At 63.2% G+C, this 110,872-nt stretch carries 123 protein-coding genes, 1 tRNA gene and 1 riboswitch (1 of these 125 cut by a window edge); of the genes, 29 read left to right on the top strand and 95 right to left on the bottom strand.

The window, feature by feature from the left end; translation table 11 throughout:
- The 5 genes from ugpE to BLV45_RS24205 all read left to right on the top strand — a co-directional run.
- Positions 1–794, top strand: partial view of a sn-glycerol-3-phosphate ABC transporter permease UgpE gene (ugpE, locus tag BLV45_RS24225; protein WP_090537385.1) — the 3' portion only. 52 nt of this gene lie to the left of the window's left edge; 794 of the gene's 846 nt are visible here — the last part of the coding sequence; its start codon lies off the left edge, out of view; the stop codon is at positions 792–794.
- Positions 795–923: 129 nt separating this feature from the next.
- A complete protein-coding gene (locus BLV45_RS24220; protein WP_090537383.1) occupies positions 924–2,012 on the top strand; it encodes a sn-glycerol-3-phosphate import ATP-binding protein UgpC in 1,089 nt (362 codons plus the stop codon).
- A gap of 71 nt (positions 2,013–2,083) precedes the next feature.
- Positions 2,084–2,398: a DUF3761 domain-containing protein gene (locus BLV45_RS24215; RefSeq protein WP_090537381.1), complete on the top strand. Its 315-nt coding sequence runs from the start codon at positions 2,084–2,086 to the stop codon at positions 2,396–2,398.
- A 199-nt stretch (positions 2,399–2,597) separates the two neighbouring features.
- Complete coding sequence (gene ettA / locus BLV45_RS24210; protein WP_090537379.1) at positions 2,598–4,265, top strand: energy-dependent translational throttle protein EttA; 1,668 nt, start codon at positions 2,598–2,600, stop codon at positions 4,263–4,265.
- 208 nt (positions 4,266–4,473) lie between these two features.
- Positions 4,474–5,652 (top strand): DUF748 domain-containing protein, encoded by a 1,179-nt coding sequence (locus tag BLV45_RS24205; RefSeq protein ID WP_090537377.1) that lies wholly within the window; start codon positions 4,474–4,476, stop codon positions 5,650–5,652.
- Positions 5,653–5,734: 82 nt separating this feature from the next.
- Here the strand turns inward: BLV45_RS24205 and BLV45_RS24200 are convergent, their stop codons facing one another.
- The 3 genes from BLV45_RS24200 to BLV45_RS24190 all read right to left on the bottom strand — a co-directional run bounded on the left by BLV45_RS24200 (position 5,735) and on the right by BLV45_RS24190 (position 8,537).
- A complete protein-coding gene (locus BLV45_RS24200; RefSeq protein ID WP_090537375.1) occupies positions 5,735–6,358 on the bottom strand; it encodes an HAD family hydrolase in 624 nt (207 codons plus the stop codon).
- 85 nt (positions 6,359–6,443) lie between these two features.
- Positions 6,444–8,258 (bottom strand): aminopeptidase P family protein, encoded by a 1,815-nt coding sequence (locus BLV45_RS24195; RefSeq protein WP_090537372.1) that lies wholly within the window; start codon positions 8,256–8,258, stop codon positions 6,444–6,446.
- Positions 8,259–8,282: 24 nt separating this feature from the next.
- Positions 8,283–8,537, bottom strand: coding sequence for a hypothetical protein (locus BLV45_RS24190; RefSeq protein ID WP_090537370.1), 255 nt, complete (start codon positions 8,535–8,537; stop codon positions 8,283–8,285).
- A gap of 269 nt (positions 8,538–8,806) precedes the next feature.
- On the opposite strand from BLV45_RS24190, the gene BLV45_RS24185 reads away from it, so the two are divergent.
- From BLV45_RS24185 to BLV45_RS24155, 7 genes are all read left to right on the top strand, one after another.
- Positions 8,807–9,496 carry a response regulator transcription factor gene (locus tag BLV45_RS24185; RefSeq protein WP_090537368.1) on the top strand — a complete coding sequence of 230 codons (690 nt, stop codon included), beginning with the start codon at positions 8,807–8,809 and terminating at the stop codon, positions 9,494–9,496.
- 104 nt (positions 9,497–9,600) lie between these two features.
- Positions 9,601–10,914, top strand: a complete 1,314-nt coding sequence (hemA, locus tag BLV45_RS24180) for a glutamyl-tRNA reductase (protein ID WP_090537365.1) — start codon at positions 9,601–9,603, stop codon at positions 10,912–10,914.
- Positions 10,915–11,045: 131 nt separating this feature from the next.
- Positions 11,046–12,128, top strand: a complete 1,083-nt coding sequence (gene prfA / locus BLV45_RS24175; protein ID WP_090537363.1) for a peptide chain release factor 1 — start codon at positions 11,046–11,048, stop codon at positions 12,126–12,128.
- An 11-nt stretch (positions 12,129–12,139) separates the two neighbouring features.
- Entirely contained in the window at positions 12,140–13,003 is an 864-nt protein-coding gene (prmC, locus tag BLV45_RS24170) for a peptide chain release factor N(5)-glutamine methyltransferase (protein ID WP_090537361.1), read from the top strand.
- Positions 13,004–13,124: 121 nt separating this feature from the next.
- Positions 13,125–13,436 carry a Grx4 family monothiol glutaredoxin gene (gene grxD, locus BLV45_RS24165; protein WP_090537359.1) on the top strand — a complete coding sequence of 104 codons (312 nt, stop codon included), beginning with the start codon at positions 13,125–13,127 and terminating at the stop codon, positions 13,434–13,436.
- Between the two features lie 23 nt (positions 13,437–13,459).
- Positions 13,460–14,068 (top strand): UbiX family flavin prenyltransferase, encoded by a 609-nt coding sequence (locus BLV45_RS24160; RefSeq protein WP_090537357.1) that lies wholly within the window; start codon positions 13,460–13,462, stop codon positions 14,066–14,068.
- A 196-nt stretch (positions 14,069–14,264) separates the two neighbouring features.
- Positions 14,265–15,050, top strand: a complete 786-nt coding sequence (locus BLV45_RS24155; protein ID WP_090537355.1) for a DODA-type extradiol aromatic ring-opening family dioxygenase — start codon at positions 14,265–14,267, stop codon at positions 15,048–15,050.
- 132 nt (positions 15,051–15,182) lie between these two features.
- On the opposite strand, the gene BLV45_RS24150 is transcribed toward BLV45_RS24155, so the two are convergent.
- Positions 15,183–16,775 (bottom strand): APC family permease, encoded by a 1,593-nt coding sequence (locus tag BLV45_RS24150; RefSeq protein WP_090537352.1) that lies wholly within the window; start codon positions 16,773–16,775, stop codon positions 15,183–15,185.
- Between the two features lie 427 nt (positions 16,776–17,202).
- Between BLV45_RS24150 and BLV45_RS24145 the strand changes: the two genes are divergently transcribed.
- Complete coding sequence (locus tag BLV45_RS24145; protein ID WP_090537350.1) at positions 17,203–17,406, top strand: cold-shock protein; 204 nt, start codon at positions 17,203–17,205, stop codon at positions 17,404–17,406.
- Positions 17,407–17,507: 101 nt separating this feature from the next.
- On the opposite strand, the gene BLV45_RS24140 is transcribed toward BLV45_RS24145, so the two are convergent.
- Entirely contained in the window at positions 17,508–18,758 is a 1,251-nt protein-coding gene (locus BLV45_RS24140; RefSeq protein WP_090537348.1) for an Hsp70 family protein, read from the bottom strand.
- A 182-nt stretch (positions 18,759–18,940) separates the two neighbouring features.
- Between BLV45_RS24140 and BLV45_RS24135 the strand changes: the two genes are divergently transcribed.
- Positions 18,941–20,482: an MFS transporter gene (locus BLV45_RS24135; RefSeq protein WP_090537346.1), complete on the top strand. Its 1,542-nt coding sequence runs from the start codon at positions 18,941–18,943 to the stop codon at positions 20,480–20,482.
- A 98-nt stretch (positions 20,483–20,580) separates the two neighbouring features.
- Here BLV45_RS24135 and BLV45_RS24130 read toward each other — a convergent pair whose 3' ends face one another.
- Together BLV45_RS24130 and BLV45_RS24125 are read right to left on the bottom strand one after the other, a co-directional pair.
- On the bottom strand, positions 20,581–21,174 hold the full coding sequence (locus tag BLV45_RS24130) for a nitroreductase family protein (protein ID WP_090537450.1): 594 nt from the start codon (positions 21,172–21,174) through the stop codon (positions 20,581–20,583).
- 244 nt (positions 21,175–21,418) lie between these two features.
- Positions 21,419–22,702 carry an MFS transporter gene (locus tag BLV45_RS24125; RefSeq protein ID WP_090537344.1) on the bottom strand — a complete coding sequence of 428 codons (1,284 nt, stop codon included), beginning with the start codon at positions 22,700–22,702 and terminating at the stop codon, positions 21,419–21,421.
- A gap of 159 nt (positions 22,703–22,861) precedes the next feature.
- Between BLV45_RS24125 and BLV45_RS24120 the strand changes: the two genes are divergently transcribed.
- Positions 22,862–23,497 carry a TetR/AcrR family transcriptional regulator gene (locus BLV45_RS24120; protein ID WP_090537341.1) on the top strand — a complete coding sequence of 212 codons (636 nt, stop codon included), beginning with the start codon at positions 22,862–22,864 and terminating at the stop codon, positions 23,495–23,497.
- Between the two features lie 106 nt (positions 23,498–23,603).
- Positions 23,604–24,170: a DUF1415 domain-containing protein gene (locus tag BLV45_RS24115; protein WP_090537340.1), complete on the top strand. Its 567-nt coding sequence runs from the start codon at positions 23,604–23,606 to the stop codon at positions 24,168–24,170.
- 69 nt (positions 24,171–24,239) lie between these two features.
- Here BLV45_RS24115 and BLV45_RS24110 read toward each other — a convergent pair whose 3' ends face one another.
- The gene (locus tag BLV45_RS24110) at positions 24,240–25,112 is read right to left on the bottom strand and encodes a class I SAM-dependent methyltransferase (protein WP_090537339.1); all 873 of its coding nucleotides are present in this window, start codon (positions 25,110–25,112) and stop codon (positions 24,240–24,242) included.
- 384 nt (positions 25,113–25,496) lie between these two features.
- Here BLV45_RS24110 and BLV45_RS24105 point away from each other — a divergent pair, with 384 nt between their 5' ends.
- On the top strand, positions 25,497–25,817 hold the full coding sequence (locus BLV45_RS24105) for a DNA-binding protein (protein ID WP_090537337.1): 321 nt from the start codon (positions 25,497–25,499) through the stop codon (positions 25,815–25,817).
- A gap of 42 nt (positions 25,818–25,859) precedes the next feature.
- Here the strand turns inward: BLV45_RS24105 and BLV45_RS24100 are convergent, their stop codons facing one another.
- Positions 25,860–26,570 carry a FadR/GntR family transcriptional regulator gene (locus tag BLV45_RS24100; RefSeq protein ID WP_090537335.1) on the bottom strand — a complete coding sequence of 237 codons (711 nt, stop codon included), beginning with the start codon at positions 26,568–26,570 and terminating at the stop codon, positions 25,860–25,862.
- Positions 26,571–26,990: 420 nt separating this feature from the next.
- Here BLV45_RS24100 and BLV45_RS24095 point away from each other — a divergent pair, with 420 nt between their 5' ends.
- Entirely contained in the window at positions 26,991–28,556 is a 1,566-nt protein-coding gene (locus BLV45_RS24095) for a UxaA family hydrolase (RefSeq protein ID WP_090537334.1), read from the top strand.
- 161 nt (positions 28,557–28,717) lie between these two features.
- Positions 28,718–30,130 carry a BaiN/RdsA family NAD(P)/FAD-dependent oxidoreductase gene (locus BLV45_RS24090; protein WP_090537332.1) on the top strand — a complete coding sequence of 471 codons (1,413 nt, stop codon included), beginning with the start codon at positions 28,718–28,720 and terminating at the stop codon, positions 30,128–30,130.
- A gap of 24 nt (positions 30,131–30,154) precedes the next feature.
- On the opposite strand, the gene BLV45_RS24085 is transcribed toward BLV45_RS24090, so the two are convergent.
- Entirely contained in the window at positions 30,155–31,279 is a 1,125-nt protein-coding gene (locus tag BLV45_RS24085; protein WP_090537329.1) for a methyltransferase, read from the bottom strand.
- Positions 31,280–31,534: 255 nt separating this feature from the next.
- Here BLV45_RS24085 and BLV45_RS24080 point away from each other — a divergent pair, with 255 nt between their 5' ends.
- Positions 31,535–31,813: a helix-turn-helix transcriptional regulator gene (locus tag BLV45_RS24080; RefSeq protein WP_090537327.1), complete on the top strand. Its 279-nt coding sequence runs from the start codon at positions 31,535–31,537 to the stop codon at positions 31,811–31,813.
- Between the two features lie 94 nt (positions 31,814–31,907).
- Here the strand turns inward: BLV45_RS24080 and BLV45_RS24075 are convergent.
- The 7 genes from BLV45_RS24075 to BLV45_RS24045 form a co-directional block, all read right to left on the bottom strand.
- Positions 31,908–31,983 (bottom strand) — tRNA-Thr (locus tag BLV45_RS24075).
- Positions 31,984–32,002: 19 nt separating this feature from the next.
- The gene (locus BLV45_RS24070; protein ID WP_090537325.1) at positions 32,003–32,530 is read right to left on the bottom strand and encodes a ClpXP protease specificity-enhancing factor; all 528 of its coding nucleotides are present in this window, start codon (positions 32,528–32,530) and stop codon (positions 32,003–32,005) included.
- A gap of 84 nt (positions 32,531–32,614) precedes the next feature.
- Positions 32,615–33,226 (bottom strand): glutathione S-transferase N-terminal domain-containing protein, encoded by a 612-nt coding sequence (locus BLV45_RS24065; protein WP_090537322.1) that lies wholly within the window; start codon positions 33,224–33,226, stop codon positions 32,615–32,617.
- A gap of 90 nt (positions 33,227–33,316) precedes the next feature.
- Positions 33,317–34,081 (bottom strand): cytochrome c1, encoded by a 765-nt coding sequence (locus BLV45_RS24060; protein WP_090537320.1) that lies wholly within the window; start codon positions 34,079–34,081, stop codon positions 33,317–33,319.
- 21 nt (positions 34,082–34,102) lie between these two features.
- Positions 34,103–35,482 (bottom strand): cytochrome b, encoded by a 1,380-nt coding sequence (locus BLV45_RS24055; protein ID WP_090537318.1) that lies wholly within the window; start codon positions 35,480–35,482, stop codon positions 34,103–34,105.
- Positions 35,483–36,103 carry a ubiquinol-cytochrome c reductase iron-sulfur subunit gene (gene petA / locus BLV45_RS24050; protein ID WP_090537316.1) on the bottom strand — a complete coding sequence of 207 codons (621 nt, stop codon included), beginning with the start codon at positions 36,101–36,103 and terminating at the stop codon, positions 35,483–35,485. It lies immediately after the preceding gene.
- Positions 36,104–36,320: 217 nt separating this feature from the next.
- Positions 36,321–37,070, bottom strand: coding sequence for a Nif3-like dinuclear metal center hexameric protein (locus tag BLV45_RS24045; protein WP_090537314.1), 750 nt, complete (start codon positions 37,068–37,070; stop codon positions 36,321–36,323).
- Between the two features lie 21 nt (positions 37,071–37,091).
- On the opposite strand from BLV45_RS24045, the gene BLV45_RS24040 reads away from it, so the two are divergent.
- The gene (locus tag BLV45_RS24040) at positions 37,092–38,315 is read left to right on the top strand and encodes a Do family serine endopeptidase (protein WP_090537312.1); all 1,224 of its coding nucleotides are present in this window, start codon (positions 37,092–37,094) and stop codon (positions 38,313–38,315) included.
- A 165-nt stretch (positions 38,316–38,480) separates the two neighbouring features.
- Here BLV45_RS24040 and tatC read toward each other — a convergent pair whose 3' ends face one another.
- The 29 genes from tatC to BLV45_RS23895 form a co-directional block, all read right to left on the bottom strand.
- Complete coding sequence (gene tatC, locus BLV45_RS24035; RefSeq protein ID WP_090537310.1) at positions 38,481–39,263, bottom strand: twin-arginine translocase subunit TatC; 783 nt, start codon at positions 39,261–39,263, stop codon at positions 38,481–38,483.
- A 34-nt stretch (positions 39,264–39,297) separates the two neighbouring features.
- Entirely contained in the window at positions 39,298–39,825 is a 528-nt protein-coding gene (gene tatB / locus BLV45_RS24030; protein WP_090537309.1) for a Sec-independent protein translocase protein TatB, read from the bottom strand.
- 37 nt (positions 39,826–39,862) lie between these two features.
- Positions 39,863–40,099, bottom strand: coding sequence for a Sec-independent protein translocase subunit TatA (gene tatA / locus BLV45_RS24025; protein WP_090537307.1), 237 nt, complete (start codon positions 40,097–40,099; stop codon positions 39,863–39,865).
- 286 nt (positions 40,100–40,385) lie between these two features.
- Positions 40,386–40,754 (bottom strand): histidine triad nucleotide-binding protein, encoded by a 369-nt coding sequence (locus tag BLV45_RS24020; RefSeq protein ID WP_090537305.1) that lies wholly within the window; start codon positions 40,752–40,754, stop codon positions 40,386–40,388.
- Between the two features lie 45 nt (positions 40,755–40,799).
- Positions 40,800–41,195, bottom strand: coding sequence for a DUF4870 family protein (locus BLV45_RS24015; RefSeq protein WP_090537303.1), 396 nt, complete (start codon positions 41,193–41,195; stop codon positions 40,800–40,802).
- A gap of 114 nt (positions 41,196–41,309) precedes the next feature.
- Positions 41,310–41,693 (bottom strand): phosphoribosyl-ATP diphosphatase, encoded by a 384-nt coding sequence (locus BLV45_RS24010; RefSeq protein ID WP_090537301.1) that lies wholly within the window; start codon positions 41,691–41,693, stop codon positions 41,310–41,312.
- The gene (hisI, locus tag BLV45_RS24005) at positions 41,690–42,097 is read right to left on the bottom strand and encodes a phosphoribosyl-AMP cyclohydrolase (protein ID WP_090537299.1); all 408 of its coding nucleotides are present in this window, start codon (positions 42,095–42,097) and stop codon (positions 41,690–41,692) included. The genes BLV45_RS24010 and hisI overlap by 4 nt, the downstream gene beginning before the upstream one ends.
- Positions 42,094–42,870, bottom strand: coding sequence for an imidazole glycerol phosphate synthase subunit HisF (gene hisF / locus BLV45_RS24000; RefSeq protein WP_090537296.1), 777 nt, complete (start codon positions 42,868–42,870; stop codon positions 42,094–42,096). Before hisF ends, hisI begins: the two co-directional genes overlap by 4 nt.
- Positions 42,871–43,002: 132 nt before the next feature.
- Entirely contained in the window at positions 43,003–43,755 is a 753-nt protein-coding gene (gene hisA, locus BLV45_RS23995; protein WP_090537294.1) for a 1-(5-phosphoribosyl)-5-[(5-phosphoribosylamino)methylideneamino]imidazole-4-carboxamide isomerase, read from the bottom strand.
- Between the two features lie 185 nt (positions 43,756–43,940).
- The gene (gene hisH, locus BLV45_RS23990) at positions 43,941–44,582 is read right to left on the bottom strand and encodes an imidazole glycerol phosphate synthase subunit HisH (RefSeq protein WP_090537293.1); all 642 of its coding nucleotides are present in this window, start codon (positions 44,580–44,582) and stop codon (positions 43,941–43,943) included.
- Positions 44,579–45,199 (bottom strand): YchE family NAAT transporter, encoded by a 621-nt coding sequence (locus BLV45_RS23985; protein ID WP_090537291.1) that lies wholly within the window; start codon positions 45,197–45,199, stop codon positions 44,579–44,581. Before BLV45_RS23985 ends, hisH begins: the two co-directional genes overlap by 4 nt.
- 42 nt (positions 45,200–45,241) lie before the next feature.
- On the bottom strand, positions 45,242–45,829 hold the full coding sequence (hisB, locus tag BLV45_RS23980) for an imidazoleglycerol-phosphate dehydratase HisB (protein WP_090537289.1): 588 nt from the start codon (positions 45,827–45,829) through the stop codon (positions 45,242–45,244).
- A gap of 63 nt (positions 45,830–45,892) precedes the next feature.
- Positions 45,893–46,963 (bottom strand): histidinol-phosphate transaminase, encoded by a 1,071-nt coding sequence (hisC, locus tag BLV45_RS23975; RefSeq protein ID WP_090537287.1) that lies wholly within the window; start codon positions 46,961–46,963, stop codon positions 45,893–45,895.
- Between the two features lie 115 nt (positions 46,964–47,078).
- The gene (gene hisD / locus BLV45_RS23970; protein ID WP_090537285.1) at positions 47,079–48,401 is read right to left on the bottom strand and encodes a histidinol dehydrogenase; all 1,323 of its coding nucleotides are present in this window, start codon (positions 48,399–48,401) and stop codon (positions 47,079–47,081) included.
- Between the two features lie 131 nt (positions 48,402–48,532).
- Positions 48,533–49,231 (bottom strand): ATP phosphoribosyltransferase, encoded by a 699-nt coding sequence (hisG, locus tag BLV45_RS23965; protein ID WP_090537283.1) that lies wholly within the window; start codon positions 49,229–49,231, stop codon positions 48,533–48,535.
- Positions 49,228–50,490: a UDP-N-acetylglucosamine 1-carboxyvinyltransferase gene (murA, locus tag BLV45_RS23960; protein WP_090537281.1), complete on the bottom strand. Its 1,263-nt coding sequence runs from the start codon at positions 50,488–50,490 to the stop codon at positions 49,228–49,230. Before murA ends, hisG begins: the two co-directional genes overlap by 4 nt.
- A 90-nt stretch (positions 50,491–50,580) precedes the next feature.
- A complete protein-coding gene (locus tag BLV45_RS23955; protein WP_090537279.1) occupies positions 50,581–50,820 on the bottom strand; it encodes a BolA family protein in 240 nt (79 codons plus the stop codon).
- A gap of 13 nt (positions 50,821–50,833) precedes the next feature.
- Complete coding sequence (locus BLV45_RS23950; protein WP_090537277.1) at positions 50,834–51,598, bottom strand: ABC transporter permease; 765 nt, start codon at positions 51,596–51,598, stop codon at positions 50,834–50,836.
- Positions 51,595–52,521, bottom strand: coding sequence for an ABC transporter ATP-binding protein (locus BLV45_RS23945; protein WP_090537275.1), 927 nt, complete (start codon positions 52,519–52,521; stop codon positions 51,595–51,597). Before BLV45_RS23945 ends, BLV45_RS23950 begins: the two co-directional genes overlap by 4 nt.
- 157 nt (positions 52,522–52,678) lie before the next feature.
- Positions 52,679–52,996, bottom strand: coding sequence for an STAS domain-containing protein (locus BLV45_RS23940; RefSeq protein ID WP_245753515.1), 318 nt, complete (start codon positions 52,994–52,996; stop codon positions 52,679–52,681).
- Positions 52,993–53,622 (bottom strand): MlaC/ttg2D family ABC transporter substrate-binding protein, encoded by a 630-nt coding sequence (locus BLV45_RS23935; RefSeq protein ID WP_090537273.1) that lies wholly within the window; start codon positions 53,620–53,622, stop codon positions 52,993–52,995. Before BLV45_RS23935 ends, BLV45_RS23940 begins: the two co-directional genes overlap by 4 nt.
- A gap of 124 nt (positions 53,623–53,746) precedes the next feature.
- Positions 53,747–54,772 carry an MlaA family lipoprotein gene (locus BLV45_RS23930; RefSeq protein WP_090537271.1) on the bottom strand — a complete coding sequence of 342 codons (1,026 nt, stop codon included), beginning with the start codon at positions 54,770–54,772 and terminating at the stop codon, positions 53,747–53,749.
- 11 nt (positions 54,773–54,783) lie between these two features.
- Positions 54,784–55,368, bottom strand: coding sequence for an outer membrane lipid asymmetry maintenance protein MlaD (gene mlaD / locus BLV45_RS23925; RefSeq protein ID WP_090537447.1), 585 nt, complete (start codon positions 55,366–55,368; stop codon positions 54,784–54,786).
- A gap of 88 nt (positions 55,369–55,456) precedes the next feature.
- Positions 55,457–56,224 (bottom strand): lipid asymmetry maintenance ABC transporter permease subunit MlaE, encoded by a 768-nt coding sequence (gene mlaE, locus BLV45_RS23920; protein WP_090537269.1) that lies wholly within the window; start codon positions 56,222–56,224, stop codon positions 55,457–55,459.
- Positions 56,221–57,042, bottom strand: a complete 822-nt coding sequence (locus tag BLV45_RS23915; RefSeq protein ID WP_090537267.1) for an ABC transporter ATP-binding protein — start codon at positions 57,040–57,042, stop codon at positions 56,221–56,223. The genes mlaE and BLV45_RS23915 overlap by 4 nt, the downstream gene beginning before the upstream one ends.
- Positions 57,043–57,145: 103 nt before the next feature.
- Positions 57,146–58,243 carry a thiamine phosphate synthase gene (thiE, locus tag BLV45_RS23910; protein WP_090537266.1) on the bottom strand — a complete coding sequence of 366 codons (1,098 nt, stop codon included), beginning with the start codon at positions 58,241–58,243 and terminating at the stop codon, positions 57,146–57,148.
- The gene (locus BLV45_RS23905; protein WP_090537264.1) at positions 58,240–59,067 is read right to left on the bottom strand and encodes a thiazole synthase; all 828 of its coding nucleotides are present in this window, start codon (positions 59,065–59,067) and stop codon (positions 58,240–58,242) included. Before BLV45_RS23905 ends, thiE begins: the two co-directional genes overlap by 4 nt.
- Positions 59,068–59,169: 102 nt before the next feature.
- Positions 59,170–59,367 (bottom strand): sulfur carrier protein ThiS, encoded by a 198-nt coding sequence (gene thiS / locus BLV45_RS23900; RefSeq protein WP_090537262.1) that lies wholly within the window; start codon positions 59,365–59,367, stop codon positions 59,170–59,172.
- 36 nt (positions 59,368–59,403) lie between these two features.
- Positions 59,404–60,537, bottom strand: coding sequence for an FAD-dependent oxidoreductase (locus BLV45_RS23895; protein WP_090537260.1), 1,134 nt, complete (start codon positions 60,535–60,537; stop codon positions 59,404–59,406).
- A gap of 196 nt (positions 60,538–60,733) precedes the next feature.
- Positions 60,734–60,858: riboswitch (TPP riboswitch) on the bottom strand.
- A 288-nt stretch (positions 60,859–61,146) separates the two neighbouring features.
- Here BLV45_RS23895 and BLV45_RS23890 point away from each other — a divergent pair.
- Positions 61,147–62,886 (top strand): ABC transporter ATP-binding protein/permease, encoded by a 1,740-nt coding sequence (locus BLV45_RS23890; RefSeq protein WP_090537258.1) that lies wholly within the window; start codon positions 61,147–61,149, stop codon positions 62,884–62,886.
- Positions 62,887–62,959: 73 nt separating this feature from the next.
- Here BLV45_RS23890 and thpR read toward each other — a convergent pair whose 3' ends face one another.
- The 4 genes from thpR to BLV45_RS23870 form a co-directional block, all read right to left on the bottom strand.
- Entirely contained in the window at positions 62,960–63,556 is a 597-nt protein-coding gene (gene thpR, locus BLV45_RS23885) for an RNA 2',3'-cyclic phosphodiesterase (RefSeq protein WP_245753513.1), read from the bottom strand.
- 166 nt (positions 63,557–63,722) lie between these two features.
- A complete protein-coding gene (locus BLV45_RS23880; RefSeq protein ID WP_090537253.1) occupies positions 63,723–65,192 on the bottom strand; it encodes a glutamate synthase subunit beta in 1,470 nt (489 codons plus the stop codon).
- Positions 65,193–65,302: 110 nt separating this feature from the next.
- Positions 65,303–70,006 carry a glutamate synthase-related protein gene (locus BLV45_RS23875; protein ID WP_090537251.1) on the bottom strand — a complete coding sequence of 1,568 codons (4,704 nt, stop codon included), beginning with the start codon at positions 70,004–70,006 and terminating at the stop codon, positions 65,303–65,305.
- A gap of 295 nt (positions 70,007–70,301) precedes the next feature.
- Positions 70,302–71,009: a transposase gene (locus BLV45_RS23870; protein ID WP_090537249.1), complete on the bottom strand. Its 708-nt coding sequence runs from the start codon at positions 71,007–71,009 to the stop codon at positions 70,302–70,304.
- 188 nt (positions 71,010–71,197) lie between these two features.
- Between BLV45_RS23870 and BLV45_RS23865 the strand changes: the two genes are divergently transcribed.
- Positions 71,198–71,920, top strand: a complete 723-nt coding sequence (locus BLV45_RS23865) for an OmpW/AlkL family protein (RefSeq protein WP_090537245.1) — start codon at positions 71,198–71,200, stop codon at positions 71,918–71,920.
- A gap of 269 nt (positions 71,921–72,189) precedes the next feature.
- The gene (locus tag BLV45_RS23860; protein ID WP_090537243.1) at positions 72,190–72,573 is read left to right on the top strand and encodes a DUF883 family protein; all 384 of its coding nucleotides are present in this window, start codon (positions 72,190–72,192) and stop codon (positions 72,571–72,573) included.
- A gap of 168 nt (positions 72,574–72,741) precedes the next feature.
- On the opposite strand, the gene BLV45_RS23855 is transcribed toward BLV45_RS23860, so the two are convergent.
- From BLV45_RS23855 to pilM, 7 genes are all read right to left on the bottom strand, one after another.
- Positions 72,742–73,950, bottom strand: a complete 1,209-nt coding sequence (locus BLV45_RS23855) for a deoxyguanosinetriphosphate triphosphohydrolase (protein ID WP_176954239.1) — start codon at positions 73,948–73,950, stop codon at positions 72,742–72,744.
- A gap of 51 nt (positions 73,951–74,001) precedes the next feature.
- Positions 74,002–75,078: a 3-dehydroquinate synthase gene (gene aroB, locus BLV45_RS23850; RefSeq protein WP_090537443.1), complete on the bottom strand. Its 1,077-nt coding sequence runs from the start codon at positions 75,076–75,078 to the stop codon at positions 74,002–74,004.
- Between the two features lie 8 nt (positions 75,079–75,086).
- Positions 75,087–75,638: a shikimate kinase gene (locus BLV45_RS23845; RefSeq protein ID WP_090537241.1), complete on the bottom strand. Its 552-nt coding sequence runs from the start codon at positions 75,636–75,638 to the stop codon at positions 75,087–75,089.
- A 95-nt stretch (positions 75,639–75,733) separates the two neighbouring features.
- Complete coding sequence (locus BLV45_RS23840) at positions 75,734–77,371, bottom strand: type IV pilus secretin PilQ (RefSeq protein ID WP_090537239.1); 1,638 nt, start codon at positions 77,369–77,371, stop codon at positions 75,734–75,736.
- Positions 77,368–78,264: a hypothetical protein gene (locus tag BLV45_RS23835; protein ID WP_090537237.1), complete on the bottom strand. Its 897-nt coding sequence runs from the start codon at positions 78,262–78,264 to the stop codon at positions 77,368–77,370. Before BLV45_RS23835 ends, BLV45_RS23840 begins: the two co-directional genes overlap by 4 nt.
- Positions 78,261–78,962 (bottom strand): fimbrial assembly protein, encoded by a 702-nt coding sequence (locus BLV45_RS23830; RefSeq protein ID WP_143130470.1) that lies wholly within the window; start codon positions 78,960–78,962, stop codon positions 78,261–78,263. Before BLV45_RS23830 ends, BLV45_RS23835 begins: the two co-directional genes overlap by 4 nt.
- 5 nt (positions 78,963–78,967) lie before the next feature.
- Positions 78,968–79,942, bottom strand: coding sequence for a type IV pilus biogenesis protein PilM (gene pilM, locus BLV45_RS23825; protein WP_090537233.1), 975 nt, complete (start codon positions 79,940–79,942; stop codon positions 78,968–78,970).
- Positions 79,943–80,184: 242 nt separating this feature from the next.
- On the opposite strand from pilM, the gene BLV45_RS23820 reads away from it, so the two are divergent.
- On the top strand, positions 80,185–82,581 hold the full coding sequence (locus tag BLV45_RS23820) for a penicillin-binding protein 1A (protein ID WP_090537231.1): 2,397 nt from the start codon (positions 80,185–80,187) through the stop codon (positions 82,579–82,581).
- Between the two features lie 102 nt (positions 82,582–82,683).
- Here BLV45_RS23820 and cyaY read toward each other — a convergent pair whose 3' ends face one another.
- Positions 82,684–83,001 (bottom strand): iron donor protein CyaY, encoded by a 318-nt coding sequence (gene cyaY / locus BLV45_RS23815; RefSeq protein WP_090537229.1) that lies wholly within the window; start codon positions 82,999–83,001, stop codon positions 82,684–82,686.
- A gap of 35 nt (positions 83,002–83,036) precedes the next feature.
- Between cyaY and lptM the strand changes: the two genes are divergently transcribed.
- Both lptM and lysA read left to right on the top strand, forming a co-directional pair.
- On the top strand, positions 83,037–83,399 hold the full coding sequence (lptM, locus tag BLV45_RS23810) for an LPS translocon maturation chaperone LptM (RefSeq protein WP_090537227.1): 363 nt from the start codon (positions 83,037–83,039) through the stop codon (positions 83,397–83,399).
- 9 nt (positions 83,400–83,408) lie between these two features.
- Positions 83,409–84,674, top strand: coding sequence for a diaminopimelate decarboxylase (lysA, locus tag BLV45_RS23805; protein ID WP_090537224.1), 1,266 nt, complete (start codon positions 83,409–83,411; stop codon positions 84,672–84,674).
- Positions 84,675–84,752: 78 nt separating this feature from the next.
- On the opposite strand, the gene msrQ is transcribed toward lysA, so the two are convergent.
- The 5 genes from msrQ to BLV45_RS23780 form a co-directional block, all read right to left on the bottom strand.
- Positions 84,753–85,466 (bottom strand): protein-methionine-sulfoxide reductase heme-binding subunit MsrQ, encoded by a 714-nt coding sequence (gene msrQ, locus BLV45_RS23800; protein ID WP_090537222.1) that lies wholly within the window; start codon positions 85,464–85,466, stop codon positions 84,753–84,755.
- An 11-nt stretch (positions 85,467–85,477) separates the two neighbouring features.
- The gene (gene msrP / locus BLV45_RS23795; RefSeq protein WP_090537441.1) at positions 85,478–86,473 is read right to left on the bottom strand and encodes a protein-methionine-sulfoxide reductase catalytic subunit MsrP; all 996 of its coding nucleotides are present in this window, start codon (positions 86,471–86,473) and stop codon (positions 85,478–85,480) included.
- Positions 86,474–86,642: 169 nt separating this feature from the next.
- Entirely contained in the window at positions 86,643–87,842 is a 1,200-nt protein-coding gene (gene ccsB, locus BLV45_RS23790; protein ID WP_090537221.1) for a c-type cytochrome biogenesis protein CcsB, read from the bottom strand.
- A gap of 4 nt (positions 87,843–87,846) precedes the next feature.
- Positions 87,847–90,057 (bottom strand): cytochrome c biogenesis protein ResB, encoded by a 2,211-nt coding sequence (locus BLV45_RS23785; protein WP_090537219.1) that lies wholly within the window; start codon positions 90,055–90,057, stop codon positions 87,847–87,849.
- Between the two features lie 118 nt (positions 90,058–90,175).
- Positions 90,176–90,829, bottom strand: coding sequence for a c-type cytochrome (locus BLV45_RS23780; RefSeq protein ID WP_090537217.1), 654 nt, complete (start codon positions 90,827–90,829; stop codon positions 90,176–90,178).
- Between the two features lie 231 nt (positions 90,830–91,060).
- Between BLV45_RS23780 and yihA the strand changes: the two genes are divergently transcribed.
- Positions 91,061–91,714, top strand: coding sequence for a ribosome biogenesis GTP-binding protein YihA/YsxC (gene yihA / locus BLV45_RS23775; protein ID WP_090537215.1), 654 nt, complete (start codon positions 91,061–91,063; stop codon positions 91,712–91,714).
- A gap of 234 nt (positions 91,715–91,948) precedes the next feature.
- Positions 91,949–92,947, top strand: a complete 999-nt coding sequence (hemB, locus tag BLV45_RS23770; RefSeq protein ID WP_090537213.1) for a porphobilinogen synthase — start codon at positions 91,949–91,951, stop codon at positions 92,945–92,947.
- Positions 92,948–93,123: 176 nt separating this feature from the next.
- Here hemB and dsbD read toward each other — a convergent pair whose 3' ends face one another.
- The 32 genes from dsbD to BLV45_RS23610 form a co-directional block, all read right to left on the bottom strand.
- Positions 93,124–95,001, bottom strand: a complete 1,878-nt coding sequence (dsbD, locus tag BLV45_RS23765) for a protein-disulfide reductase DsbD (RefSeq protein ID WP_090537211.1) — start codon at positions 94,999–95,001, stop codon at positions 93,124–93,126.
- On the bottom strand, positions 94,994–95,305 hold the full coding sequence (gene cutA / locus BLV45_RS23760; protein WP_090537439.1) for a divalent-cation tolerance protein CutA: 312 nt from the start codon (positions 95,303–95,305) through the stop codon (positions 94,994–94,996). Before cutA ends, dsbD begins: the two co-directional genes overlap by 8 nt.
- Positions 95,306–95,469: 164 nt before the next feature.
- A complete protein-coding gene (rplQ, locus tag BLV45_RS23755; protein WP_090537209.1) occupies positions 95,470–95,865 on the bottom strand; it encodes a 50S ribosomal protein L17 in 396 nt (131 codons plus the stop codon).
- Positions 95,866–96,030: 165 nt separating this feature from the next.
- Positions 96,031–97,008 (bottom strand): DNA-directed RNA polymerase subunit alpha, encoded by a 978-nt coding sequence (locus BLV45_RS23750; RefSeq protein WP_090537207.1) that lies wholly within the window; start codon positions 97,006–97,008, stop codon positions 96,031–96,033.
- A 124-nt stretch (positions 97,009–97,132) separates the two neighbouring features.
- Entirely contained in the window at positions 97,133–97,756 is a 624-nt protein-coding gene (gene rpsD, locus BLV45_RS23745; RefSeq protein WP_090537205.1) for a 30S ribosomal protein S4, read from the bottom strand.
- 144 nt (positions 97,757–97,900) lie between these two features.
- A complete protein-coding gene (gene rpsK / locus BLV45_RS23740) occupies positions 97,901–98,305 on the bottom strand; it encodes a 30S ribosomal protein S11 (RefSeq protein WP_035506748.1) in 405 nt (134 codons plus the stop codon).
- A 28-nt stretch (positions 98,306–98,333) separates the two neighbouring features.
- Complete coding sequence (gene rpsM / locus BLV45_RS23735) at positions 98,334–98,699, bottom strand: 30S ribosomal protein S13 (protein WP_006052223.1); 366 nt, start codon at positions 98,697–98,699, stop codon at positions 98,334–98,336.
- A gap of 41 nt (positions 98,700–98,740) precedes the next feature.
- Positions 98,741–98,857: a 50S ribosomal protein L36 gene (gene rpmJ, locus BLV45_RS23730; protein ID WP_004199844.1), complete on the bottom strand. Its 117-nt coding sequence runs from the start codon at positions 98,855–98,857 to the stop codon at positions 98,741–98,743.
- Between the two features lie 20 nt (positions 98,858–98,877).
- Positions 98,878–99,096, bottom strand: coding sequence for a translation initiation factor IF-1 (gene infA / locus BLV45_RS23725; protein WP_004521905.1), 219 nt, complete (start codon positions 99,094–99,096; stop codon positions 98,878–98,880).
- Positions 99,097–99,104: 8 nt separating this feature from the next.
- The gene (gene secY / locus BLV45_RS23720; protein WP_090537202.1) at positions 99,105–100,451 is read right to left on the bottom strand and encodes a preprotein translocase subunit SecY; all 1,347 of its coding nucleotides are present in this window, start codon (positions 100,449–100,451) and stop codon (positions 99,105–99,107) included.
- Positions 100,452–100,497: 46 nt separating this feature from the next.
- Entirely contained in the window at positions 100,498–100,932 is a 435-nt protein-coding gene (rplO, locus tag BLV45_RS23715) for a 50S ribosomal protein L15 (RefSeq protein ID WP_090537200.1), read from the bottom strand.
- Positions 100,933–100,961: 29 nt separating this feature from the next.
- Complete coding sequence (gene rpmD / locus BLV45_RS23710) at positions 100,962–101,144, bottom strand: 50S ribosomal protein L30 (RefSeq protein ID WP_006052220.1); 183 nt, start codon at positions 101,142–101,144, stop codon at positions 100,962–100,964.
- Positions 101,145–101,158: 14 nt separating this feature from the next.
- A complete protein-coding gene (rpsE, locus tag BLV45_RS23705) occupies positions 101,159–101,677 on the bottom strand; it encodes a 30S ribosomal protein S5 (RefSeq protein ID WP_007180127.1) in 519 nt (172 codons plus the stop codon).
- A gap of 14 nt (positions 101,678–101,691) precedes the next feature.
- Positions 101,692–102,057, bottom strand: a complete 366-nt coding sequence (rplR, locus tag BLV45_RS23700) for a 50S ribosomal protein L18 (RefSeq protein WP_008923336.1) — start codon at positions 102,055–102,057, stop codon at positions 101,692–101,694.
- A gap of 12 nt (positions 102,058–102,069) precedes the next feature.
- Complete coding sequence (gene rplF, locus BLV45_RS23695; protein ID WP_090537198.1) at positions 102,070–102,600, bottom strand: 50S ribosomal protein L6; 531 nt, start codon at positions 102,598–102,600, stop codon at positions 102,070–102,072.
- 20 nt (positions 102,601–102,620) lie between these two features.
- Positions 102,621–103,016 carry a 30S ribosomal protein S8 gene (gene rpsH, locus BLV45_RS23690; RefSeq protein ID WP_090537196.1) on the bottom strand — a complete coding sequence of 132 codons (396 nt, stop codon included), beginning with the start codon at positions 103,014–103,016 and terminating at the stop codon, positions 102,621–102,623.
- A 14-nt stretch (positions 103,017–103,030) separates the two neighbouring features.
- Positions 103,031–103,336: a 30S ribosomal protein S14 gene (rpsN, locus tag BLV45_RS23685; RefSeq protein WP_090537194.1), complete on the bottom strand. Its 306-nt coding sequence runs from the start codon at positions 103,334–103,336 to the stop codon at positions 103,031–103,033.
- Between the two features lie 7 nt (positions 103,337–103,343).
- Positions 103,344–103,883: a 50S ribosomal protein L5 gene (rplE, locus tag BLV45_RS23680; protein ID WP_090537192.1), complete on the bottom strand. Its 540-nt coding sequence runs from the start codon at positions 103,881–103,883 to the stop codon at positions 103,344–103,346.
- 16 nt (positions 103,884–103,899) lie between these two features.
- Positions 103,900–104,208, bottom strand: a complete 309-nt coding sequence (gene rplX / locus BLV45_RS23675; RefSeq protein WP_006052213.1) for a 50S ribosomal protein L24 — start codon at positions 104,206–104,208, stop codon at positions 103,900–103,902.
- A gap of 9 nt (positions 104,209–104,217) precedes the next feature.
- Positions 104,218–104,586: a 50S ribosomal protein L14 gene (gene rplN / locus BLV45_RS23670; RefSeq protein ID WP_006052212.1), complete on the bottom strand. Its 369-nt coding sequence runs from the start codon at positions 104,584–104,586 to the stop codon at positions 104,218–104,220.
- A gap of 289 nt (positions 104,587–104,875) precedes the next feature.
- Positions 104,876–105,148, bottom strand: a complete 273-nt coding sequence (gene rpsQ / locus BLV45_RS23665) for a 30S ribosomal protein S17 (protein WP_090537190.1) — start codon at positions 105,146–105,148, stop codon at positions 104,876–104,878.
- Positions 105,145–105,339, bottom strand: a complete 195-nt coding sequence (gene rpmC, locus BLV45_RS23660) for a 50S ribosomal protein L29 (protein ID WP_007180130.1) — start codon at positions 105,337–105,339, stop codon at positions 105,145–105,147. Before rpmC ends, rpsQ begins: the two co-directional genes overlap by 4 nt.
- 10 nt (positions 105,340–105,349) lie before the next feature.
- Complete coding sequence (rplP, locus tag BLV45_RS23655; protein ID WP_090537188.1) at positions 105,350–105,766, bottom strand: 50S ribosomal protein L16; 417 nt, start codon at positions 105,764–105,766, stop codon at positions 105,350–105,352.
- Positions 105,767–105,768: 2 nt separating this feature from the next.
- Positions 105,769–106,575, bottom strand: coding sequence for a 30S ribosomal protein S3 (gene rpsC, locus BLV45_RS23650; RefSeq protein WP_090537186.1), 807 nt, complete (start codon positions 106,573–106,575; stop codon positions 105,769–105,771).
- 11 nt (positions 106,576–106,586) lie between these two features.
- The gene (gene rplV, locus BLV45_RS23645) at positions 106,587–106,916 is read right to left on the bottom strand and encodes a 50S ribosomal protein L22 (RefSeq protein ID WP_011490054.1); all 330 of its coding nucleotides are present in this window, start codon (positions 106,914–106,916) and stop codon (positions 106,587–106,589) included.
- A gap of 11 nt (positions 106,917–106,927) precedes the next feature.
- Positions 106,928–107,203 (bottom strand): 30S ribosomal protein S19, encoded by a 276-nt coding sequence (gene rpsS, locus BLV45_RS23640; protein ID WP_090537184.1) that lies wholly within the window; start codon positions 107,201–107,203, stop codon positions 106,928–106,930.
- 10 nt (positions 107,204–107,213) lie between these two features.
- Entirely contained in the window at positions 107,214–108,041 is an 828-nt protein-coding gene (gene rplB, locus BLV45_RS23635; protein ID WP_090537181.1) for a 50S ribosomal protein L2, read from the bottom strand.
- A gap of 2 nt (positions 108,042–108,043) precedes the next feature.
- Complete coding sequence (rplW, locus tag BLV45_RS23630; protein WP_090537179.1) at positions 108,044–108,358, bottom strand: 50S ribosomal protein L23; 315 nt, start codon at positions 108,356–108,358, stop codon at positions 108,044–108,046.
- Entirely contained in the window at positions 108,355–108,975 is a 621-nt protein-coding gene (gene rplD, locus BLV45_RS23625; protein ID WP_090537177.1) for a 50S ribosomal protein L4, read from the bottom strand. The genes rplW and rplD overlap by 4 nt, the downstream gene beginning before the upstream one ends.
- Positions 108,975–109,634, bottom strand: a complete 660-nt coding sequence (gene rplC / locus BLV45_RS23620) for a 50S ribosomal protein L3 (RefSeq protein WP_090537437.1) — start codon at positions 109,632–109,634, stop codon at positions 108,975–108,977. Before rplC ends, rplD begins: the two co-directional genes overlap by 1 nt.
- 188 nt (positions 109,635–109,822) lie before the next feature.
- Positions 109,823–110,134 (bottom strand): 30S ribosomal protein S10, encoded by a 312-nt coding sequence (gene rpsJ / locus BLV45_RS23615; RefSeq protein WP_006998489.1) that lies wholly within the window; start codon positions 110,132–110,134, stop codon positions 109,823–109,825.
- A 129-nt stretch (positions 110,135–110,263) separates the two neighbouring features.
- Positions 110,264–110,872, bottom strand: a 609-nt coding sequence (locus tag BLV45_RS23610) for an EF-Tu C-terminal domain-related protein (protein WP_245753512.1), incomplete at its 5' end; no start/stop codon positions are given.

Here is a 110,872-nt window from a genome sequence, read left to right as displayed (position 1 = left end):
TCGGCGTCGTGCTGGTCGTGTTTCCGGTGTACATCGCGTTCTGTGCCGCGACGATGAGCGAGCATGAAGTGTTCAGCGTGCCGCTTTCGCTCGTGCCCAGCACGCATCTGTTCGAAAACATCGCGAACGTGTGGACGCACGGCAGCGGCAACGCGGCGAGTCCGTTCGGACGGATGCTGATGAACAGCCTCGTGATGGCGCTCGTGATCTCGATCGGCAAGATCGCCGTGTCGATGATCTCCGCGTACGCGATCGTGTTCTTCCGCTTTCCGTTCAGGAACCTCGCGTTCTGGCTGATCTTCATCACGCTGATGCTGCCGGTCGAAGTGCGCATCTTTCCGACCGTGCAGGTGGTGTCGTCGATGCACCTGAGCAACACCTACGCGGGCCTGACGCTGCCGCTGATCGCCTCGGCCACCGCGACCTTCCTGTTCCGCCAGTTTTTCATGACGCTGCCGGACGAACTGATGGAAGCGGCGCGCATCGACGGCGCCGGGCCGCTGCGCTTTTTCTGGGACGTGGTCCTGCCGCTGTCGAAGACGAACATGGCCGCGCTGTTCGTGATCACGTTCATCTACGGCTGGAACCAGTATCTGTGGCCGATCCTGATCACGAGCCAGCAATCGCTGACCACGGCGGTGGTCGGCATCAAGAGCATGATCGCGTCCGGCGACACGGCGACCGAGTGGCATCTGGTGATGACCGCGACGCTGCTTGCGATGCTACCGCCGCTCGCCGTCGTGCTGACGATGCAGCGCTGGTTCGTGCGCGGCCTCGTGGATGCCGAAAAATAAACCGGCCGGGACAGGTTTCGGATCGAACCCCACCCGGCGCAACACAACCCGATTCAACGCGATGGCGCGTGACGCATGACTCGTAACTCGTAACGCGACGCCCGCGAATGCACGGAAAGGCAAAAACGAATGGCTGCACTGACCCTGAACGGCGTGAAAAAGACCTACGACGGCAAACAGTTCGTGCTGCACGGCATCGACGTCGATGTCGCCGATGGCGAGTTCGTCGTGATGGTCGGACCGTCCGGCTGCGGCAAGTCGACCTTGCTGCGCATGGTGGCCGGGCTCGAAGGCATTTCCGAAGGCACGATCTCGATCGCGGACAAGGTCGTCAACACGCTGGAACCGAAGGACCGCAACATCGCGATGGTGTTCCAGAACTACGCGCTCTATCCACATATGAGCGTCGCGCAGAACATGGGCTATGCGCTGAAGATCGCCGGCGAGGATCGCGCGACGATCGACCGGCGCGTCAACGCCGCCGCGAAGATTCTCGAGCTCGAAGCGTTGCTCGCCCGCAAGCCGCGTGAGCTGTCCGGTGGCCAGCGACAGCGCGTCGCGATGGGCCGCGCGATCGTGCGCGAGCCCGCCGTGTTTCTGTTCGACGAACCGCTATCGAATCTCGATGCGCGGCTGCGCGTGCAGATGCGTCTGGAAATCCAGCGCCTGCATGCGCGTCTCGCGACCACGAGCCTGTACGTCACGCACGACCAGATCGAAGCGATGACACTCGCGCAGCGGGTGATCGTGATGAACAAGGGTCACGCGGAGCAGATCGGTGCGCCCACCGAGGTCTACGAGCGGCCCGCGACGCTGTTCGTCGCGAGTTTCATCGGCTCGCCGGGGATGAATCTGCTGGAAGGCCGCGTGTCAGGCGATGGCGCGTTCTTCGAAGTCGCGGGCAACGGGCCGAGGCTGCCGCTCGCGGGCGTGCCGTGTATCGGCCGCGAGGTGGCGGCCGGACGCGAGTGGACGCTGGGCATCCGGCCTGAGCACATGACGCCGGGACTGGCGGACGCCGCGCCCGCGACGCTCACCGTCGACTCCTGCGAGTTGCTGGGCGCCGACAATCTTGCGCACGGCCGGTGGGGCAGCCACGACGTGGCGGCAAGACTGCCGCATGCGCATCGCCCGGCGCGCGGCGAAGCGCTGCAGGTGGTGCTGCCCGCCCGGCATCTCCATTTCTTCGATCCGTCGACGGGCAGGCGCGCTAACTGACTGACGGTGCTGATCCACAACGGTGCTGTGTAGCGACGCGAGGCATCGAAAAATAACAAACGGCTCTGACCATGAACATCGGCATCGCTTCGTCCCGACTGCGGCGTAAAACGGCATTCGTCGCCGCCCTCGCCGCGAGCCTGCTGCTCGCGGTCACGCCAGCATCGGCTTACGTGGCGCCCGCCTCCACGCCTGACGAGGCCACGCTCAGCAACCACAACACGTACCAGAACCGCGACGGCGAGACCGTCCACGCGCCGGCCCGCTCGCTGTCGGGCAAGATTCCGGAAGGCGCCACCGCGCGCTGCCGCGACGGCACCTACAGCTTCAGCCGGCATCGCAGCGGCACCTGTTCGCGTCATGGCGGCGTCGCTGAGTGGCTATAGTCCGTCAGCAGGGAAGCCGCGTCACCCTGGCCAGACGACATAGCCACTGCCTGTAGCGGCACTTTCGCCCTGGACGGCGAAGTACAATGCCAGTTCTCCCTGCGCGCCGGTCGCCGGTGCCATTCGGGAAACGCATACCCATCCACCCACGACCGCCGCCCGCACGCGGGCGGCGGCGTCAACGCCTGATTTCAAGCAAATGGCCCAATACGTCTTCACCATGAACCGGGTCGGCAAGATCGTGCCGCCCAAGCGTCAAATCCTGAAGGACATCTCGCTGTCGTTCTTTCCTGGCGCGAAAATCGGTCTGCTCGGCCTGAACGGCTCGGGCAAGTCGACGCTGATCCGCATCATGGCGGGTGTCGACAAGGACATCGAGGGCGAAGCCACGCCGATGCCGAACCTGAACATCGGCTATCTGCCGCAGGAACCGCAACTCGACCCGCAGAAAACCGTGCGTGAAGCGGTGGAGGAAGGTCTCGGCGACGTCTTCAACGCACAGAAGAAGCTCGACGAAATCTACGCCGCGTATGCCGAGCCGGACGCCGACTTCGACGCGCTCGCCGCCGAACAGGCGAAGTACGAGGCCATTCTCGCCACCGCAGACGGCGGCAGCCCGGAACAGCAGATCGAGATCGCCGCCGACGCGTTGCGCCTGCCGGCGTGGGACGCGAAAATCGAACACCTGTCGGGCGGCGAAAAACGTCGCGTGGCGCTGTGCAAGCTGCTGCTCGAAAAGCCCGACATGCTGCTGCTCGACGAACCGACCAACCACCTGGACGCGGAATCGGTCGAGTGGCTCGAACAGTTCCTCACGCGCTTTCCGGGCACGGTGGTTGCTGTCACCCACGACAGATACTTCCTCGATAACGCCGCCGAGTGGATTCTCGAACTCGATCGCGGTCACGGCATTCCGTGGAAGGGCAACTACAGCAGCTGGCTCGACCAGAAGGAAGAGCGGCTGAAGCAGGAGGAAGCCACGGAATCGGCGCGTCAGAAGGCGATCAAGAAGGAACTGGAGTGGGTGCGCCAGAACCCGAAGGGACGTCAGGCGAAATCGAAGGCGCGTATCGCGCGTTTCGAGGAACTGAGCAGCCAGGATTACCAGAAGCGCAATGAAACGTCGGAAATCTTCATCCCGGTCGGCGACCGTCTCGGCAACGAGGTGATCGAATTCAGGAACGTGACGAAGGCATACGGCGACCGCCTGCTGATCGACGACCTGAGCCTCAAGATTCCGGCGGGCGCGATCGTTGGCATCATCGGGCCGAACGGCGCGGGCAAGTCGACGCTCTTTCGCATGCTGACCGGCAAGGAACAGCCGGATTCGGGCGAGATCGTGCAGGGCCCGACCGTGAAGCTCGCGTATGTGGACCAGAGCCGCGATGCGCTCGATGGCTCGAAGACCGTCTTCGAAGAAATTTCGGGCGGTGCGGATGTACTGACCGTCGGCAAGTATGAAACGCCGTCGCGGGCGTACATCGGCCGCTTCAACTTCAAGGGTGGCGACCAGCAGAAGAACGTCGGCAACCTGTCGGGCGGTGAGCGCGGCCGGCTGCATCTGGCGAAAACGCTGATCGCGGGCGGCAACGTGCTGCTGCTCGACGAACCGTCGAACGACCTCGACGTCGAAACGCTGCGCGCGCTCGAAGACGCGTTGCTGGAGTTCGCGGGCTCGGTGCTGGTGATCTCGCACGATCGCTGGTTCCTCGACCGCATCGCGACGCACATTCTGGCGTTCGAAGGCGAATCGCAGGTGACGTTCTTCAACGGCAACTATCAGGAATACGAGGCGGACAAGCGTAACCGTCTCGGCGAAGAAGCCGCCCGGCCGAAGCGCCTGCGCTACAAGCCGATCACGCGCTAGATTGCGCGGCTACGGCGCAGCGGGTCGGCCTCAGTCGGGGCTGGTCCGTGCGCACGCGGCGAGCGGGTTGGGCGGATGGGCGCGGGTGTTGGCGGAGCGGGTTCAGCACGGCTGGCCTCGCCCGCGGGCCGGCCAGCGATCTGCACGACAAGGCTAAACGGTCTGAGGTCTGGCCGCACACACTGCGCGGCAACGAGGAGGCAGAGGCATGCCGATGTCGAAGGGCAGTCGCGTAGCCGTCGCGCTGACAGGCGTGGTGGCGATACTGGTTGTCGTCGTGGTGGCCGGCCTGCTGTTCATCCAGCACGAGGTGAAAGAACGCATCGCCGCCGCCCTCGGCCCGCGCGGCAGTGCCGACTCGATCGACGTCGGCTTCAGAACCATCCGTCTCACCAACGTCCGTCTGCGCGCGCCCGATGGCTGGCCCGCCGCCGATGCGTTACACGCCGACACCGTCGTCCTCGAACCCGACGTTCGCGATCTGATCCAGCGGCGTATTCATATGCGCAATGTCGTGGTCAGCGGATTCAACATGACCGTGTTGCGCACGAAGGATGGCGGCGTCCAGTTGCTGCCGAACCTCCGGCAATCGTTGAACAACCCCGAAAATACGGGCGCGGGCGCTGCTGGCGCCACCAGCGAAGCATCGCCGTTGCCGTCGGAAAAGCTTGTCGACCACATAGAATTCCAGCACGGCACGTTTGTGTTTTACGACCTGACGGTGAGCAATCCCGCGTACCGGATCGCCATCACCGACGCGAGCGCGACGATCGATCACATCCACGTACCCGATCTGGACGAACCCACGACGCTCGCCGTCAACGGCTCGATCAAGGGACCGTCGCATACCGGCACGGTTTCATTCGGCGGCTGGATAAAAATCGCCAGCAAGGATTCGCAGACCACCACCACGCTGCGCGGCATCGATATCGGGACGCTCGATCCGTACCTGCTCAGGAAAGCCGGCGCGAAAGCGCAGGTGAGGGACGGCACGCTCGACATGAAAGTGGACTCGACCGTGCGCAACTACCAGCTTCACGCACCGGGCGTGGTGACGATCCACCATCTGCAGCTCGCCGACAGCGACAACCCCGTCGACACGTTCCTTTCGATCCCGACCCAGGCGGCCGTCGCCGCGCTCAAGAAGCGTGGCGACGACATCACGCTGCATTTCGTGCTCGAAGGCAATCTGCGAGACCCGAAGTTTTCGCTGAACGAAAGTCTGCTGACGAAAATGCGCAACGGCTTCGCGGAGGCGCTCGGCGTGAGCGTCGCTGGCGTCGCGAAGGGGACGGGCGAAACGGTCAAGGGGTTGGGCAACGCGTTGCTGAATCTGCTCGGCAAGGAACCGGCGGACGCGTCGAATCCGCCGCGTTCATCGCCTTAGGGGCGTGGCTTATGCCCCGTTTCTCGCCGTAGTAGCCTGGCTTACTGGACACGCGGCACACGGCGCGCGCCTCGCAATGTAATCAGACCGGCAAGCCCAGTTCGCGCAGCTTCGCTTCGGTCCGGGCCGCGCCGGTGTGATGCACGCCGTGCCAGCCAAGCGCGGTCGCGGCTTCGGCGTTTTTCAGGTTGTCGTCGATAAAGACGAGCTCCGCCGGCTGCACGCCCGGCAGATGCGACTCGATGCGCTTCACCATCTCCGCGAAAATCGCCGGATCGGGCTTCACGAGTTTCACGCGCCCCGAGACGACGATGTCCCTGAAGCGCCGCAATACCGGGAAGTTGTCCCACGCGTAAGGGAACGTCTCGGCGGACCAGTTCGTCAGCCCGAAGAGCGGCACGTTGGCCGCGTCGAGTTTTTCGAGCGTGGCGATGCCGTCTTCGAGCACACCGCGGATCATCTCGTGCCAGCGCTCGTAGAACGCGCGAATCAGCGTTTCGTGCTCGGGAAACTTCGCGATCAGCTCAGCCGTGCCTGCTTCGATCGTCTGGCCGCCGTCCTGCTGGATAACCCAGTCCATCGCGCAGACGTGCGTGAGAAACCAGTGGCGCTCCGCTTCGTCCGGAATCAGCGTGCGGTAGACATACTGCGGACTCCAGTCGATCAGCACGCCACCGAAATCGAAAACGACTGCCTTGATCGCCATGCACACTCCATCGCCAGTTGAACGTGGGAAATACGCCGGAACGCACGCGCCCGGCTCCGGTTGAAACCGCAGCGCGCCGCGCGCGTCAGATCGGCTGCGTGCGTGTTTCCAGCCACGCTTTCGCGTCGCCGGACACATGCGGCGAAACGCGTGTGCGCACCGTCTCGTGATACGCGTTGAGCCACGCGCGTTCGTCGTCGCGCAGCAGCGCGAGATCGACGCAGCGGGTATCGATCGGGCACAGCGTCAGTGTTTCGAACTTCAGGAAGTCGCCAAACTCGGTCTTTTCCGCCTCGCGGTTCAGCACGAGGTTTTCGATCCGGATGCCCCACTTGCCCGGACGGTAAATGCCCGGCTCGATCGACGTGATCATGCCCTCTTCCATCGCCGTCCACGCTTCGGCCGGCGCGTAGTGCGAGATCACCTGCGGGCCTTCATGCACGTTCAGGAAGTAACCCACGCCGTGACCCGTGCCGTGGCCGTAGTCCGCACCCGCTTCCCAGATCGGCGCGCGGGCGATCGAGTCGAGCATCGGCGAGCGGATGCCGCGCGGAAACTGCGCACGCGAGAGCGCCATCGTGCCCTTCAGCACGGTCGTGAAGTCGCGGCGATGGTCGGCGTTGATCGTGCCGACCGGCACGACGCGCGTGATGTCCGTCGTACCGCTCAGGTACTGCCCGCCCGAATCGATCAGCAGGAGACCGTTGCCCTCGATCGTGGCGTGCGATGCCTGCGTCGCGCGGTAATGCGGCATCGCGCCATTCGCGTTGAACCCGGCGATCGTGCCGAAGCTCAGCGTGACAAAGCCCGGACGACGCGCGCGCGCCGCCGTCAGACGCTCGTCAATGGTGAGCTCGGTGATCGTTTCGCGGCCACGCGCGCCCTCGAACCACGCGAAGAATTCGGCGAGCGCCGCGCCGTCCTGCTCCATCGTCGCGCGAACGTGTTCCGCTTCCGCCGGTGTCTTGCGCGACTTCAGGAACGTCGAGGGATTCACGGCTTCGACGATTTTCACGCTCGACGGCACGACCTGCAACAGACCAAAAGTAATACGCCGCGGATCGATCAGCAGCGTCGAACCCGACGGCAGCGCGGCAAGCGCATCGGCCGCCCTGACGTAGGGCTTCACCTGGATGCCGTCGCGCGCGAGCGCGTCCGCGAGCGCTTGCGGCACCTTGCCGTCGGCGACGAACAGCGATGCGCTGTCGAGCCCGATCAGCGCATGCGCGACGAACACGGGGTTGTAGCTGACATCCGCACCGCGCAGGTTCAGCAGCCACGCGAGGTCGTCGAGCGTCGAGATGAAATGCCACTGCGCGCCCTTTTGCTGCATCTCGCGGCGGATCTGGTCGAGCTTGTCGGCGCGCGCGACGCTCGCATGCGGCGCGGTGTGTTCGTAGACGGCTTCGACCGGCAGCGTCGGGCGCTGCGGCCAGATCGTGTCGAGCAGATCGACGTCGGTGCGCAACGCGACGCCGCGCGCCGTGAGCGCATCGCTCAACGCACGCGCCATCGCCACGCCGAGCACCGCGCCGTCGACGCCGACCGCCGCGCCGCTTGCGACGTTCTGCGCCAGCCAGTCGATGTGCGGCGCGCTCTGCTGGCCGCCCATCATCTTCATCAGCTGCACGCCGGTGCCGGCGAGTTGCGCTTCGGCCTGCACCCAGTAGCGGCTGTCGACCCAGAGACCGGCGAAATCATCGGTGACGACGAGCGTGCCCACCGAGCCGGTGAAACCCGAGAGCCACTCGCGCCCCTGCCAGCGTCCCGGCAGATATTCGGAAAGGTGAGGATCGGCGGAAGGCACGAGATAAGCGGCGAGGTTTTCGCGCTTCATGGCGCCGCGCAGCAACGCGATGCGCTCGGGAATGGAAGACGTTTCGGGGAGTCGGGCGTTCATTGTTTCACCTGCGGGGAATTCATCTTATCGACGGGACAAAAGGCCGACCGTCACGGCGACCGCGATCAGGGCGACGGAGGTACAGGCCAGCCATTCGAGCGTATCACCATCATGGAAGAGACCGGCGACGTTCCCGGCCATCGCGGCGACGACCGCCCCGACGACGCCGGCAACCAGCGCAACCGGGATGCGTACACGCCCCGCCCGCCGCAGCGGATGCAGCCATCCGCCGACCAGTCCCACCACCGCGCCGAGTATCACGATACCTGTCCAGCCCATCAGCGACAGGCCTCGAATGATTTAAGACCGCTCTTATAGGGTCGAAGCGTTTGCACAGCTAGCATTTTTGTCTCGTTAACTAACAGGTCAGCACGGCGCCTTGTGTGTAGCGGTTGAGTTTAGGGGCCGGGGTAGCGCAAGGCAAGCCACGGGTCTTGCCCGGGCGGATATCCGATCCGTCTTCCGGCCCCCTTCCAGCCTGATATCCACCCGCATGATCCGGCCGCCGGGCATCCGGATTATGCCGAACGTGCTGACCGTACTCCCCCATGCGAATTGCGCTCGTCGAGCCCGACGGCCGCCAGGCCGAACTGATTGGTCGTCTGCTGCTTGCCGGCGGCCATGCCTGCGAGCACTTCCAGGCGAGCACGCCGTTTCTGGCGAGCGCCGCCAGCCAGACCTTCGACCTGCTTCTGGCGGATATCTGGTCCGGCGACCTCGCCGCCGAAGACGTCATTCCGCTCGCCCGCAAGGTGTTGCCCGGCCTGCCGGTCATGGTGCTGATCACGGCGCCGCGCGAAAGCGAAATCGTCTCGATCCTGCACGCCGGAGCCGACGACTGCCTGACCAAGCCCGTGCGCGGCCCCGAAATGCTGGCGCGCGTCGACGCGCTGCTGCGGCGAGCCGGCGTGCGCCGGCCGCACAACCGGCTGCGCAACGTCTTCGGCGAATACGTTTTCGAGACGGCGCACGACGTCGTCACGTTCCGCGGCCAGCGCGTCGCGCTGACGCCAAAGGAGTTCCGTTTCGCGCTGCTGCTGTTCACCAACCTGTCGCGGCCGGTCTCGCGCGCGCACATCCTCGAAACGGTCTGGAAGCGTGGCCGCGGCGTAAGGTCGCGCACCCTCGACACGCATGCGTCGCGGTTGCGCTCGAAACTCCAGTTGCGCCCGGAGCTCGGCTACGCGCTCACGCCGCTTTACGGCTACGGATACCAGCTCGACCGGGTCGCGGCCTGACCCTGCGGCGGGGCTTCATCCCGGTATCAGGCACGCTCAATGAAAGATCACCGGAAACGCTATAATATTGCGCTACACCATAGCGCCGCCCACAATCGCGCCCCATGCAGCTTCTAACGATCGGAATCAACCACCACACCGCGCCTGTCGCCTTGCGCGAACGCGTGGCGTTTCCGCTCGACCAGATCAAGCCGGCGCTCGCGACGTTCAAGGACATCTGGCTCGGCCCGGCCGCCCGCTCGGCGCCCGAAGCCGCCATTCTGTCCACCTGCAACCGCACCGAACTCTACTGCGCCACCGACGATCATGCCGCGCGCGAAGCCGCCATCCAGTGGCTGTCCCGCTATCACAATCTTCCGGTTGGCGAACTGGCGCCGCACGTGTACGCGCTGCCGCAGTCCGAAGCCGTGCGTCACGCGTTTCGCGTCGCATCGGGGCTCGATTCGATGGTGCTCGGCGAAACGCAAATCGTCGGCCAGATGAAGGACGCGGTGCGCACCGCATCGGAAGCCGGCGCGCTCGGCACGTATCTGAACCAGCTTTTCCAGCGCACGTTCGCCGTCGCGAAAGAAGTGCGCAGCACGACGGAAATCGGCGCCCAGTCCGTTTCGATGGCCGCGGCGGCCGTGCGGCTCGCGCAGCGCATCTTCGACAAAATCTCGAACCAGCGCGTGCTGTTCATCGGCGCGGGCGAAATGATCGAACTGTGCGCGACGCACTTCGCCGCGCAGCAGCCGCGCGAACTCGTGGTCGCGAACCGCACCGCCGAGCGCGGCTCGCGCCTTGCCGAACGCTTCAACGGCCGCGCGATTCCGCTGGCGGAATTGCCCGCGCGCATGCACGAATTCGACATCATCGTGTCGTGTACGGCGTCGACGCTGCCGATCATCGGCCTCGGCGCGATGGAGCGCGCGGTGAAGGCGCGCCGTCACCGGCCCATTTTCATGGTCGATCTGGCGGTGCCGCGCGACATCGAACCGGAAGTCGGCAAGCTCGAAGACGTGTTTCTCTACACCGTCGACGACCTCGGCGCGATCGTCCGCGAAGGCAACGCATCGCGTCAGGCCGCCGTCGCGCAGGCCGAAGCGATCATCGAAACGCGCGTGCAGAACTTCATGCAGTGGCTCGACGCGCGCAGCATCGTGCCGGTCATCCGTCACATGCACACGCAGGCGGATTCGCTGCGCCGCGCCGAACTCGAACGCGCGCACAGGATGCTCGCGCGCGGCGACGATCCGGCCGTCGTGCTCGAAGCGCTCTCGCAGGCGCTGACGAACAAGCTGATCCACGGTCCGACGCACGCGCTCAACCGCGCCAGCAGCGAAAACCGCGACAAGCTCATCGAGCTGATGAGCGGCTTCTATCATCATGGCGGCGCCGCCGACCCGTCGGACCCGTCCGGTTCGTCGAATCGTTAGCGACGCTGTCGCCGCAGTATTGCCGGCGGCACGCCCGCCGCATGCCGTCGAGAGGCTCCGCCCGGCATGCGCGAATTCCCCCGATTTTCCATTAGCAGTCGTCCTTTCCGGAGCCCGCTCCGACCCGTCCGATGAAAACGAGCATGCAAAGCAAGCTCGACCAGCTCACCACCCGGCTGGCCGAACTGAATGACCTGTTGAGCCGCGAAGACATCACCGCGAATCTCGACCAGTACCGCAAGCTGACGCGCGAGCACGCGGAGCTCGGGCCGGTCGTCGAGCACTACGCGCTGTGGCGCCAGGCGCTCACCGACGAGGCCACCGCGCAGGAACTGCTGTCCGACGCGTCGATGCGCGACTTCGCCGAAGAAGAAATCCGCGCCGCGCGCGAGCAGAAAGCGAAGCTCGAAGGCGAACTGCAGACCATGCTGCTGCCGAAAGATCCGAACGACAACCGCAACATCTTCGTCGAAATCCGTGCGGGCACCGGCGGCGACGAATCGGCGCTGTTCGCGGGCGATCTGCTGCGCATGTATCTGCGCTACGCGGAACGCAACAAGTGGCAGGTCGAGATGATGTCGGCGAGCGAGTCGGATCTCGGCGGTTACAAGGAAGTGATCGTGCGGATCGCGGGCGACGCGGCGTATTCGAAGCTGAAGTTCGAGTCCGGCGGCCATCGCGTGCAACGCGTGCCCGCCACCGAAACGCAGGGCCGCATCCATACGTCGGCGTGTACGGTCGCGGTCATGCCGGAAGCCGACGAAATCGCCGAAGTCCAGATCAATCCGGCGGATCTGCGCATCGACACGTTCCGCGCGTCCGGCGCGGGCGGCCAGCACATCAACAAGACCGATTCGGCCGTGCGGGTAACTCACTTGCCGACGGGCATCGTCGTCGAATGTCAGGATGACCGCTCGCAGCACAAGAACAAGGATCGCGCGCTCAAGGTGCTCGCCGCACGCATCATGGACAGGCAGTCGCAGGAACAGCACGCGAAGGAAGCGGCCACGCGCAAGAGCCTGATCGGCTCGGGCGACCGGTCGGAGCGCATCCGCACGTACAACTTTCCGCAAGGGCGTCTCACCGATCACCGGATCAACCTGACGCTCTACCGCCTCGACGCGATCATGGACGGCGATCTCAACGAACTCATCGCGGCGCTGGTGAGCGAGCACCAGGCTGAACTGCTCGCCTCGCTCGGCGACGCCGACTGACGCGCGCCGCCATGCATAACGCCGACAGTGCCGACACCGCTGCCGCCCTGTTGCGCGCCTCCGCGCTGCCGGTGCTCGAAGCGCGCATCCTGCTCGGGTACGTGCTGGGATGGCGCCGGACAGAACTGATCACCCGCGCCGACGAACCGCTCGACGCGGCGCTCATCGCGCGGTATTGGGCGCTGGAAGCGCGGCGCCTCGCGGGCGAGCCGGTTGCGCAACTCGTCGGCGCGCGCGAATTTTTCGGGCTGGCGTTCGACGTCACGCCGCACGTGCTGATTCCGCGGCCCGAAACCGAGCTGCTGGTTGAAACCGCGCTCGACGCACTGGAAGGCCTGAAGCAACCCCGCGTGCTCGACCTCGGCACCGGCACGGGTGCGATTGCCGTCGCGATTGCGTCGGCGCGGCCCGACGCGCAGATCTGGGCGGTCGACCGGTCGCCCGAGGCGCTGATTGTCGCAACCAGAAACGCCGGCAAGCTGCTCGATGTGGCGCGGCCCGGCGGCGTGCCCGTGTTTTTCGAAGGCGACTGGTACGGCGCGCTGGACGCCAGTCAGGCGCCGCGCTTTGACATCATCGTCAGTAACCCGCCTTATATCGCGAGCGGCGATCCGCATCTGTCGCAGGGTGATCTGCGCTTCGAGCCGCGCGGCGCGCTCACCGACGAAGCCGATGGCCTCTCAGCGATCCGTGCGATCGTATCCGGTGCGCCCGCTTGGCTCGCGCCCGGCGGCGTGCTGTGGATGGAACACGGCTACGATCAGGCGCTGGCCGTGCGCGCGCTGCTCGAAGCCGGTGGCTTCGGCGAAGTCCGTTCGGCGTGCGATCTCGCGGGCATCGAACGCATCAGCGGCGGCCGGCGCGCCGCAGCCTGAACCCGCGTTGCGAACGCACGAACCGGCCACACGCGCAGCAGGGCTACGCCCAGCCTGTGCAATCGAATTCCGCTATCATCTGGGTCTATCCCCGCAATTTCCGAAAACCGCAAGGTCAGTCATGGATACGCAACAACGCATCAAGCAAATCGTCGACGAAAACAACGTCGTGCTCTTCATGAAGGGCAACGCGCAATTCCCGATGTGCGGCTTTTCGGGCCGCGCCATCCAGATCCTGAAGGCGTGCAACGTCGGCGAATTCAAGACGGTCAACGTCCTCGACGACGAAGGCATCCGTCAGGGCATCAAGGAATTCTCGAACTGGCCGACCATTCCGCAGCTTTACGTGAAGGGTGAGTTCGTCGGCGGCTCGGACATCATGATGGAGATGTACGAGTCCGGCGAACTGCAGCAACTGTTCGCGGCTGCGTAATCCCGCTTCGCGTGGCGCGCGCCATGGAAACCGGGGCTGCGCCCGCGCCGGCCACGCGCCGGCTGATCGTCGCCATCACCGGCGCGACCGGTGCCGTCTACGGTATCCGGCTGCTCGAGACGCTGCGCGGGCTGGGCGGCGTCGAGAGCCATCTGCTGATCTCCAGCGCCGGCTGGCTCAACGTCCAGCACGAGCTCCAGCTCAGCAAGGACGACGTGCATCCGCTCGCGGATGTCGTCCATTCGGTGCGCGACGTCGGCGCGAGCATCGCGTCGGGTTCGTTCGCCACCGACGGCATGATCATCGCGCCCTGCTCGATGAAAACGCTCGCGAGCATCGCACACGGCTTCGCCGACAACCTGATCACCCGCGCCGCCGACGTCACGCTCAAGGAGCGCCGCCGGCTCGTGCTGATGGTGCGTGAAACGCCGTTCAACCTCGCGCATCTGCGCAACATGACGGCCGTGACCGAAATGGGCGGCGTGATTTTCCCGCCACTCCCCGCGTTCTACACCCAGCCGGCATCGATCGACGAGATGATCGACCACACCGTCGCGCGCGTGCTCGATCTGTTCGCGCTGGGTCCAGCGCTCGCGCCCGCGTGGCCGGGCCTGCGCGAAACGCACGACTGAATCGGCCGCAGGCGCGATCGCCGGCGTGGAATTGCCGCGCGAATCGGCGCAGCGCGGTCATCAAGGCGTCCGATCTCACGATTATCGACATCCGCGAGACAATCAAATCCATTTCGCCCCGTTTATCAAACGACAGTGCGCCCCTATAGTGGTAGTAACGAAACCTTCTGACCGCTAGCCACGCGGCTTCGCTGCCATGACCCGCTTACCCACGCTTTACCTGTCGCACGGCGCGCCCACGCTGCCGATCGATCCGGCGCTTCCGTCCGTCGAATTCGCGACGCTTTCGGCTCAATTGCCGCGTCCCCGGGCCGTCCTGATGCTGTCGGCTCACTGGGGCACGGCGCAGCCGGTCGCGAGCACCTCGGAGGCGCCCGAAACCATCCACGATTTCCACGGCTTTCCGCGCCAGTTGTATGAAATCCAGTACCCGGCGCCCGGCGCGCCGGATGTCGCTCGCAAGGCGGCGGCCCTGCTCGGCGAACACGGCATCGCAACCGCGACGCAGCCGCACGGGCTCGATCACGGCGCCTGGGTGCCGATGCTGCTGCTCTTCCCGGAAGCCGACGTGCCCGTCGCGCAGTTATCGATCCAGCCGCGCATGGACCCGGCGCATCACTTCAAGGTCGGCCGCGCGCTGCGGGCGCTGAAGGATGAAGGCGTGATGGTGATCGGCTCCGGCCAGATCACGCACAATCTGCGCGCGGCCGATTTCTCGGCGCGTCCGGAAGACGCCGATCCGCGCGTGGCCGAGTTCACCGACTGGTTCGAATCGAAGCTCGCCGCCCGCGACATCGATGCGTTGCTCGACTATCGCGCGCAGGCGCCACACGCCGTGCTGATGCACCCGACCGACGAGCACCTGCTGCCCGTCTTCTCGGCACTCGGCGCCGCCGACGATGACTTCACGCTGTCGATCCAGTCGCTCGGCACGTATCAGCGCTCGCTCGCGATGACGAACTACGTGTTCGGCAACGCCTGACCGTTTGAGCCGGCGCCGTTTCGCCTGCGGAAAAAGAAAAGCCCGCTGGCGTCTGTAGCAGACCCAGCGGGCTTTTTTCAGGTCGATTCCCAGCGCATCGCGCGCCGGGAATCGTGACCGGAAGAAACCGCGTTACGCGCCGATGCCTTCCAGAATCTCGTCGGGCGATTCGCGCTCTTCGAGGTATCCGGTGCGATAGCCGGTATGCACGCCCCAGTAATAGAACACGAGCGCGAACGCGATCACCACCACCATGTCCCAGCCGTACGGCAGGATGCCGCGGCCGCCGAACTCCTTGCTGCCGATCAGCGAAAGCAGCGCCATGACCGGCAGATAGGCAACCAGCCACCATGCGGCCTTCAGGTCGCGTCCCCAACCGCCGAAACCCGACTTCGCCTGGAAGTAGAAGTAGACCGGCAGCGCGACGATCATCAGCAGGATGATTTCGCCCGTCAACGGCCACTTCGCCCAGTACAGGACCAGCGATGCGCACACGAACGCGAACGGCGCGATTACCGACATCCCCGGAATATGCAGCGGACGCTCGAGGTCCGTCGCCGAGCGGCGTAGCGACATCAGGCTGATCGGCCCCGTCAGATACGAAATCACCGTCGCGACCGAGATCACCGCCGCGAGCGAACTCCAGCCGCGGAAAAAGAACAGGAAGAGGAACGAAACCAGCAGGTTGAACCACATCGCCTGACGCGGCACGCCGTAGAACGGATGCACGTTGCCGAAGATCTTCGGCATTGTGTTGTTGCGCTCCATCGCGTAGATCATGCGCGTCGTCGTGGCCATGTAGGTGGTGCCGGTGCCGCTCGGGCTCACGAACGCGTCGACGTACAGCAGGAACGCGAGCCAGTTCAGGTTCAGCGCGAGCGCCAGTTCAGCGAACGGCGACGCAAAATTGAAGTGGCTCCAGCCCTTCATCACGTCGGACGGATTCACCGCGCCGATGTACGCCACCTGCAGCAGCACGTAGATCACGAGCGCAAGCAGGATCGAGCCGATCACCGCGAACGGCACGCTCTTCGACGGGTTGCGTGCCTCGCCGGCAAGGTTGATCGGGCTCTGGAAGCCGTTGAACGCGAACACGATGCCGCTGGTCGCGACCGCGGTCAGCACCGCCGACCAGCCGTACGGCGCGAACGTACCGGCGTCGCCGAAGTTTTCCTTGTGGAAGCCCGTCAACATCAATCCGAGGATCGTCGCGCCAGGAATGATGAACTTGAAGACGGTGATCGCGGAGTTCGCTTGCGCGAAGAGCTTCACGCCCCAGTAGTTCAGCAGGAAATACACGATCACCAGCGCCGCCGACAGCAATAAACCGGGTGTCGTCAGAGAGCCGTTCACGAAAAGCGCGTGCGCCCAGTCGTATGGCCAGGTGCTCATGTACTGGATCGACGCTTCGGCTTCGATCGGAATCACCGAGACGATCGCAATCCAGTTTGCCCAAGCGCTGATAAAGCCGACCAGCGCGCCGTGCGAGTAACGCGCATAACGCACCATCCCGCCCGATTCGGGGAACGTCGCCCCCAGCTCCGCGTAAGTGAGCGCGATGGCCAGAATCACGACGGCGCCAATCACCCATGCACATATTGCCGCCGGGCCTGCAATTTTTGCCGCCTTCCACGCGCCAAACAACCAGCCCGATCCGATGATGGATCCGAGGCCGGTCAACAGCAGCGCGACTGGTCCGATGTTCCTCTGAATAGAACTTTTCACGTCTTCTCCTGTGTCGAAAGCATGCGAAGCGCTGTGCGGGAAGGCTGACCGCTGAAAATATACGCTTCATCACGCGCGCAGACCGGTTGACCGACAGAAGGTGCAACCTCTACGCGGGCGCGTAGTTTACCGGTTGCACCCGGTCAGTGCAGCGTCAAATGTTCTGGCCCCGGCAAATGCCAACGCAAAACAGGATGTTTAGAGAGCAACAAGCAGACCATTCCGAAAAAAACTGTACAGAACGGGGAAATTGGGTTGACCTTCGTAGAAAATCGCCGTATAACGTTCGGGCAGGATTTCAAGCGGCGAGTGAAGGTCTTTCGTAGTTCGCCCATCAACGGTACTCCGGTTGGTCCCATTGCCCCTTCCTTGATTTTCATGCACACCTGGGCTTCGGCCTTATTCACCATCTTTAGGAACAAGTAATATGGAAACCGGTACCGTCAAGTGGTTCAATGACGCAAAGGGCTTTGGCTTCATCACGCCGGACGGCGGCGGCGAAGATCTGTTCGCGCATTTCTCGGAAATCCGCGCAGAAGGCTTCAAGTCGCTGCAAGAAAACCAAAAGGTTACGTTTGAAGTGAAGACGGGCCCGAAGGGCAAGCAAGCTGCTAACATCAAGCCGGTGTAAGCAACACGCTTCCTTCTGGACGCAAAAAACCCCGCCTCGGCGGGGTTTTTTTATGTCTGCGGATTCATGCGACAGCGGTTTTATTAATAACGTAACGCCGATTATCCGAAAATGCGCCGCGCATGAATGCCGAGGCCGGTCGCCACGCTGGCGAGCCGGTCGCCGAATACGGCTTGCGCGCCGGGAAAAGCCGCCGCCAGCGCGTTCGACAGAAACGCGAGGCCCGTCGAGCCGCCCGTGAAGTACACGGCCGTCACGTCGCGGGTCGCGACGCCCGCGGCCTGCACGGTGTCGCGCGCGGCCTGGACAATGCGCTGCATGTCGTCGTGGCCCGCCTCGACGAGTTGCGCTTCGTCGAAGGCGAGACGCAGGTCGTCTTCCACCTCGTCCAGATCGATCACCGTTTCGCCGCCTGCCGCCACGCCGATTTTCGCTTCTTCCGCGTGCGCGGCCAGCGCGTGGCCCAGACGGCGCTCGACGACGCGCATCAACCGGTCGTGCTGACGCGTCTCCGTATAAAGGTGCCGCATCAGGCCCAGTTCGCTCACGCGCTTCGGCGAATAGACGGTGTTGATCAGGTGCCACGTCGCGAGGTCGAAGTAGACGCGGTTCGGCAGTTCGCGCCCTTCCGGATCGAGCGACTGGTAGCCGATCTCGCGCAGGATCGTCGCGAGTTCGACGCGCCGGTCGAAATCGGTGCCGGCGATGTGAACGCCATGATGCGCGAGCACGTCGTCCTTGCGTTCGATGCGGTGCATCCGGTCCGGCCCCACGCGCACCAGCGAAAAGTCCGACGTGCCGCCGCCGATGTCGGCGACCAGCACCAGCCCTTCCCTGGTCAGGTGCGATTCGTAGTCGAAAGCGGCCGCGATCGGCTCATACTGAAAATGGATGTCACGCAGGCCCACCGAGCGCGCCGCCGCTTCCAGCTGCTGCTGGGCGAGCTGGTCGGCGCGCGGGTCGTCGTCGACGAAAAACACCGGGCGACCCAGCACGGCGCGGTCGATCGACGCGCCCGCGACCGTTTCGGCCTTGCGTTTCAGGTGGTCGAGAAAAATGCCGATCACGTCGGTGTAGCGAATCGCGGAGCCGTCGCCGAGGTCCGTCGTCGTATCGGCGAGCGCGGAGCCGAGAATGCTCTTCATCGAGCGCATCAGCCGGCCGTCGAAGCCGTCGATGTAGGCGTCGAGCGCCGCGCGGCCGAACTCGCGGGTGTTCTCGTCGGTGTTGAAGAAGACAGCGGTCGGCAGCGTCGTGTAGTCGCCCTCGACTGGAGCGAGGCGCAGCGTCGCGCCGTCAGGCAGCGCAACAGCCGAGTTCGAGGTGCCGAAGTCAATCGCGCAATAGGTCATGGCAGGAATCGCTCACGGTTGGCGCGCACGGAAAGACGGGCTTTGTAACACGAAGCGCCCTGAGTATCAACCGGGCCGGCGCGACCTCCCATGGAATGGAATGTGCTGCCGCGCTATCCCGGATGAACCAGGTGGGCCCGACCAGGCAGGATATGTCATCAATTTTTGGGAGATCTTGAGGAATGACCGAGCCGTCCTCCGCCTCGACCCACGAGCGCCCCGCCTCAGCGGGCAGTCCGAAGGCGCCGTCCGGCGACGAATCGAGCGCCCGCGGAGCCCGCACCGGGCGGCCTGCGATCATCGAAACCGATCTGCCGTCGCGGCTCGACCGGCTGCCATGGGGTCGCTTCCACACGCTGATCGTCTTCGCGCTTGGTGTCACGTGGCTGCTGGACGGGCTCGAAGTGACGCTGGCGGGCGCCGTGGCGAGCGCGCTGAAAACAAGCCCGACGCTGCATTTTTCCAACGCCGACGTCGGTCTGACCGGTAGTGCGTACATCGCCGGCGCCGTGCTCGGCGCGCTCGGGTTCGGCTGGCTCACCGACCGGCTCGGACGCCGGAAACTCTTTTTCATCACGCTCGCTCTTTATCTCGCCGCCACCGCGGCAACCGCGCTTTCATGGAATCTGGCGAGCTTCATTGTGTTCCGGTTTCTGACGGGCGCGGGCATCGGCGGCGAATACACGGCGATCAATTCGACCATTCAGGAGTTCACGCCCGCGCGCGTGCGCGGCTGGACCGATCTCGGCATCAACGGCACGTTCTGGATCGGCGCCGCGCTCGGCGCGACGGGCTCGCTGGTTTTGCTCGACAACAGCCTGCTGCCGGCCGACTGGGGCTGGCGCGCATGCTTTTTCATCGGTGCCGCGCTCGCGCTCGTGATCCTGCCGATGCGCGCGTGGATTCCCGAAAGCCCGCGCTGGCTGCTGACACACGGCAAGCACGACGAAGCGCGGACGATCGTCGAAGGCATCGAAACGCGCTTTCGCCGCGAAGGCCACACGCTCGCGCAGGACGACCTTCAGGTGTTGCGACTGCGTTCGCGCGAGCGCACGACGCTGCACGAGGTGTTTCACACGCTCTTCGCGTTGCACCGGCGACGCTCGCTGGTGGGCCTGTCGCTGATGACCGCGCAGGCGTTCTGCTACAACGCGATCTTCTTTACCTATGCGCTCGTGCTGACCGACTTCTACGGCGTGCCGGGCGATCGCATCGGCTGGTATCTGCTGCCGTTCGCGCTCGGCAACTTTCTCGGTCCGCTGCTGCTTGGACGGCTCTTCGACGTGATCGGCCGTCGCAAGATGATTGCGTCGACGTACGCCATTTCGGGCGTGCTGCTCGCGGTGAGCGGCTATCTCTTCGAGCAGCGGGCGCTCGATGTGACCACGCAGACGATCGCCTGGATGGTGATCTTCTTCTTTGCATCGGCGGCGGCGAGTTCGGCGTATCTGACCGTCAGCGAATCGTTTCCGCTTGAAATCCGCGCGCTCGCGATTGCCGTGTTCTATGCGTTCGGCACGGCGCTTGGCGGCATCGCGGGACCTGCGTTTTTCGGGCGCCTGATCGATACGCACGAACGCGCGCAGGTGTTCACGGGGTATCTCGTGGGCGCGGCGCTGATGGTCGCCGCAGCGGTGATCGCGGCGATCTGGGGCATCGACGCGGAAAGAAAATCGCTGGAAAGCGTCGCATCGCCGCTTTCCGCGCTCGACGCGGACCATTAAGGCCGGCGGCTACAAAAACGATTCGAAAAAAACGCGCGGTCATCGAGGCCGCGCGTTTTTCAATGCAGCAAAGCTGAAGACGAAGGCAAACGCCCGTATCAGAACGCCTTTTTCCACGCGCCGCCATAGGCGATGTCGCCCAGCGGCTGACGCTGGCGCACCGACTTCTCGCGCTCGCGCAGCACCGGGTCGAGCTTGTCGACATCGCCGTAGTGGCCGAGCGAGATCATCGCGAGTATTTCGACGTCGGCGGGAATCGCAAACGCGCTGCGGAACGCGGGGACGTCGAAGCCGCTCATCTGGTGCGCGGCGAGACCAAGCGCGTGCGCCTGCAGGACGAGCGCCATCGCTGCCGCGCCCGCATCGTACGAAGCGCAGCGGTTGACTTCGCCCTTGCTCGTCAACGTCTGCGTCGTGACCGCGATCAGCACCGGTGCCGGCCCGTTCCATCCCTGGTTGAATGGCACCAGCGTTGCGAAGGCGCGCTTGAACGCGACTTCGTCGGTGGTGCGGTCGAACACGACGAAGCGCCACGGCTGCCCGTTATACGACGAAGGCGCCCAGCGCGCCGCCTCGAGCACCGAATGCAACTGGTCGCGGCTCACCGGTTCGCTCGAATACGCGCGCGGACTCCAGCGGCCAGCAAGAAGTTCGTGGATGGAGACAGTCGTGGGAGCGGGTTTTGTCATCATGCGCTTTTCTCGGTCGAAATCCAGTCGACGGGCGAACGCCCGGGGCCACATAGCATAACCGGCCTTTGCGCCGCGCGCCGTTTGTGCCCGCGCAAAACTGCGATCGCCGCAGCCGAAAAAAACCGGAGCGATGTGATTCACCGCTCCGGCTTTGTTCTGCCATGTTCGCTGTCGCGCGGACGAAGCGCTCAATCCACGCCGTGCCGCCAAAGGAACCCAACCCGCACGACACCGAGCGCCGACGTTATGCCGCCTGCGCGGCGACCGGCCGCTCGCCGCGGTTGATTCGCAGCACGATCACAGCGGCGACGAGACACAATCCGCCCGAGATCATCGACGCCACCGTGTAGGTGCCAAGACTTGCGCGCAGCATGCCGGCACCGAGCGCCGCGAACGCCGCGCCGAGCTGGTGACCGGCGACGACCCAGCCGAACACGACCGGCGCCGATTCCTTGCCGTAGACGTCGGTGGCCAGACGCACGGTCGGCGGCACGGTGGCGATCCAGTCGAGGCCATAGAACACGGCAAAGAGCGGCAACCCGAAGAAGTCGATTCCGAACGCGTGCGGCAGGTACATCAGCGACAGCCCGCGCAGCCCGTAGTACCAGAACAGCAGCACGCGGCTGTTGAAACGATCCGACAGCCATCCGGACAGCGTCGTGCCGAACAGGTCGAAGATACCCATGGCGGCCAGCAGCGACGCGCCCTGCACTTCGGTCATGCCGTAGTCGCCGCACATCGCGATCAGGTGGGTGCCGACGTAACCATTGGTGCTCGCACCGCAAATAAAGAAGCTGAAGAAGAGAAGCCAGAAGTCGCGCGTCTTGCTGGCCATCGCCAGCGTGCCGAAGGCGATCGCGAGCGGATTCTGCTTCGTGACGTTCGACGCAACGGGCGCGTCGGCCGGTTCGCCGTACGGGCGCAGCGCCATGTCGGCGGGCCGCTCCGGCAGCAGGAACGCAACCAGCGGCAGGACGATCGCGGCGGCGCCCGCCACCACCAGCACAACCGGCTTCCAGCCGTGATGCTCCGCGATCGCCGCGAGCATCGGCAGGAACACGAGCTGGCCGGTGGCCGAACTCGCGGTCAGGATGCCCATCACGAGGCCGCGATGCGTGGTGAACCAGCGCGTCACCACTGTCGCCGACAGCGACAGCGCCGCCACCCCCGTCGAGCCGCCGACCATCACGCCCCAGATCAGCACCATCTGCCACGGATGCGTCATCAACGACGAAAGCGCGACGCCGCCCGCCATCGTCGCGAGCGCGATAAGGAGCGTGGGACGCACGCCGAACCGTTGCATCGCCGCTGCCGCGAACGGCCCCATCAAGCCGTACAGCGCGATGTTCACGGAGATCGCGAGGGAGACCGTCGCGCGGCTCCAGCCGAACTGGTGCTCGAGCGGCACCATCATCACGCTCGGCGTGGCGCGCGTGCCCGCCGCGGCCAGCAGCACCAGAAACACCACCGCGACGGTCAGCCATCCATAGTGGAAGCGCCCGCCTATCAGTCTCGCAGCCCAGTTCATCGGTTTCTCCAGCCGGCGCGCGGCACCCGCTTTTCATCGCCCGCGCGAATTGTTACCGCTACAGTAAGAGACTTGTGACAGATCAGTCACAATGTGTGTTGCGATATTAGTTACTGGTCGGTAACATGTCAAGCGTCGGCAACCGGAGATGAGACGTCCATGTCACAGAGCGAAACGGGAAAACGCACCGCGCATCGTCGCGCGCGCACGCAGACGGCTGGCCCCGAGGCGCAGGCGCATCTGCTGCGCGCGGCGGACGAGCTGTTTTATCGCGACGGCGTGCGGGCGGTGGGTGTCGATACGGTCGTGGAGCGCGCGGGCGTCAACAAGATGAGCCTGTACCGGCAGTTCTCGTCCAAGGACGATCTCGTGCTGGCTTATCTCGAGCGCAAGGACGGGCAGTTTTTCAGCTACGTCGAGAAGAGCTTCGCGAAGCATCCGGGCGAACCGGCAAGGCAGTTGCAGCAGTACTTCGACGATCTGGCCGTGCGCGCTTCGGTGAAGGATTATCGGGGCTGTCCGTTCGTGAATGTCGCCGTCGAGTTTCCCGACGTGACGCACCCGGCGCGCCAGTTTGTCATCGACAACAAGGCGCGGCTGATGGCGCGCATCCTTTCGCTTGCAACCGAAGCGGGCGCGGACGATCCCGAGGCGCTCGCCGATGCGCTCGGCCTCCTGATCGAAGGTGTCTACGCGGCGAGCCAGACGTATGGTCCGGGCTGCGGGCCCGTGCGCGCTGCGCCGCGCGTCGCGGCGCAGCTGATCGCCGCAGCCTGCGGAAGCGCGGCGGGCTGAAGGTGCGGCGCGCCAGGCAGCGGGAACACGATTCAGCGCTGCAACGCCTGTACGAGCGCTACCGGCAACGCCGTTAAAATACGGCTTTCCACGTTGTCCTTCCGCCATGCCGCTGTCCGCCGAAACCCGCGAATCGATTCTTTCCGCCACCCGTCACTGGCTGACGCGCGCGGTCATCGGGTTGAACCTGTGTCCGTTCGCGAAGAGCGTGCATGTGAAAGACCAGATCCGCTACGCGATCAGCGAAGCGACGAACCTGGAAGGCGTGCTGGTCGATCTCGAAGCCGAACTGCGAACGCTCGCCGACGCCGATCCGGCTGACGTCGACACGACGCTCCTGATCATTCCGGACGCGCTGGCCGATTTCCTCGAATACAACGACTGCCTGTTTTTCGCCGACCGGATGTTGAAACAGATGCGTCTCGAGGGCGAGTTGCAGATCGCGAGCTTTCATCCGCGGTATCAGTTCGACGGCACCGCCCCGGACGACATCGAGAACTACACCAACCGCGCGCCGTATCCGGTCCTGCATCTGTTGCGCGAAGCGAGTATCGAGCGTGCCGTCGATGCGTTCCCCGACGCCGCCGATATCTACGAACGCAATCAGGAAACGATGCAGCGGCTAGGCCTCGATGGCTGGCGGAAATGGATGGGCGCGCCGGCTGAAGACTGACGCCGGACGTCACCTGAAGGCAGGCATTCGACGCGTCTGCCCGAAATAAACTCCGCGGGCGTTACATCGTTACACAACCTCTGGCGCGAAGAACCGCTCGCGCAGTTCGCCGAGACCGAGCGTCTCCATCACCTCATTGAGCCGTTCCGCCGGCCGGCGGCGCGGCAGATCCTTGTACTGGGCGATGATGAGTTCGTTCTTCATCGAATGCTCCCAGCCGACGAGTTCCGTCACGCTCACCTGATAGCCGTGCGCCTCGAGCTGCAGGCAGCGCAGCACGTTCGTGATCTGGCTGCCGAATTCGCGCGTGTGCAGCGGATGGCGCCAGATTTCCGTCAGCGCGTGCCCGAGCGAGCGGCTCTTGTTGCTGCGCAGCACGCCCGCCACTTCCGCCTGACAGCACGGCACCACGACGATGTACTTCGCCTTTTTCTCCAGCGCGAAGCGGATCGCGTCGTCGGTGGCGGTGTTGCACGCGTGCAGCGCGGTGACGATGTCGATCGTCGCCGGCAGACGCTCCGACGTGATCGATTCCGCCACCGACAGATTCACGAATGACATTCCGCCAAAACCCAGCCGCGCCGCCAGTTCTTCCGATTTCGTGACGAGGTCTTCGCGCGTCTCGATACCGTAAATATGCGACGCGTCGTGCTGTTCCTTGAAAAACAGGTCATACAGGATAAAACCCAGATAGGACTTTCCCGCGCCGTGGTCGACGAGCGTGAGGCTGCCCTGCGTGTCCTTCAGGTCTTTCAGCAGCGGCTCGATGAACTGGAACAGGTGATAGACCTGCTTCAGCTTGCGCCGGCTGTCCTGGTTCATCGTGCCGTCGCGCGTGAGGATGTGCAGCTCCTTCAGCAGCTCGATCGACTGATTCGGACGGATTTCGTGGGTTTTCACCGCTTTCGGCGGCTTTGCGGGGCTGGCGGATCGGGTCGGCATCGAATTTGTGCAGCGCCAACTGCACCGGGAACGTGCGACAGATGACGGAACGATTGAAAAGATGCTGCCAGTTTACCGAAAAGCGCGAAGAGGAACCGGCTGCATCCGGGCGAAGAGCGGGAAAACCGCCGGAGACTCATTCACGCACCGGGAACATTTCATGCTGCCAGGTCATGCATCGCGCGGAACAGCGCCGCTCGCAGACCGGCGGCAACCCCGCTTCGCCCTGACGGGGAGCGGCACAAACAATCAGCACAGGCAACTGCCCAGAGCAGAATAGCTGGCGTGGGGGAGGTTGGCACCGGAACATCGGGCCGAACGTTACGTAACCTGCAGCGCGCCGTGACCGGACAGGAAGCACGCTCGGACGACAATGAGGCGGCAATGGACGCGATACCGAACGGAAACGCGGAGCAGAAATTCCAGGAGATGATGACAAAACTCCTCACCACGCCCGCGTGGACAGAAAAGCAGCAGATCGAACTCGAAATGGCGCGCGACATCTCGGTGGAGATGCTGCGGATTGCCGAATTGATGCGCGATGGCGCCGTCGACATGGAAACCTGTCTCACGATGCTCAAATACGCCAAGGTGCTCGACTTCGTCATGACGACGCTGGCTTCGCGGCGAGACATCAAACCCCAGACGCTACGCGTGATCTTCAAGCTCGCCGGCCTGAAGGTCGATGAGGAGTATCCGGGTTGACCGTTTCGTTCCGCCCCTGAAGGCGGTGCATGCGGCCGGCTTTCAGGGTTTGACGCGTGCCATCAGACGCGCGTACGACGCTTTCAGATGCCGCTGGACTGCCGCATGCGCCTGCACGGCGTCCCGTGCCTCGAGCGCTTCCAGAATGGCGCGGTGTTCGTCGAGCGCCGCCGCCCACGTGTCGTCCCCTTCGAAATGCACCCGCAGCTTCGACGACAGCGGACTGTGCCGTTCGTCGAACAGGTCCGCGACGGTCTTCACCAGCACGTCGTTTCCCGACATCTGCGCGACGCACAGGTGGAACTGCCGGTCGGCGGCGAGCGGAACCTGGCCGGCGGCGACTTCGGCGGCCATGCGCTCGTACAGCGCGCGCAGCGCCTTGAGCGCCTTCGGCTTCGCGAACGGCGCGACACTCGCCGCGATCGCGCCTTCGATCAGCGAGCGGGCATCCATGATTTCGCGCGGGCTTTCACCGAGCGTACCCGGATCGGGCGCTGCCGCGCCGGCCGCAGCGGACGCCGGGCGCGAACTGACATACACGCCCGATCCCATGCGGATCTCCACGCGCCCTTCCAGTTCCAGCGCGACGAGCGCCTCGCGCACCGACGGCCGCGACACGCCAAGCGTCTGCGCCAGCTCGCGCTCGGACGGCAGGCGTCCGTTCGGCGCGAATCCTTGCTGGCCGATCAGCTGGCGCAGCTTGTCGGCGATCTGAAGATAGAGACGACGCGTTTCGACGGGTTTGACTGGCAAACGTGGCTCCGGGCAGCGGGATGGTTCGGCGGCGGCAACGCCAGGCGACACGCGCCCGGCAAAGCGTGAATTGTAATCAGCGAGATCCACTGACGGTCCGACGTTGTGCCGTCGAACGTCTATGCGGATCCAACTGGCTTGACCAGATTAGCAAAACACTTCTACTATCGGCAACTGGTCAGGCCGAAATAACGTCATGCAGTGAACCCGGCACGGTGGTTTCTCACGCCAGAACGTCCATCGCGCGAGGCATCCTGTCTCATCTGTTTCGTCCCGCACGACCGTGTTTCCGGAGCGCTGGCAGATGGCGACCCGACGCGCCTGAAGGCCGTGCCCGGCGAAGCAACGCCTCGGGCGTGAATCGTCATCGAATCGCGACCAGGCCGCCACCCGCACATACGAAAGAACAGAGGTTTCCACATGTCGAGCCCAACCCCAGCAACGCCCGGTACCGTCACCGCGCACGCCGTGATCCGCCTGCATCCAAACGACGACGTCGTGATCGCGACGCGTCAGCTCATGTCCGGCACACGGATCGACTCCGAAGATCTCGTCGTGTCCGGATTGATTCCGCCGGGCCACAAGATCGCGACGCGCGCGATCGCGAAAGGCGAACCGGTCAAACGTTACAACCAGATCATCGGCGTCGCGCGGGACAACATCGCGCGCGGCCAGCACGTGCATGTGCAGAACCTCGGCATGGCGGATTTCTCGCGCGATCACGCATTTGGCGTCGACCGGCATCCCACTGAATACGCAGGCGAACCGGCGCACTTCATGGGCATTCGCCGCGACGACGGCCGCGTCGCGACGCGCAACTACATCGGCGTGCTGACGAGCGTGAACTGCTCGGCGACGGTCGCGCGCGCGATCGCCGATCATTTCCGGCGCGACGTGCATCCGGAGGAACTCGCGGATTTTCCGAACGTCGACGGCGTGATCGCGCTCACGCACGGGCTCGGCTGCGGTATCGACACGCAGGGCGAAGGCATCCGCATCCTGCGCCGCACGCTCGCGGGTTACGCGAGGCATCCGAACTTCGCGTCGGTGCTGTTCGTCGGCCTCGGCTGCGAGACGAACCAGATCGGCGGCGTGCTCGAAGCCGGCGGATTGAGCGACGGCAGGCCGCGTCTGCGCAGCTTCACGATTCAGGACAGCGGCGGCACGCGCAAGACGATCGAGCACGGCATCGCGATGGTGCGCGAGATGCTGACGGACGCGAACCGTGCGACACGCGAGCGGCTGCCGGCGTCGCATCTCGTCGTCGGTTTGCAGTGCGGCGGCTCGGATGGCTATTCCGGCATCTCGGCGAACCCGGCGCTCGGCGCGGCCGTCGACCGTCTGGTGCGACACGGCGGCACGGCGATCCTGTCGGAGACGCCCGAGGTCTACGGCGCGGAGCATCTGCTCACGCGGCGCGCGGTGAGCCGCGAAGTCGGCGAGAAACTGCTCGCGCGCATCGCCTGGTGGCAGGACTATTGCGATCGCAACGGCGCGGCGCTCGATAACAATCCGTCGGCCGGCAACAAGGTCGGCGGCCTCACGACGATCCTCGAAAAATCGCTCGGCGCGGTGGCGAAAGGCGGCACGACGAATCTCGTCGAAGTGTACGAATACGCGCAGCCGGTCACCGCGAAAGGCTTCGTGTTCATGGATTCGCCGGGCTACGATCCGATGTCGGCGACGGGCCAGGTGGCATCGGGCGCGAACCTGATCTGCTTCACGACCGGGCGCGGTTCCGCGTATGGCTGCGCGCCGTCACCGTCGCTGAAGCTCGCGACGAACACGCCGCTGTGGGAACGCCAGGAAGACGACATGGACATCAACTGCGGCGGCGTGATCGACGGCACGGCGAGCATCGATGAACTCGGCGAAGCCGTGTTTCGCATGATGCTCGACTGCGCTTCGGGCAAGCCGTCGAAGAGCGAACTGCACGGCTACGGGCAAAGCGAGTTCGTGCCGTGGCAGGTGGGTGTCGTGACCTGAAACGGCGCGGCGCGGATGTGCGCTTTTGAATTGCGTGATGATGCTGACGTGCTGCAATGCGCGTTTGCTCCCGCTCGGTTTGCTCCCGCTTGCTGCGGGTGTGAAAATGGCGCACCTTGCGTCGTTGCACGCTTCTCTTCCCTCTTCTTCGCGCCCGCTGCATGCTCCTTTCGCACGATTCAGTTTCTGTCGCCGTCATCGGCGGCGGCCCGGCCGGTTTGATGGCCGCCGAGGCGCTCGCGCGGCGCGGCGTGCGCGTCGATGTCTATGACGCAATGCCCTCTGTCGGCCGCAAGTTCCTGATGGCCGGCAAAGGCGGCATGAACATCACGCACTCGGAGCCGCTCACGCCGTTTCTCGGCCGCTATGGCGCGCGCCGCGACCGGATCGCGCCGCTCCTCGACGCATTCGGCCCCGATGCGTTGCGTGCGTGGCTGACGGAACTGGGCGTTCCGACATTCGTCGGCAGCTCGGGGCGCGTGTTCCCCACCGACATGAAGGCCGCGCCGATGTTGCGCGCATGGCTGCATCGGCTGAAGGAAGCCGGTGTGCGGTTTCACATGCGCCACAAATGGATCGGCTGGGACAGCGACGCGCAGTCATCCGATGCGCCGAGGCACGCGCTGCGCTTCGCCACGACCGGCGACGACGCCGAGCATCGCGTAACAGCCGATGCGGTTGTATTCGCGCTCGGCGGCGGCAGCTGGCCGCGGCTCGGATCGGACGCTTCGTGGGTGCCGCTAATGCAGGCGCGCGGCGTTGCCATCGCGCCGCTGCGCCCGTCGAACTGCGGCTTCGACGCCGACTGGAGCGCATATTTCCGTGAACATTTCGCCGGCCAGCCGGTGAAATCCGTTGCCATTTCCGTCATCGATATAGACAAAAAAGTCCATTATCGAAAAGGTGAGTTCATTTCGACAGAAACAGGTGTCGAGGGCAGCCTGGTGTACGCGCTTTCGTCGGTGATCCGGGATCGTCTGCTGGCGGACGGCGAGGTCGTCATTCACCTCGATCTCGCGCCGGCGCACTCCGCTGAGCGCGTTGTGGACGAGGTCACGCGACCGCGCGGGTCGCGCTCGATGTCGACGCATCTGCACGGCCGGCTTGGCATTTCGGGCGTCAAGGCGGGGTTGCTGCACGAGTGTCTGTCGAAGGAAACGTTCGCCGATACGCAGCAGTTGGCGCGTGCGATCAAGGCGTTGCCGCTGCGCCTCACGCGCGCGCGGCCCATCGAGGAAGCGATCAGCAGCGCGGGCGGCGTGCCGTTCGAGGCGCTCGACGCGCGCCTGATGCTGCAACAGATTCCAGGCGCGTTCTGCGCCGGCGAAATGCTCGACTGGGAAGCGCCGACGGGTGGCTATCTGCTCACCGCCTGCTTCGCGAGCGGCCTCGTTGCGGGGCACGGTGCGGCTGGTTACGTCGGGGCGGCGGAAGCGGTGTCGGGATTAGCGTCGGGTTCCGCGCCGGAAGCAACATCAGGTTCCGCGTCAGGATCGGCGTCAAATTCCGCGTCATGTTCCGCGCCGGAATCGGCGTCAAATCCCGCGTCGGACACGGAGTCAGGTCCGGTGTAACAACGGGCATCGCGACGCCAGATCTCAGCGCGCCTGCAGACGCCACAACGATGTCACCTCTTTCACGCGCGCCGCGTGCAGCGGATCGTTCGCATCGGTCGACTTCGGATGACGCGGCTTGATGTCTTCGCGTCCGACGAGCTTCAACCCGGCCTGATCGATCGCCGCCAGCAGGCTTTCGCGCGAGCGCAAGCCGAGATGCTCGGCGAAATCGGACAGGATCAGCCAGCCTTCGCCGCCCGGCGAAAGATGCGCCGCGAGACCGTTCAGGAAGCCAAGCAGCATGCGGCTGTCCGGATCGAACACGGCATATTCGATCGGCGACGCGGGCCGCGCGGGCACCCACGGCGGATTGCAGATCACAAGCGGCGCGCGGCCTTCGGGAAAGAGATCGGCGTGCACCACCTTGACCTGAGCGTCGTAACCCATCCGCGCGAGGTTTTCGGTGGCGCACGCGAGCGCGCGCGGATCCTGATCGGTCGCGACGATCCTCTTCACGCCGCGCTTTGCCAGCAACGCGGCCAGCACACCGGTACCGGTGCCGATATCGAACGCCTTTTCAAGCGTTGGCAACGGCGTGCGCGCAACGAGATCCACATACTCCCCGCGCACCGGCGAGAACACGCCGTAATGCGGGTGGATGCGATCGGCGAGCACGGGAATCTCGACGCCCTTCTTGCGCCATTCATGCGCGCCGACAAGGCCGAGCAGTTCACGCAGCGACACCACCGAAGATTCGCCCGTCGCCGCGCCGTACGTTTCGGCGCAAGCCTCCCGCACTTCCGGCGCGCGACGCAGCGGGATCGTGTAATCGCCGTCCAGTGGAATCAGCACCATGCCGAGGACGCGCGCGCGTTGCGACTGCGCCTGACGGTGGAAATTGAACGCTTCTTTCAGCGAGGTCGCGTCCTTGCGCGGATTGCGTTCGACGCGCCGCGTCATCGCCTGCAACAGCTGGCGCGCGTTCTGGAAGTCGCCACGGTACAGCAGCGCGGTGCCTTCGCAGGCAAGCCGGTACGCGGCATCGGCGGTGAGACGGTCGTCGGCGATGGTCACGCGCTTTGGCGGCAGCACGGCCGCCTCGGAACGCCAGAGGACGGCGCGCGGGCCGTCGTCTTCGGGAAGGGTGATCGTGGCGGAAGTGGTCATGGGTACGCGAGGAAGAAACGGGGCGGCCGCAATACGGTCTGCGCCGGCAGCGGCACGGCCGCTCACAGCTTTGGCGCGATAGTACCGCTCACCTGGACGCACGTCTTGCTGTATTTCCGCCCGCGACGGGTTTCGCAGGCGCAGTCACGGGCGAGCTTCGGGTGACGTGGATGATCGGGGCTTATTTATAGCAAAAAAGAGATAATATGATGGCGTGGTGGAGACGGCTGGACCCGCATGAAGGAGAATGGATTGATGACTGACCTCGCTACCCTCAAAACACGCTTGCTGGCCGACCCGAAGACCAGAGCTGAATACGATGCGCAGTCGCCAGAATTCGCAATTGCGCGCGAGCTTGTCGCTGCGCGGGTGCGTGCCGGACTGACTCAGGAACAGGTCGCCGAAAAGATGCAAACGACGCAATCGACCATCGCACGTATGGAAAGCGGGCGCTCCTTGCCGTCCATGCGCACGCTGGCCCGATATGCGGAGGCCACGGGAAGTCGGGCCGTGGTGCGTCTTGAGGCCGCCTGAAGCGCGCACCCCGGCTCCCATCGCCCACTACCCGAAGAAACCCCAGAAAACAAAAAGCCCAGTCGCAGCGACTGGGCTTTTTGATTGAATCAGCTGGTGCCCCCTGTCTGATTCGAACAGACCACCTCATGATTACAAGTCAAGTGCTCTACCAAATGAGCTAAGGGGGCATCGGACGGCGATTTTACTTCATTTCACGACCTTGAGGTGGCCTCTTCCGCCGCCTTTTGATCCGTCGTCGTCGGGTTTCGGGGCATCGCCGGCGTCGTCGGACTTTCGCGCCGTCGCGGCATCTTGCGAGCCGGCCGGAGCCGCCGCTGGCGTGCTGCCGCCGATCGTCACCGGAGCGCCGACGGTCGCGCCCGCGTCATCTTCCTCGCTGGAATCCGCCGCTTCGCCACCCGGGGAATCGACCGGGAACGCCATGCCCTGCCCGTTCTCGCGCGCATAGATCGCAAGCACGTTCGCGATCGGCACTTCGATCCGGTGCGACTTCCCCGAAAACCGCGCGTTGAACTCGACGAGCTCATTGCCCATCTGCAACTGGCTCGTTGCCTCGAAGCTGATGTTCAGCACGATTTCGTTGTCGCGCACGAACTGACGCGGAACGCGTGTCTGGTTGTCGACCCGTACCGCGATGTGCGGCGTGTAGCCGTTATCCGTGCACCACTCGTACAACGCGCGCAGCAGGTAAGGCTTCGTGGAAATCTCTTGCATCAACATTCCTCGTACCGGACGAAAGACGCCGCGCGACCCGCCACGATCAGCACGACGGCGCGACGCTTTCCCCCTGAACCACACTCAACGGCGCATCACCTTTTCCGAAGGCGTCAGCGCTTCGATATAGGCCGGACGGCTGAAAATGCGTTCGGCGTACTTCATCAGCGGTGCTGCGTTCTTCGACAGTTCGATGCCGTAGTGATCCAGACGCCACAACAGCGGCGCAATCGCCACGTCGAGCATCGAGAACTCTTCGCCGAGCATGTACTTGTTCTTGAGGAAAATCGGTGCGAGCTGCGTCAGACGGTCACGAATCGCGATACGCGCCTTTTCGTGATTCTTCTCGGCAGCCTTGCCCTTTTCGTTTTCCAGTGTGCCGACGTGTACGAACAGCTCCTTCTCGAAGTTGAGCAGGAACAGACGCGCGCGCGCACGCTGAACCGGGTCAGCCGGCATCAGCTGCGGGTGCGGGAAGCGCTCGTCGATATACTCGTTGATGATGTTCGACTCATACAGAATCAGGTCCCGTTCGACGAGGATCGGCACCTGACCATACGGATTCATCACCGCGATGTCTTCCGGCTTGTTGAACAGGTCGACGTCGCGAATCTCAAAGTCCATGCCCTTTTCGAACAACACCAGCCGGCAGCGCTGGGAGAAAGGACAAGTCGTGCCAGAGTACAGAACCATCATTTTTACATTTCCTCAAAAAGCTGAAGGGCCAGCGCGGAAAAACCGCCTCGCGGTTTTCCTTGCGCCGGCCCCACGCCGGTCACGGCGTGATTATTTGATATCTTTCCAGTACGCGGCGTTCAATCGCCAGGCGAAAAAGCTCAGGATGCCGAGGAACATCAGCACCCATACGCCCAGCCGTTTGCGCGTTTGCTGCGTGGGTTCGGACATCCACGACACGTACGACACGAGGTCGGCAACAGCAGAATCATAATCTACTGCCGACATCGTCCCCGGCGTGACCTGCTGGTAGCCGACAAACTTGCGGATCTTTTCACCCGTCCTTTCGTCGGTGTCCTCCTCGAACTTCGCGGTCCGCTGGCCCTGAAGCTGCCACAACACGTGCGGCATGCTCACGTTGTCATACACCAGGTTGTTCCAGCCAGTCGGCCGGGTGTCGTCGCGGTAAAAACTGCGCAGGTACGTATACAGCCAGTCCTTGTTGCGCGCCCGCGCCTCCACCGACAGATCCGGCGGTTGCGCCCCGAACCACGCTTTCGCGTCTTCAGGCCGCATCGCCACCGACATCGTGTTACCGACCTTGTCGGTCGTGAACAACAGGTTCTTCTCGATTTCCTTCTGCGAGATGCCCAGATCCTGCAGGCGGCTGTATCGCATCAGGTTCGCGCTATGGCAATTCAGGCAATAGTTTACAAACAATTGCGCGCCATGCTGCAGGGAGGCAAAATTGTCCGCGTTATCGGGCGCGCGGTCGAGCGGGAAATTCTCGTCCGCGTGCGCCGGACTCACCATCAGCGCGAAGGCCATTGTCGAAGCGGCGCCGATCAGCGCGAGCGTCGAAAGCAGTTTTTTCATTGTGGGTTCTCCTGGCGCGCGTTAGTGAGACTTGAACCGGACTCGTTCGGGCGGTTGTTTGAACCGTCCGAGCCGTGTCCAGAACGGCATGCCGAGGAAGAACGCAAAATAAATCAGTGCGCAGATCTGCGCGATCAGCGTCGAGGCAGGCGATGGCGGCTTCGTCCCGAGGAAGCCCAGCGTCAGGAACGCCAGCACGAAGATCCCGTAGAACACCTTGTGGAAGAACGGCCGGTAGCGGATCGACTTCACCGGCGACTGGTCGAGCCACGGCAGGAAGAAGAGCGACACCACCGCCGTTCCCATCACCACCACGCCCCAGAACTTCGACTCGGTGAACGCCATCGCCAGAATCACCAGCACGGCGAGCACCGGCAGACCGAACTTCCACTTGCCGCGCGCGCGCACGAGCGCGAGCAGGCCCAGCAGCGCGATCACGATCATCAGGACGATCTTGAACGGATCGGTCGTGGCGCGCAGCATCGCGTAGAACGCAGTGAAGTACCAGACCGGCGCGATTTCCGGCGGCGTCTGCAGCGGGTTCGCCGGGACGAAGTTATTCGCCTCGAGGAAGTAGCCGCCCATTTCCGGCGCGAAGAAGATGATCGCGGCGAAGATTAACAGAAACACGGACACGCCCAGAAAATCGTGGACCGAGTAGTACGGATGGAACGGGATGCCGTCGATCGGCTTGCCGCTGGCGTCCTTCTTCGCCTTGATCTCGATGCCGTCCGGGTTGTTCGAGCCCACTTCATGCAGCGCCACGAGATGAGCGACCACCAGCCCGAGCAGCACGAGCGGAATCGCGATCACGTGAAACGCGAAGAAGCGGTTCAGCGTGACGTCGGACACCACGTAGTCGCCGCGAATCCACAGCGACAGATCCGGCCCGATAAACGGAATCGCCGAAAACAGGTTCACGATCACCTGCGCGCCCCAGAACGACATCTGGCCCCACGGCAGCAGGTAGCCGAAAAACGCCTCGGCCATCAGGCACAGGAAGATCGCGCAGCCGAAGATCCACACCAGCTCACGCGGCTTGCGGTACGAGCCGTAGAGCAGCCCGCGGAACATGTGCAGATACACGACAACGAAGAACAGCGACGCGCCCGTGGAATGCATGTAGCGGATCAGCCAGCCCCACGGCACCTCGCGCATGATGTACTCGACCGACGAGAACGCGAGCGTCGCGTCGGGCTTGTAGTTCATCGTGAGGAAAATGCCGGTGACGATCTGGTTCACCAGCACCAGCAGCGCGAGCGAGCCGAAGATGTACCAGAAATTGAAGTTCTTCGGTGCGTAGTACTCGGAGACGTGCTTTTTCCACGTCGCCGTCATCGGGAAGCGGCGGTCGATCCATCCGGCCAGCCCGGTTGTCTCCACTTCGTGTTCGATCGCCATTTACGCTTCTCCTTTCTCGTCCTTGCCGATCACGAGCGAATTCGCCGACGTGAACATATAGGGCGGAATGTCGAGGTTTTGCGGAGCCGGTTTGTTCTTGAAGACGCGGCCAGCCATGTCGTAGGTCGAGCCGTGGCACGGGCACAGGAAGCCTCCTGGCCAGTCGTCTGGAAGACTGGGCTGCGCACCCTCCTGGAAGCGCGGCGTCGGCGTGCAGCCCAGATGGGTGCATACGGCGACGGCGACGAAGATGTTCTTGCGGTCGGCGCGGGCGCGGAATTCGTTCTTGCAGTAATCCGGCTCCGGCATCGAGAAGGGCTTTTTGCTGTCCGGGTCAGCCACTTCATGATCGGCTTTCTTGACGTCGGCGAGCATCCTGTCGGTGCGGTTGATGATCCACACCGGCTTGCCACGCCATGCCACGGTCATCATGTCGCCGGGCTTCAGGTTACTGATATCGACTTCGACCGGGGCGCCTGCTGCCTTGGCCTTTTCAGATGGTGCAAACGAACTAACAAAGGGCACTACAGTGGCAACTCCACCTACGCCACCTGCTACGGTCGTCGCAATCAGCCAGGTACGACGGCTGCCGTCGACGCGTTCATCTTCCTTGTCTCGCATCACACGCCCCACTTCTGAGTTGGATTTTTCCGTCAAGCCGGTTCTACCGCCGCTAGTTTGCTCGAATGGAGTCGGCATTTACAAGGGCCGAATACCAAAAAGCGTGCGAAGTCTTTGATAAATCAGGGTATCCCCGCACAAATCGCGAACATTTTTATGTGGTTTCTTAAGCGTTCCCTCCGTTATCCAGCCTTTTTGTTCACTAATTAACCGAAAATCAGACTGGATTATGGACATCGATAAAGAGATGTTCGAGATCGAAGGTCTCGGACAGATGCGCGCCGATGGCCTGGACACCGAAGCGCTCGGTCGCGTGATGGCCGGCGGAGAGGAACGCGACGCCGCTTTCGGCGGCCGTGTGAGTGGTCGACTCGGAGATTTCGCCGGTGAGGAAGACATCGGCGCCGGCGGCGATCGCGGCGTCGAAATAGCTTTGCGCGGCGCCCGTACACCACGCGACGCGGCGCAGTTCACGGTCCGGGTCGCCGAGGACGAGCGGCGTGCGGCCGAGCGTCTGCTCGACCTGCGCGGTGAAGTGGGCGAGCGTGATGGGCATCGGCAGCGTGCTCAGCCAGCCGAGGTTACCTTCGCCAAAATGGGTTTCGTCGGGGATCCAGCCCATTTTCGCGCCCAGTTGCGCGTTATTGCCGAATTCCGGATGGTCGTCGAGGGGCAGATGGTAGGCGAACAGGTTCAGATCGTTCTGGATCAGCAGCTTGATGCGGCCATGTTTGCGGCCGGTGATCTGCGGCGGCTCGTTGCGCCAGAAGTAGCCATGATGGACGAAAACCGCGTCCGCGCCCCACTCGATTGCCGCCTCCAGAAAGGCCGCCGAGGCGGTCACACCGGTCGCGATCTTTTTTACGCGACGCCGGCCTTCAACCTGCAGCCCATTGGGGCAATAGTCCTTGAACCTCGCGGTTTGCAGAAGATTGTTCAAGTACAATTCCAGTTCGATCCGATCCATATAAACCTCTAATATCTTCAGATGCTTAGACGCTTTTGGCTGTTCTTCGCCCAGGCGGTGACGGTACTGCTGGCGCTGATGTTCATCATTGCGACACTCAAGCCGCAATGGCTGCAGCGCCAGGGCCAGTTCGGCAAGCAGCTTGCCGAACCGATCGTCGCCCTGCGTGAAGTGGCGCCAGGCATCGGCGGGGGCAGCGGGCCCGCGCAGGCTTCGTACGCCGATGCGGCGCACAAGGCCATGCCAGCGGTCGTCAACGTGTTCTCAAGCAAGGACGGCTCGCTTCCGCCCGACCCGCGCGCGAAAGATCCGCTCTTCCGCTACTTCTTCGGCGACAGGAACAACAACCGCAGGCAGCAGGAACAGCCGGCGGCCAATCTCGGCTCGGGCGTCATCGTGAGTCCGGAAGGTTACATTCTAACGAACCAGCACGTCGTGGACGGCGCGGATCAGATCGAAATCGCGCTCGCCGACGGCCGCACCACGAACGCGAAGGTCATCGGCGTCGATCCAGAGACGGATCTGGCCGTGCTCAAGGTCAACATGACCAATCTGCCGACGATCACGCTCGGCCGCATGGACCAGACGCGCGTCGGCGACGTGGTGCTCGCGATCGGCAACCCGTTCGGCGTCGGCCAGACGGTGACGATGGGCATCATCAGCGCGCTCGGACGCAATCACCTCGGCATCAACACGTTCGAAAACTTCATCCAGACCGACGCGGCGATCAATCCGGGCAACTCGGGCGGCGCGCTGGTGGACGTGAACGGCAACCTGCTGGGCATCAACACGGCCATTTACTCGCGCTCGGGCGGCTCGCTTGGCATCGGCTTCGCGATTCCGGTTTCGACGGCGCGCAGCGTGCTGGAAAGCATCATCACGACGGGTTCGGTAACGCGCGGATGGATCGGCGTCGAACCGCAGGACGTCACGCCGGAAATCGCCGAGTCGTTCGGGCTCAAGCAGGAATCGGGCGCGATCGTCGCAGGTGTGCTGCAGGGCGGGCCCGCCGACAAGGCCGGCATCAAGCCGGGCGACATTCTGGTGAGCGTGAACGGCGAGGACATCACGGACACGACGCGTCTCCTGAACGTGATCGCGCAGATCAAGCCGGGCACGAACGCGAAGGTTCATGTCGTGCGCAAGAACAAGGAACTGGACGTCGACGTGATGATCGGCAAACGCCCGCCGCCGCCAAAGCAACCCGCGGACAACGGCGACGATCAGAGCGACGACGGCGGTTGAGCGATATCTGCGGTACTGGCCGCCCCGTCTGAATGGATTCTCCCAGTCGATTGGGCCTCGGCAGCACATATGAACGAAAGCAAAAAGGCAGCCACACTGGCTGCCTTTTTGCTTTTCCGGCAATCGCAACCCCAAGCGAGAGCGCGAGGACGCGAGCCTTGAAGGCTAGCTCGTCGGCGAGCTTTCTTCTTCCTTCACGACCGGCTGTTTACCGACGATCAACCGCGCCGCGATGATCCCCGCTTCGTACAGGATGATCAGCGGAACCGCGAGGATCAGCTGCGAAAACACGTCCGGTGGCGTCACGACAGCGGAAACCACAAACGCGCCGACGATCACATACGGACGGATCTCCTTGAGCTTCTTGATCGACAGGATGCCCATGCGCACGAGCAGCACGACGACGATCGGCACCTCGAACGTCACGCCGAACGCGATGAACATCGTCAGCACGAAGCTCAGGTAGTTGTCGATATCGGTGGTCATTTCCGCGCCGAGCGGCGCGTTGTAGTGCGCCATCACGCGGAAAATCGTCGGAAACACGACGAAGTACGCAAACGCCATCCCGCACAGGAACAGCACGTAGCTGCTGCCGACGAGCGGCGTCACCAGCTTCTTCTCATGCTGATAGAGCCCCGGCGCGACGAACGCCCATATCTGGTACAGCACGAACGGCAGCGCGATCACCAGCGCGACGAGCATCGTCACCTTCATCGGCACGAAGAACGAGCCGGTGACGTCGGTGACGATCATCTTGCCGTCCTTGGGCAGGTTCTGCATCAGCGGGCGCGCGAGCAGCCGGAAGATGTCCGGCGCCCAGTAGACCAGCCCGAGAAATACGACGATGACCGAGATGCCCGCCCGGATGATGCGATCGCGTAGTTCGACGAGATGCGAGATGAAGGTTTCTTCAGGGGCTTCGCCCTGGTTTTGCTGCGGGTCGCTCACGCCGGCCCTCGGTTGAAGTGTTTCGCTGGGGACATCAGAAGAAGCGTGTCGGACGGCGCAGGCTCACCGGCGTGTGCCGCGCGACGCGCGCCGCCCCCGACTGCACGCGGGTGCGCCGCAAGGTGGCGCGCTTGTACCAGGTCGGCGCCGCCGTCTGCTTGACGCGCCAGTTCTTGCGCTTCGGTGTGGAGGTGATCGTGCTGCGCCATGACGTGCCGTCGGTGGAAGACGCGTCGTATCCGGACCCGCCGCCTGCAATACTCGACGATACCGACGTGCCGGCATTCCACGCGTCGTTCAGTTCGGACTCGTGCTTGCGCAGATTGTCGTGGATCGTGCTCTCGACGCCGCTGGCAGCCGATTCGAACTCCGTCTTCATGCGGCGCAGTTCGTCCAGCTCGATCTCACGCGTGACTTCGGACTTCACGTCGTTGATATAGCGCTGGGCGCGCCCGAACAGCGCGCCAGCCGTGCGTGCGACGCGCGGCAGGCGCTCCGGCCCGAGCACGACCAGCGCGACGACGCCGATCAGCGCCATCTTGGTTAGACCGAGGTCCAGCATGGAATGAGCTTTCCGTCAGTGCGGGGCTGCCGCGTTTTTAGCGGGAGTCGCCGGAATGCGGCGCTTTTTCCTTGGTGTCGACATCGACGGTGCCCGTGCGCGGCAATTCACGCGCCTGCGCATCGGCGGGCGTTTCAGCTTCCTTCATGCCTTCCTTGAAACCCTTCACCGCGCCGCCCAGATCGGTACCGATGTTGCGCAGTTTCTTCGTGCCGAACACCAGCGCCACAATCAGCAACACGATCAGCCAGTGCCAAATACTCAACGAACCCATGAAAACTCTCCTTAACCCCGCCGCCGCGTCTGTACGCTCATTCGCGGCGAACATCGTCTGCCTTGCGGCATGATTCGAAGCGCTCGCGTCCCATGTCTACGATACTGCCGAAAACCACCGGTCGCACGTTCGCTTCATTATGAATGGATCAGCCCGCCCGCGTTATTACATTGCAACCGGCTGATCGCCACTTTTTGCCAGCCCGCCATTGTGCGCGGCCAAAATCCCGCCGCGAAGCGCGGTTGTCGCCGCGCGGCGTATCGTGTACGCCTGCGCCGCGCCGGCCTCACCCCATGCGCTGCCACGGGCGCGGTCCTGCCAGGATGTGTGCGTGCAGGTGATACACCTCCTGCCCGCCGCCGGGACCGGTATTGATGACCGTGCGAAAGCCGGTTTCGCCACCGGTGTACGCCACGCCCAGTTTGTCGGCGAGACGCGCGACCAGTACAAGCATTCTACCAAGCAGGGCCGAGTCGTCCTGCGTGCAGTTCGACAGCGTTTCGATATGCTTGCGGGGAATGACGAGCACGTGGGTTTCGGCCGCCGGACGGATATCGCGAAACGCGACGAACTCGTCGTCCTCATGCACTTTGGTCGAGGGAATATCGCCAGCGGCGATCTTGCAGAACAGGCAACTAGAAGTGTCGTGGCTCATGGTCTCAGTGAAACGCTGACGCGGGTGGCCTCAGGATGGATACGGTCAAAACCACGCGCGCGGATTCATCAATGGCTTGTTGTCGTACAGATAAAGCCAGCCTTTGATAATACGGTACAACATCCAGATCGCGACAGCCCACAGAATCGGCACGCCGATCAGCACGATGAAAAGCGCGATTCCGATCACGTGACCGAGCAAGCCCCACCAGAAGGTGCGGATCTGCCAGTTGAAGTGCGCTTCAAAGGGCGTTCCGGTCACATCGGGCCGTTTGACATAGTTGATGATGATCGCGACCAGCGCGGTCAGACCGCCGGTCAGCCAGTAGATCGCGTAGAGACCGTACAGGATATGCGTGAGCGTGCGAAGGCTCCGCTGGCGATCGATTTCGGTCACGCTCTGGTAAGACGGAGGCGGGTATCCGCCCTGCGACTGTTCCATCTCTGCGTCTCCTTCTCAGTTCAGCTGGCTTGCACGTGTACATGCCGGGCGCGTGCGGCGGGTCTTCGACTGCCATCCCCGCCTGCGGCTCCAGTTGCGATTCCGGTTGCCGCCCTAGTCGCCGTTCTGCTCGCGCTCGCGGCTTTTGCGCAGGGCTTTTTCCTCGATGCCCGAGGTGCCTTCGCGACGCTCGAGTTCAGCGAGCACTTCCGCCGGGCCCAGATCGAAATGCGACAGCATCACGAGACAATGAAACCACAGATCGGCCACTTCGCCGACCAGCGCCGTCGGCGCGCCGCCGTGACGCGTGTCCTTGGCCGCGAGCACGACCTCGGTCGCTTCCTCGCCGATTTTCTTCAACACCGCGTCGTCGCCCTTGTCGAACAGGCGCGAGACATACGACGTGTCCGGGTCGCCACCCTTGCGGCTGTCGATGATGGCAGCGAGGCGCAGCAGCGTATCGGTCGTCGTGGGAGTGGATTGCGTGGATTGCGTCATTTGTAGATGTGTTCGGGGTCTTTCAGCACCGGTTCGACGGCAACCCATTCGCCGTCGTCAGCCGAGCCTTCGAATTTCTGGAAAAAACACGAGTGACGGCCGGTGTGGCACGCGATGCCCGACACCTGCTCGACCTTCAGCAGCACGACGTCTTCGTCGCAGTCGAGCCGCACTTCATGCACGTTCTGGACGTGGCCGGACTCTTCGCCCTTGAACCACAGGCGCTGGCGCGAGCGCGAGAAATACACGGCGCGGCCCAGTTCGATGGTTTTGGCGAGCGCTTCGCGGTTCATCCACGCGAACATCAGCACGTCGTTCGTCGTGGCTTCCTGGGCGATGACCGGCACGAGGCCGTTCGCGTCCCATTTGACCCTGTCCAGCCAGTTTTCCGCGGACGCGTTCACGTCAACCTCACTGAAATGCCCTGATCGGCCATGAAGCGCTTGGCCTCGCCGACAGTGTGCTCGCCATAGTGGAAGATGCTGGCGGCCAGCACGGCGTCCGCGCGGCCTTCCGTGATGCCATCGGCCAGATGCTGCAGCGAGCCGACGCCGCCCGAAGCGATCACCGAAACCGGCACCGCGTCCGATACCGCGCGCGTAAGCGCCAGATCGAAGCCGCTTTTCGTGCCGTCGCGGTCCATGCTGGTCAGCAGGATCTCGCCCGCGCCGAGTCCGGCCATCTTGCGGGCCCACTCGATCGCGTCGAGCCCGGTGGCCTTGCGCCCGCCGTGCGTGAACACTTCCCAGCGCGGCGCCTCGCCTTCCTGCGACACGCGCTTCGCGTCGATCGCGACGACGATGCACTGCGAGCCGTATTTGTCCGTCGCGTCGCGCACGAGCTGCGGGTTCGCGACCGCCGACGAGTTCATGCTGATCTTGTCCGCGCCGGCGTTGAGCAGCCGCCGCACGTCCGCGACCGCGCGCACGCCGCCGCCGACCGTGAGCGGAATGAACACCTGCGACGCGACCGCCTCGATGATCGGCAGGATCAGGTCGCGCTGGTCGGAAGTCGCGGTGATGTCGAGGAAGGTGAGTTCGTCGGCGCCCTGATCGTCGTAGCGACGCGCGATTTCGACCGGGTCGCCCGCATCGCGCAGTTCGACGAAGTTGACGCCCTTCACCACGCGTCCAGCGGTGACGTCGAGACAGGGGATGATGCGTTTAGCTAGAGCCATGATCTTGCAAATTCTTGCCAGTGCCGCTGATGAAGCCGCTCGCCACGAGCGACGGGGTGCCCGTTACCGGATGCCGCGGCGGCGTGTCCGGCCGCCCGCGCCGGCAGCAGCGCACGAAAGACGCGCCCCGCTTCAGGCGTCGTCGGATTCGCGCAGCCGGTCCGCATGCGTCTGCGCGGCCGCGAAATCGAGGTCGCCCGAGTAGATCGCGCGCCCGCAGATCACGCCTTCGATACCCTCGCCTTCGACTTCGCACAGCGATTCGATATCGGTGAGGTTCGACAGGCCGCCGCTTGCGATCACCGGAATCTTCACCGCGCGCGCGAGGCGCACCGTCGCTTCGATGTTGATGCCCTGGAGCATGCCGTCGCGGCCGATGTCGGTGTAGATGATCGATTCGCAGCCGTAGTCCTCGAACTTGCGGCCCAGATCCACCACTTCGTGGCCGGTCAGCTTGCTCCAGCCGTCGGTGGCGACCTTGCCGTCCTTCGCATCCAGCCCGACGATGATATGGCCGCCGAACGCCGTGCAGGCGTCCTGCAGGAAGCCCGGGTTCTTCACGGCGGCCGTGCCGATGATGACGTAGGACAGGCCGTCGTCGAGATAGCGCTCGATCGTGTTCAGGTCGCGGATACCGCCGCCCAGCTGGACGGGAATCTCGCCGCCGACTTCGTCGATGATCGCGCGGATCGCATCTTCGTTTCGCGGCTTGCCGGCGAACGCGCCGTTCAGATCGACGAGATGCAGGCGCCGCGCGCCGCGGTTGACCCAATGTCGGGCCATCGCCGCCGGCTCTTCGGAGAAAATCGTCGCCTGGTCCATATCGCCTTGTTTGAGGCGTACACACTGACCGTCTTTCAGGTCGATGGCCGGAATCAGCAGCATAGCAATCGGGTGTTGTCTGGGAAGAAGTTGAATGTCGGCGCCAGCCCGCAGGCAGGCATCAGCGCCGTCTCGCTAGTTTAGTACAAGTCTTTCAGCATCCTTGCCGGCATTGGGCCGGGTTCGCCCGATGCCGTGACGTCCACGCCGGGTAAGGCGCATTGGACGACGAGGAAGCCAGAACACGTTCACGGGTTCCAGTGGACGAAGTTGCGATACATGCGCAAACCCGCGCTGGCGCTCTTTTCCGGGTGAAACTGGGTCGCGAAAATGTTGTCCCGCGCCACCGCTGACGTAAAAGGCACACCGTACACGGTTTCGCCCGACGTATGTGCGGCATCGTCCGGCACCACGTAATAGCTGTGTACGAAGTAAAAAAAGCTGTTGTCCGGCACGCCGTCCCACAACGGATGCGGCTGCGCCTGGCGCACGCGGTTCCAGCCCATCTGCGGCACCTTGAAGCGCGAGCCGTCGTCCTGCAGCTGGCCGTCCAGCTCGAAGCGCACGACCTTGCCCGGCATCAGCCCGAGCCCGCGCGTATCGCCCTCGGCGCTCCAGTCGAACAGCATCTGCTCGCCGACGCATACGCCCATCAGCGGCTTCGAGCGCGACGCCTCGATCACGGCGTCCTGCAGGCCGGATTCGGAGAGCGAGCGCATGCAGTCGCGCATCGCGCCCTGGCCCGGCAGCACGACGCGGTCGGCCGAGCGGATCGCTTCCGGCCGGTCGACGATTGCCACGTCCGCTTCGGGCGCGGCCTGTTTCAGCGCCTGCGCCACCGAGCGCAGGTTGCCCATGCCGTAATCCACAATTGCAATTGAAGTCTTCATCTCAAGTTCGGCAGCAATGCCTTTAATCCGTCGACGATGAATTCCACCGCCAGTGCCGACAACATCAACCCCATCAGCCGCGTGCCGATATTGATCCCCGTGCGACCGACCCAGCGGGCGATCGGTTCGGCAAGCCGCAGCGAAAAGAAGCAGATCACCGCGAGAACCGCGCCGATAGCCACAAGACTAACCCGGTCGTACCAATGATGTGAACTGGCCGAATAGACGATGACCGTGCTGATCGCACCCGGCCCGGTCAATAGCGGAATCGCCAGCGGCACGACCGCGACGTTGTCCTTCTGCTCGGCCTCGTGGCGCTCTTCCGGCGTCGAGCGGCTGTTGCCGATCTGCGCGTTCAGCATGTTGATCGCCATCAGCAGCATGATGATGCCGCCGCCCACTTCGAGCGACCCCACCGAGATGCCAAAGAAGCTGATGATCTGCTGGCCGAGCATCGTCGTCACGCCGATCACGCAGAACACCGAAATCGATGCGATACGGATCGTGCGGCGCCGCTCGGTGTCCGATTGCTGCGCGGTGAGGCTCAAAAAGAACGGGATGGCGCCGACCGGATTGATCAGCGCCAGCAGCGAAATAAACGACTTGATGATATCCATCGCTAGCCGGCGCGCGAGAGCGTCGCCGGTCCGGTATGTCTTTTACAGACTTCCCTTGGTCGACGGAATCTGCCCCGCCGCGCGTTCATCCATCTCGACGGCCATCCGCAGCGCCCGGCCAAAGGCCTTGAACACGGTTTCCATCTGGTGATGGGCGTTCAGGCCGCGGAGATTGTCGACATGAAGCGTCACGCCCGCGTGGTTCACGAAGCCGCGGAAGAATTCGATGGAGAGATCGACGTCGAACGTGCCGATGCGCGCGCGCGTGAACGGCACATGGAATTCGAGGCCCGGACGGCCGGAAAAGTCGATCACGACGCGCGACAGCGCTTCGTCGAGCGGCACGTACGCGTGGCCATAGCGGCGGATGCCCTTGCGGTCGCCGATCGCCTTCGCGACGGCCTGGCCGAGCGTGATGCCGGTGTCTTCGACGGTGTGATGGTCGTCGATATGCAGGTCGCCATGCGCTTCGATGTCGAGATCGAACAACCCATGCCGCGCGATCTGGTCGAGCATGTGGTCGAGAAACGGGACGCCGGTGGCGAGCTTCTGCACGCCGGTGCCGTCCAGATTGATCTTCACACGGATCTGCGTTTCGCTGGTGTTGCGAACGACTTCCGCCTGGCGCATGGGAATTCCTTGAATCGAACTAGAAAATGGAGGCTGTCAATGCGTGCGGCTGGACGCTGGCGGTCAATGCAGCACGAGCTTCAATGCGGCGAGCAACTGGGCGTTTTCTTCGGCCGATCCGACCGTCAAACGCACACAATTGGCCAGCAATGGGTGCATTTTACCCACGTTTTTGATCAATATCCGCGCTGTCAGCAGCGTCTCGAACAGGATTGACGCGTCCGGCACGCGCACCAGCAGGAAATTGCCGGCGCTCGGGAACACTTCGGCGCCCGGCAGCGCGGCCACGGCCCCGGCCAGCTTCGTGCGCTGCGCGCGCAGTTCGGCGGCCTGCGAGTCGAGCACGTCGATATGATCGAGCAGGAAGCTCGCGGCTGCCTGCGTCAGCACGTTGACGTTATATGGCGGGCGCACCTTGTCGATCTCGTTGAGCCACGTCGGGCGGCCCGCCAGGTAGCCCAGCCGGATTCCGGCAAGACCGAGTTTCGACACCGTGCGCATCACGACGACGTTGTCGAACTGGTCGGCGCGCGGTAGCCAGCTTTGCTGCGCGAACGGCTGATAGGCCTCGTCGATCACGACGAGGCTCCGGGTCGCCGCCGCGATGATGCGCTCCATGTCGGCGTCGTCGTAGAGCGTGCCGGTCGGGTTGTTCGGGTAGGCCAGATAGACAATGGCCGGCTGATGTTCGGCGATTGCCGCGATCATCGCGTCGGCGTCGAGCGTGAAATCGGACTTCAACGGCACACCGATGAACTCCAGGTGCGCCAGTTTCGCGGACATCTGATACATGACGAAGCCCGGCACCGGCGCCAGCACTTTCGCGCCGGGGTTCGCGCACACCATCGAGATCATGCTGATGATCTCGTCCGAGCCGTTGCCGAGCAGCACGTCGCACGAAGCGGGCACGTTCATCGCGCGCTTGATCTTTTCGATCAGCGCTTCCGGACGCGGCGCCGGATAACGGTTCAGCGCGACGCCAGCCAGGTGCTCGCCGAGATGCGCGGCCAGCACCGGTGGCAGCGTAAACGGATTTTCCATCGCGTCCAGCTTGATGAAGCCGGTCGCGTCGGGCACGGGATAGCTGGTCATCGCGAGCACGTCGCGACGGATGATGTCTTGTGGTGTCGTCATGATGGGGTGGGCCGGCGCGCGCGGCGCGCCAGCCTGACACGGGCGGCATGCGCGCCGCCCTGGTTGGCCAGTATTCTTGTTTGTTGTGTTACCCGCGATGAACGCGGTGTTGCGCTCAGCCGCTCTGTCTCATCCGGTATTCGGCGCTACGCGCGTGGGCGGGAAGGCCTTCGCCGTATGCCAGTTCCGCCGCGATCTCGCCGAGCGTCTGCGCGCCTTCGGCGCTGACCTCGATCACGCTCGATCGCTTGAAGAAATCATAGACGCCGAGCGGCGACGAAAACCGTGCGGTACGAGACGTAGGCAGCACGTGATTCGGCCCCGCGCAGTAGTCGCCGAGGCTTTCGCTGGTGTAGCGGCCAAGGAAGATCGCGCCGGCGTGGCGAATCAGCTTGCCCCATTGATGCGGCTCGAGCGCGGAGATTTCCAGATGCTCCGGTGCGATGTCGTTGGCGATCGCGCAGGCTTCGGCCATGTCGCGCACCTTGATCAGCGCGCCGCGCCCTTCGAGCGAAGCGCGGATCACGTCCTGACGCGGCATGGTGGGCAGGAGCTCGTCGATCGCGTCCTGCACCCGGCTGATGAACGCGTCGTCCGGACACAGCAGGATCGACTGCGCGAGTTCGTCGTGTTCGGCCTGCGAGAACAGGTCCATCGCGACCCAGCGCGGGTCGGTGGTGCCATCGCACAGCACGAGGATTTCCGACGGGCCGGCGATCATGTCGATGCCGACCGTGCCGAACACGCGGCGCTTCGCGGACGCGACGTACGCGTTGCCCGGGCCGCAGATCTTGTCGACGGCCGGCACGGTTTGCGTGCCGTACGCGAGCGCGGCCACGGCCTGCGCGCCGCCGATCGTGAACACGCGATCGACGCCGCCCAGCAGCGCCGCGGCCAGCACGAGCGGATTTTTCACGCCGCCGGGCGTCGGCACGACCATCACGATCTCGCGCACGCCGGCCACGCGCGCCGGAATCGCGTTCATCAGCACCGACGACGGATACGCCGCCTTGCCGCCCGGCACATAGATGCCCGCGCGATCGAGCGGCGTGACCTTCTGGCCGAGCACGGTGCCGTCGGCTTCCGTGTACTGCCAGCTATGGCTGCCGCATTCGATCTTCTGCTTCTCGTGATACCCGCGCACCCGGGCGGCGGCGGCTTCGAGCGCCGCCCGGCGCTTCGGCTCGAGGCCTTCGAGCGCCGCCTCGAGTTCCGGCATCGGCAGCTCCAGCGCCTCGACGCTCTGTGCGTCGAGCCGGTCGAAGCGGTTCGTGTAGTCGAGCACGGCAGCGTCGCCGCGCGACTTCACGTCGGCCAGAATCTGCGCGACCGAGCGCTCGATCGCTTCATCCTCGCTCGCCTCGAACGCGAGCACCGCGTGCAGCGCCTGACGGAAACCGGCGGCGCTGGAATCGAGTTTGCGAATCTTGATAGACATACGGGTATCCGTTTCGGTAAAGCGCGCGCACTGCTCGTGCGGATTCTTCAGGTGCTGCGCGGTGTTGCCTGCTGCTTGTTGCTGTGTGGTGCTGCGTGTTGCTGTGTATCCGCCGCGTTTGACCGGTCAGGTCAGGCGGCCGCGTTATAGCTGTGCGACGCGCGCTCGAACGCATCGAGAATCGGGCGCAGCGCCGCGCGCTTGAGCTTGAGCGCCGCCTGATTCACGACGAGCCGCGACGAGATCTGCATGATCTCCTCGACTTCGACCAGGTTGTTCGCGCGCAGCGTGCCGCCCGAACTCACCAGATCGACGATCGCATCGGCGAGACCGACGAGCGGAGCCAGTTCCATCGATCCGTACAGCTTGATCAGGTCGACGTGCACGCCCTTCGCCGCAAAATGCTCGCGCGCGGTTTCCACGTACTTCGTGGCGACGCGCAGCCGCGCGCCCTGGCGCACGGCGCTCGCGTAATCGAAGCCGCCCTTCACCGCCACCGACATCCGGCAACGCGCGATATCGAGATCGATCGGCTGATACAGGCCGCCGCCGCCGTGTTCGAGCAGCACGTCCTTGCCCGCCACGCCGAAATCGGCGGCGCCGTATTCGACGTACGTGGGCACGTCGGTGGCGCGCACGATGATGACGCGCACGTTCGGATCGTTCGTCGGCAGGATCAGCTTGCGCGACGTTTCAGGATCCTCGGTGACCTCGATGCCCGCGGCGGCAAGCAGCGGCACGGTTTCCTCGAAGATACGCCCTTTCGACAGCGCGAGCGTCAGCGGCGCATTCACGGCCGGAGACGACGACGTTTGCGGCACCGCGCTCATGCCTGGCTCCCGTGAATACGGCTCACCTTCGCGCCGACGGCCGTCAGCTTCGTTTCCATCCGGTCGTAGCCCCGGTCAAGGTGATAGATGCGGTCGATCAGCGTTTCGCCATCGGCGCACAGGCCCGCGATCACGAGACTCGCCGACGCGCGCAGATCGGTCGCCATCACCTTCGCGCCCGACAGCTGGGCGACGCCGTTCACGAGCGCCGTGTTGCCGTCGATCGTGATGTTCGCGCCGAGGCGGTTCAGCTCCTGCACGTGCATGAAGCGGTTCTCGAAGATCGTTTCGACGACCTGCGAGGTGCCGTTCGCGATCGTGTTGAGCGCCATGAACTGCGCCTGCATGTCGGTCGGGAACGCCGGATATTCCGACGTGCGCACGCTCACGGCATGCGGACGCTGGTTCATCTTCACGCGCATCCAGTCGTCGCCTTCCTCGATCGTGACGCCGGCTTCGCGCAGCTTTTCCGTCACGGCTTCGAGAATCAGCGGGCGCACGTGACGCAGCACCACGTCGCCGCCCGCCGCCGCGACCGCGCACAGGAACGTGCCGGCTTCGATGCGGTCCGGAACGACCGTGTGCTTCGCGCCGTGCAGCTTCTCGACGCCCTGGATGACGAGACGGTCCGTGCCGATGCCCTCGATCTGCGCGCCCATCGCGACGAGCAGCTGCGCGAGGTCGCCGACTTCCGGCTCACGCGCGGCGTTTTCGATCACCGTTTCGCCTTCGGCGAGCACGGCGGCCATCAGCAGGTTTTCCGTGCCGGTCACCGTGATCATGTCCGTGACGATGCGCGTGCCCTTCAGGCGCTTCGCGCGCGCCTCGATAAAGCCGTGTTCGATGCTGATCTCGGCGCCCATCGCCTGCAGGCCCTTGATGTGCTGGTCGACCGGACGCGCGCCGATCGCGCAGCCGCCCGGCAGCGACACCTTCGCTTCGCCGAAGCGCGCGAGGAGCGGTCCGAGCACGAGAATCGACGCGCGCATCGTCTTCACGAGTTCGTACGGCGCGACGAGGTTGTCGACCTTCGATGCGTCGAGCGCGACGCGGCCGCCGCTTTCCTCGGTGCGCATGCCCATCTGGCGCAACAGTTTCAGCATCGTGCGCACGTCCTGCAGGTCGGGCACGTTGTCGAGATGAACCGGATCGGCGCTCAGCAAGCCCGCGCACAGGATCGGCAATGCCGCGTTCTTTGCACCGGAGACAACGATCTCACCCGCGAGCCGCTGGCCCCCAACGATAACGAGTTTGTCCATGCCAGTCTGTTCCTGATCTGCCCGGTTGATGATGGCGGCGCCACGACCGGCGCTGCGTGTTTCTTGAGTAATTCGCACTGACTTTCCAGATTACGCGTTTTGCCATTCGGCGGGCGTCAGCGTCTTCATGCTGAGCGCGTGAATTTCCTGTTTCATGCGTTCGCCGAGCGCCGCATAAACAAGTTGATGGCGTTGAATCAGACGCTTGCCTTCGAAGCTGTTCGATACGATCGTCGCAAAGAAATGCTGACCGTCGCCTTCGACTTCGAGGTGCTCGCATGCGAGCCCATTGGCGATGTAGTTCTTGACCTGTTCGGGAGTCGGTAACATGGAATGCTCCTCGTCAGTGGCGCAGCTTGTAGCCGGTTGCGAGCATGCGCATCGCCAGCACGGCCAGCACCACAAAGAAACCGCTGACAATCGCAAGGCTCACGAGCGGATCGATATCCGACATCCCGAAGAAACCGAAGCGAAAGCCGTCGATCATGTAGAAAAAAGGATTCAGCCGCGACACTTCGCGCCACACCGGCGGCAGTGTGTGCGTCGAGTAGAACACGCCTGAAAGGAACGTGAGCGGCGTAATCAGGAAATTCTGGAACGTCGCGAGCTGGTCGAACTTCTCCGCCCAGATGCCGGCGATCAGGCCGAGCGTGGCGAGAATCGCCGCGCCGAGCAGCGCAAAAGCGATGATGTAGAACGGCGCCACGAAGCTGACCGGAATGAAGCACACCGTCACGACGAACACGCCGAGGCCGACCGCGAGACCGCGCACGAGCGCGGCCAGCACGTAGGCGCCGAACATCTCGCCGTGCGAGAGCGGCGGCAGCAGCACGAACACGAGATTGCCGGTGATCTTCGACTGGATCAGCGAGGACGAACTGTTCGCGAACGCGTTCTGCAACACGCTCATCATCACGAGACCGGGAATCAGAAAGCTCGTGTAGCCGACGCCCGGATACACCTGCACGTGGCCGCTCAGCGCATGACCGAAGATCGTCAGATACAGCAGCGCGGTCACGACCGGCGCGAGCACGGTTTGAAACGCCACCTTCCAGAACCGCAGGATTTCCTTGTAGAACAGCGTACCGAATCCGCTATAACCGCTCATGCCAGCCCCTCGATCACTTCCGGACCGTTCATCACCTGAACGAATACGTCCTCGAGATCGGCCTTGCGGACCTCGATTTCCTCGAACGTGCAACCTGCCGCGCGGCACTGCGCGAGAATCCGCTCGACGTCGTCATAGCTCGCGAGCCGCAGCAGGTGCTGACGGCCCTGCGCGCCCTGCGAATCGACTTCGAGCGGCCTGAGATCGGGCGGCAACGCGCCCGCGGCAAACCGCACGAACAGTTGCAGGCCGGCGAAGCGCTGCAGCAGCGTGCTCGTGCGTTCGAGCGCGACCAACTCGCCACGGCGCAGCATCGCGATGCGGTCGCACAGCGATTCGGCTTCTTCCAGATAGTGCGTGGTCAGCACGATCGTGTGGCCGTCGCGATTCAGGCGGGAGATGAACTTCCAGAGTGTCTGGCGCAGCTCGACGTCGACGCCGGCGGTCGGCTCGTCGAGCACGATCACGGGCGGACGATGCACCAGCGCCTGCGCGACGAGAACGCGCCGCTTCATGCCGCCCGACAGCGCGCGCATGTTGGCGTCGGCTTTTTCGGTGAGGTCGAGGTTGGCCATCACTTCGTCGATCCACGCGTCGTTGTTGCGCAGACCGTAGTAGCCAGACTGGATGCGCAGCGTCTCGCGCACGGTGAAGAACGGATCGAAGACGAGCTCCTGCGGCACGACGCCGAGCGCGCGGCGCGCTTCGCGGAAGTCGTCGACCACGTCGTGGCCGCGCACCGCGATGTTGCCTTCGTCGGCACGGGCGAGGCCCGCGAGGATGCTGATGAGCGTCGTCTTGCCCGCGCCATTCGGGCCGAGCAGCCCGAAAAACTCACCTTCTTCGACCGTGAAGTTGACGCCCTTGAGCGCCTGCAAATCCTTGTAGCGTTTCTTGACGTTACGAATTTCTATGGCTGGCATGACTGTGCGCCGCATGAATGACGGCGCCATATGGGTACTAGGGATGCGGGAAATACGGAAATTGGGGCCGATTGACAGTCCCAAAAAACGCTTGATTATAGGGCAAAGTCCGACCAGCCGACCTGGCCCTACAGAGGGGAATGTGACGCGTCGAGCGTCAATGTCGCGCCGACAGAAGGGTATCGACGCCGTAGGCTTGCGCGAGACTGGCGAGACCAGCCGGCAGATTGGTGATGTGAAGCGGCGCGCCACGCTCGCTCGCCGCGCGCTGCCATGCGAGCAGCACGGCGAGCGCGGAGGAGTCGAACTGGGCGAGCGGCGCGCAGTCGACGCCGGTCGCGCCACCCGCGATGCGGGCGAGGCCCGCCGCGAGCGCGACTTTCGCGCTCGCGTGAGTCAGCGTCGTGCCGGTTTCGAAGCGGCTCGCCGCAAGGTTCACCGTGGCGCTCGCCGTGTGGTTCGCGACGTCGCTCACGACGCCTTGCCCGCTGCCAGTTGCTGGTTGCGCTGCGTGAGGAACTGGATCAGGCCGTCCACGCCGTGCTGCTGGATCTGCTCGTTGAACTGCTGCTGGTACGCCTGGATCAGCCACGCGCCGAGCACGTTGATGTCATAGACGCGCCAGCCCTGCGGCGTCTTGTACAGGCGATAGTCGAGTTCGATCGGCTGGCCATTGTTCATCACGACCGAGCGCACCACGACGTCGGTATCCTCAGGACTCGCGCGGAACGGCTTGTACTGGATCTGCTGGTCCTTCACCTGGGCCAGCGCGCCCGAGTACGTGCGGATCAGCAGCATCTTGAACTGCTCGACCACCTGCGCCTGCTGCTCGGGCGTCGCCGTGCGCCAGTTGCGGCCCATCGCGAGTTGCGTCGTGCGGCGGAAGTCGGTGTACGGCAGGATCTTCTCGTTGACGAGCGCCGTGATGTGGCTGATATCGCCCGCCTGAATCGACTTGTCGCTTCGCACGGCGTCGATCACCTGGCTCGTGACGGTCTTGATCATGCCGTCCGGCGAGCTGGTATCGACAGCTTGCGCAAACGCGCCCGTACTGAACGAAAAGAATGCGGCAAACAACGGAATCAGAAAGAATTTTTTCATTTCAAGCCCTGCGTTAAAAATTACGGCAACCTTTTGAGCCGACGATAGCACGCGAGTTCATCCGCAATCCACCGCGCAACTGCGAGAGTCGTTTCCAGGTGTTACTGGATTTGACTCATGCCGCTCAACGCAGCCGGAGCGACGGGAAATCAAACTTCGGCGGCACGATCTGGCCGGCCGGCACCTGGGTTTGCTGACCACCCTGACCCTGGCCCTGATCCTCGACTTCCGCGCCAGACGCGGGCTCAGCCGGCGCCGCGCCCTGCGCGGGGCCGTTGAGCACCGCACCACCGGCTGCCGCCGGCGTGCCCGAAGGCACCACACCGCTCGCCGCCGCCGGCGCTGCCGGGGCCGAAGGCACCGCACCGCTGGCCGCCGCCGGGGCCGCCGCGCCTTCATCGACGTCCTCGTACTTCGGCAACGGCGCATTGTCGCCGTAGTCCGGCAGAGCCGCACCCGCGGCCGTCGAGCCATCCGAAATCAGATACCGGCGACGTTGCAGATAAGCGTTGCGCACGAACGAATATTTGTCGAGCGCCGCGTTGTCGAGCACGTCGCTCGCGCCGAGCAGGTTCGCGCGCGTGCTGACAATGTTCAGACCGTACAGCGCCCAGCTCAGGCCATCCGGGTGAATGTACGACAGCGGGTTCACATAGTAGTTACCGACCGTGCCGACCGCGTCACGCACGGTGCTCGGACCGAACAGCGGCAGCACCAGATACGGGCCCGGCGGCACGCCGTAGTGCCCCATCGTGAGCCCGAGATCCTGGTTGTGCTTCGGCAGCTTCGCGAGGGTCGCCACGTCGAACAGGCCGCCGACGCCGAAAATCGTGTTGATCACGATCCGCATGATGTCCTCGACACCATCGGTGATCTTCAGCTGCAGCAGGTTGTTCGCAGCGGTGTACACGTCGCCGATGTTCGAGAAAAAGTTGGTGACGCTGTCACGCACCGGCTGCGGCGTGATGTACACGTAGCCCTGCGCCACCGGCTTCAGCGCGTACTGGTCGACCTTGTCGTTGAACGTGAAGATCGTCCGGTTGAGTCCTTCCAGCGGGTCTTCCTTCGTCGGCGTCTGGACGGTCGCGCACCCCGTCAGCGTCGCCGCCGTCAGCGCAAGCGTGAGGGTGCGGGCGCGCATGGTCTTCATTTTTATTCTCCTTATTGGCCTGCCGCGCCGGAGGCGGGCAATGTCGATGCCGAAGCGGGCCCGGGCGCCGGCGCCGGAACAGCTGGGGCGGCGGGCATCGCCGGTGCGGGGGCCGCCGACGAACCGGCTTTCGACGCGCCGGAATCCGCTGCCTTGCTGTACAGGAACTGTCCGATCAGGTTTTCCAGCACGATGGCCGACTGCGTCATCGCGATCGTGTCGCCCGCCTTCAGCATTTCGCTGTCGCCGCCCGGTTCGAGCCCGATGTACTGCTCGCCGAGCAGACCCGAGGTCAGGATCTTGGCCGAGCTGTCCTTCGGAAACTGGTATTGACGGTCGATGTCGATCGTGACGACGGCCTGATACGCGTTGCTGTCGAAGCCGATCGATGCCACGCGGCCGACGGTCACGCCCGCGCTTTTCACCGGTGCGCGCGGCTTCAATCCGCCGATATTGTCGAACTTGAGCTTGACGGGGTAAGTCGCCTGAAACGACAGCGAGCTCATGTTGCCGGCCTTCAGCGCGAGAAACAGCAACGCCACGAAACCCAGCACCACGAACAGGCCGACCCAGAAGTCGAGAACAGTTTTTTTCATCGTCATCCCAAAGAGAATCCGCCGCTGCGCGGCGCATCCACGTGGCGCGGCGCACGCGCGCCGCCCCGCGGATGCAACCCGCGCGGTCTTAGCTGAACATCAATGCGGTCAGCAGGAAATCGAGGCCGAGTACGGCGAGCGACCCGTACACGACAGTTCTGGTCGTCGCGCGGGAGACGCCTTCCGGAGTGGGCTGTGCTTCATAGCCCTGGAACAGCGCGATGAACGTCACCGCGAAACCGAACACGATACTCTTGATCACGCCATTGCCGACGTCACGCCACACGTCGACGCCGCCCTGCATCTGCGACCAGAACGCGCCGGCATCGACGCCGATCATGAGCACCCCCACCACATACCCGCCGATCACGCCAATCGCGCTGAAAATCGCGGCCAGCACCGGCATCGCGATGATGCCGGCCCACAGGCGCGGCGCGATGACGACCTTGAGCGGATCGACCGCCATCATTTCCATCGCGGTCAGCTGCTCACCCGCTTTCATGAGCCCGATCTCGGCCGTCAGCGACGTGCCCGCGCGCCCGGCGAACAGCAGCGCGGTCACCACCGGCCCGAGTTCGCGCACGAGCGAAAGCGCGACGAGGAGCCCCAGCGCCTGCTCGGAGCCATAACGGTTCAGCGTGTAATAGCCCTGCAATCCCAGCACGAAGCCGACGAACAGCCCCGACACGCCGATGATCACCAGCGAATAATTGCCGACGAAGTGGATCTGCTTCGTGACAAGTCGCGGACGACGCAGCAGCGGGAAAAATTCGAGCACGAGACGCAGGAACATGCGCGTCGCGTAACCGGCGGTGCCAAGCCCGCCGATTACCGTGCGCCCAATCGCACTGATCATGGCTGACCTCCGCCGATGCCGAAGTCCGCCGCGAGGGGCGTTGTGCTCGGGTAGTGGAATTTGAACGGGCCGTCGGGCGCGCCGTCGATGAACTGGCGCACGGTCGGATCGGTCGATGCGCGCAGTTCAGCCGGCGTGCCTTCGGCATGCACGCCGCCGTTGGCGAGGAAATAGACGTAATCGGCGATGGCAAACGATTCGGGCACGTCGTGCGTGACGAGAATCGACGTGGCGCCGAGCGCGCTGTTCAGCGCGCGAATCAGGTTCGCGGTGATGCCGAGCGAGATCGGATCGAGCCCGGCGAACGGCTCGTCGTACATCATCAGTTGCGGATCGAGCGCGATGGCGCGGGCAAGCGCGACGCGGCGCGCCATGCCGCCCGAAATCTCCGAAGGCGTGAGATCGCGTGCGCCACGCAGGCCGACGGCGTTGAGCTTCATCAGCACGAGATCGCGGATCAGTTCTTCGGGCAGATCAGTGTGTTCGCGCAGCGCGAACGCGACGTTTTCGAACACCGACATGTCGGTGAAAAGCGCGCCGAACTGGAACAGCATGCCCATCTTGCGGCGCAGTGCGTACAGGCCGTCGCGCGTCTGCGCGCCGATGTCGTGCCCGTGGAACAGCACCTGGCCGCGCGTCGCGCGCACGAGGCCGCCGATCAGACGCAGCACCGTGGTCTTGCCGCACCCGGAGCCGCCCATGACTGCAACCACCTGACCGCGCTGAAAGCGCAGGTTCAGGCCGGACAGGACGAGCCGGTCGCCATAGCCGAAGTCGACGTCGCGAAGCTCGAGGAGGGTCTCGGAAGAGGAAGGCACGAAGCTGACAGTCCTTTTACGGGGTACACAGAAGGCCGGATTATAGGGCCATCGTGAAAAATCTGCCGTGACGCGCCCTGTCCCCGTTAAGGGTATGCCCCAATTATTGCAGAAAGGCGTGTTGCAACGCAGAAACGGCCGCAGCCGGGTCGGCGGCGTCCGTGACGGCGCGCACGACCGCGGCGCTGCCGACGCCCGTCGCCAGCACGTCCGGCAGCATCTGGGCGTCGATGCCGCCAATCGCTACCAGCGGCACGACGCCGTCCAGCAGCTGCACGTAGCGCGCGAGCCGCGCGAGGCCTTGTGGCGCGGTCGGCAGGGCTTTGGTCGTGGTCGCGAACACCGCGCCGAAGGCGAGATAGCTCGGGCGGAAATGCAGCGCGACCAGCATCTCGTAATAACCATGCGTCGACAGCCCGACGCGAATGCCGGCGGCGCTCAGCGTGTGCAGGTCGGCGGTGTGCAAGTCCTCCTGGCCGAGGTGAACGCCGTACGCGCCCGCGTCGAGCGCGGCCTGCCAGTGATCGTTGATGAACACCTGCGCGTCGTGTTTGCGTCCCGCCGCGACGCTGCGCGCGATCTCGCCCGCGAGGCTGGCGTCGGCGGCCTTGTGGCGTAGCTGGACCGTCTTCACGCCGAAGTCCAGCACGCGCTCGACCCATTCGGCGTCCGGCAGCACCGCATACAGGCCGAGCCGGTCGGGACAGCGCGGGAACGGCTGCGCCGGCGCCGGCGGCAGGCCCGGCACGCGCGGAAACCGCGACAGGTCGACCGGCCACGCATCGGCACTCGCCGTTTCGTCGCCATCCCGCCATGCCATCGCGAGCACCAGCGCGTTGTGCGGCTCGAACCCGCAATCGAGGAACGCGGCGAGCGCGGCGATCCAGTCGTCGGAAAGATGGCCTTCGAGCGGATAGCGCTCGCCGCCAAGGTGCAGCGTGGCCGCGTGGTCGGACGCCTCGATCACGCCCGCGCCCAGCACCAGCCATTTCGCGACGTGCTCGCCGTGATGCTTGAGATCGGCGACGATGATCAGGTCGCCACCGTTCGGCGCGTCCGGCGCGGTCAGGCAGAGGCGCCACGGCGCATGCGTCGGCGGCCAGTCGCCGAGACGGGCGCGGATGCATTCGGCCGCTTCGGTGAGTTCATCGGCCGGCGGCCAGAAGCATTCCCGGCCCGACAGCGGCAGCGCCTGCGTCATGCGGCGCTCCCGTCCTGATGCCAGAACGGCATGCCGACAACCGGCGTACTCGCGTGCGCCGTCTCGCGCTCGGCCATCGGACCCGCGACGTACGCGCCGCGCCCCGCTTCGACGCCGAGCGCGAACGCGCGCGCCATCGCCTCGGGATGCGTCGCCTGCGAGACCGCCGTGTTGAGCAGCACGCCGTCGAAGCCCCACTCCATCACCTGGCACGCATGCGACGGCACGCCGAGCCCGGCGTCGACGATCAGCGGCACGTCGGGCAGCCGTTCGCGCAGCACGCGCAGGCCGTACGGATTCACGACGCCCTTGCCGGTGCCGATCGGCGCACCCCACGGCATCAACGCTTCGCAGCCGGCGTCGAGCAGACGCCGGCCGATCACGAGATCCTCCGTGCAGTACGGCAGCACCTTGAAGCCATCCTTCACGAGCTGCGCGGCCGCTTCGATCAGACCGACCGGATCCGGCTGCAGCGTGTAGTCGTCGCCGATCAGTTCGAGCTTGATCCAGTCGGTCTCGAAGATTTCGCGCGCCATGTGCGCGGTCGTGATCGTCTCGCCGACCGTCTGGCAGCCCGCCGTGTTCGGCAGGAGCGGCACGCCGTGACGCTTCAGCAGATCGAAGAAGCCGGCTTCCGCGCCGCCTTCGTTCATCTGCCGGCGCAGCGCGACGGTGACCATGCCGGGCCGCGCGGCGTCGATCGAATCCGACAGCGACTGCAGCGACGGATAGCGCGACGTGCCGAGCAGCACGCGGCTCGCGAAGGTCTGGCCGTAGAGCGTGAGCGCGTCGACGGGTGCGGGAGCGAGGGAAAGCGAAGTCATGTTGGAATCCTTGCGTCTGACGGATTGCGCGTGCGTTTCGTGCGTTTAGGGCGTTTAGGGCGTTTCAGGCAGCGCCATGAAGCCAGCCGCCGGAGCGCCCACTCAGCCGCCCGCGACCGGTTGCACGACGTCGAGCCGGTCGCCCGGCTGCAATGCACGGGCCGCGTGCTGCGTGCGCGCGACGAAGTCGCCGTTCAGCGCCACCGCGAACGGCGGCCGCGCGCCAAAGGCGCACAGCGCGTCAGCAACCGTCGCGCCTTCGGGCAGCGAGAGCGGCTTCTGGTTGATGTGTATATCCATGATGTTCAGCGTCAGTCAGTGGCAGCGCGGCGTCGTTCACGCCAGCGCCTGCCGGGTATCCAGATGAAAAAGCCCGGTCCAGCGCGCGTCGCGCCGCCAGTCCTCGAAGGCATCGGTATCGGCGACGCGTCCGTCGAGCAGCGCGCCTGCAAAGCGCACGGCCTCCTCGGCGACTTCGGGCACGATCATATAGCCGTGCCGGTACAGGCCGTTCACGCGCAGCGTGTGGGCGCCGTCCCAGAGAAGCGCCGGACGATGATCCGGCAAGGTCGGCCGGCATTGCGAATTCAGCTCCAGAATGCGCGCCTCGCCGAAGCCCGGATGCACCGAAAACGCCGCGCTCAGCAACTCCAGCGCCGAGCGCACGGTCACGGGCGACATGTCCTCGCCTTCGATCTCCGTCGCGCCGATCACATACAGATCGTTCTCTTTCGGCGCGATATACAGCGGGTAGCGCGGATGCAGCAACCGTACCGGACGCGTCAGCGCGATGCCCGGCGCGTGAACCCGCGCCACTTCGCCGCGAATGCCGCGCAGCGTGGGCCATGCGGGCTTCGCGCCGAGCCCGCGGCAATCGATCGTCACGCGCGCGGCCGGCAGCGCGTGATCGTCGACCGACGTATTCCAGTGCGTCTCGACACCACGCTCGGCGAGCCCGGCGGCGAGCGCCGTCAGCACCTGGCGGTTATCGAGTTGTCCTTCATGCGGCAACAGCCAGCCCTGCGTGAAACGGCCCGCCAGCGCAGGTTCTGCCTCGCCGACCTGCGCGCCCGACAGCTTCACGAACCCGCCGTCGACGAGTTCCGCCGGCGCGTTCGCCCGCACGCGGCGCTCGAAGAGCGGCGCCTCGTTGCGATCCGAGTGATGCCAGACAACGAGCGTGCCGTTGCGCTGAAAAAACACCGGCTCGGGCAATTCGGCCAGAAGGCGCGGCCACGCAGCCAGCGATGCCTCGCCGAGGCGGGTAATCAGCAACTCGGCGCTGGCGGCTTCGGCGAGCGGCGCGAGCATCGCTGCCGCCACCCATGCGGCGGCGCGCGTGCCGGCCGCATCGCCGCGTTCGTACAGCGCCACGCGATGTCCCGCGCCGGCCAGCCGCCACGCGACGAGGCGCCCGCACAGGCCGCCGCCGATGACGGCGAAATCGGGTTGTTGCGCGCGCGCGTTCATCGCCGCACTCCCGGCACGCACGAAGCGATGCCAGTCACGGTGACGGGGATAAAACTAAAAACTGAAGAATGAGCGGTCATCGAATCCTTTCCGTACGGCAAAAAGCGCACGTACCCAAGGACGAAACCGGCGGGCGAGCCGGCCGGGCATCAAGCACATCCAGTGACGGATGGCGCCCGGCGGGGAATGGAAGAAATGGCAACTTCCGGAAACTTCCCGCGCCGGTATTACCCGGATCGGGTGCGAAGGGTGTCTCTCAGCCTCGCCACAACTCCATGGAAACCCATGCAGCCCGCACGCGAAGCACCCCTGTTTCGTCAAAAGTCATTAGACCATAAAAGGCGCGGCAGCCGCAAACCGGGGAGGCGCCCCGCCATCGCGGCAAATCGGTACGGCCACGGGCACCGGTCTGGCACAATGGCGCGTCAACGGGGATGCGCGGTACGTCGCTGCGCGCCCTGCCTGCCCGGCTGACGTCAGGCGGCAGCCCCCGATCATTTAAGTTCAGGTTAAGCCAGGGCCAGGACAATCCGGCCCGAGAGCGAACGCGCGCGCCGCTCGTCACCGGGCGTGCCCGTGCGTAGCGCCATTCCGTTTTAAAGGACGCTTATGACTGAAAAACCGACAGGCTCCGCGGATACCGATATCACCGCATGGGGCCTCATCAAGCCATACTGGGTGTCCGAGGACCGATGGCGCGCGCGAGGCCTGCTCGCGCTCGTGATCGCGATGAACATGACGATGGTCGCGGCCAACGTCTGGTTCAACAGCTGGCAGCGCACCTTCTTCGATGCGATCCAGCAATACAACTTCCCGGTCTTCAAATATTCGCTGCTGCAGTTCACCGTCATCGCGATGGCGCTGATCCTGCTCGGGTCGTACCGCACGTACTTCCGGCAGATGCTCGAATTCCGCTGGCGGCAATGGCTCACCACGAAGTATCTGCACGACTGGCTCGGCGACCGCGCGTTTTACCGCATCGAGCGCGACCGTCTCGCGGACAACCCCGACCAGCGGGTATCCGTCGACCTGCAGGCGCTCGCGAGCTCAACGCTGAATCTCGCGCTTGGCCTTCTCTCCACCACGGTCACGCTGTTCTCATTCATCGTGATCCTGTGGAACCTGTCGGGCGCGCTGGCGTTTCATCTGTTCGGCATCGGGTTCAACATCCCCGGCTACATGGTGTGGGCGGCGCTCGTCTATGCGGCGGTCGGCTCGTATGTGACGCACAAGGTCAACCATCCGCTGGTGTCGATCAACTACCAGCAACAGCGCGTCGAAGCAGACTTCCGTTTCTCGCTGATCCGCATCCGCGAAAACGCCGACCAGATCGCGCTGTATCAGGGCGAGCCCGCGGAAGATCGGGCGTTGCAGGGCGTGTTCGGGCACATCCGCGACAACTGGCGCCTCATCATGCGTTTCACGCGGCGTTTCAATATCGTCGTGATCAGCTATTCGCAACTGGCGATCGTGTTTCCGTATATCGCCGCTGCGCCCAAGTACTTCTCGAAGAGCATCTCGCTCGGCGTCTACCAGCAGGTGACGGGCGCGTTCGGCACCGTCAGCGATTCGTTTTCGTGGTTCATCAACAATTACGATTCGCTCGCCGAATGGCGCGCTACCGTGAACCGTCTGCGGGAATTTCATCGTGTGATGGGCGACCAGCATCTGCGCGAATCGGTATCGGGCGGCACGTATCACGGCGGCATCAACGTTCACATGAGCGACACGCCGACGCTCACCGTCGACGATCTGCAACTGCAGCATCCCGATGGCACGCCGCTGTCGAACATCGGCTCGTTCAGCATCGCGCCGAAGTCGCGCTGGCTCGTGCGCGGTCCGTCGGGTTCGGGCAAGAGCACCTTGATGCGCTCGCTCGCCGGCCTCTGGCCGTTCGGCGAGGGCACGATCGAAGTGCCCGCCGGCGCGAAGCTGATGTTCGTGCCGCAGCGCAGCTATCTGCCGATCGGCACGTTGAAGGCCGCGCTCGCCTATCCGTCCGATGAGTCCGTTTTCACCGACGAAGCCTGTCGCGAAGTGCTCGCGGCCTGCAATCTGCCGGAACTCGGCGAGCGTCTCGCGGAACATGGGCACTGGGAACGCACGCTGTCGCCAGGTGAACAGCAGCGTCTCGCCGCCGCGCGCGTGCTGCTGCAGAAGCCCGATTACCTGTTCCTCGACGAAGCCACGAGCGCGCTCGACCCCGACAACGAAACGTTGATCTACACGGTGCTCAACGAGCGTCTGCCGGCGACGGCGATTGTCAGCGTCGCGCACCGCAAGTCGCTCGAGGCGTTCCACAGCCAGACGATCCTCGTCGAGCGCGCGATGGAACGGGCCGCGGCGTGAGCACCGCATCGTTTCGTTCCATCGCGTCGTGCCGGTCACCAGCGCCGGGCCGGGTACCGGCACGGCGCTCGCCCTAAGCCAGCGGCACGCTCGCGAGCGCGCTGTACCGCGCGCCGTGTCGCGCGAGCGTGCTGGAATACAGCACCAGCGATTCGAAACGCACGATCACTTCAGGCGTCGTCAGGTACACGTCGCCGATTGCCGCGGCCTCGCGACCAAAACGGGCCAGCGTGATGTGCGGCCGGAATGCGCGGGCGTCGACGGGTAAGCCCAGTTCCAGCATCAATGAACGGATGCGCCAGTCCAGCGCGACGAATTCATCCGACATCGCGAGCGCCGCCACGGTCAGCCGCGGCCGGTTCGTGTTCGGCCAATGCTCGATGCGCTCGATCGCAACCGGCGCGAGCGGTACGGCATGGGCCGTCAACGCGCGGGCAAGCGCCTCGCCGTGCCCGGCCGACAGTGCGCCGATGAACGTCACCGTCAGATGCAACTGCTCGTACGGCACGCGCCGCGCCGTCGACGCGACTGGCACGGCCGCGAGCGCGTCGCGCGTCGCGGCGCTGGGCGCAAGTGCGATGAAGCAGCGTTGCCAGCCGTCGGTCATGGCGTGATCCGGTGTCGGGTATTCGGTGTCGTTGCGGGCAGGCGGGTCAGGTTCATTTTCCACTTTAACCCGCACCGCCGCCGGACTCCGGCCGTAAAAAAGCCGGGTCGCCCTTTCGGGCGCCCGGCTTTCCGTTACCGCTTTGTCGTCTCCACCTCTTCCTGCATAAACGCTGCATCGACGCGCCGCCACGGCATACCTGCGCGGCGCCGCGCCGAAGTGGAAAAACTTAACGCGGCAGTTCCGAATGGCCCATCAGGAACGCGTCGACCGAACGCGCGCACTGACGGCCCTCACGGATCGCCCAGACCACCAGCGATTGCCCGCGACGCATATCGCCCGCCGTGAACACCTTGTCCACTGACGTGTAATACGCCTTGTCGCCTTCGGTCGACGCACGCACGTTGCCGCGCGCATCCTTGTCGACGCCGAACGCTTCGAGCACCGGCGAAACCGGCTGCGTGAAACCCATCGCGAGCAGCACGAGGTCGGCCTTCATTTCGAACTCGGAGCCCGGTACTTCCTGCATCTTGCCGTCCTTCCACTCGACGCGCGCCGCAACGAGCTTCTCGACCTTGCCGTTCCTGCCTTCGAGACGCTTGGTCGCGACAGCCCAGTCGCGCTCGCAGCCTTCGTCGTGTGAAGACGACGTGCGCAGCTTGACCGGCCAGTACGGCCACACGAGCGGCTTGTTTTCTTCTTCCGGCGGCTGCGGCAGCAGCTCGAACTGCGCGACGCTCTTCGCGCCATGCCGGTTCGACGTGCCGACACAGTCCGAACCCGTATCGCCACCACCGATCACGACCACATGCTTGCCCTTCGCGAGCAGCTGGTTGGGAACCTTGTCGCCGGCGTTGACCTTGTTCTGCTGCGGCAGGAATTCCATCGCGTAATGGATGCCTTCGAGCTCGCGGCCCGGCACCGGCAGATCGCGCGGCGTTTCCGAACCGCCCGCGATCACGACCGCGTCGAACTGTTCCTTCAGCTCATCCGGCGTGATGGTTTCCTTCGACGTGTTGCCGATCCAGGCCGGCAGCGAATCCTTCTTGCCGACGAACACGTTCGCGCGGAACGTCACGCCTTCGGCTTCCATCTGGCGCATGCGGCGGTCGATCAGCCACTTTTCCAGCTTGAAGTCAGGAATGCCGTACCGCAGCAGGCCGCCGATGCGGTCGTTCTTTTCGAACACGGTGACATCGTGCCCCGCACGCGCGAGTTGCTGCGCAACAGCGAGACCCGCGGGGCCGGAACCGACCACCGCGACCTTCCTGCCCGTCTTGTGCTTCGGCGGCTGCGGCGCGACCCAGCCTTCCGTCCACGCCTTATCGATGATCGCGTGTTCGATCGACTTGATGCCGACCGGATCGTCGTTGATGCCAAGCGTACACGCCGCTTCGCACGGCGCCGGGCAGATGCGGCCCGTGAACTCCGGAAAATTGTTCGTCGAGTGCAGCACTTCGATCGCGTTCTTCCAGTCCTGATGGAACACCAGGTCGTTGAAGTCCGGGATGATGTTGTTCACCGGGCAGCCGTTGTTGCAGAACGGAATGCCGCAGTCCATGCAACGTGCGCCTTGAATTTTGGCTTCATCGTCGGTCAACGCCGCGACGAATTCCTTGTAGTGCTTCACACGCGTGAGCGGAGCTTCGTACGCCTCATGGCGGCGTTCGAACTCGAGAAAACCGGTTGCCTTGCCCATATGGTTCTCTTCTCTATCTTTATCAGGTGGGGTAATCCGCGTCCGCCGCATCGAAGCGGCGGACGCCTGTTGCTGCTTTCGCAGTGCTGCTGGCCGTGACGCGGAAGGCTTTAAGCGGCGAGTACTTCCTTCGCTGCCTTCTTCGCGCCCATTTCGCCGAGCGCGCGCTTGTATTCCGTCGGGAACACCTTCACGAACTGGCGTCGCGCGGCGTCCCAGTTTTCGAGCAGCGCCTTTGCACGCGGCGAGCCCGTGAACTGGAAGTGACGCTCGATGAGACCCTTCAGCAATGCCTCGTCGGTCTGGTTCGCGTGCCACAGCGCGCGGTCGACCGTGCGTTCCTGTTCGGCCTGCTGCAGCACCGGTTCGAGCGCGACCATCGACTTGTTGCACTTGCCGGCGAACGTGTTGTCCGGATCGAACACATACGCGACGCCGCCCGACATGCCGGCCGCGAAGTTACGGCCCGTTTCGCCGAGCACGACCACCGTGCCGCCCGTCATGTATTCGCAGCCGTGGTCGCCCGTGCCTTCGACCACCGCCGTCGCACCCGAGTTACGCACGCAGAAACGCTCGCCCGCGACGCCGCGGAAGAACGCTTCGCCTTCGATCGCGCCGTACATCACCGTGTTGCCGCAGATGATGTTTTCCTCGGACTTGCCGCGAAAATCGTTCGTCGGACGGATGATGATGCGGCCACCCGACAGGCCCTTGCCGACGTAGTCGTTGCCGTCGCCGACGAGGTCGAGCGTGACGCCCTTCGCGAGGAACGCGCCGAAGCTCTGGCCGGCCGTGCCCTTCAACTGGATGTGAATCGTGTCGTCGGGCAGGCCGTCGTGGCCGTACTTCTTCGCGATCATGCCGGACAGCATCGCGCCGACCGTACGGTTCACGTTGCGCACCGGCTGGATGAACGAGACGTGCTCGCCCTTCTCGATCGCGGCCTTCGCCTTCTCGATCAGCGTGTGGTCGAGCGCGCGCTCAAGACCGTGGTCCTGAACGTCGACGTGCTTGCGCGCCACTTCCGCGGCAACCTGCGGCTGGTAGAACACGCGCGAGAAATCGAGCCCCTTCGCCTTCCAGTGCTCGACGCCCTTCTTCATGTCGAGCAGCTCGGCGTGACCGATCAGGTCGTCGAACTTGCGGATGCCCAGTTGCGCCATGATTTCGCGCGCCTCTTCAGCAACGAAGAAGAAGAAGTTGACGACGTGTTCCGGCTGGCCCTTGAACTTCGCACGCAGCACCGGATCCTGCGTCGCGACGCCGACCGGGCACGTGTTCAGGTGACACTTGCGCATCATGATGCAGCCTTCGACGACGAGCGGCGCCGTCGCGAAGCCGAATTCGTCCGCGCCGAGCAGCGCGCCGATCACGACGTCGCGGCCGGTCTTCATCTGGCCGTCGGCCTGCACGCGGATGCGGCCGCGCAACTGGTTCAGCACCAGCGTTTGCTGCGTTTCGGCGAGGCCGAGTTCCCACGGCGTGCCGGCGTGCTTGATCGACGACAAAGGCGAAGCGCCCGTGCCGCCGTCATGGCCCGCGATCACGACGTGATCGGCCTTCGCCTTGGCAACACCCGCCGCGACCGTGCCGACGCCCGATTCCGACACGAGCTTCACCGAAATGCTGGCTGCGGAGTTCGCGTTCTTCAGATCGTGGATCAGCTGTGCCAGATCTTCGATCGAATAGATGTCGTGGTGCGGCGGCGGCGAAATCAGGCCGACGCCCGGCACCGAATAACGCAGCTTGCCGATGTATTCCGACACCTTGTGACCCGGCAGCTGGCCGCCTTCACCCGGCTTCGCGCCCTGCGCCATCTTGATCTGGATCTGGTCGGCCGAGGCGAGATATTCCGCCGTCACGCCGAAGCGGCCGGACGCGACCTGCTTGATCTTCGAGCGCAGCGAATCGCCATCCTTCAGCGGGATGTCGACGATCACTTCGTCGCCGATCACGGACTTCATCGTGTCGCCGTTCCTGATCGGAATGCCGCGCAGTTCGTTGCGATAACGGTTTTCGTCCTCGCCGCCTTCGCCCGTGTTCGACTTGCCGCCGATACGGTTCATCGCAACCGCCAGCGTGGCGTGCGCTTCGGTCGAGATCGAGCCGAGCGACATCGCGCCGGTGGCGAAGCGCTTCACGATATCTTTCGCGGATTCGACTTCGTCGAGCGGAATCGCTCGGGTCGGGTCGAACTTGAACTCGAACAGGCCGCGGAACGTCATGTGACGCTTCGTCTGATCGTTGATCAGATGCGCGTATTCCTTGTACGTCTGGTACGAGTTGCTGCGCGCCGAGTGTTGCAGCTTGGCGATCGCATCCGGCGTCCACATGTGTTCTTCGCCGCGCACGCGGTACGCGTATTCACCGCCGGCGTCGAGCATCGTCGACAGCACCGGGTTGTCGCCGAACGCGTCACGATGCAGGCGGATCGCTTCTTCAGCGACGTCGAAGAGGCCGATACCGCCCACCTTCGACGACGTGCCCTTGAAGTACTTCGCAACGAGATCTTCTGCCAGACCGACGGCTTCGAAAATCTGCGCGCCGGTGTAGGACATGTATGTCGAAATGCCCATCTTCGACATGACTTTCTGCAGGCCCTTGCCGACTGCCTTCGTGAAGTTGTAGATCGCCTTGTCCGCCGACAGGTCGCCCTTCATGCCGGCGGCGAGCTGCGCGAGCGTTTCCATCGCGAGGTACGGATGCACGGCTTCCGCGCCGTAGCCCGCGAGCAGCGCGAAGTGATGCGTCTCGCGCGCGGAGCCCGTTTCGACGACGAGACCCGTGCTCGTGCGCAGGCCCTGCTGCACGAGGTGCGTGTGAATCGCGGCCGTGGCGAGCAGCGCGGGAATCGCGACGTTGTCGCGGTCGGTGCGGCGGTCGGACACGATCAGCATGTTGTAGCCGGACTTCACGGCGTCGACGGCTTCCGCGCACAGGGAAGCCAGGCGCGCCTCAATGCCTTCCTTGCCCCAGGCCACCGGATAGCAGATGTTCAGTTCATACGAGCTGAACTTGCCGCCCGTGTACTGATCGATCGTGCGGATCTTCGCGATGTCCCGGAAGTCGAGCACCGGCTGCGACACTTCAAGACGCATCGGCGGGTTGATGTTGTTCGTGTCGAGCAGGTTCGGCTTCGGACCGACGAACGACACCAGCGACATCACCATGTTTTCGCGGATCGGGTCGATCGGCGGGTTCGTGACCTGCGCGAACAGCTGCTTGAAGTAGTGATAGAGCGTCTTGTTCTTGTTCGACATGACGGCGAGCGGCGAATCGTTGCCCATCGAGCCGATCGCTTCCTCGCCCGCCTGCGCCATCGGCGCCATCAGGAACTTGAGGTCTTCCTGCGTGTAGCCGAACGCCTGCTGGCGATCGAGCAGCGCAGCCGCTTCGCGGCGTTCCGTGACGACGTCTTCCGCCTTCGGCTCGATCTCGTCGAGCTTGATGCGCACGGCGTCGATCCAGCTCTTGTACGGCTTCGCGTTCGCGAGGTTGTCCTTCAGTTCCTTGTCGTCGATGATGCGACCGTGTTCCATGTCGATCAGGAACATCTTGCCCGGCTGCAGGCGCCACTTCTTGACGATCTTCGACTCGGGCACGGGCAGCACACCCGATTCCGACGCCATGATGACGAGGTCGTCGTCGGTGATCAGATAGCGCGCCGGACGCAGGCCGTTACGGTCGAGCGTCGCGCCGATCTGACGGCCGTCGGTGAACGCGATCGCGGCGGGGCCGTCCCACGGTTCCATCATCGCGGCGTGGTATTCGTAGAACGCGCGACGGTTGTCGTCCATCAGCGTGTGCTGTTCCCACGCCTCGGGAATCATCATCATCATCGCGTGGACGAGCGGGTAGCCGGCCATCACGAGCAGCTCGAGACAGTTGTCGAACGAGGCCGTGTCGGACTGGCCCGGGTAGATCAGCGGCCACAGCTTCGGCAGGTCGTCGCCGAGCACGTGCGACGCGATCGCGCCGGTACGGGCGTTCAGCCAGTTGACGTTGCCCTTCACCGTGTTGATTTCGCCGTTGTGGGCGATCATGCGGTACGGGTGAGCCAGCTCCCATGCCGGGAACGTGTTCGTCGAGAAGCGCTGGTGTACGAGCGCGAGCGCCGACACCGTGCGCTCGTCCTGCAGGTCGCGGTAGTACACGCCGACCTGCCCCGCCAGCAGCAGCCCCTTGTAGACGACCGTGCGCGCCGACATCGACGGCACGAAGTATTCCTTGCCGTGCTTGAGCTTGAGCGCCTGGATGCGATGGCTCGCGGTCTTGCGGATCACGTACAGCTTCCGCTCGAGCGCGTCGGTGACCATGATGTCCTTGCCGCGGCCGATGAAGATCTGGCGGATCAGCGGCTCGCTCGCCTTCACCGTGGGCGAAATCGGCATCGTGTGGTCGATCGGCACGTCGCGCCAGCCCAGCACGACCTGGCCTTCCGCCTTCACCGTACGTTCGAGCTCCTGCTCGCACGCGAGACGCGACGCGTGTTCCTTCGGCAGGAAGATCATGCCGACGCCGTATTCGCCTTCCGGCGGCAGCGTCACGCCCTGCTTCGCCATTTCCTCGCGGTAAAAGCCGTCCGGCACCTGAATCAGGATGCCCGCGCCGTCGCCCATCAGCGGATCGGCGCCGACGGCGCCCCGGTGATCGAGGTTCTCGAGGATTTTCAGGCCCTGCTGGATGATCTCGTGGCTTTTCTTGCCCTTGATGTGTGCGACGAAGCCGACGCCACAGGCGTCATGCTCGTTTTGCGGGTCGTAGAGCCCTTGCTCGGCGGGAACCGAAGACGTCGGTTGCAGGTGGTCGTTCATGGGGACACCGTCTGTAGGGGGCCGATCGGCCGTTGAACCATTTTTCTGTTGCCTGCGGCCAGCACTGCAACCGCGCGGCAGGTCGAGTTTCCAGGGTGAAGCACGCCCGGAAATCGCCGGAATTCGAAATATACGCGACGAATCAAAGGAATAGCAAATAAAACCCGATGGTACGACCCCTATTATCAAGTTGGTGCATTGCGATCGAATTATATTGGGGCCGCATCTAAAGAATGCAAAAGAAAACGGCATGCGAAGATGCCGTCGGTTTTGCAGCGTATTGATCCGAAAAGGCTTATTGCGTCTGCGGCGTTTCACGGACCTTGCGCGGACGACCGCGCGGCAACGGCGACACGCGCCGGTTCGCGGCACGCGCCGCCCACTCGCGATAGGTCTCGCTACCGAGCACCCAGCCTTTCAGCGTGGCTTGCTGAAGCTGGTTTGTCTCGCGTTCGTCGAGCGGTTGTTCGCAGAGCTCGCGATAGGCGCGTTGCCGTTCGAACGGCGTGTTGCCGAGCGACCAGTACAACGGATGATCGGTGATGAGGCTGTCGAGCGTCAGGCCGATGTGATGCCGGTAACTCGACCAGCGATAGTCCTCCGGCGTGCTCACGAGCTGCATGCGCACCGGGCACATCTCCACGACGCGGCTCGCGAGCAGAAAGTACCGCTCGCCCTCGATCACGGTCGCGCGATAGCGACCCTCCCACAGCGTGCCGCGTCGCGCGTAACGACGGTTGAAGTGCGCCACGTAGCGACGCCCGACGGCCTGCATCGCCTTGGGCAGGCTCGACTCTTCGGCGGGCGTGACAAGCAGCTGCACCGCGCCCGGCATCAGCACATACGCGTGTATCGCCAGACGATGATCACGCGATGCTGCCTTGAGGCAATCGATGAAGAGCTCGTAGTCCTGGTCGTCGACAAATGCGGGCTGCTGGTCGAGTCCGCGCAGGATCACGTGCTGCGGCTGGTCGGGGACATAAAGACGTGCTAGCCGTGCCATGCTGGATTATCCAATAGACGCGTTAGTGATTACCCGAGGGGGCCGTAAAGCCATGCGGGCGCGGGGTCCGGCTCCGCCTGGCTTCGCCAGGAACCACGCTGGAGCTTAGGGAGAAGCCTCTAACTGGCGCGTGTGTTTGTACGAAACGTTGTGGTCATAATGAGCGGGCTTTTTCAGGAGGAGCACAGATGAAATTAAAACAAGCCATTACAGGGATGGCTGCGCTGGCTTGCATCACGACAGCACATGCACAATCGGCCGGCACTTTTTACGTTACAACGGGGTGGTTTCACCTCGCCCCTCAAGACAGCAGTCATCCGCTTAAGGAAACAAGCGTTGGCGGTTCACCCGTCAACATCGAACTTCCAGATACAGGCGCCAGTCTGAGCGACGCCGACACCGCGGGCTTCACCGCGGGTTACTTCGTCACCGACCACATCGCGACCGAATTCGTGATGGGCATTCCGCCCAAATTCGACCTCAACGGTACAGGTCGGTTTGCATCTTTCGGCAAGCTCGGTGAAGCCAGACAGTGGAGCCCGACGCTACTTTTCAAGTACTACTTCCGCGAGCCTCAGTCGAGGTTCCGTCCGTATCTGGGGCTCGGCGTGACCCGTACGTGGTTCACGGGCGAGCAGATCACGAACAGCCAGTTCGAACAAGGCGTGCTGCATGGTCCGACATCGGTAACCACGGATAGTTCGTGGGCGCCTGTGTTCAATGCCGGCTTTACGTTCGCGATCGACCAGCACTGGTTCGCGGGCGTGTCGTTGTCGTACGTGCCGCTGAGCACCACCGCGAAGCTCAGTACCCAGGCGAACACGCCGGTCGGCAAGCTCACGGTCACGTCCGAAACGAAGATCAAGCTGAACCCGATCGTCACGTACATCAATGTCGGCTACCGCTTCTAAGCGTAGTCGAGATTTGGGGGCTTGAACAAGAAACGCCGTCATGATTTATTCATCACGGCGTTTTGTTTTCCCGGCGGACGGCCGGAGCGACGCCCGATCAGGGTGTGTAATTCTGACCACCGCCGTGCAAGGTCGCCGCGCCGGGCGGTACGGCGAATCGCTGCAATCGTCTGTGGGAAGGCGTTCCGGGGTTTGGCACCGAAGTTGCGTCAGAAGGTGCTACCCGCATGACGCGGGATGCCTGCCAATCCATCATTGACGGAGCCACCATGAATGCACTACCGAATACGCGGGACGCCATTGGAGATTCGCTGGACTCGACAGGCCGCCGGGCGCGCCGCATTGCGCGGCACGGCCGTCACGCCGCGGAAGACATTGGCGCTGAATTGCGCTCGCTGATGTCGGAACTCGAGGAAACGCTAGCCGACGGCACGTCGGCGGATGCGGCCGCGCTGCGCGCACAGTTGCGCAAACGCCTCGACGCGGCACGCGCACGGCTCGACGACACGCGCGTCGCCGTACGCGAACGCGCCGAAGTGGCAATGGCCGATGCCGATGACTACGTGCATGATAATCCGTGGAAGACCATCGCCATCGTTGGCGGGCTCGCGCTCGTCGCCGGGGCGTTGCTTGGGCGCGGCAATACGCGCTAGAAGCCAGTCGTGTCCGGCTGGGAGGCGCGCGGCGCTTGTCGTGGTCCGGGGAAGATGCGGTGCGTTCCGGCGCACTCGCCGTCTTGCATTGCCTGAGACGCTTGAGGCACTTGAGGCGCTGATGGCTGTTCGATGCCATCGCGTGACGCTATGAGACGGGCGATCGCCCTAGTTGTCGTCAATGACGAACAGTCGCCGGTATTCCTTCAACGCATACCGGTCCGTCATGCCCGCGATGTAATGCGCGATCAGCCGTGGCTGCTGCGCTTCCTGCTTCGACTGATAGGCGGGCGGCAGCAGACGCGGATCAGCGGTAAATGCATCGAACAGGCCGACGACAACGCGGCGCGCCTTGTTCGCCATCCGCATCACGCGATAGTGGCGATACAGGTTCTTGAAGAGAAAGCGCTTGAGCACGGCCGCCTGTGCGGCGACGTGTTCGCTGTGCGCAACGAGCGGCGGTGCGCCGCGCACGTCGTCGAGCGAACCGGGCGCATGTTCCGTGAGATTGCGCGTCGTGGTGTCGATCAGATCGACAATCAGCGTGTTGATGATGCGCCGGACCGTTTCGTGGACGAGCCGTCGTCCCTCGATATCCGGATACTCGCCACGTGCCGCCTCGTAATGCGTCTGCCATAGCTCGACTTCGGCGAGTTGCGCGATCGTCAGGAGACCGGAGCGCAAACCATCGTCGACATCGTGATTGTTGTATGCGATCTCGTCGGCGACATTCGCGATCTGCGCTTCGAGCGACGGCTGACGCCCCTGGAGAAAACGTTCGCCGAGCGCGCCGAGCGTGCGCGCGTTCTCACGCGAACAGTGCTTCAGGATGCCTTCGCGGGTTTCAAAGCAGAGGTTGAGTCCGTCGAAGCCGCCGTAGTGCTCTTCCAGATCGTCGACGACGGCGAGGCTTTGCAGGTTGTGTTCGAAGCCGCCATGCTCGCGCATGCATTCGTTGAGCGCATCCTGGCCCGCATGGCCGAACGGCGTATGCCCGAGGTCGTGCGCGAGCGAGATCGCTTCGACCAGGTCCTCGTTCACACGCAGGTTACGCGCGACGGAACGCGCGATCTGCGCGACTTCGAGACTGTGCGTGAGACGCGTACGAAACAGGTCGCCTTCGTGGTTCACGAAAACCTGCGTCTTGTACTCGAGGCGACGAAACGCGGTGGAATGCACGATCCGGTCCCGGTCGCGCTGGAATTCCGTGCGCGCGCTGGGCGGCCGCTCCGGATACCGGCGCCCGCGCGACTGCGCCGAATGCGCCGCATAGGGCGCGAGGTGCTGCTCGAGCGCGACAAGCGGGGGAAGCGTCGCCACACCCGGCGCCTGACTGCCGCGTGGATCGGTCGACATGTCGCTGCGCGTTTCGCTCACCGGACTCTCCCGTTCATGGACGACGCCGGCGCAGACACCCGCGGGCTGCGGTCAGACTGCCGCCGCGAGGGTTGCTCGAACGACGTCGTCGGGTGCCTCGCTGATCAGCGTGTCGCCGAAACGCTTCAGCAGGATGAATTTGATCGCGCCGGCCTGCGCTTTCTTGTCGACCTTCATCAGGTCGATGTACCGCGAATCGCCCAGCGTGGGCGCGCGCGCGGGCAGGTGGGCAGCCACGATGACGTCCACCAGACGCGTGCGCGCGGCCTCGTCGAGATGACCGAGACGCACCGACAGGTCCGCCGCCATCACCATGCCGCAACCGACGGCTTCACCGTGCAGCCATTCGCCGTAACCCAGGCCCGCCTCGATCGCGTGCCCGAACGTGTGGCCGAAATTGAGGATCGCCCGCAGCCCGCCTTCGCGCTCGTCGGCCGCGACCACCGACGCCTTGATCTCGCACGAACGCTTGACCGCCTCGGTGAGTGCCTGCGGTTCGCAACGGTTGAGCGCGTCGACGTTCGCTTCGATCCAGTCGAAGAACGCGGCGTCGGCAATCGCGCCCGTCTTGATGACTTCGGCGACGCCGGCCGCGAGTTCGCGCGCCGGAAGCGTGCGCAACGCGCCGATATCCGCGATCACCGCCTGCGGCTGGTAAAACGCGCCGACCATGTTCTTGCCGAGCGGATGGTTGATGCCCGTCTTGCCGCCCACCGACGAATCGACCTGCGACAACAACGTTGTCGGCACCTGGATGAACGGCACGCCGCGCATGTAGCACGCCGCGGCGAAACCGGTCATGTCACCGATCACGCCGCCGCCGAGCGCGATGAGCGTCGTCTTGCGATCGGCGCGGGCGGTCAGCAGCGCGTCGAAGATCAGGTTGAGCGTTTCCCAGTTCTTGTGCGCCTCGCCGTCCGGCAAAACGACCGTCGAGACCTGTTTGCCAAGCGGCGCCAGCGCGCGGCGCAGCACGTCGCCGTAGAGCGGATCGACGGTGGTATTGGTGACGATCGTGACGGACGCGCCCGCGATATGCGGCGCGAAAAGCGCGGTCTGGCCGATCAGATCGGCACCGATATGGATGGGGTAGGCGCGTTCGCCCAGTTCGACGTTGACGGTAATCATGCCTGGCATTATGACGCAGGATGTCGGGCGACGCCGGCCATCTCGAGCTGCATCAGCACCATGTTGACGAGCCCGTTGACCGACGGACGCCCGGTTTCGATGACGAAATCGGCGCATTCACGGTAAAGCGGATCGCGCACCGAATACAGCGCTTCGAGCCGGCCTTTCGGATCTTCGGTTTGCAGCAGCGGGCGATTCTTGTCCCGGCGGGTGCGCAGCCAGAGGTCATGCGGATTGGCCCGCAGATAGACGACGAGGCCACGGCTGCTCAGCACTTCCCGGTTTTCGGGGCGCAGCACCGCGCCGCCGCCCGTCGCGAGCACGATTTTGTCGCGGCCGGTCAGATCGGCGATGGTATGCGCTTCCCGGTCGCGGAAACCCGTCTCACCCTCGAGTTCGAAGATGGTGGCGATGCGCGCGCCCGTACGCGCCTCGATTTCATGGTCGGAATCGAAGAACGGGCGATCCAGCCGGCGCGCCACCGCCCGGCCCACGGTGGTTTTACCCGCCCCCATGAGCCCTACAAAAAATACATTGGCGTTTGCGTCCCGCGGTTGCAACGGTGTCCTCTGGCTAATCCGGTATGGTTCGTGCCGCAGCTTAAAGGCAAAGCGACTGCCTTGTCGAGCCTGCAGCCGGACGCTGCGACCGACCGTCAATTCGTCTGCACAACGCGCGGCGTGATGAAAACGACCAGTTCGCTACGCTGGTCTCGGTGCGCCGTATGACGAAAAAGCGCGCCCAGAAGCGGTATTTTGCCCAGGAGCGGCACCCGCGTCACATCGTTACGGTCGTCGGAGGCGTAAATACCGCCGATCGACACCGTCCCGCCGTCTTCCACCTCGACTCGCGTCTGCACATGTTTGGTGTTGATCGCCGGCCCCGCATCGGTTTGCTCGCCGACGCTGTCTTTCGCCACGTCGAGGTCCAGGATCACCCGGCCGTCGGGCGTGATCTGCGGTTCGACCTCCAGTTTGAGCGTCGCGCGGCGAAACTGCACGCCGGAAACGCCCTGCCCAACCTTGGCCTGATACGGCAACTCCGTACCCTGCTCGACGACCGCCTTCATGCGGTCGGCTGTCACGACCCGCGGGCTGGAGACGATCTGGCCGCGTCCCTCGGCCTCCAGCGCGCTCAACTCGATGTTCAGAAGCCGCGTGGCGTGAGCCGCGAATAACGTCAGCCCGGCGGTCGCCGCGTCGAAGCCCGCAATCGGCCGCGCCGACAGATCGTAGACGGCGCCCTCCTTGCCGCCGCTCAATCCGCGCGAAGTGCCGTCGGTGCTGGTGGCGCTCATCGACAGCCGCACGCCCAGATTGCGCGAAAACCCCTGCTCGCCTTCGATGATGCGCGCCTCGATCAGCACCTGCCGCGTCGGCCGGTCGAGCGACGCGAGCAGAACGGCGATCTGCTCGAGGCGCCCCGCGATGTCGGTGACGAACAGCAGATTGGTGCGCGGATCAGCCATGACGGAACCGCGTTTGGACAGCACGCGCTGAGCGCCCGAGGCACCCAGCAGTTTCCGGATGTCCTCGGCGTGCGCATAGTGCAGCTCGAACATGCGGCTCGCGAGCGGCTCCAGATCGGCGGCCCTCGCATGGGCTTCAAAGCGCTGCTTCTCGCGCGCGGCGAGGTCCGCGACAGGGGCGACCCAGATGACGTTGCCGCGCCGCTCCATCGCAAGGCCGTTGACGTCGAGCAGCGTATCGAACGCGGCCCGCCAGGGCACCTTGTCGAGCCGCAACGATACGAAGCCACGCACCCGCTCGCTTGCGACGATGTTGAGCCCCGTGAAACGCGCGAACGCATCAAGTACGGCGCCCAGCTCCGCATGCTGGAAGCTGAGCGTGATGGGCCGGGCGGCGTCCTGCGTGTCGTCCGCTGCTGCGGGCGTCGGCGAGCTCATCCGCTGCGGTGATGCAAGCGGAACTGGCGGTCCCTCCAGCGCCTGCGGGGTATTGGAGTCACCGCCGGGCGATTTCGATGGCTGGCTTCCGGTAGCCGCTGTTTCACGGTCCTTCGGGATTTCGTCTGTAGCAGAATCCGTTGCCGATGACGCATTTTCCATGTCCGAAGGCGACACACGTTTCGCCGCAATGCCTTCGTCGGACATGTTCGACGCGCCTGCATTCGCGCTGCGAGGCAACGGCGGCAATCCGTAGGGAGCCAGTGCGTCGTCCATCGGCATGTATTCGGGCAACGGCGGCAACGACGCGAGGGCTGGCGTCGCACCGACGCCCAGACTCAGACATAACCAGCACAGCGTGCCGTAAAAGCGCGGCGTCCCGCTCATGACGCCACCTCCGCGAACGTCAGCGTGCGTGTCCGGCCATTTCCCGCGAGCCCGACGCCAGGCGCGTCGATACGCGTCACGTGCTCGACGCCCAGATGGTCACCGACCGTCACTGTGGCAATGCCTCCGGATGTCTCAACCAGTGCAAGACCCCGCAGCGAATTGCGCAACAGGCCAACGAGACGCAGCGAGGCGTCTTCCGCCATCACCGGCCGGTTCACGGGTGAAAACGGATCGAAGAAGAGGAAATCGTCGTCGGCATCAGCCGTCGATTCCCCGGCGTGCCGCGCAAGCACGGGACGCAGTGCGGGAAACGTATCGAGCGTCGCGTTGACCGTCAGCATGTCGCCTTGCCGTTTGATCGTCACGTCGCCCGGCACGACAAGCGTCGGCAGGTCTGGCAGGCCGCGCAGAAATCCCAGCCACTCGGCGAAATCAGCGCGCGCCGTGAGACGCAGAGGGCGCGTTGCCGTGATTCCCGTTCCCGCCAGCGATTGCGGTTCCAGCGTCAACAACTCGACGCCATGCTTGCCGGCCAGCTGCGATACCGCATGCAGATCGTCCGCGGACGTCCAGTTCGTAGCGTCGCGCAATGCGGGGGCGTTGGCAGCGGCAAGCCGTAACGCAGGCAACCGCGTCGTCGCCAGCCGTGCTTCGCCCAGATTTTGTCGCGCCTGATCGAGGAGTGAGCGGCTCAACTGCGCGCCACCCAGATCGGCGCGTTGCCACGCGTGTGTCCCGGCAAGAAAGACCGCGAGCGCGACAAGAAAAGCAAAAGCGGATCGACGTCGCCCGCTCCATGCTTCGGGCGGAAGGCGTGCGTGGGCGAGCAATGTTGCAACGAAGCCGCCACCATTAGCATTGGCCAGACGGCCAGCAATCGCACTGTTCATTTTTTACCTCTCGTGTTGTCTGCCTGCGCGTTTGAGTTCACCAGCACAGACGCTCTCTTTGAGTCACCCGGGACACCTGCCCAGCGCACGCGCGCGGCGAATTCCACCGCATCACGTGCAGCCGGTGAGACGGGCGGCCCGTTTCCCGGCAACGTTCGATGCAGCTCTTTCATCTCCACGTCCTGCGAACCCGGCACCGTCGCCAGTCGCCGGAGCCACGCAGCGGGAGCGACGTGGTTGACGGCCGTCGCGCGAAATTCGGTTTCGTGCGGACGATGTCGCATTTCCTGCACGACGACACCGTCGCTATCGGGCGCATCGTCTTCGCTCAACGCTTCCATCAGATCGAGCAGATGCACAAGCGGCGCCGACGAAATCACTGTCTGCGCCTCACGCGCTTTGCGTTCGCGCGCATCGCGAAGAAGCGCGGCCTGCTCCGCGAGCGGCGCCGCAAGCTGCGCGAGCGCGCGTTCAACAGAAGCGCGTTGCTGGTCGAGCCGTACACTCTCGAAGGCATGCCAGCCGGCCAGCATCAGCGCCGCAACAGCACCAGCGGCGGCCGCCCCGGACCACTCAAGCGCACAGCGTCGCCGGGCCAGGCGCCTGTCACGCTCGCGATACGGCAACAGGTTGAATCCGCGCGGTTTCCCGCGTCGCCCGACGGGCTTGCGCACAGCGAAAATCTGCAGGAATGGCACGCGCATCACTCCATGAGTCCGCGCAATGCGAGACCGAATGCGACTGCAAACGCAGGTTCATGCAGCAGATCGTCACGAAGCGGAAGGGTGTCGTCGCCTGGCGGGACACATTCGAACGGAAGCACCATGCAGCCGAGCACGTCACCCAGATCAGCGGCCGTGAACCCAATGCCCTGGAGCAGTGCGACCTGGCCACTCAGAACGGCGCATCTCACGCCTTCGCCCGCAAGATCGCGTAGCGCCTCGATGAGATCGGCATGTTCCGGCGCGGGATAGCGCATTTCCGCGACGATCGATTCGTCGGCGACGCGCCAGCCATGCACGCCCTCGTCGCCAACCCAGATCGCCACGTAGGCATCGGACTCGTCGAGTTCGAGCGAAGCCACATGACGCATCGCCCGCAACGCGGCGTGCGGTTCGCCATCGATCGCGGTGAGCGTGATACCCGCGGCCGCGGCGCATTCCATGCGCGCTTCGAGGTGTGTTCTGGTGGTTGCCGCGATGGTCACGCAGCCACTGCGCTGCGGCGAATCGTCGATGAACCAGTCGACCGCGAGCGCATGCCGCTCGATGCCCGCGACGCGCTCCGCCTCGGCCATGACAGCCGGCTCGAGCGCAGCAAGCGCGTGATCGCCGACGAACGGTCGATGGGACGCGGCAAGGTTCGCCATGGGCACCGAGGTTGTCATCGTGGCCGACGCGGGCATGGCCATCGCACACCTGAACAGATGCGTGCTGAGATCCCGCGGCAGTTGCGCAACGAGCGCGCGTAGCGCCGTGCCCACCGCCGCGCGATTGACGATCTCCGCGCCCGCCAGCGCGCCCGTGAACAACGGCTCGACGGCGATGAACTCGAGCCGCACGGGGCTGCCGCTCCCCCCACGCTGGCTCAACACGACGAGCCTGATTTCCTGCTGACCGATATCGATGCCCGCTGCAAAACGGCGCACCACCGGCATCCACGCATTTCTGAGCGCCATGACACCTCCCTCCAGAATCGCGCGCCGAACCATTCGGACGCGGCGACAGGAGGAATTCTGCTCAGCGGTCATCCCACGCGATACTCGGCCGGATGGCTAACGCGGCCTCGCGCATGCCCCGCGCGCAGGCAAAACAGCTACAGTTAGATCATCCCCTGCGCGGCGCACCGTCCGGACGTAAGCACGTCGAAAGCTTCCGGTCCGGGCAGCTATAATCGCGGGACTGTTTTTCTGGTATTCATATGCAATCCCCCTCGCCTGCGTCCCCGCCGCCTGTCTCGCCAAAGCGCAAACGTCCGCTGTGGCTCACGCTCATCCTCGGCTTCGCGGGTCTCGTCATTGCGGGCATCGTGAGCGCCGGGCTCGTGCTGGGCTATGCGCTCGTCGTTGCAACACCGAACCTGCCTTCGCTCGAAGCGCTGACCGATTACCGGCCCAAGGTGCCGTTGCGCATCTACACGGCCGACCACGTACTGATTGGCGAATTCGGCGAGGAGCGGCGCGACATCGTTCATATTCAGGACGTGCCGGACAGTCTGAAGAAAGCGGTGCTCGCCATTGAAGACGCGCGCTTCTACGACCACGGCGGCGTCGATCTCGAGGGCATCGCGCGGGCGGGCTTCGTCGCGCTGTCGAACGGCCATGCCACGCAGGGCGCAAGCACGATCACGATGCAGGTCGCGCGCAACTTCTTTCTGTCGAGCGAGAAGACGTACACGCGCAAGATCTACGAGATCCTGCTCGCCTACAAGATCGAGTCGAAACTCACGAAAGACCAGATTCTCGAGGTGTACATGAATCAGATCTATCTCGGTCAGCGCGCATATGGTTTCGCGAGCGCGGCGCGCGTGTATTTCGGCAAGGACCTGAAAGACCTGTCGCTCGCCGAATCGGCAATGCTGGCGGGACTGCCGAAAGCGCCGTCGGCGTATAACCCGGTCGTCAATCCGAAGCGCGCCAAGGTGCGTCAGGAATACATCCTCACGCGCATGCGGGATTTGCACTACATCACGCAGGAACAGTACGACGCCGCGGCAAGGCAACCGCTCATCGTGAAGGGCGCCGGCAGGGAATTCAGCGTACACGCGGAATACGTCGCGGAAATGGTACGGCAGATGATGTACGCGCAGTATCGCGAGGAAGCGTACACACGCGGCTTCAACGTGGTGACCACAATCGATTCGGCCGACCAGGACGTCGCGTATCGCGCCCTTCGCAAAGGGCTGATGGACTACGAGCGGCGCCACGGTTATCGCGGGCCCGAGGCGTTCATCGAACTGCCATCGGACGCCGACGAGCGCGAACAGGCCATCGAAGACGCATTGATCGAGCACCCGGACAACGGCGAAATCATCGCGGCGGTCGTCACGTCGGCCAGTCCGAAGCAGGTGCAGGCCACGTTCATCGACGGCAACCCGATCACGATTCAGGGCGACAACCTGCGCTTCGCTTCGTTTGCGCTCGGCACGCGCGCGCAGCCGAACCAGCGCGTGCGCCCCGGCGCCATCATCCGCGTCGTGAGAAACGAAGACGACAGCTGGTCGATCACGCAGTTGCCGCAGGTCGAAGGCGCGTTCGTGTCGGTCGTTCCGCAGGACGGTGCGATCCGCGCGCTGGTCGGCGGTTTCGACTTCAACAAGAACAAGTTCAATCACGTCACGCAGGCATGGCGTCAGCCAGGGTCGAGCTTCAAGCCGTTCATCTATTCGGCTTCGCTCGAAAAAGGGCTTGGGCCGGCGACGATCATCAACGACGCCCCGCTCTTCTTTAGCGCCGCCGAAACAGGTGGCCAGGCGTGGGAGCCGAAGAACTACGGCGGCGGCTTCGATGGGCCGATGACCATGCGCACCGCGCTGCAGAAGTCGAAGAACCTCGTGTCGATCCGCATCCTGAACCACATCGGCACCAAGTACGCGCAGCAGTACATCACGCGTTTTGGTTTCGACGCGGATCGTCATCCGGCCTATCTGCCGATGGCGCTCGGCGCCGGGCTCGTGACGCCATTGCAGATGGCCGGCGGTTTTTCGGTGTTCGCGAACGGCGGATACCGGATCAATCCTTATCTGATCGCGGAAGTAACCGATCAGCGCGGCGTGGTCGTGGCGCACGCCCAGCCGCTCGTCGCGGGGCAAAGCGCGCCGCATGCCATCGAGCCGCGCAACGCCTACGTGATGAACAGCCTGCTGCTGAGCGTCGCGCAGCGCGGCACGGGCGCGAAAACCAACGTCCTGAAGCGCACCGACCTCGCCGGCAAGACGGGCACCACGAACGACTCACGCGACGCGTGGTTCGCCGGCTACCAGCACACGCTGACCGCGATCGCATGGATCGGCTACGACAACCCGCGCAGCCTCGGCGACAAGGAAACGGGTGGTGGCCTCGCGTTGCCGGTATGGGTCGACTACATGGGCCGCGCGCTAAAGGGCGTGCCCGAGTACAAGATGCCGATGCCGGAAGACGTGGTGTCGATCGGCGACGAACTGTACTTCGACGACTTCACGCCCGGACACGGATTTGTGTCGACGGTGGGCGTGAGCCAGGCGACGCTCGATGAAGCGAGTGGCGCATCGGCCGCCGCGCCCGAGCAGGTAGGTGAACAGGAAAAGCAGGACATCATGAAGCTGTTCAGGGGACATTGACGCGGGCGATTGGGCCCGTTCATTCACCGCTACCAGCGCGTTCTTCTGGAAGCCGCCAGCACCGGAAGGTGCGGCGGCTTTTTCATTTGTCGCCTCGAACGCTCAGGGCTCAAACGTCACCGTCTCGCCTGCCTGCTGCGTCGCGTAGTCCGACAGCGCGGAGAAAAATTCGGTGCCGTTGCGCGTGTCGCGCCACGCGTTGTCGGTGAAGCGGAAATGGAACCCGCCCGCTTTCGCGGCGATCCAGATTTCGCGCATCGGCGGCTGAAGATTCACGATGATCTTCGTCTTGTTCTCGAACTCGAGCGTCAAGACGTTGCCGCTTCGTTCGAATTCGATATCGGCGTCGGTGTCGTCGATGGCGCGCTCCACAGCGGCCAGAACGGCCTCCGCGCGGGTCAGGTATTCACTGTCGGACATGCTAAACTCCAGCGATTAATCATTCAGGGACAGTCATGCGAGTCGCATTCAGGATGAGCGCGGCGGCGCCCCGCGCGATTGTAGCGGCTTTAGCCATTTTCGCAGGCGCGGCACTCGGCGGCTGCGGTCAACGCGGCGCGCTCTACTTGCCTACAGTACCGCCATTGCCGGCAAAACCCAACGAGCAGACGCAACCGCCATCACCCGACGAAGTCCGTCCCGACGCAGAAACCGCTTCGAGCGGGATGTCGACATCGAAGGGCGTAGTCGGCACCGTACCGGATACCTCGGGCAATCCGCTTTCGTTGTCGCCGGATAGCGAACTTCGTGCGGCACCCGGTGCGGGCTCGTCGCCAGCAACAGCGCTTCCGGCTTCCGGCACCTCTTCCGATCAATAAGATTCCCGCATGACTTTATCCGCATTTGCCTACGTCGATGGCGTGCTCCACGCCGAGGGCGTCTCCGTCGTTTCGCTCGCCGAACAGTTCGGCACGCCGCTTTACGTCTATTCCCGCGCCGCGCTCACCGAAACGTGGAACGCGTACGCCAGCGCATGCGCCGGACGCCGCGCGAAGGTTCACGTCGCGGTGAAAGCGAACAGCAATCTCGCCGTGCTCAACGTGTTCGCGCGCCTCGGCGCGGGCTTCGACATCGTGTCCGGCGGCGAACTCGCCCGCGTGCTCGCGGCGGGCGGCAAGGCGGCGAACGTGGTGTTCTCGGGCGTCGGCAAAAGTGCCGACGAAATGCGCGAAGCGCTCGCGGCCGGCGTGAAATGCTTCAACGTCGAATCGATTCCCGAACTCGATCGTCTCAACGAAGTAGCCGGGTCGATGGGCAAGAAGGCGCCCGTGTCGCTGCGCGTGAACCCGGACGTCGACGCGAAAACGCATCCGTACATTTCCACCGGTCTCAAGTCGAACAAGTTCGGCGTGGCATTCGAAGACGCGCGCGCCACGTATCGCGCCGCCGCCGCGATGCCGAACCTCGAGGTGGTCGGCATCGACTGCCACATCGGCTCGCAGATCGCCGAAATCGCGCCGTATCTCGACGCAATCGACAAGCTGCTCGACCTCGTCGAGCAGATCGAATCGGACGGCATGACGATCCGTCACGTCGACGTGGGCGGCGGTCTCGGCATCGTCTACGACGACGAAACGCCGCCGGATATCGGCAACTTCGTGCGCACGTTGCTCGATCGCATCGAGCAGCGCGGTCACGGTCATCGTGAAGTGTATTTCGAACCTGGCCGCTCACTGGTCGGCAACGCGGGCGTGCTGCTCACGCGCGTCGAATTCCTGAAGCCGGGCGCGGAAAAGAACTTCGCGATCGTCGATGCCGCGATGAACGACCTGGCACGTCCGGCGATGTACGAAGCGTTCCACCGGATCGAAGCCGCCGTGCAGCGCGACGGCCAGCCGGCTCAGGTGTACGACGTCGTCGGCCCGGTCTGTGAAAGCGGCGACTGGCTCGGCCGCGACCGGCAGCTTGCCGTCGAACCAGGCGATCTGCTCGTGATCCGCTCCGCCGGCGCCTACGGCTTTACGATGAGTTCGAACTACAACACGCGTCCTCGCGCGGCCGAGGTGATGGTCGACGGCGACAAGGTACACATCGCGCGTGCCCGTGAGGAAGTGAAGGCGCTCTTCGCAGGCGAGTCGCTGCTGCCAGACTGATCGCATCCGCGCATCTGTCTGTCGCCCATAAAAAAATCGATGCCTTGACGGGCATCGATTTTTTTTCGTCCGCGCCATTTAGCGTCGTCGCGAGGCTTCCCGTTTTGTGAGCCGCTCGCGCAGCCACACGAGCAGGCGCCAGCCGAGCAGTGCAATCACGATCGCGCCATAAATCTTCGGTAGCAGCAGGTCGTGCTTGCCCGCCTTCATCCACCAGAAATGCAGGATCGCGAGCGCGGCAATCGCATAGATCGCGCGATGCAGCGTCTGCCAGCGACGTCCAAGCTTGCGCACCATCGCTTTCGGCGACGTGACCGCCAGCGCGGTCAGCAGCACGAACGCAGCAAAACCGACCGTGATAAACGGCCGCTTGCCGATGTCCTTCAGGATCTCCGCGACGTCGAACCACTTGTCGAACCAGATGTAGGTCGTGAAATGCAGTGCCCCGTAGAAAAACGCATAGAGGCCGAGCATGCGCCGAAAGCGCAGCACCGCGTTCACGCCCGTCAGCCGGCGCAGCGGCGTCACGGCCAGCGTGATGCACAGAAACACGAGCGTCCACAGACCCGTCGAGCGCGTGATGAACTCGATTGGATTGGCACCGAGCCGGTCCGTGAACCCGAAAAACACGATCCGCGCAAGCGGATACCACGCCGCGATAAAGACAGCGATCTTCACGGGTACGATCCAGCGGTTGCCCGCCGCCGCGGCCGGTCTGCGCGTCGCGCCCGAAGCCGAAGCGCGGCCGCCTCGCGTCGAGGAATCTGAAATACCCTGCATGTCGGAAGCCATGTCGTCGATGCTCAGAAGTTCTTCCTGAGGTCCATGCCCTGATACAGCGACGCAACCTGGTCACCGTAACCGTTGAACATCAGCGTCTTGCGCTTCGGCTGGAAGAAGCCGTCCTCACCGATGCGCCGCTCGGTCGCCTGGCTCCAGCGCGGATGGTCTACATTCGGATTCACGTTCGAATAGAAACCGTACTCCTTCGGCGCGTACGTGTTCCAGCTGGTCTTCGGCTGCGTGTCGACGAAACGGATCTTCACCAGCGACTTCGCGCTCTTGAAACCGTACTTCCACGGCACGATGACGCGCACCGGCGCGCCGTTCTGGTTCGGCAGCACTTCACCGTAGACGCCCATCGTCAGAAGCGTCAGCGGATTCATCGCTTCGTCCATGCGCAACCCTTCGGAATACGGCCAGTCGAGGATCGGCGTCGACAACCCCGGCATCTGCGACGGATCGGCCAGCGAGACGAACTCCACGTATTTCGCGTTGCCGGTCGGCTGCGCGCGCCGGATCAGTTCGGCGAGCGGCACGCCGATCCACGGAATCACCATCGACCAGCCCTCGACGCAGCGCAGCCGGTACACGCGCTCTTCGAGCGGCGCGAGCTTCAGCAGTTCGTCGATGTCGTAGACCCGGGCGTTCTTCACCTCGCCTTCCACGCTCACGCGCCACGGACGCGGCCGCAACGTCCCCGCGTTGCGCGCAGGATCGTCCTTGTCGGTGCCGAATTCGTAGAAGTTGTTGTACGTCGTCACGTCCTTGAACGGCGTGACCTTGTCGGTGGCGACGAACTTTGCGTTCGTCGTGGCCTTGAGCTTCTGCGCCTTGCTGTCGGGCGCCGTGAACGCCGCCAGCGCTTCGCCACTGACGCCAATCAGGCTGCCCATCGCCGTCGCCCCAGCCACCTGTAACACGCGCCGCCGGTTCTCGAATATCCGGCGCGGCGTGATTTCGCTGCGCGGGATGTCGTCACCGCTGAGCTGAATCCTGTCGCTTTGCTTGATCCACATCTGCTGCTCCTCGATGGCCGTGCGGGCCACGTTCATGATCGTTCGACCTTGCCTGCCTGTGTCCTATCCGGACAAACAGTCTGGATTCGCGAAAATTCCGCGTCGCCATAAAAAAACCGCCGGTGCGAAGCATGCCGGCGGTTATTCAGTCGGGAGAGAACCAGAAATCTTACAGCTTTCCGTAACTATGCAGCCCGGACAGGAACATGTTCACGCCGAGGAAGGCGAACGTCGTCACCAGCAGACCCGTCAGCGCCCACCAGGCGGCGACCGCGCCCCGCAGCCCCTTCATAAGCCGCATATGCAGCCAGGCTGCGTAGTTCAGCCAGACGATCAGCGCCCAGGTTTCCTTCGGGTCCCAGCTCCAGTAGCCGCCCCATGCCTGCGCGGCCCACAGCGCGCCGAGGATCGTGGCGATCGTGAAAAACGCGAAGCCAACGGCGATCGACTTGTACATCAGATCGTCGAGCACCTCGAGCGGCGGCAGGCGGTCAGCCAGCACGCCGCGCTCTTTCGACAGGTACGCGACGCCAACCATCGCGGACAGCGCAAAGCTGCCGTAACCAATGAAGTTCGCCGGCACGTGGATCTTCATCCACCAGCTTTGCAGCGCCGGCACGAGCGGCTGGATCTGCTGCGCATCGCGCGCGATCGAATACCACATCAGAAAGCCGACGGCCGCGCTGATCACGAGCAGCACGAACGCACCGAGCGCACGCGTGTTGTAGTGCTTTTCGTAATACAGATAGAAGAGCGCCGTGATCAGGCTGAACAGCACGAACACTTCGTACAGGTTCGAGATTGGAATATGGCCGACGTCCGCGCCGATCAGATACGACTCGTACCAGCGCACCATCAGGCCCACGAAGCCCATCAAAACAGCGGCCCAGGTCATCTTCGAGCCGATCGCGGCACCCGTCGGCGAACGCGACAGCAGGCCGATCCAGTAGAACAGTGTGGCGAGCACGAAGAGCGCGCTCATCCACAGAATGGCCGACTGGCTCGACAGGAAATACTTGAGGAAGAACGTACTGTCGGCGCGGGTCAGATCGCCGTGATAGAGCTGGATCGAGAACAGCGACAGCACGGCGATACCCGCGATCAGGAGCCGTGCCGGCTTCCAGCGCCAGCCGAGGACGACGAAAACCGGCACCGCGCACACCAGCACCAGTTTGTCGTAGTAGTTCATGAACGGGTGATAGCGCGACAGCGCGAAACCCGCGCCCGCGACCATCGCCAGCGCAAACAGCCAGTCGACGACGCCGAGGCGCTTCAGGAACGGACGCTCGTCGAAAAGCGCGGCGTCGAACGCTGGATTGGCGGGCGCATGCTTGCGCGAAGAGGAAGGGGAAACCTGAGACAAGTCCATGATCTTACCGGGTCGAATCCTGTGAGCCTGCCGACTTGCGCGCGCCGGAAGGGCCGGTGGCGTCGGATGCATCGGTGGGTTTGACGCCCAGCACGGCGCCGACTGAGTCGCGCGTCTGGGCAAATTCCTTCTCGAAATCGAGGGTTTTGCGGGCGCTCGACATTGCCATCACGACATTCACGCCGTGTTCAGTATCTTTGAGCCAGAACCACAGGCGCCGTTCACGAACGTAGAACATCGAGAAGATGCCCAATACGAGGAGCAGGCTGCCAAGATACACGACTTTTTTGCCGGGCGCGCGCGTCAACTGGAATACCGAAGCCTGGATCTGCTTGAACGAATCAAGCTGCAGATAGACCGGCGATCCGTACAGAAAGCTGTCCGAAAGCGCATTGATCGCACTTTGCACGAAACGGCTGTTGTTCGCATCGGCCTTGACGTCGGCCTCGCCGGCCTGTTCGCGGGCGAGTTGCCACACGTCCCACATCGAGCCTTCCAGCATGCGCAACAGCAGCCCCGCGGCCTTTTCCTGCTCGCCCTTCGGCACGGAATGATCGATAAAGCCGGCGATCGCCTGGAAGCCGCCAACCACCTGTCCGTTCGGTGCCTTGCCGCCCGCGTCGTCCGCGCCGGCAAAGAGGGTCAGGACGCGCGATGCGCTTTCGTCAAGATGCTGCTGCAGTTCCTGATTCGAGCCGGGCACCGAGCGCAGCGCGAAGCGATGCGCGGCTTCGGCGCGAATGGCCGGATTTTCGAGCGCCGCGCGCAGGTTCATCCACTCGTTGACCGTACCGCCCGCGTCGGCGGGGATGCGCAGGTAGCGGAACGGATCGTCAGGGTTCAAACGCATGCCGGCGAGGAACATGCGCTCGCCGTTCACGTCGACGGGCAGCATGTAGTTGTTGTACTCGCGCGCCTGGCCGTCCTTGCCACGTACCTTGTACTGGACCGACGGGCCGACGTTATGCAGGTCGACCGGCTTCGACGTCTTCGCGCCGGAACCGAGACGCTCGTCGAACGCTTCCTTGAGCGAGCGGTGCGCGGCGACGCCGCGCGCATCCGTCGCACCATTGGCGTTCGACGTGTTCTCGACGTTGATCGCGCGGAAATCGGTAAATTCGACGGTTTCGCCGTCCGCGCCCGGAATCGATGCCGTGAGCGGCGCCGTGCCGCCAATCGGACCGCCGAACGGCGTGGTCTTCGTGGTGTCGCCGGTCATCGGAAACGCGGTCATCTGCATCTGCGAGCCGCCGTCCTGGAAGCTCGACTGGAAGATCGACACGCCATCGTATTCAAACGGCTTGTTCACTTCGACCCGCGCCGGCACCCGCGCGCCCGTCTTGTGGTCGATCACGACGATATCGCTCGCGAAGAGCTTCGGCATGCCAGTCGAGTAATAATCGACGATGAACTTCTTCAGTTCGATCGAGAACGGCAGATCCTGAATAAGCGAGCCGTCCGGCTGGTTCAGGATCGCCGTCGACACATGCTGGCCCTCCGGCACCCACGCGTAACCGCGGAATGTCGGATTCGACTGCGAGAGCCGGTGCACTTCCGGAATGTCGTTGATGACGGTATTGCTGCGGATCGGCGTCTTGTCGAAGAGCCACATCTGCAGCTTGATCGGCAGATTGCTGTCGAGCAGGCCGCCGATACAGATCACGACGATGGCAATGTGCGCGGAGATGTAGCCGAGCTTCGTCAGCGCGCCGCGCTTGGCTGCGATCAGCGTCGCGCCTTCGGTCTCGCGCACCACGAATTTGTAGCCCAGCTTGCCGGACAGTTTCGCGAGCAGCGCGGCGGTCTGCGCGCGCGTGCCATGCACGGCGAACTCACCCTTGTGATGGAACGCACGCAGGCTGCCTTCGCGGACCTTGTCCTTCCAGCTCTTCATGTCGGCGATCATCTTCGGCGCATTGCGGATCACGCACAGCGAGACCGACACGATCAGAAAGCCGAGGATCAGCATGAACCACCACGCGCTGTACACGGTGTACAGGCTCAGCGAGCGGAAGATATCTGCCCAGAACGGGCCGAACTGATTGACGTAATTGGGATACGGATCGTCCTGCGTGAGCACCGTACCGATGATGCTCGCGATCGACAGGATCACGAGCAGTGCGATCGCAAAGCGCATCGAACTCAGCAACTCGACCGCACGACGCATCGCGCGCTGACCCGACTTCAACTCCAGACCCGACGTGGTAACGCTCATTCATACTCCGACTGAACAGCAAAAAAGGGTGAAGGGCGATCGCCACGAGACGACGCCCCCACCCTTTTCTTGTTTTTCACCGGCCTCGACGGGCCGGTTGTACCTGCAGCGGACTGCTTTAATGCAGACCCGCGATGTAATCCGCTACTGCCTTGATCTCGCTATCCGACAAACGATACGCGATGGTGTGCATCGCTTCGTTGTTGTTGCGAGCGCCCGGCCCCTGCGTGAACGCGGTCAGCTGCGCCACCGTGTAATCTGCCCACTGCCCCGACAGACGGGGATACTGCGACGGAATGCCCTGGCCCGTTGGGCCGTGGCAGCTCGCGCACGCCGGAACGCCCTTGTCGGCAATTCCACCGCGATAGATCTTCTGCCCGAGCGGCACCGTGTCCTTGTTGTGCGCGTAGCCGGGCTTTGGCACCTGCGTCGCGAAATACGCGGCTACGTTGATCATGTCCTGATCGGATAGCGCGGCAGCCATGCCCGCCATGATCGCATTGTTACGCGCCGGCTGCTTTGCACCCGGCTGCGTCTTGAAATCCTTGAGCTGCTTGACGAGGTACTCGGGGTGTTGACCAGCCAGCTTCGGATACGCGCCGCCGGCACTGTTACCGTCCGCGCCGTGGCACGAAGCGCAAACCTGCGCCGCGATTGCCTGCCCCCGATTCACGTCCGGCTTTGCCGGATCCGCTGCTCTTGCCTCGACCACCCAACCTGAAAGACCTGCCGCAACTTGAAGCACCATCAGAGACCTGAACAGTCGATTCATTCGCACACCCTGTTTCGTCTTGTGGGAATTAGAGGTTCTGCAAAATACGACGGTGATGCTTTTACTGCGATTCTTTACTGCCGAGGCCATTGCCCGTAAGGCACGCTCCTTGCCTCGCCGGTCTCCAGTAAACCGCCGTATTGTACAATAACTCGCTAATCGCGAAGACGCCAGTCGGGCTTGTCCCGTCCCCGCTCCGGGCTACCGGGCGTCTCACATCCTGGTTCCCTCATGTCCTTCCTGCTCCACCAAGCCCGTTTTTTCACGACTGTGAATCACCTGCGTGATCTGCCGGCCACGTCTCAACCCGAAGTCGCCTTTGCCGGGCGCTCCAATGCCGGGAAGTCGACCGCGATCAACCTGCTGTGCAATCAGAAGCGGCTGGCCTTCGCCAGCAAGACACCCGGGCGCACGCAGCACATCAACTACTTCTCCGTCGGCCCCGCTGACGAGCCGGTGGCCCATCTCGTCGACCTGCCGGGCTACGGCTACGCCGAAGTGCCGGGCGCCGCGAAAGCCCACTGGGAGGCGCTGCTGTCGTCGTACCTGCAGTCGCGCGCGCAGTTGCGCGGCATGATCCTGATGATGGATTCGCGCCGCCCGCTCACCGATCTGGATCGCCGGATGATCGAATGGTTTGCGCCCACCGGCAAGCCGATCCACACGCTGCTCACGAAGTGCGACAAATTGACGCGCCAGGAAAGCGTCAACGCGTTGCGTTCGACACAGAAAGGGCTCGCCGAGTACCGTGCGGCGGGTTATCAGGGCGAATTGACCGTGCAGCTTTTTTCCGCGCTCAAGCGCGTCGGACTGGATGAGGCGCACGCACTGCTCGAAAGCTGGCTGATTCCAGCCGCTAGCGAAGGTGAAGCGCCAGCTGCGTAAGCCGCGCCGTACTGGCCCACTTGTGTTGTTTCGGCCGCCCATAAAAAAACCCGCCGCTAGAGACGGCGGGTCAAACAGCCTAATCGAAAAACGACAGGCACCCGCTCAGGGAGGAGAAGCGGGGAGGTCAGCGCATGGCGCCTTGCTCGATCGGTATGATATACCATTGTCTCAAAAAGGTTTGGCAACGCGGTGGGCAGGCATTTTTCGACATTCTCCACGCACGATACTGACATGAGCTTTTATCCGCATCACCGTCCGCGCCGCATGCGCCGTGACGACTTTTCGCGCCGTCTGATGCGCGAAAACATTCTCACCACCAACGATCTGATCTACCCGGTTTTCGTCGTCGAAGGCACGAACGTGCGGCAAGCCGTCGCGTCGATGCCCGGCGTCGAGCGTGTTTCGGTGGATCTGCTGATGGGCGTCGCCGAACAGTGTGTCGAGCTTGGCGTGCCTGTGATTTCGCTGTTCCCGGCGATCGAGCCCTCGTTGAAGACGCCCGACGGGCGCGAAGCCACGAACGCAGCCGGTCTGATTCCGCGCGCAATCCGCGAGTTGAAGAAACATTTCCCCGATCTTGGCGTGCTGGCCGACGTCGCGCTCGATCCGTACACGAGTCACGGGCAGGACGGCGTGCTCGACGAAGCGGGTTACGTGATCAACGACCAGACGGTCGAAATCCTGCTGGAGCAGGCGCGCGCGCAGGCCGAGGCGGGTGTCGACATCGTCGCGCCATCGGACATGATGGACGGCCGGATCGGCGCGATCCGCGAAATGCTCGAGAGCGAGGATTTCATCCATACGCGGATCATGGCGTACGCAGCCAAGTTCGCTTCGGCGTTCTATGGCCCGTTCCGCGATGCCGTCGGTTCGGCGACGAACCTCGGCAAGAGCAACAAGATGCAGTATCAGATGGACCCGGCGAATTCCGACGAAGCCCTGCGCGAAGTGCGCATGGACATCGAAGAAGGCGCGGACATGGTGATGGTGAAGCCTGGGATGCCGTATCTCGACATCGTTCGTCGCGTGAAAGACGAGTTCCGGTTTCCGACGTACGTGTATCAGGTGAGCGGCGAGTACGCGATGCTGAAGGCGGCGGCGCAAAACGGCTGGCTCGATCACGACAAGGCGATGATGGAATCGCTGCTGGCGTTCAAGCGCGCCGGTGCGGATGGCGTGCTGACGTACTTCGCACTCGATGCGGCGCGGATCCTGAAGTCGCAGAAGTAGCGGTTTCGGGCGCGTTGGAGCGGCCTTCACGTAAAAAAGCGCTTCGCGATTGCGAAGCGCTTTTTTTCAAGCTGAATGACGCATGCCGGCGGTTAGCGATGTACGCGCGGTTGCATCGGCGACACGACACGCCTCGCCAATCTTGCCAGGCCGTGTACCTGCATCACATAGACTCGCTACGACTTCACCGCCGCGGCACGCTCCAGACTGCGCAGGAACACGTCCGCCGACTCATAGCCGACGACTCGCAGCACTTCGTTACCGCCATGATCGAAGAAGATGATCGCAGGCGGCCCGAACAGCTTGAAGCGCTTGAGCAGCGCCTGGTCGTCGGGATTGTTGGCTGTCACGTCGGCGCGCAGCAGATTGAGTTGCTGCAGCTTCGCACGCACGCGCGGATCGCTGAACGTGAACTTCTCCATCTCCTTGCAACTAACGCACCAGTCCGCATAAAAATCGAGCATCGCGGGTTGAGCCCCGGTTTTGACGGCCTCGTCGAGTTGCCCCGACGAGCGTACAGGCGCGAACACCAGTTGGCCTGCGGACGCGTCCGCGACCGATGCGCCGCCGCGCGCCGCGAGTACCGCGAGCGGACGCAACGGATCGGTTGATCCGGCTGCGAGCCCCACCAGCAGGACGGCAGCCCAGATTGTCAGCGCTGCACCCACGCCACGGCCAAGCCGACGCCACACCGAATTGCCACCAGCACCCGGCGTGAACAACCCCAGCGCAGCCGCGGCGATCAACAGCCAGAGCGCACCCAGCAGCATCTGCACGCTGGCGCCCAGCACCGGCCAGACGATCCATAAGGCGGCCGCCAGCAATACGACCCCGAAAAATACCTTCACACTGTCCATCCACACACCCGCGCGTGGCAGCAGTGTTCCAGCGCCAAGACCGATGATCAGCAGCGGCACGCCGAGGCCGATTCCCATCGAAAACAGCGCGGCGCCACCCAGCAACGCGTTGCCCGTGTGCGCGATAAACGCGAGAACGGCGAAGAGCGGCGCCGTCATGCACGCGCCCACCACCAGCGCGGACAGCGCGCCCATGCCCGCCACAGCGGCGAATTTGCCACCGGAGGGGCCTTGCGAGACGCGTGCGGCGCCGTCCTGCCAGCGTCGCGGCAACGCGATATCGAAACCGGCGATCAACGTCAGAGCGAAGACAGTCAACAGAACGCCAAACGCGCCGAGCACCCACGGATTCTGGAGCCACGCGCCGAGGCTCTGCCCGACGAGCGCCGCGACGATGCCCAGCGCGGTATAGACGAGCGCCATGCCGATCACATACGCCACCGACAGCGAGAATCCGCGTGCCCGCGTCACCCGCGCGCCTTCGCCAATGATGATCGCCGACAGAATCGGGATCATCGGATACGAACACGGCAACAGGCTCAACACGACGCCCGCAATAAAATACAGGCCGACGATCGCGAAAAAGCCGCCGCCCTGAAGCAGTGACGCCGCGTAGTCGGCGCTGGTCGCCCGCTCGTACCACGACGTCTCACCGCTCTGGGCCAGCGGCGAAAACTGGGAGACCTCCGGGCTCGCCGTGGCACCGCCCGCAGTACCACCCGCGCCAGCCGCCTGCAGCGCCGCCCCCTTCACGTGGTAGACACGCTCCATCGGCGGATAACAGATGCCCGCGTCGGCGCATCCCTGCGATGTCACGGCAATGTCGAACCCGCTTGCCGCGGACTTCACGGGAACGCGGATCGTCAATTCGCCTCGATACGTTTCGACGTTCTTCTGGAATGTCTGATCGAACTTGACGTGGCCCGCGGGCAAAACAGGTTCGCCGAGACTGGCCGTGCCGTTGCGGGTCGAGAACGCAAAGCGCTCGCGGTACATGTAGTAGCCGTCGGCGATCTTGTAATGCACGTCGACTTCGCCAGGCTGTTCGGTGGCGCTGAATTTAAAGGCGACGTCGGGATCGAGGAAATCGTCCGCGGCGACAGCCGGCCGGCCCAATGCCATGACGAGCAGCAATAACAACGACATGACGGCGGCGCGCAACGGGTCGCGCGCGAGCCGGCTGGAACGGTTAAACATGTAGAGTGCGTTGAGTTTCAGCATTGACCCATTGGCCATAAGCCACCGATGCAGCGACTTGCCACGAAAGGATTTCCGGGATGTCGTACGGATGGTGAGTTTGAATGTACTGTTCGAGCTCCAGCGCCCGCGCGACGCTCGTCTTGAAGAGCAACTGGATCTCTTCGGCAGATTCGATCACGTTCTGCCAGTGGTAGCTGGAACGCACCGTGCCGAGTTGCGTCACGCATGCAGCGAGGCGCGCATTCAGCGCGCCCGACGCGAGTTTATCCGCCGATTCCGTGTCGGGCGCCGTCGTCAGCATCAAGGTCACGATTGCGCTCACAGCGTGCTCCAACAGGCAGGTATCTCGATCACGCTATCGTATCACCGCACCCCATAACCTCGCTGAACGCCCCCAACGCGACATTCAGCCGCACAAACAAAAAAAGCCAGGCGTTTGCCTGGCTTTTCACGAATGCTGGGAGCTTATTCTGCTTCCTGGATGTCGTCTGCTTCGACGATTTCCGGGCGGTCCATCAGTTGAACCAGCGCCATCGGAGCGTTGTCGCCGACACGGAAGCCGAACTTCAGGATGCTCGTGTAGCCACCCGGACGGTTCGCGTAGCGCGGGCCGAGGACTTCGAAGAGCTTCGTGACCGAGTCACGATCGCGCAGGCGATTGAACGCCAGGCGACGATTTGCCAGCGACGGCTTCTTGCCGAGCGTGATCAGCGGCTCGACGACTTTACGGAGTTCCTTCGCCTTCGGCAGCGTCGTCTTGATGACTTCGTGCTCGATCAGCGAGTTGGACATGTTACGGAGCATTGCCAGACGGTGGCTGCTCGTGCGGTTCAGTTTCCGCAAACCATGACGGTGACGCATGTTGATTCCTTTGATTCAGAGTTTTGATCCAGCTCTTCTATCGTGCTTCGCCCAATCTCAAGGCGGGTGAGCACACGGGCCGGTAGTAAAAAAAGACAAGACGCGGATTTTAAAGGAAAATCCGCGTCTTTGCCAGTCGCGGTACAACTGCGACTCTTTCTCGACTTACTTGTCCAGACCAGCCGGCGGCCAGTTTTCGAGCTTCATCCCGAGCGTCAGGCCACGCGAAGCGAGGACTTCCTTGATCTCGTTCAGCGACTTGCGGCCCAGATTCGGCGTCTTCAGCAGTTCGTTTTCCGTGCGCTGGATCAGGTCGCCGATGTAATAGATGTTCTCGGCCTTCAGGCAGTTCGCGGAACGAACCGTGAGTTCGAGATCATCCACCGGACGCAGCAGGATCGGATCGATCTGCGGCGCACGGGACGGCGCTTCGGCCGTTGCTTCGGTACCTTCCAGAGCAGCGAACACCGACAGTTGATCAACCAGAATACGCGCCGATTGACGGATCGCTTCTTCCGGCGAAATCACACCGTTGGTTTCGATGTTCATGACGAGCTTGTCGAGGTCGGTACGCTGTTCGACACGCGCGCTCTCAACGGCGTAGCTCACGCGGCGAACCGGCGAGAACGACGCATCCAGCACGATGCGGCCGATGATCTTGGCCGACTCTTCGCCGTAACGACGCACGTTGCCCGGCACATAGCCGCGGCCCTTCTCGACCTTGATCTGAACGTCGAGCTTGCCGCCCTTCGACAGATGCGCAATCACGTGATCCGGGTTGATCACCTCGCAGTCGTGCGCGAGTTCGATGTCGCCAGCGGTGACAACGCCTTCGCCTTCCTTGCGCAGCGTAACCGTGACTTCGTCACGATTGTGCAGCTTGAACACGACGCCCTTCAGGTTCAACAACAGGTTGACTACGTCCTCTTGCACACCGTCAAGCGTCGAGTATTCGTGCACGACGCCTGCGATCGTCACTTCGGTCGGCGCATAGCCCACCATCGACGACAGCAGCACACGCCGAAGCGCGTTACCCAAGGTGTGGCCGTAACCGCGTTCAAACGGTTCCATGACCACTTTCGCATGGCTGTCGCCAAGCGATTCAACTGCGATGATCTTGGGCTTCAACAAACTGGTTTGCATAGGTTTTCCTTTTCAATACCCTCGGCTCGTTACACCGATAAGGCTGACCGGTAACAACCTGAAAATAAACAGCCGAGACGCCCCCTTGCGTAGCGCAATCAGGGTGCCCCGGCCATTAATCCGATTACCGCGAATACAATTCGACGATCAGGCTTTCGTTGATATCGCCAGCGATGTCGCTGCGTTCCGGCTTTTGCTTGAACGTGCCTTCGAATTTCTTCGAATCGACGGCGACCCAGCCCGGCAGTCCGCCTTGCTCGGCCAGCGACAGCGCTTCGAGAATACGCGCCTGCTTCTTCGCTTGTTCACGAACCGCCACCACATCGCCTGCCTTCACTTGCAGCGACGGGATGTTGGTCACAACGCCGTTCACCGTGATCGCCTTGTGGCCGACCAGCTGACGTGCTTCTGCGCGCGTCGAGCCGAAACCCATGCGATACACAACGTTGTCGAGACGCGACTCGAGCAGTTGCAGCAGGTTTTCACCCGTGTTGCCCTTGAGACGGTCAGCTTCAGCGAAGTAACGGCGGAACTGGCGTTCGAGGACACCGTAGATGCGCTTTACTTTTTGCTTTTCGCGCAGCTGCGTGCCGTAATCGGACGTACGTGCACCCGACGTGCGGCCGTGCTGGCCCGGCTTGCTGTCAAGCTTGCACTTGTCAGCGAGCGAACGACGGGCGCTCTTCAGGAAGAGGTCAGTGCCTTCACGGCGGGAGAGCTTGGCCTTGGGGCCGATATAACGTGCCACGTTGATTCCTTCTCTGATTAATCACGTGAATCTGGATTCACGCTAGTCCGAACCCTTTGGGTCGAACGGTGGGCTTAGTCAATTCAATAACGCAAGCAGCCCGTCGGCGCGCGAAGCGTCAACGAGCGCTGACAAAACAGCGTCTTAGATACGACGACGCTTCGGCGGACGGCAGCCGTTGTGCGGAACCGGCGTCACGTCGGAAATCGCGGTGATCTTGATGCCAAGACCATGCAGCGCGCGCACCGCGGACTCACGGCCAGGACCAGGGCCCTTGATCCGTACTTCGAGATTCTTTACGCCGTATTCCAGCGCCACACGACCAGCCGACTCGGCTGCAACCTGAGCTGCAAACGGCGTCGATTTACGCGAGCCCTTGAAACCCTGGCCACCCGACGTTGCCCAGGCAAGCGCGTTGCCTTGACGATCGGTGATCGTGATGATGGTGTTGTTGAACGACGCGTGAACGTGAACCACGCCCTCGGCGACGTTCTTCTTGACCTTCTTGCGAACGCGTTGCGCCGCGGAGTTGTTCGAAGCCTTAGCCATTACGTTTTCCTGTAACTGTCAGTTCCGCTTACTTCTTCAGCGATTGCGCTGCACGACGCGGACCCTTGCGCGTACGGGCATTCGTACGCGTGCGCTGGCCACGCAGGGGCAGGCCCTTGCGGTGACGCACGCCACGGTAGCAGCCGAGATCCATCAGGCGCTTGATGTTCATCGTCGTTTCACGGCGAAGATCGCCTTCAACGATGAACTTGCCGACTTCTTCACGCAGCTTTTCGAGGTCTGCGTCGTTCAGGTCCTTGACCTTCTTCGAAAATGCCACACCAGCAGCGACGCAAATGTCGCGCGAGCGCGTGCGGCCGATACCATAAATTGCCGTCAGGCCGATTTCGGTATGCTGGTGATTCGGGATGTTAACCCCTGCGATACGAGCCATTGTTTTTCCTCAAACAAAAAGCGCAAGCAAAAGCGCGGCGTTCAGCCTTGACGCTGTTTGTGGCGCGGATCAGAGCTGCAAATCACGCGCACAACGCCCTTGCGCTTGATGATCTTGCAATTGCGGCAAATGCGCTTAACCGATGCCATCACTTTCATGATATTACCCTTTTTTCAAATCACTTCGCCCGGAACACGATCCGCGCACGCGACAGATCGTAAGGCGTCAATTCAACCGTCACCTTGTCGCCCGGCAGGATTCGGATGTAATGCATCCGCATCTTGCCGGATATGTGTCCCAATACGACATGGCCGTTTTCCAGCTTTACCCTGAAGGTAGCGTTAGGCAGGTTTTCGATGACTTCACCCTGCATCTGGATTACATCGTCTTTGGCCATAAGTCCTTTCAACGCATCGGGACGCCGCCGCCTTTGAAATTGGCTTTCTTCAGCAGCGATTCATACTGTTGCGACATAACGTACGACTGCACCTGCGCCATGAAGTCCATTGTGACGACGACAATGATCAGCAGTGACGTTCCACCGAAATAAAACGGCACATTCCAGCGCAGTACCAGAAACTCAGGCAGCAGACAAACGAACACAATGTAGATCGCACCAGCCAGCGTCAAACGCGTGAGGATGCGGTCGATATATCGAGCCGTCTGATCGCCCGGACGGATGCCCGGTACGAAAGCGCCGCTTTTCTTCAGGTTGTCGGCCGTCTCCCTGCTGTTGAACACCAGCGCGGTGTAGAAAAAGCAGAAGAATACGATCGCCAACGCGTACAACAACACGTACACCGGTTGCCCGGGTTTGAGCGCCTCAGCCACGTTATGCAGCGTGTCGCCAAACCAGCCGGTACGCGACCCCGAACTGAACCAGTTCAGGATGGTTGCCGGGAAGAGAATGATCGACGACGCAAAGATCGGCGGAATCACACCCGACATGTTCAGCTTCAGCGGCAAATGCGAAGACTGGCCGCCGTAAATCTTGTTGCCCACCTGCCGCTTGGCGTAATTCACAAGAATCTTGCGCTGGCCGCGTTCGATGAACACAACCACATACGTCACAGCAGCAATCAACGCGACGACGATAATCGCCGAAACCGGCCCCATCGAGCCGGTTTGCACCAGCGAGAACAGACCACCGATTGCATTCGGAAAACCCGCTGCAATACCGCCGAAAATGATGATCGAGATGCCGTTACCAAGTCCGCGCTCCGTGATCTGCTCACCCAGCCACATCAGGAACATCGTACCGGTAACCAGCGTCACAACCGTCGTGAGCCGGAACACCATACCCGGATCAATGACGAGCGCCGGCTGATTCTCAAGCGCAACGGCAATGCCGAACGCCTGGAAAGTAGCAAGCAGCACGGTAAAGATCCGCGTGTACTGCGTAATTTTCCGCTGCCCCGCCTGCCCTTCTTTCTTCAGCGCCTCGAGTTGCGGCGAGACAATCGCCAGCAACTGCATGATGATCGACGCCGAAATGTACGGCATGATCCCAAGCGCGAAAATCGTGAACCGCGAGAGTGCGCCACCCGAGAACATGTTGAACATGCCAAGGATGCCGCCCGACTGGCTTTGGAACAGCTTCGCCAGCTGGTCCGGGTCGATACCCGGCACCGGAATATGCGCGCCGATACGGTAGACGATCAACGCCAGCAGCAGAAATACTGCCCGCCGACGCAGATCGCCAAACTTCGCCGCGCTTCGACCGGGTTTTGCGAGACTCGGGCTGTTAGCCAAGTACCTTCTCCGATGCAAATGCTAGTGACGGCAATCGACTTGCACGTTACTCGGCAAAAGAGCCACCTGCTGCTTCGATAGCAGCACGTGCACCCTTCGTCGCACTCAGACCCTTCACAACGATCTTGCGCTTCAGTTCGCCCGTCGCGATGATCTTGGCGCTCTTGATCAGCTCACCGACCAGGCCGGCTTGCTTCAGAGCCAGCAGATCGATTTCATCGACCGGCAGCTTTTCCAGATCCGAGAGACGCACTTCGCCGACAAATTCCCTCGTCAGCGACGTGAAGCCACGCTTCGGCAGGCGACGTTGCAGCGGCATTTGACCGCCTTCGAAGCCAACCTTGTGAAAGCCGCCCGAACGCGACTTCTGACCCTTGTGACCGCGACCTGCGGTCTTGCCGAGTCCGGAGCCGATGCCACGACCGACGCGACGCTTTGCGTGCTTCGAACCTTCTGCCGGCTTCAGGTTATTCAATTCCATTATCAACTCCTTGAGTCCTGGTCAGCCGCTTAGCTGATGACCTTAACGAGGTACGAAACCTTGTTGATCATGCCGCGCACAGCCGGCGTGTCCTGCAGCTCGCTAACCGAGTTGAGTCGGCGCAGGCCCAGACCACGTACCGTTGCACGGTGCGTTTCGCGGGTCCCAATCAGGCTCTTGACGAGCTGAACCTTGACAGTTTTTTCAGACATGGTGACCACCTGGCTTAGCCCAAAATATCTTCGACAGACTTACCACGCTTCGCCGCGATGTCGCCCGGAGTGGACTGCTTGCGCAGACCGTCGAGCGTCGCACGGACGAGGTTGTAAGGGTTCGTCGAACCGTGGCTCTTGGCCACCACATTTTGCACGCCCATCACGTCGAACACTGCGCGCATCGGACCACCAGCGATCACGCCCGTACCATCCTTCGCCGGAGCGAGGAGGACAGCGGATGCGCCGTGCTTGCCATGCACTTCGTGCTGCAACGTACCATTCTTGAGCGGCACCTTGAACATGTTGCGACGAGCCTGTTCCATTGCCTTTTGAACAGCAACCGGAACTTCCTTCGCTTTGCCCTTGCCCATGCCGATGCGGCCATCACCGTCGCCAACCACGGTCAGTGCGGCGAAGCCGAGAATACGGCCACCCTTCACGACCTTGGTCACGCGGTTGACCGAAATCATCTTTTCACGAAGGCCGTCGTCGCGTTCGTCAGCCTGAACTTTCGCTTGCATCTTTGCCATGACGAATTCTTCCCTTAGAACTTGAGTCCGGCTTCGCGCGCCGCATCAGCCAGCGCTTTCACGCGGCCGTGGTAACGGAAACCCGAACGGTCGAAGGCGACGGATTCGATGCCGGCAGCCTTAGCCTTTTCTGCAATGCGCTTGCCGATCAGCGTGGCAGCGGCGACGTTGCCACCCTTGCCCGACTGGTCAGCCAGTTGCGCACGCACTTCGGCTTCGAGCGTCGACGCGCTGGCGAGCACCTTGGTGCCGCACGGCGAGAACACCTGTGCATAGATGTGCGTGTTCGTGCGATGCACGGCGAGACGCGCGACCTGCAGCTCAGCGATCTTGATACGCGTCTGACGAGCGCGGCGCAGGCGAGATTGAGTCTTATCCATGATTGCGCACCCTTACTTCTTCTTCGTTTCTTTGAGGATCACAACCTCGTTGGCGTAACGCACACCCTTGCCCTTGTAGGGCTCCGGCGGACGATAGCCGCGCACTTCTGCAGCGACCTGGCCAACTTGCTGTTTATTGATCCCCTTGATCACGATTTCGGTTTGCGACGGGGTTTCAGCCTTCACGCCTTCCGGCATCTGGTGCACCACCGGGTGCGAGAAACCCAGCGACAGATTCAGCTTGTCGCCTTGCGCCTGTGCGCGGTAACCGACGCCAACCAGCGTCAGCTTGCGCTCGAAACCCTTCGTCACGCCGTTCACCATGTTCGCAACCAGCGCGCGCATCGTGCCCGACATCGCGTTCGCTTCGCGGCTTTCGTCAACCGGCTCGACTTTCAGCGTGCCGTTGTCGTTTACCACTTTCACGAGGCGATTTGCAGCTTGTGTAATCGTACCCAGCGGGCCCTTGACGGTAATGCGTTCGTCGCTCAGGGCCACTTCTGCGCCTTGCAGCGCGATCGGGCTTTTACCTACTCGAGACATGTTTCTCTCTCCTTTCGGCCTTAAGCGACGTAGCAGATGACTTCGCCACCAACGCCCGTAGCGCGCGCCTTGCGGTCCGTCATCACACCCTTCGGCGTTGACACGATTGCCACGCCGAGGCCATTCATGACCGTCGGGATGTCGTTACGACCGCGATATACACGCAGACCAGGCTTCGAGACGCGTTCAAGGCGCTCGATAACCGGACGGCCCGCGTAGTACTTCAACGCGATGTTCAATTCAGATTTCGCACCTTCAGCCTTCACTGCGAAATCATCGATATAGCCTTCGTCCTTCAGGACCTGCGCAATCGCAACCTTCACTTTTGACGAGGGCATTGTCACCGAAACCTTCTCGACCATCTGCGCGTTGCGGATGCGAGTCAGCATATCGGCGATAGGATCACTCATGCTCATTTACGTTTCTCCTATTACCAGCTCGCCTTGGTCAGGCCAGGGATCTCGCCGCGGAACGCGATTTCGCGAATCTTGTTACGCGCCAGCCCGAATTTACGGAACGTGCCGCGCGGGCGACCGGTGATCGCGCAACGATTGCGCTTACGGGTCGGGTTAGAGTTGCGCGGCAGTTGCTGCAGTTCCAGACGGGCTGCATAACGCTCTTCATCCGACTTGCTTTGGTCGTCGATGACCGCCTTCAGCTCAGTGCGCTTGGGAGCGAACTTGGCCGCGAGGCGTGCACGCTTCTTTTCACGTTCGATCAGTGCCAGTTTAGCCACGGTAACCTCAGTTTCTGAACGGGAACTTGAAGCTGGCGAGCAGAGCCTTTGCTTCGTCGTCGGTCTTCGCAGTCGTCGTGATGCTGATGTTCAGCCCACGCAGCGCGTCGATTTTGTCGTAGTCGATTTCGGGGAAAATGATCTGCTCTTTCACACCGATGTTGTAGTTGCCGCGACCATCGAACGCACGACCCGACACGCCACGGAAGTCACGCACCCGGGGGAGCGCAACCGTCACGAAACGGTCGAGAAATTCGTACATCGCTTGACCACGCAACGTGACCATTGCACCGATCGGATAGCCCTGACGGATCTTGAAGCCAGCGATTGCCTTGCGTGCCTTCGTGATCACAGGCTTCTGGCCAGCAATCTTCGTGAGGTCGCCAATAGCGTTCTCGATGACTTTTTTGTCCGCAATCGCCTCACCCACACCCATGTTCAGGGTGATCTTGGTGATGCGCGGCACTTCCATCACGGATTTGTAACCGAACTTCTCGACGAGGCCGGGTACAACCTTCTCTTTGTAAAATTCTTGCAAACGAGCCATTTTTTACTCCGCAGCGTCAGGCGCTCAGCTCAGCACCGGTCGTCTTAAGGAAACGGACTTTCTTGTCTCCTTCGACCTTGATGCCTACACGCGACGCCTTGCCATTCGCGTCGACCAATGCGACGTTCGAAATTTGCAGCGGCATCGTCTTGGCTTCCACACCGCCCGTCGTTCCCTTCATCGGGTTCGGCTTGACGTGCTTCTTGACGAGGTTGATACCCTCGACAATCACTTTGCCTTCGCCAACGGACAGCACGACGCCGCGCTTGCCTTTATCTTTGCCGGTGATGACGATAACTTCGTCACCTTTGCGAATCTTGTTCATCGCGACTCCTTACAGCACTTCAGGTGCCAGCGAAACGATCTTCATGAATCGTTCGCTGCGCAACTCGCGCGTGACAGGCCCGAAAATACGGGTGCCAATGGGCTCGAGCTTGGCATTCAACAGCACAGCTGCGTTGCCGTCGAACTTGATCAGCGAGCCGTCCTGACGGCGCACACCCTTGGCGGTACGGACCACCACGGCGTTATAAATTTCGCCTTTCTTCACGCGCCCGCGCGGCGTTGCTTCTTTGACGGTCACCTTGATGATGTCGCCAATGCTGGCATAACGACGCTTCGAGCCGCCGAGCACCTTGATGCACATGACTTCACGCGCACCTGTGTTGTCGGCCACTTCAAGCCGAGTTTCGGTCTGGATCATGGTTTATCTTTCCCAACTTAATCCGGTCACACCACCATGGCGCACCCGGTCAGTCTTGGTCCCGTCAGCCAATCGGCTGCTTGGGTTAGAACAGCAGCGACGGCAAACGAAACCCGCCATCGCAATCCGGTGAATCCTTCGGAACAGACTGGCGCCCGAACCGCTCCCCCCACCAACTTCGCCCGCGACGGGGCTCCCATAAAAGAGGGAAGACCGAGATTATAACAAATAATCCCGGTCTTGCAAGCGAAACTTACTGCGATTTCAACTACTTCTACAACTTGCGGCGTCAGATGACGCGAGCAGCTTCGATCAGGCGAGCCACGGTCCAGGCCTTCGTCTTCGAAATCGGGCGAGTCTCCTGGATTTCAACGAGGTCACCCTCGTTGTACATGTTTGCGTCGTCGTGTGCGTGGTACTTCTTCGAACGCACGACGTACTTGCCATAAATCGGGTGCTTCACGCGGTGCTCGACCAGCACGGTGACCGTCTTGTCCATCTTGTTGCTGACGACCTTGCCGACCAGCGTCCGCTTGAGCGAGGTTTTTACGCTATCGTTCATTTCTGGTTCGCCTTCTCAGTCAGGACGGTCCGCACACGAGCGATATCGCGACGAACTTTCTTCAGCTGGCTCGTGTTCGTGAGCTGCTGGGTCGCGAGTTGCATGCGCAGGCCGAATTGCGCCTTCAACAGGTCCGACAGCTCCTTGTTGAGCGCGGCCTGATCTTTCTGGTGAAGTTCGGAAGCCTTCATCATCTACTCCTTAGGCGCCGAGCTGACGCACGATGAAGCTCGTCTTCAGCGGCAGCTTTGCTGCAGCCAGACGGAACGCTTCGCGTGCCAGCTCTTCGGTTACGCCGTCCATTTCGTACAGCATCTTGCCCGGTTGAATCTCCGCGACGTAGTACTCAGGGTTACCTTTACCGTTACCCATACGTACTTCCGCCGGCTTGTGCGAGATCGGCTTGTCCGGGAAGATACGGATCCAGATGCGGCCACCACGCTTGATGTGACGCGTCATTGCACGACGCGCCGCTTCAATCTGGCGCGCGGTCAAACGACCACGACCGATAGCCTTCAGGCCGAATTCACCGAACGACACCGCGTTGCCGCGGGTTGCGATACCGGTGTTACGACCCTTCTGCTCTTTGCGATACTTTCTGCGTTTCGGTTGCAGCATCGTTATTCTCCAGTCTTACCGTCGCCGCCGGCACCGCCCGTACGACGGGGAGCGCCACGGCGCGCACCTGCCGGGCCACCGCCTTCACCATCGCGACGCGGACGGCGATCGCCACCCGGACGTGCGTTGCGGCGCGGACGCTTTTCTTCGGCGACTTCTTCGACCACCGGTGCGTCGTTGCGGCCGAGCGTGTCGCCCTTGTAGACCCACACCTTCACGCCGATGATGCCGTACGTCGTTTTCGCTTCCGAAGTCGCGTAATCGATATCAGCACGCAGCGTATGAAGGGGCACGCGACCTTCGCGATACCACTCGGTACGAGCGATTTCGATACCGTTCAGACGGCCGGCGCTCATGATCTTGATGCCCTGAGCACCCAGACGCATGGCGTTTTGCATCGCACGCTTCATCGCGCGGCGGAACATGATCCGGCGCTCGAGCTGTTGCGTGATCGAATCGGCGATCAGTTGCGCATCGGTTTCCGGCTTGCGGATTTCCTCGATGTTGACGTGGACCGGAACGCCCATGCGGCGTTGCAGTTCCGACTTCAACAGCTCAATATCCTCGCCCTTCTTGCCGATGACCACACCCGGACGCGAGCTATAAATCGTGATGCGCGCGTTTTTCGCCGGACGCTCGATAACGACGCGACCAACCGAAGCGTTCTTCAGCTTCTTCTTCAGGTATTCACGAACACCGATGTCTTCCTGCAACATCGCCGCGAAATTGGTGTTGTTCGCGTACCAACGCGATGCCCAATTACGGCTGACGGCCAAACGGAAGCCAGTCGGATGAATTTTTTGTCCCATCGTATGACCCCTTAATTTCCGACCGTCACAGTGATGTGACAGGATTGCTTCTCGATGCGATTACCGCGGCCTTTAGCGCGCGCAGTGAAACGCTTGAGAGAGGCGGCCTTGTCGATGTAGATGCTCGTGATCTTGAGCTCATCGATATCGGCGCCTTCGTTGTGCTCCGCATTCGCGATCGCCGACAGCACGACCTTTTTCACGATTCCCGCAGCCTTCTTCGGCGAGAACGTCAGAACGTTCAGCGCCTTGTCGACCGGCAAACCGCGGATCTGGTCAGCCACAAGGCGCGTTTTCTGCGCCGAGATGCGGGCACCGCGATGAATTGCTTTCACTTCCATCTTGATACCCCTTATTTCTTGGCCTTCTTGTCGGCCGCATGACCCTTGAACGTCCGGGTCAATGCGAACTCGCCAAGCTTGTGGCCGACCATGTTTTCCGAGATATACACCGGAACGTGTTGACGGCCGTTATGCACGGCAATCGTCAGGCCGATGAAATCTGGCAGAATCGTCGAACGGCGCGACCAGGTTTTGATCGGCTTCTTGTCACGCGAAGCAGCTGCCGACTCGACTTTCTTCAGCAAATGGGCGTCGCAGAACGGACCTTTTTTTACAGAACGTGCCATTGCTTACTCCTTAGCGCTTGTGACGGCGCTGGACGATCATGCTCGTCGTGCGCTTGTTGCTGCGGGTACGATAACCCTTCGTCGGCGTGCCCCACGGGCTCACCGGATCGCGACCTGCAGCCGTCTTGCCTTCACCACCACCGTGCGGGTGATCGACCGGGTTCATTGCAACGCCACGCACCGTCGGGCGGATACCGCGCCAGCGGTTCGCGCCAGCCTTACCGATTTGACGGAGGCTGTGCTCTTCGTTGCCAACTTCACCAATCGTCGCGCGGCATTCGACGTGAACGCGGCGGATTTCACCCGAACGCAGGCGGACCTGTGCGTAGATGCCTTCACGAGCCAGCAGCATCGCCGATGTACCGGCCGAACGCGCCATTTGCGCGCCCTTGCCCGGCAGCATTTCGATGCAGTGAATCGTCGTACCAACCGGAATGTTACGGATCGGCAGCGTGTTACCTGCACGGATCGGAGCTTCCGAACCCGACATCAGTTGCTGACCAACCGTCACACCCTTCGGCGCGATGATGTACTTGCGCTCACCGTCTGCGTACAGAACCAGCGCGATGTTCGCGCTACGGTTCGGGTCATACTCGAGACGCTCGACCTTCGCCGGAATGCCGTCTTTCGTACGACGGAAGTCGACGATACGATATTGCTGCTTATGACCACCGCCCTTATGGCGCGTGGTGATGTGGCCGTTGTTGTTACGGCCGGCGGTCACGCTCTGCGAGTCGAGCAGCGGTGCGTACGGCTTGCCCTTGTGCAGATCCTTGTTGACCACCTTGACCATCGCGCGGCGACCCGGCGAAGTCGGCTTAACTTTAACGATTGCCATGATTACTTGGCCTCCGCTTCAAAGTTGATTTCCTGACCCGGCTTCAGGCAGACATACGCCTTCTTCACGTCCTTGCGCTTGCCCATGAAGCGACCAAAGCGCTTGGCTTTGCCCTTCGCGACCAGCACATTGACGGAGTCGACTTCCACCTTGAACAGCAGTTCGACAGCAGCCTTGACTTCCTGCTTCGTAGCATCCGGCGCAACTTCGAACACAACCTGCTCGTTCTTGTCGGCCACCAGCGTCGCCTTTTCGGAGATCACCGGCGCGAGCAGAACCTGCATCAAACGATGATCGTTCTTGCGAATCTCGCTCATGACAGCAACTCCTCGATCTGGGCGACCGCAGCCTTCGTGATCAGGATCTTCTTGAAGTAGATCAGCGAGAGCGGGTCGGCGTAACGCGGCTCGACAACTGCCACGTGGGCGAGGTTGCGCGACGCGAGGTACAGGTTTTCGTCAACCGTGTCGGTAATGACCAGCACGGAGTCGAGACCCATCGCCTTGAATTTTTCAGCCAGCAGCTTCGTCTTCGGTGCTTCGAGCGTCAGCTCGTCGACCACCGAGATACGGCCTTCACGGGCCAGCTGCGAGAAGATCGAGCAGAGACCTGCGCGATGCATCTTCTTGTTGACCTTGTGCGAAAAGTTTTCTTCCGGCGAATTCGGGAAGATACGGCCACCGCCGCGCCACAACGGGCTCGACGACATACCGGCACGAGCGCGGCCCGTACCCTTCTGGCGCCACGGCTTCTTGGTCGTGTGCTTGACCTGCTCACGATCCTTCTGCGCGCGGTTGCCGCTACGGGCATTCGCCTGGTAGGCGACCACGACCTGGTGAATCAGGGCTTCGTTGTAGTCACGGCCGAACACGACGTCCGACGCGCTAACAGCTGCACCTTCCTGACCATTGGCATTCAGGAGCTTAAGTTCCATTATTTCGCTCCTTTCACGGCGCGCGTCTTCACAGCCGGCGTCACGAAAACCTTGCCGCCCTTCGCGCCCGGAACAGCACCCTTGACCAGCAACAGCTTGCGGTCGGCGTCGATACGAGCGATTTCGAGGTTTTGCACGGTTACGGTGTCGTCACCCATGTGACCGGTCATGCGCTTACCCGGGAAAACACGACCCGGATCCTGCGCCATACCGATCGAACCCGGCACGTTGTGCGAGCGCGAGTTACCGTGCGATGCACGGCCAGATGCGAAGTTGTAACGCTTGATGGTACCGGCGTAGCCCTTACCGATCGACACGCCTTGCACGTCGACCTTCTGGCCTACTTCGAAGAGGTCGGGACCGACCACGGCGCCATTCGACAGCTCGGCAGCCTTGGTGGCATCGATCTTGAATTCCTTGAGGATTTCGCCGGCTTCGACGCCTGCTTTGGCAAGATGACCTGCCAGCGGCTTCGTCACACGCGATGCACGGCGGGTACCGAATGCAACCTGAACGGCGGTGTAGCCGTCGGTTTCAACAGTCTTGATCTGCGTCACGCGGTTGTCGGACACGTCCAGCACGGTTACGGGAATCGAATCCCCGTCAGCCGTGAAGATACGGGTCATGCCAACCTTGCGACCTACGAGTCCAAGGCTCATCGTTTTCTCCATTCCCGACTGCGATTGGTCGGGGCTAATTTACAAAATGCCGGTGTTTTTCGAACTGAATAGCACCGACTTTTTTGCGCAAATGCGCGAAAAGCCTTGCATTATAGCGAGGCTTTTCGTTTTCCGCAAGCAATCAATGACTTAGCATCACCCGATGAGCCGGGTGCTGCCCGAAAGCCTTATTGCAGCTTGATTTCCACGTCCACGCCAGCCGGCAGATCGAGCTTCATCAGCGCGTCAACGGTCTTGTCCGTCGGATCGACGATGTCCATCAGACGTTGGTGCGTACGGATTTCGAGCTGATCACGCGACGTCTTGTTGACGTGCGGCGAGCGCAGGATGTCGAAACGCTGGATACGGGTCGGCAGGGGTACCGGACCACGAACGATAGCGCCAGTCCGCTTGGCCGTATCAACGATTTCAGCTGCCGATTGATCGATCAGACGATAGTCGAAAGCCTTCAGGCGAATGCGGATTTTCTGGTTCTGCATGACGATTCCTTGAAAAGAGCGAGGCAGCGTTGCGCCGCCAGACAATAAAAGAACGAAGAGCCGGACACCCACCGCGGGCGGGCGCCCGGCTCCGGGCACCACATCTACTACAACTGCAATCCGTCTATTTTACTCGAGGATCTTTGCAACGACACCGGCGCCGACGGTACGGCCACCTTCACGGATGGCGAAGCGCAGGCCTTCTTCCATCGCGATCGGGTTGATCAGCTTCACCGTGATCGACACGTTGTCGCCCGGCATGACCATTTCCTTGTCCTTCGGCAACTCGATCGAGCCCGTCACGTCCGTCGTACGGAAGTAGAACTGCGGACGATAGTTGTTGAAGAACGGCGTATGACGGCCACCTTCGTCCTTGCTCAGCACGTACACTTCAGCCGTGAAGTGCGTGTGCGGGTTGATCGAACCCGGCTTGGCCAGCACCTGGCCACGCTCCACGTCTTCACGCTTCGTGCCGCGCAGCAGGATACCCACGTTGTCGCCCGCCTGACCCTGGTCGAGCAGCTTGCGGAACATTTCCACGCCCGTGCACGTCGTCTTCACCGTCGGCTTGATACCGACGATTTCGATTTCCTCACCGACCTTCACCACGCCACGCTCAACGCGACCCGTCACCACCGTGCCGCGACCCGAGATCGAGAACACGTCTTCCACCGGCATCAGGAACGCGCCATCCACTGCGCGCTCCGGCGTCGGGATGTACGTGTCCAGCGCGTCGGC

Origin of the sequence: Paraburkholderia sartisoli (assembly GCF_900107685.1) — a bacterium.
GTDB classification, from domain to species: Bacteria; Pseudomonadota; Gammaproteobacteria; order Burkholderiales; family Burkholderiaceae; genus Paraburkholderia; species Paraburkholderia sartisoli.
The sequence above is the reverse complement of the archived record's forward strand: the minus strand, read 5'-3'. Positions and strand labels throughout refer to the sequence as shown.

Coding starts and splice junctions, on each gene's coding strand:
- BLV45_RS24220 (WP_090537383.1), top strand. CDS start 924: ATGGCTGCACTGACCCTGAACGGCGTGAAAAAGACCTACGACGGCAAA.
- BLV45_RS24215 (WP_090537381.1), top strand. CDS start 2,084: ATGAACATCGGCATCGCTTCGTCCCGACTGCGGCGTAAAACGGCATTC.
- ettA (WP_090537379.1), top strand. CDS start 2,598: ATGGCCCAATACGTCTTCACCATGAACCGGGTCGGCAAGATCGTGCCG.
- BLV45_RS24205 (WP_090537377.1), top strand. CDS start 4,474: ATGCCGATGTCGAAGGGCAGTCGCGTAGCCGTCGCGCTGACAGGCGTG.
- BLV45_RS24200 (WP_090537375.1), bottom strand. CDS start 6,358: ATGGCGATCAAGGCAGTCGTTTTCGATTTCGGTGGCGTGCTGATCGAC.
- BLV45_RS24195 (WP_090537372.1), bottom strand. CDS start 8,258: ATGAACGCCCGACTCCCCGAAACGTCTTCCATTCCCGAGCGCATCGCG.
- BLV45_RS24190 (WP_090537370.1), bottom strand. CDS start 8,537: ATGGGCTGGACAGGTATCGTGATACTCGGCGCGGTGGTGGGACTGGTC.
- BLV45_RS24185 (WP_090537368.1), top strand. CDS start 8,807: ATGCGAATTGCGCTCGTCGAGCCCGACGGCCGCCAGGCCGAACTGATT.
- hemA (WP_090537365.1), top strand. CDS start 9,601: ATGCAGCTTCTAACGATCGGAATCAACCACCACACCGCGCCTGTCGCC.
- prfA (WP_090537363.1), top strand. CDS start 11,046: ATGAAAACGAGCATGCAAAGCAAGCTCGACCAGCTCACCACCCGGCTG.
- prmC (WP_090537361.1), top strand. CDS start 12,140: ATGCATAACGCCGACAGTGCCGACACCGCTGCCGCCCTGTTGCGCGCC.
- grxD (WP_090537359.1), top strand. CDS start 13,125: ATGGATACGCAACAACGCATCAAGCAAATCGTCGACGAAAACAACGTC.
- BLV45_RS24160 (WP_090537357.1), top strand. CDS start 13,460: ATGGAAACCGGGGCTGCGCCCGCGCCGGCCACGCGCCGGCTGATCGTC.
- BLV45_RS24155 (WP_090537355.1), top strand. CDS start 14,265: ATGACCCGCTTACCCACGCTTTACCTGTCGCACGGCGCGCCCACGCTG.
- BLV45_RS24145 (WP_090537350.1), top strand. CDS start 17,203: ATGGAAACCGGTACCGTCAAGTGGTTCAATGACGCAAAGGGCTTTGGC.
- BLV45_RS24140 (WP_090537348.1), bottom strand. CDS start 18,758: ATGACCTATTGCGCGATTGACTTCGGCACCTCGAACTCGGCTGTTGCG.
- BLV45_RS24135 (WP_090537346.1), top strand. CDS start 18,941: ATGACCGAGCCGTCCTCCGCCTCGACCCACGAGCGCCCCGCCTCAGCG.
- BLV45_RS24130 (WP_090537450.1), bottom strand. CDS start 21,174: ATGATGACAAAACCCGCTCCCACGACTGTCTCCATCCACGAACTTCTT.
- BLV45_RS24125 (WP_090537344.1), bottom strand. CDS start 22,702: ATGAACTGGGCTGCGAGACTGATAGGCGGGCGCTTCCACTATGGATGG.
- BLV45_RS24120 (WP_090537341.1), top strand. CDS start 22,862: ATGTCACAGAGCGAAACGGGAAAACGCACCGCGCATCGTCGCGCGCGC.
- BLV45_RS24115 (WP_090537340.1), top strand. CDS start 23,604: ATGCCGCTGTCCGCCGAAACCCGCGAATCGATTCTTTCCGCCACCCGT.
- BLV45_RS24110 (WP_090537339.1), bottom strand. CDS start 25,112: ATGCCGACCCGATCCGCCAGCCCCGCAAAGCCGCCGAAAGCGGTGAAA.
- BLV45_RS24105 (WP_090537337.1), top strand. CDS start 25,497: ATGGACGCGATACCGAACGGAAACGCGGAGCAGAAATTCCAGGAGATG.
- BLV45_RS24095 (WP_090537334.1), top strand. CDS start 26,991: ATGTCGAGCCCAACCCCAGCAACGCCCGGTACCGTCACCGCGCACGCC.
- BLV45_RS24090 (WP_090537332.1), top strand. CDS start 28,718: ATGCTCCTTTCGCACGATTCAGTTTCTGTCGCCGTCATCGGCGGCGGC.
- BLV45_RS24085 (WP_090537329.1), bottom strand. CDS start 31,279: ATGACCACTTCCGCCACGATCACCCTTCCCGAAGACGACGGCCCGCGC.
- BLV45_RS24080 (WP_090537327.1), top strand. CDS start 31,535: ATGACTGACCTCGCTACCCTCAAAACACGCTTGCTGGCCGACCCGAAG.
- BLV45_RS24070 (WP_090537325.1), bottom strand. CDS start 32,530: ATGCAAGAGATTTCCACGAAGCCTTACCTGCTGCGCGCGTTGTACGAG.
- BLV45_RS24065 (WP_090537322.1), bottom strand. CDS start 33,226: ATGATGGTTCTGTACTCTGGCACGACTTGTCCTTTCTCCCAGCGCTGC.
- BLV45_RS24060 (WP_090537320.1), bottom strand. CDS start 34,081: ATGAAAAAACTGCTTTCGACGCTCGCGCTGATCGGCGCCGCTTCGACA.
- BLV45_RS24055 (WP_090537318.1), bottom strand. CDS start 35,482: ATGGCGATCGAACACGAAGTGGAGACAACCGGGCTGGCCGGATGGATC.
- petA (WP_090537316.1), bottom strand. CDS start 36,103: ATGCGAGACAAGGAAGATGAACGCGTCGACGGCAGCCGTCGTACCTGG.
- BLV45_RS24045 (WP_090537314.1), bottom strand. CDS start 37,070: ATGGATCGGATCGAACTGGAATTGTACTTGAACAATCTTCTGCAAACC.
- BLV45_RS24040 (WP_090537312.1), top strand. CDS start 37,092: ATGCTTAGACGCTTTTGGCTGTTCTTCGCCCAGGCGGTGACGGTACTG.
- tatB (WP_090537309.1), bottom strand. CDS start 39,825: ATGCTGGACCTCGGTCTAACCAAGATGGCGCTGATCGGCGTCGTCGCG.
- tatA (WP_090537307.1), bottom strand. CDS start 40,099: ATGGGTTCGTTGAGTATTTGGCACTGGCTGATCGTGTTGCTGATTGTG.
- BLV45_RS24020 (WP_090537305.1), bottom strand. CDS start 40,754: ATGAGCCACGACACTTCTAGTTGCCTGTTCTGCAAGATCGCCGCTGGC.
- BLV45_RS24015 (WP_090537303.1), bottom strand. CDS start 41,195: ATGGAACAGTCGCAGGGCGGATACCCGCCTCCGTCTTACCAGAGCGTG.
- BLV45_RS24010 (WP_090537301.1), bottom strand. CDS start 41,693: ATGACGCAATCCACGCAATCCACTCCCACGACGACCGATACGCTGCTG.
- hisF (WP_090537296.1), bottom strand. CDS start 42,870: ATGGCTCTAGCTAAACGCATCATCCCCTGTCTCGACGTCACCGCTGGA.
- hisA (WP_090537294.1), bottom strand. CDS start 43,755: ATGCTGCTGATTCCGGCCATCGACCTGAAAGACGGTCAGTGTGTACGC.
- hisH (WP_090537293.1), bottom strand. CDS start 44,582: ATGAAGACTTCAATTGCAATTGTGGATTACGGCATGGGCAACCTGCGC.
- BLV45_RS23985 (WP_090537291.1), bottom strand. CDS start 45,199: ATGGATATCATCAAGTCGTTTATTTCGCTGCTGGCGCTGATCAATCCG.
- hisB (WP_090537289.1), bottom strand. CDS start 45,829: ATGCGCCAGGCGGAAGTCGTTCGCAACACCAGCGAAACGCAGATCCGT.
- hisC (WP_090537287.1), bottom strand. CDS start 46,963: ATGACGACACCACAAGACATCATCCGTCGCGACGTGCTCGCGATGACC.
- hisD (WP_090537285.1), bottom strand. CDS start 48,401: ATGTCTATCAAGATTCGCAAACTCGATTCCAGCGCCGCCGGTTTCCGT.
- hisG (WP_090537283.1), bottom strand. CDS start 49,231: ATGAGCGCGGTGCCGCAAACGTCGTCGTCTCCGGCCGTGAATGCGCCG.
- murA (WP_090537281.1), bottom strand. CDS start 50,490: ATGGACAAACTCGTTATCGTTGGGGGCCAGCGGCTCGCGGGTGAGATC.
- BLV45_RS23955 (WP_090537279.1), bottom strand. CDS start 50,820: ATGTTACCGACTCCCGAACAGGTCAAGAACTACATCGCCAATGGGCTC.
- BLV45_RS23950 (WP_090537277.1), bottom strand. CDS start 51,598: ATGAGCGGTTATAGCGGATTCGGTACGCTGTTCTACAAGGAAATCCTG.
- BLV45_RS23945 (WP_090537275.1), bottom strand. CDS start 52,521: ATGCCAGCCATAGAAATTCGTAACGTCAAGAAACGCTACAAGGATTTG.
- BLV45_RS23935 (WP_090537273.1), bottom strand. CDS start 53,622: ATGAAAAAATTCTTTCTGATTCCGTTGTTTGCCGCATTCTTTTCGTTC.
- BLV45_RS23930 (WP_090537271.1), bottom strand. CDS start 54,772: ATGAAGACCATGCGCGCCCGCACCCTCACGCTTGCGCTGACGGCGGCG.
- mlaD (WP_090537447.1), bottom strand. CDS start 55,368: ATGAAAAAAACTGTTCTCGACTTCTGGGTCGGCCTGTTCGTGGTGCTG.
- mlaE (WP_090537269.1), bottom strand. CDS start 56,224: ATGATCAGTGCGATTGGGCGCACGGTAATCGGCGGGCTTGGCACCGCC.
- thiE (WP_090537266.1), bottom strand. CDS start 58,243: ATGACGCAGGCGCTGCCGCTGTCGGGCCGGGAATGCTTCTGGCCGCCG.
- BLV45_RS23905 (WP_090537264.1), bottom strand. CDS start 59,067: ATGACTTCGCTTTCCCTCGCTCCCGCACCCGTCGACGCGCTCACGCTC.
- thiS (WP_090537262.1), bottom strand. CDS start 59,367: ATGGATATACACATCAACCAGAAGCCGCTCTCGCTGCCCGAAGGCGCG.
- BLV45_RS23895 (WP_090537260.1), bottom strand. CDS start 60,537: ATGAACGCGCGCGCGCAACAACCCGATTTCGCCGTCATCGGCGGCGGC.
- BLV45_RS23890 (WP_090537258.1), top strand. CDS start 61,147: ATGACTGAAAAACCGACAGGCTCCGCGGATACCGATATCACCGCATGG.
- BLV45_RS23880 (WP_090537253.1), bottom strand. CDS start 65,192: ATGGGCAAGGCAACCGGTTTTCTCGAGTTCGAACGCCGCCATGAGGCG.
- BLV45_RS23875 (WP_090537251.1), bottom strand. CDS start 70,006: ATGAACGACCACCTGCAACCGACGTCTTCGGTTCCCGCCGAGCAAGGG.
- BLV45_RS23870 (WP_090537249.1), bottom strand. CDS start 71,009: ATGGCACGGCTAGCACGTCTTTATGTCCCCGACCAGCCGCAGCACGTG.
- BLV45_RS23865 (WP_090537245.1), top strand. CDS start 71,198: ATGAAATTAAAACAAGCCATTACAGGGATGGCTGCGCTGGCTTGCATC.
- BLV45_RS23860 (WP_090537243.1), top strand. CDS start 72,190: ATGAATGCACTACCGAATACGCGGGACGCCATTGGAGATTCGCTGGAC.
- aroB (WP_090537443.1), bottom strand. CDS start 75,078: ATGATTACCGTCAACGTCGAACTGGGCGAACGCGCCTACCCCATCCAT.
- BLV45_RS23840 (WP_090537239.1), bottom strand. CDS start 77,371: ATGAGCGGGACGCCGCGCTTTTACGGCACGCTGTGCTGGTTATGTCTG.
- BLV45_RS23835 (WP_090537237.1), bottom strand. CDS start 78,264: ATGAACAGTGCGATTGCTGGCCGTCTGGCCAATGCTAATGGTGGCGGC.
- pilM (WP_090537233.1), bottom strand. CDS start 79,942: ATGGCGCTCAGAAATGCGTGGATGCCGGTGGTGCGCCGTTTTGCAGCG.
- BLV45_RS23820 (WP_090537231.1), top strand. CDS start 80,185: ATGCAATCCCCCTCGCCTGCGTCCCCGCCGCCTGTCTCGCCAAAGCGC.
- cyaY (WP_090537229.1), bottom strand. CDS start 83,001: ATGTCCGACAGTGAATACCTGACCCGCGCGGAGGCCGTTCTGGCCGCT.
- lptM (WP_090537227.1), top strand. CDS start 83,037: ATGCGAGTCGCATTCAGGATGAGCGCGGCGGCGCCCCGCGCGATTGTA.
- lysA (WP_090537224.1), top strand. CDS start 83,409: ATGACTTTATCCGCATTTGCCTACGTCGATGGCGTGCTCCACGCCGAG.
- msrQ (WP_090537222.1), bottom strand. CDS start 85,466: ATGGCTTCCGACATGCAGGGTATTTCAGATTCCTCGACGCGAGGCGGC.
- msrP (WP_090537441.1), bottom strand. CDS start 86,473: ATGTGGATCAAGCAAAGCGACAGGATTCAGCTCAGCGGTGACGACATC.
- ccsB (WP_090537221.1), bottom strand. CDS start 87,842: ATGGACTTGTCTCAGGTTTCCCCTTCCTCTTCGCGCAAGCATGCGCCC.
- BLV45_RS23785 (WP_090537219.1), bottom strand. CDS start 90,057: ATGAGCGTTACCACGTCGGGTCTGGAGTTGAAGTCGGGTCAGCGCGCG.
- BLV45_RS23780 (WP_090537217.1), bottom strand. CDS start 90,829: ATGAATCGACTGTTCAGGTCTCTGATGGTGCTTCAAGTTGCGGCAGGT.
- yihA (WP_090537215.1), top strand. CDS start 91,061: ATGTCCTTCCTGCTCCACCAAGCCCGTTTTTTCACGACTGTGAATCAC.
- hemB (WP_090537213.1), top strand. CDS start 91,949: ATGAGCTTTTATCCGCATCACCGTCCGCGCCGCATGCGCCGTGACGAC.
- dsbD (WP_090537211.1), bottom strand. CDS start 95,001: ATGTTTAACCGTTCCAGCCGGCTCGCGCGCGACCCGTTGCGCGCCGCC.
- cutA (WP_090537439.1), bottom strand. CDS start 95,305: ATGCTGACGACGGCGCCCGACACGGAATCGGCGGATAAACTCGCGTCG.
- rplQ (WP_090537209.1), bottom strand. CDS start 95,865: ATGCGTCACCGTCATGGTTTGCGGAAACTGAACCGCACGAGCAGCCAC.
- BLV45_RS23750 (WP_090537207.1), bottom strand. CDS start 97,008: ATGCAAACCAGTTTGTTGAAGCCCAAGATCATCGCAGTTGAATCGCTT.
- rpsK (WP_035506748.1), bottom strand. CDS start 98,305: ATGGCTAAGGCTTCGAACAACTCCGCGGCGCAACGCGTTCGCAAGAAG.
- rpsM (WP_006052223.1), bottom strand. CDS start 98,699: ATGGCTCGTATCGCAGGGGTTAACATCCCGAATCACCAGCATACCGAA.
- rpmJ (WP_004199844.1), bottom strand. CDS start 98,857: ATGAAAGTGATGGCATCGGTTAAGCGCATTTGCCGCAATTGCAAGATC.
- infA (WP_004521905.1), bottom strand. CDS start 99,096: ATGGCCAAAGACGATGTAATCCAGATGCAGGGTGAAGTCATCGAAAAC.
- rplO (WP_090537200.1), bottom strand. CDS start 100,932: ATGGAATTGAATAACCTGAAGCCGGCAGAAGGTTCGAAGCACGCAAAG.
- rpmD (WP_006052220.1), bottom strand. CDS start 101,144: ATGTCTGAAAAAACTGTCAAGGTTCAGCTCGTCAAGAGCCTGATTGGG.
- rpsE (WP_007180127.1), bottom strand. CDS start 101,677: ATGGCAAAGATGCAAGCGAAAGTTCAGGCTGACGAACGCGACGACGGC.
- rplR (WP_008923336.1), bottom strand. CDS start 102,057: ATGGATAAGACTCAATCTCGCCTGCGCCGCGCTCGTCAGACGCGTATC.
- rplF (WP_090537198.1), bottom strand. CDS start 102,600: ATGTCTCGAGTAGGTAAAAGCCCGATCGCGCTGCAAGGCGCAGAAGTG.
- rpsH (WP_090537196.1), bottom strand. CDS start 103,016: ATGAGCATGAGTGATCCTATCGCCGATATGCTGACTCGCATCCGCAAC.
- rplE (WP_090537192.1), bottom strand. CDS start 103,883: ATGGCTCGTTTGCAAGAATTTTACAAAGAGAAGGTTGTACCCGGCCTC.
- rplX (WP_006052213.1), bottom strand. CDS start 104,208: ATGAACAAGATTCGCAAAGGTGACGAAGTTATCGTCATCACCGGCAAA.
- rplN (WP_006052212.1), bottom strand. CDS start 104,586: ATGATCCAGACCGAAACTCGGCTTGAAGTGGCCGACAACACAGGTGCG.
- rpsQ (WP_090537190.1), bottom strand. CDS start 105,148: ATGAACGATAGCGTAAAAACCTCGCTCAAGCGGACGCTGGTCGGCAAG.
- rpmC (WP_007180130.1), bottom strand. CDS start 105,339: ATGAAGGCTTCCGAACTTCACCAGAAAGATCAGGCCGCGCTCAACAAG.
- rplP (WP_090537188.1), bottom strand. CDS start 105,766: ATGCTGCAACCGAAACGCAGAAAGTATCGCAAAGAGCAGAAGGGTCGT.
- rpsC (WP_090537186.1), bottom strand. CDS start 106,575: ATGGGACAAAAAATTCATCCGACTGGCTTCCGTTTGGCCGTCAGCCGT.
- rplV (WP_011490054.1), bottom strand. CDS start 106,916: ATGGAAGTGAAAGCAATTCATCGCGGTGCCCGCATCTCGGCGCAGAAA.
- rpsS (WP_090537184.1), bottom strand. CDS start 107,203: ATGGCACGTTCTGTAAAAAAAGGTCCGTTCTGCGACGCCCATTTGCTG.
- rplB (WP_090537181.1), bottom strand. CDS start 108,041: ATGGCAATCGTTAAAGTTAAGCCGACTTCGCCGGGTCGCCGCGCGATG.
- rplW (WP_090537179.1), bottom strand. CDS start 108,358: ATGAGCGAGATTCGCAAGAACGATCATCGTTTGATGCAGGTTCTGCTC.
- rplD (WP_090537177.1), bottom strand. CDS start 108,975: ATGGAACTTAAGCTCCTGAATGCCAATGGTCAGGAAGGTGCAGCTGTT.
- rplC (WP_090537437.1), bottom strand. CDS start 109,634: ATGAGCCTTGGACTCGTAGGTCGCAAGGTTGGCATGACCCGTATCTTC.
- rpsJ (WP_006998489.1), bottom strand. CDS start 110,134: ATGCAGAACCAGAAAATCCGCATTCGCCTGAAGGCTTTCGACTATCGT.